At 40.3% G+C, this 115,343-nt stretch carries 81 protein-coding genes and 1 riboswitch (1 of these 82 running past the window's edge); of the genes, 50 read left to right on the top strand and 31 right to left on the bottom strand.

What is annotated here, in order from left to right; genetic code table 11:
• Nucleotides 1-936: 936 nt before the first annotated feature.
• Nucleotides 937-1,167 (top strand): hypothetical protein, encoded by a 231-nt coding sequence (locus G4Y78_RS17615; RefSeq protein WP_163830645.1) that lies wholly within the window; start codon nt 937-939, stop codon nt 1,165-1,167.
• A 137-nt stretch (nt 1,168-1,304) separates the two neighbouring features.
• Here the strand turns inward: G4Y78_RS17615 and G4Y78_RS17610 are convergent, their stop codons facing one another.
• From G4Y78_RS17610 to rnz, 3 genes are all read right to left on the bottom strand, one after another.
• Nucleotides 1,305-1,874, bottom strand: a complete 570-nt coding sequence (locus G4Y78_RS17610; protein WP_163834271.1) for a hypothetical protein — start codon at nt 1,872-1,874, stop codon at nt 1,305-1,307.
• Nucleotides 1,875-2,414: 540 nt separating this feature from the next.
• The gene (locus G4Y78_RS17605; protein WP_163834270.1) at nt 2,415-3,086 is read right to left on the bottom strand and encodes a response regulator transcription factor; all 672 of its coding nucleotides are present in this window, start codon (nt 3,084-3,086) and stop codon (nt 2,415-2,417) included.
• 278 nt (nt 3,087-3,364) lie between these two features.
• On the bottom strand, nt 3,365-4,357 hold the full coding sequence (gene rnz, locus G4Y78_RS17600; protein ID WP_163834269.1) for a ribonuclease Z: 993 nt from the start codon (nt 4,355-4,357) through the stop codon (nt 3,365-3,367).
• A gap of 88 nt (nt 4,358-4,445) precedes the next feature.
• Here rnz and G4Y78_RS17595 point away from each other — a divergent pair, with 88 nt between their 5' ends.
• The 5 genes from G4Y78_RS17595 (at nt 4,446) to G4Y78_RS17575 (ending at nt 10,058) form a co-directional block, all read left to right on the top strand.
• Nucleotides 4,446-5,087, top strand: coding sequence for an alpha-ketoglutarate-dependent dioxygenase AlkB family protein (locus G4Y78_RS17595; RefSeq protein ID WP_163834268.1), 642 nt, complete (start codon nt 4,446-4,448; stop codon nt 5,085-5,087).
• A gap of 17 nt (nt 5,088-5,104) precedes the next feature.
• On the top strand, nt 5,105-5,446 hold the full coding sequence (locus G4Y78_RS17590) for a hypothetical protein (protein WP_163834267.1): 342 nt from the start codon (nt 5,105-5,107) through the stop codon (nt 5,444-5,446).
• 93 nt (nt 5,447-5,539) lie between these two features.
• Nucleotides 5,540-6,184, top strand: coding sequence for an MBL fold metallo-hydrolase (locus tag G4Y78_RS17585; RefSeq protein WP_163834266.1), 645 nt, complete (start codon nt 5,540-5,542; stop codon nt 6,182-6,184).
• Between the two features lie 195 nt (nt 6,185-6,379).
• Nucleotides 6,380-8,707, top strand: coding sequence for a methyl-accepting chemotaxis protein (locus tag G4Y78_RS17580; protein WP_163834265.1), 2,328 nt, complete (start codon nt 6,380-6,382; stop codon nt 8,705-8,707).
• A 295-nt stretch (nt 8,708-9,002) separates the two neighbouring features.
• Entirely contained in the window at nt 9,003-10,058 is a 1,056-nt protein-coding gene (locus G4Y78_RS17575; RefSeq protein ID WP_163834264.1) for a L,D-transpeptidase family protein, read from the top strand.
• Nucleotides 10,059-10,531: 473 nt separating this feature from the next.
• On the opposite strand, the gene G4Y78_RS17570 is transcribed toward G4Y78_RS17575, so the two are convergent.
• The 4 genes from G4Y78_RS17570 to G4Y78_RS17555 all read right to left on the bottom strand — a co-directional run bounded on the left by G4Y78_RS17570 (nt 10,532) and on the right by G4Y78_RS17555 (nt 13,216).
• Complete coding sequence (locus tag G4Y78_RS17570; RefSeq protein ID WP_163834263.1) at nt 10,532-10,750, bottom strand: hypothetical protein; 219 nt, start codon at nt 10,748-10,750, stop codon at nt 10,532-10,534.
• A 438-nt stretch (nt 10,751-11,188) separates the two neighbouring features.
• Entirely contained in the window at nt 11,189-11,785 is a 597-nt protein-coding gene (locus tag G4Y78_RS17565; protein WP_163834262.1) for a hypothetical protein, read from the bottom strand.
• A gap of 115 nt (nt 11,786-11,900) precedes the next feature.
• On the bottom strand, nt 11,901-12,698 hold the full coding sequence (locus tag G4Y78_RS17560) for an NRDE family protein (protein ID WP_163834261.1): 798 nt from the start codon (nt 12,696-12,698) through the stop codon (nt 11,901-11,903).
• Nucleotides 12,699-12,718: 20 nt separating this feature from the next.
• Nucleotides 12,719-13,216 (bottom strand): DinB family protein, encoded by a 498-nt coding sequence (locus tag G4Y78_RS17555; protein WP_163834260.1) that lies wholly within the window; start codon nt 13,214-13,216, stop codon nt 12,719-12,721.
• 352 nt (nt 13,217-13,568) lie between these two features.
• Here G4Y78_RS17555 and G4Y78_RS17550 point away from each other — a divergent pair, with 352 nt between their 5' ends.
• From G4Y78_RS17550 to G4Y78_RS17520, 7 genes are all read left to right on the top strand, one after another.
• Nucleotides 13,569-14,141 (top strand): DedA family protein, encoded by a 573-nt coding sequence (locus tag G4Y78_RS17550; protein ID WP_163834259.1) that lies wholly within the window; start codon nt 13,569-13,571, stop codon nt 14,139-14,141.
• Nucleotides 14,138-15,301, top strand: a complete 1,164-nt coding sequence (locus tag G4Y78_RS17545; protein WP_230425610.1) for an ATP-grasp domain-containing protein — start codon at nt 14,138-14,140, stop codon at nt 15,299-15,301. Before G4Y78_RS17550 ends, G4Y78_RS17545 begins: the two co-directional genes overlap by 4 nt.
• A 49-nt stretch (nt 15,302-15,350) precedes the next feature.
• Entirely contained in the window at nt 15,351-15,791 is a 441-nt protein-coding gene (locus G4Y78_RS17540) for a YHS domain-containing (seleno)protein (protein WP_163834257.1), read from the top strand.
• A 140-nt stretch (nt 15,792-15,931) separates the two neighbouring features.
• Entirely contained in the window at nt 15,932-16,372 is a 441-nt protein-coding gene (locus G4Y78_RS17535; RefSeq protein ID WP_163834256.1) for a hypothetical protein, read from the top strand.
• 155 nt (nt 16,373-16,527) lie between these two features.
• Nucleotides 16,528-18,324, top strand: coding sequence for a lysophospholipid acyltransferase family protein (locus G4Y78_RS17530; protein ID WP_163834255.1), 1,797 nt, complete (start codon nt 16,528-16,530; stop codon nt 18,322-18,324).
• A gap of 209 nt (nt 18,325-18,533) precedes the next feature.
• Nucleotides 18,534-19,520, top strand: coding sequence for an ABC transporter substrate-binding protein (locus G4Y78_RS17525; protein ID WP_163834254.1), 987 nt, complete (start codon nt 18,534-18,536; stop codon nt 19,518-19,520).
• On the top strand, nt 19,510-22,773 hold the full coding sequence (locus tag G4Y78_RS17520; protein WP_163834253.1) for an EAL domain-containing protein: 3,264 nt from the start codon (nt 19,510-19,512) through the stop codon (nt 22,771-22,773). The genes G4Y78_RS17525 and G4Y78_RS17520 overlap by 11 nt, the downstream gene beginning before the upstream one ends.
• A gap of 112 nt (nt 22,774-22,885) precedes the next feature.
• On the opposite strand, the gene G4Y78_RS17515 is transcribed toward G4Y78_RS17520, so the two are convergent.
• From G4Y78_RS17515 to G4Y78_RS17500, 4 genes are all read right to left on the bottom strand, one after another.
• Nucleotides 22,886-24,181 carry a serine hydrolase domain-containing protein gene (locus G4Y78_RS17515; RefSeq protein ID WP_163834252.1) on the bottom strand — a complete coding sequence of 432 codons (1,296 nt, stop codon included), beginning with the start codon at nt 24,179-24,181 and terminating at the stop codon, nt 22,886-22,888.
• Nucleotides 24,182-24,346: 165 nt separating this feature from the next.
• Nucleotides 24,347-25,750 carry a Re/Si-specific NAD(P)(+) transhydrogenase subunit beta gene (gene pntB / locus G4Y78_RS17510; RefSeq protein ID WP_163834251.1) on the bottom strand — a complete coding sequence of 468 codons (1,404 nt, stop codon included), beginning with the start codon at nt 25,748-25,750 and terminating at the stop codon, nt 24,347-24,349.
• Between the two features lie 18 nt (nt 25,751-25,768).
• Complete coding sequence (locus G4Y78_RS17505; protein WP_163834250.1) at nt 25,769-27,340, bottom strand: Re/Si-specific NAD(P)(+) transhydrogenase subunit alpha; 1,572 nt, start codon at nt 27,338-27,340, stop codon at nt 25,769-25,771.
• Nucleotides 27,341-27,690: 350 nt separating this feature from the next.
• Nucleotides 27,691-28,494: a substrate-binding periplasmic protein gene (locus G4Y78_RS17500; RefSeq protein ID WP_163834249.1), complete on the bottom strand. Its 804-nt coding sequence runs from the start codon at nt 28,492-28,494 to the stop codon at nt 27,691-27,693.
• Between the two features lie 87 nt (nt 28,495-28,581).
• Between G4Y78_RS17500 and G4Y78_RS17495 the strand changes: the two genes are divergently transcribed.
• The 3 genes from G4Y78_RS17495 (at nt 28,582) to G4Y78_RS17485 (ending at nt 31,507) form a co-directional block, all read left to right on the top strand.
• Nucleotides 28,582-29,379 (top strand): substrate-binding periplasmic protein, encoded by a 798-nt coding sequence (locus G4Y78_RS17495; protein ID WP_163834248.1) that lies wholly within the window; start codon nt 28,582-28,584, stop codon nt 29,377-29,379.
• Nucleotides 29,380-29,599: 220 nt separating this feature from the next.
• A complete protein-coding gene (locus G4Y78_RS17490; protein ID WP_163834247.1) occupies nt 29,600-30,355 on the top strand; it encodes a substrate-binding periplasmic protein in 756 nt (251 codons plus the stop codon).
• A gap of 378 nt (nt 30,356-30,733) precedes the next feature.
• A complete protein-coding gene (locus tag G4Y78_RS17485; protein ID WP_163834246.1) occupies nt 30,734-31,507 on the top strand; it encodes a substrate-binding periplasmic protein in 774 nt (257 codons plus the stop codon).
• Nucleotides 31,508-31,624: 117 nt separating this feature from the next.
• Here G4Y78_RS17485 and cobO read toward each other — a convergent pair whose 3' ends face one another.
• Both cobO and G4Y78_RS17475 read right to left on the bottom strand, forming a co-directional pair.
• Nucleotides 31,625-32,230: a cob(I)yrinic acid a,c-diamide adenosyltransferase gene (cobO, locus tag G4Y78_RS17480; protein WP_163834245.1), complete on the bottom strand. Its 606-nt coding sequence runs from the start codon at nt 32,228-32,230 to the stop codon at nt 31,625-31,627.
• A gap of 18 nt (nt 32,231-32,248) precedes the next feature.
• Entirely contained in the window at nt 32,249-34,090 is a 1,842-nt protein-coding gene (locus G4Y78_RS17475; RefSeq protein WP_163834244.1) for a TonB-dependent receptor domain-containing protein, read from the bottom strand.
• Nucleotides 34,091-34,232: 142 nt separating this feature from the next.
• A riboswitch (cobalamin riboswitch) is annotated at nt 34,233-34,427 on the bottom strand.
• A 137-nt stretch (nt 34,428-34,564) separates the two neighbouring features.
• Between G4Y78_RS17475 and G4Y78_RS17470 the strand changes: the two genes are divergently transcribed.
• Nucleotides 34,565-35,440: a cation diffusion facilitator family transporter gene (locus tag G4Y78_RS17470; RefSeq protein WP_163834243.1), complete on the top strand. Its 876-nt coding sequence runs from the start codon at nt 34,565-34,567 to the stop codon at nt 35,438-35,440.
• On the opposite strand, the gene G4Y78_RS17465 is transcribed toward G4Y78_RS17470, so the two are convergent.
• Nucleotides 35,441-35,797, bottom strand: coding sequence for a PilZ domain-containing protein (locus G4Y78_RS17465; RefSeq protein WP_163834242.1), 357 nt, complete (start codon nt 35,795-35,797; stop codon nt 35,441-35,443). It lies immediately after the preceding gene.
• 74 nt (nt 35,798-35,871) lie between these two features.
• Entirely contained in the window at nt 35,872-36,900 is a 1,029-nt protein-coding gene (locus G4Y78_RS17460) for an AraC family transcriptional regulator (protein ID WP_163834241.1), read from the bottom strand.
• A 305-nt stretch (nt 36,901-37,205) separates the two neighbouring features.
• On the opposite strand from G4Y78_RS17460, the gene G4Y78_RS17455 reads away from it, so the two are divergent.
• From G4Y78_RS17455 to G4Y78_RS17415, 9 genes are all read left to right on the top strand, one after another.
• Nucleotides 37,206-38,918, top strand: a complete 1,713-nt coding sequence (locus tag G4Y78_RS17455; protein WP_163834240.1) for an FAD-binding oxidoreductase — start codon at nt 37,206-37,208, stop codon at nt 38,916-38,918.
• Nucleotides 38,893-40,512 (top strand): glycerol-3-phosphate dehydrogenase/oxidase, encoded by a 1,620-nt coding sequence (locus tag G4Y78_RS17450; RefSeq protein ID WP_163834239.1) that lies wholly within the window; start codon nt 38,893-38,895, stop codon nt 40,510-40,512. Before G4Y78_RS17455 ends, G4Y78_RS17450 begins: the two co-directional genes overlap by 26 nt.
• Nucleotides 40,513-40,525: 13 nt before the next feature.
• Nucleotides 40,526-42,100, top strand: coding sequence for an FGGY-family carbohydrate kinase (locus G4Y78_RS17445; RefSeq protein WP_329604972.1), 1,575 nt, complete (start codon nt 40,526-40,528; stop codon nt 42,098-42,100).
• 292 nt (nt 42,101-42,392) lie between these two features.
• Nucleotides 42,393-43,067: a phytanoyl-CoA dioxygenase family protein gene (locus G4Y78_RS17440; RefSeq protein WP_163834238.1), complete on the top strand. Its 675-nt coding sequence runs from the start codon at nt 42,393-42,395 to the stop codon at nt 43,065-43,067.
• Nucleotides 43,068-43,186: 119 nt separating this feature from the next.
• Nucleotides 43,187-43,555, top strand: coding sequence for a VOC family protein (locus tag G4Y78_RS17435; protein WP_163834237.1), 369 nt, complete (start codon nt 43,187-43,189; stop codon nt 43,553-43,555).
• 127 nt (nt 43,556-43,682) lie between these two features.
• The gene (locus G4Y78_RS17430; protein ID WP_163834236.1) at nt 43,683-44,036 is read left to right on the top strand and encodes a tRNA-binding protein; all 354 of its coding nucleotides are present in this window, start codon (nt 43,683-43,685) and stop codon (nt 44,034-44,036) included.
• Between the two features lie 64 nt (nt 44,037-44,100).
• Nucleotides 44,101-44,520: a VOC family protein gene (locus tag G4Y78_RS17425; protein WP_163834235.1), complete on the top strand. Its 420-nt coding sequence runs from the start codon at nt 44,101-44,103 to the stop codon at nt 44,518-44,520.
• 65 nt (nt 44,521-44,585) lie between these two features.
• Nucleotides 44,586-45,065: a nuclear transport factor 2 family protein gene (locus G4Y78_RS17420; protein ID WP_230425608.1), complete on the top strand. Its 480-nt coding sequence runs from the start codon at nt 44,586-44,588 to the stop codon at nt 45,063-45,065.
• Nucleotides 45,066-45,099: 34 nt separating this feature from the next.
• Nucleotides 45,100-45,255, top strand: coding sequence for a hypothetical protein (locus G4Y78_RS17415; RefSeq protein ID WP_163834234.1), 156 nt, complete (start codon nt 45,100-45,102; stop codon nt 45,253-45,255).
• A 191-nt stretch (nt 45,256-45,446) separates the two neighbouring features.
• Here the strand turns inward: G4Y78_RS17415 and G4Y78_RS17410 are convergent, their stop codons facing one another.
• From G4Y78_RS17410 to G4Y78_RS17400, 3 genes are all read right to left on the bottom strand, one after another.
• Nucleotides 45,447-46,244: a TatD family hydrolase gene (locus G4Y78_RS17410; RefSeq protein ID WP_163834233.1), complete on the bottom strand. Its 798-nt coding sequence runs from the start codon at nt 46,242-46,244 to the stop codon at nt 45,447-45,449.
• Nucleotides 46,245-46,281: 37 nt separating this feature from the next.
• Nucleotides 46,282-47,493 carry an EAL and HDOD domain-containing protein gene (locus G4Y78_RS17405; RefSeq protein WP_163834232.1) on the bottom strand — a complete coding sequence of 404 codons (1,212 nt, stop codon included), beginning with the start codon at nt 47,491-47,493 and terminating at the stop codon, nt 46,282-46,284.
• Between the two features lie 127 nt (nt 47,494-47,620).
• Nucleotides 47,621-48,253, bottom strand: coding sequence for a class I SAM-dependent methyltransferase (locus tag G4Y78_RS17400; RefSeq protein ID WP_163834231.1), 633 nt, complete (start codon nt 48,251-48,253; stop codon nt 47,621-47,623).
• 297 nt (nt 48,254-48,550) lie between these two features.
• Between G4Y78_RS17400 and G4Y78_RS17395 the strand changes: the two genes are divergently transcribed.
• Nucleotides 48,551-49,321 carry a TSUP family transporter gene (locus G4Y78_RS17395; RefSeq protein ID WP_163834230.1) on the top strand — a complete coding sequence of 257 codons (771 nt, stop codon included), beginning with the start codon at nt 48,551-48,553 and terminating at the stop codon, nt 49,319-49,321.
• A 115-nt stretch (nt 49,322-49,436) separates the two neighbouring features.
• On the top strand, nt 49,437-50,156 hold the full coding sequence (locus G4Y78_RS17390; RefSeq protein ID WP_163834229.1) for a DUF1223 domain-containing protein: 720 nt from the start codon (nt 49,437-49,439) through the stop codon (nt 50,154-50,156).
• Nucleotides 50,157-50,181: 25 nt separating this feature from the next.
• Here G4Y78_RS17390 and G4Y78_RS17385 read toward each other — a convergent pair whose 3' ends face one another.
• On the bottom strand, nt 50,182-51,828 hold the full coding sequence (locus G4Y78_RS17385) for a M20/M25/M40 family metallo-hydrolase (protein WP_163834228.1): 1,647 nt from the start codon (nt 51,826-51,828) through the stop codon (nt 50,182-50,184).
• Nucleotides 51,829-52,069: 241 nt separating this feature from the next.
• Complete coding sequence (locus G4Y78_RS17380; RefSeq protein WP_163834227.1) at nt 52,070-54,709, bottom strand: glycosyl hydrolase family 18 protein; 2,640 nt, start codon at nt 54,707-54,709, stop codon at nt 52,070-52,072.
• A 442-nt stretch (nt 54,710-55,151) separates the two neighbouring features.
• Between G4Y78_RS17380 and G4Y78_RS17375 the strand changes: the two genes are divergently transcribed.
• Nucleotides 55,152-55,799: a hypothetical protein gene (locus G4Y78_RS17375; RefSeq protein WP_163834226.1), complete on the top strand. Its 648-nt coding sequence runs from the start codon at nt 55,152-55,154 to the stop codon at nt 55,797-55,799.
• A gap of 15 nt (nt 55,800-55,814) precedes the next feature.
• On the opposite strand, the gene G4Y78_RS17370 is transcribed toward G4Y78_RS17375, so the two are convergent.
• Nucleotides 55,815-56,696 (bottom strand): LysR family transcriptional regulator, encoded by an 882-nt coding sequence (locus G4Y78_RS17370; protein ID WP_163834225.1) that lies wholly within the window; start codon nt 56,694-56,696, stop codon nt 55,815-55,817.
• 325 nt (nt 56,697-57,021) lie between these two features.
• Here G4Y78_RS17370 and gbdR point away from each other — a divergent pair, with 325 nt between their 5' ends.
• Together gbdR and G4Y78_RS17360 are read left to right on the top strand one after the other, a co-directional pair.
• Nucleotides 57,022-58,008 (top strand): choline metabolism transcriptional regulator GbdR, encoded by a 987-nt coding sequence (gene gbdR / locus G4Y78_RS17365; protein WP_163834224.1) that lies wholly within the window; start codon nt 57,022-57,024, stop codon nt 58,006-58,008.
• A 565-nt stretch (nt 58,009-58,573) separates the two neighbouring features.
• On the top strand, nt 58,574-66,268 hold the full coding sequence (locus G4Y78_RS17360) for a LysM peptidoglycan-binding domain-containing protein (protein ID WP_163834223.1): 7,695 nt from the start codon (nt 58,574-58,576) through the stop codon (nt 66,266-66,268).
• A 556-nt stretch (nt 66,269-66,824) separates the two neighbouring features.
• Here G4Y78_RS17360 and G4Y78_RS17355 read toward each other — a convergent pair.
• On the bottom strand, nt 66,825-67,700 hold the full coding sequence (locus tag G4Y78_RS17355) for a hypothetical protein (RefSeq protein ID WP_163834222.1): 876 nt from the start codon (nt 67,698-67,700) through the stop codon (nt 66,825-66,827).
• A 303-nt stretch (nt 67,701-68,003) separates the two neighbouring features.
• Between G4Y78_RS17355 and G4Y78_RS17350 the strand changes: the two genes are divergently transcribed.
• Nucleotides 68,004-68,771: a substrate-binding periplasmic protein gene (locus G4Y78_RS17350; protein WP_163834221.1), complete on the top strand. Its 768-nt coding sequence runs from the start codon at nt 68,004-68,006 to the stop codon at nt 68,769-68,771.
• A gap of 103 nt (nt 68,772-68,874) precedes the next feature.
• On the opposite strand, the gene G4Y78_RS17345 is transcribed toward G4Y78_RS17350, so the two are convergent.
• Genes G4Y78_RS17345 through G4Y78_RS17330 form a run of 4 tightly spaced genes read right to left on the bottom strand, consistent with a single transcriptional unit; the run spans nt 68,875 to nt 72,336 of the window.
• Nucleotides 68,875-69,393 (bottom strand): winged helix DNA-binding protein, encoded by a 519-nt coding sequence (locus tag G4Y78_RS17345; RefSeq protein WP_163834220.1) that lies wholly within the window; start codon nt 69,391-69,393, stop codon nt 68,875-68,877.
• Nucleotides 69,394-69,409: 16 nt separating this feature from the next.
• Nucleotides 69,410-70,732, bottom strand: coding sequence for a TRAP transporter large permease (locus tag G4Y78_RS17340; RefSeq protein WP_163834219.1), 1,323 nt, complete (start codon nt 70,730-70,732; stop codon nt 69,410-69,412).
• Nucleotides 70,732-71,319 carry a TRAP transporter small permease gene (locus tag G4Y78_RS17335; protein WP_222937521.1) on the bottom strand — a complete coding sequence of 196 codons (588 nt, stop codon included), beginning with the start codon at nt 71,317-71,319 and terminating at the stop codon, nt 70,732-70,734. Before G4Y78_RS17335 ends, G4Y78_RS17340 begins: the two co-directional genes overlap by 1 nt.
• An 18-nt stretch (nt 71,320-71,337) precedes the next feature.
• Nucleotides 71,338-72,336 (bottom strand): TRAP transporter substrate-binding protein, encoded by a 999-nt coding sequence (locus G4Y78_RS17330; RefSeq protein ID WP_163834218.1) that lies wholly within the window; start codon nt 72,334-72,336, stop codon nt 71,338-71,340.
• Nucleotides 72,337-72,662: 326 nt separating this feature from the next.
• On the opposite strand from G4Y78_RS17330, the gene G4Y78_RS17325 reads away from it, so the two are divergent.
• Genes G4Y78_RS17325 through G4Y78_RS17315 form a run of 3 tightly spaced genes read left to right on the top strand, consistent with a single transcriptional unit; the run spans nt 72,663 to nt 75,098 of the window.
• On the top strand, nt 72,663-73,442 hold the full coding sequence (locus G4Y78_RS17325; RefSeq protein WP_163834217.1) for a 5-oxoprolinase subunit PxpA: 780 nt from the start codon (nt 72,663-72,665) through the stop codon (nt 73,440-73,442).
• A complete protein-coding gene (gene pxpB, locus G4Y78_RS17320; protein ID WP_163834216.1) occupies nt 73,439-74,146 on the top strand; it encodes a 5-oxoprolinase subunit PxpB in 708 nt (235 codons plus the stop codon). The genes G4Y78_RS17325 and pxpB overlap by 4 nt, the downstream gene beginning before the upstream one ends.
• The gene (locus G4Y78_RS17315) at nt 74,136-75,098 is read left to right on the top strand and encodes a 5-oxoprolinase subunit C family protein (protein ID WP_163834215.1); all 963 of its coding nucleotides are present in this window, start codon (nt 74,136-74,138) and stop codon (nt 75,096-75,098) included. Before pxpB ends, G4Y78_RS17315 begins: the two co-directional genes overlap by 11 nt.
• Here the strand turns inward: G4Y78_RS17315 and G4Y78_RS17310 are convergent.
• Both G4Y78_RS17310 and G4Y78_RS17305 read right to left on the bottom strand, forming a co-directional pair.
• A complete protein-coding gene (locus G4Y78_RS17310) occupies nt 75,088-75,816 on the bottom strand; it encodes a substrate-binding periplasmic protein (protein ID WP_163834214.1) in 729 nt (242 codons plus the stop codon). The two genes, G4Y78_RS17315 and G4Y78_RS17310, sit on opposite strands and share 11 nt — an antisense overlap.
• 10 nt (nt 75,817-75,826) lie before the next feature.
• Entirely contained in the window at nt 75,827-76,570 is a 744-nt protein-coding gene (locus tag G4Y78_RS17305; RefSeq protein WP_163834213.1) for a substrate-binding periplasmic protein, read from the bottom strand.
• Between the two features lie 125 nt (nt 76,571-76,695).
• Between G4Y78_RS17305 and G4Y78_RS17300 the strand changes: the two genes are divergently transcribed.
• From G4Y78_RS17300 to G4Y78_RS17265, 8 genes are all read left to right on the top strand, one after another.
• Nucleotides 76,696-77,586 carry a LysR family transcriptional regulator gene (locus tag G4Y78_RS17300; RefSeq protein ID WP_163834212.1) on the top strand — a complete coding sequence of 297 codons (891 nt, stop codon included), beginning with the start codon at nt 76,696-76,698 and terminating at the stop codon, nt 77,584-77,586.
• A gap of 100 nt (nt 77,587-77,686) precedes the next feature.
• Nucleotides 77,687-78,505, top strand: a complete 819-nt coding sequence (locus tag G4Y78_RS17295) for a putative hydro-lyase (RefSeq protein WP_163834211.1) — start codon at nt 77,687-77,689, stop codon at nt 78,503-78,505.
• 51 nt (nt 78,506-78,556) lie between these two features.
• Nucleotides 78,557-79,660 carry a TRAP transporter substrate-binding protein gene (locus tag G4Y78_RS17290; RefSeq protein WP_230425607.1) on the top strand — a complete coding sequence of 368 codons (1,104 nt, stop codon included), beginning with the start codon at nt 78,557-78,559 and terminating at the stop codon, nt 79,658-79,660.
• 45 nt (nt 79,661-79,705) lie between these two features.
• Nucleotides 79,706-80,302: a TRAP transporter small permease subunit gene (locus G4Y78_RS17285; RefSeq protein ID WP_163834210.1), complete on the top strand. Its 597-nt coding sequence runs from the start codon at nt 79,706-79,708 to the stop codon at nt 80,300-80,302.
• A 2-nt stretch (nt 80,303-80,304) separates the two neighbouring features.
• Nucleotides 80,305-81,591, top strand: coding sequence for a TRAP transporter large permease (locus G4Y78_RS17280; protein WP_163834209.1), 1,287 nt, complete (start codon nt 80,305-80,307; stop codon nt 81,589-81,591).
• Nucleotides 81,592-81,858: 267 nt separating this feature from the next.
• Nucleotides 81,859-85,515, top strand: a complete 3,657-nt coding sequence (locus G4Y78_RS17275) for a hydantoinase B/oxoprolinase family protein (RefSeq protein ID WP_163834208.1) — start codon at nt 81,859-81,861, stop codon at nt 85,513-85,515.
• Nucleotides 85,516-85,611: 96 nt separating this feature from the next.
• Complete coding sequence (locus G4Y78_RS17270) at nt 85,612-86,385, top strand: substrate-binding periplasmic protein (RefSeq protein WP_163834207.1); 774 nt, start codon at nt 85,612-85,614, stop codon at nt 86,383-86,385.
• A gap of 25 nt (nt 86,386-86,410) precedes the next feature.
• Entirely contained in the window at nt 86,411-86,623 is a 213-nt protein-coding gene (locus tag G4Y78_RS17265; protein WP_163834206.1) for a hypothetical protein, read from the top strand.
• 30 nt (nt 86,624-86,653) lie between these two features.
• On the opposite strand, the gene G4Y78_RS17260 is transcribed toward G4Y78_RS17265, so the two are convergent.
• Nucleotides 86,654-88,246 (bottom strand): BCCT family transporter, encoded by a 1,593-nt coding sequence (locus tag G4Y78_RS17260; protein ID WP_163834205.1) that lies wholly within the window; start codon nt 88,244-88,246, stop codon nt 86,654-86,656.
• 396 nt (nt 88,247-88,642) lie between these two features.
• Here G4Y78_RS17260 and purU point away from each other — a divergent pair, with 396 nt between their 5' ends.
• Nucleotides 88,643-89,509 carry a formyltetrahydrofolate deformylase gene (gene purU / locus G4Y78_RS17255; protein WP_163834204.1) on the top strand — a complete coding sequence of 289 codons (867 nt, stop codon included), beginning with the start codon at nt 88,643-88,645 and terminating at the stop codon, nt 89,507-89,509.
• Nucleotides 89,510-89,688: 179 nt separating this feature from the next.
• Here the strand turns inward: purU and G4Y78_RS17250 are convergent, their stop codons facing one another.
• A complete protein-coding gene (locus tag G4Y78_RS17250; RefSeq protein WP_163834203.1) occupies nt 89,689-92,082 on the bottom strand; it encodes a mechanosensitive ion channel family protein in 2,394 nt (797 codons plus the stop codon).
• 145 nt (nt 92,083-92,227) lie between these two features.
• Here G4Y78_RS17250 and G4Y78_RS17245 point away from each other — a divergent pair, with 145 nt between their 5' ends.
• Together G4Y78_RS17245 and G4Y78_RS17240 are read left to right on the top strand one after the other, a co-directional pair.
• The gene (locus G4Y78_RS17245) at nt 92,228-93,445 is read left to right on the top strand and encodes a DUF418 domain-containing protein (protein ID WP_163834202.1); all 1,218 of its coding nucleotides are present in this window, start codon (nt 92,228-92,230) and stop codon (nt 93,443-93,445) included.
• Nucleotides 93,446-93,700: 255 nt separating this feature from the next.
• Nucleotides 93,701-94,309 carry a hypothetical protein gene (locus G4Y78_RS17240; RefSeq protein WP_163834201.1) on the top strand — a complete coding sequence of 203 codons (609 nt, stop codon included), beginning with the start codon at nt 93,701-93,703 and terminating at the stop codon, nt 94,307-94,309.
• Nucleotides 94,310-94,450: 141 nt separating this feature from the next.
• Here G4Y78_RS17240 and G4Y78_RS17235 read toward each other — a convergent pair whose 3' ends face one another.
• Nucleotides 94,451-95,107, bottom strand: coding sequence for a DUF4360 domain-containing protein (locus G4Y78_RS17235; RefSeq protein ID WP_163834200.1), 657 nt, complete (start codon nt 95,105-95,107; stop codon nt 94,451-94,453).
• 773 nt (nt 95,108-95,880) lie between these two features.
• Here G4Y78_RS17235 and G4Y78_RS17230 point away from each other — a divergent pair.
• From G4Y78_RS17230 to G4Y78_RS17215, 4 genes are all read left to right on the top strand, one after another.
• On the top strand, nt 95,881-113,895 hold the full coding sequence (locus G4Y78_RS17230) for a LysM peptidoglycan-binding domain-containing protein (protein WP_163834199.1): 18,015 nt from the start codon (nt 95,881-95,883) through the stop codon (nt 113,893-113,895).
• Between the two features lie 8 nt (nt 113,896-113,903).
• On the top strand, nt 113,904-114,530 hold the full coding sequence (locus tag G4Y78_RS17225; RefSeq protein WP_163834198.1) for a hypothetical protein: 627 nt from the start codon (nt 113,904-113,906) through the stop codon (nt 114,528-114,530).
• Nucleotides 114,531-114,695: 165 nt separating this feature from the next.
• Nucleotides 114,696-114,998, top strand: a complete 303-nt coding sequence (locus G4Y78_RS17220) for a transposase (RefSeq protein WP_163834197.1) — start codon at nt 114,696-114,698, stop codon at nt 114,996-114,998.
• Nucleotides 114,999-115,198: 200 nt separating this feature from the next.
• On the top strand, nt 115,199-115,343 hold the 5' portion of the coding sequence (locus G4Y78_RS17215; protein ID WP_163834196.1) for a hypothetical protein. Its footprint extends 182 nt past the window's final position; 145 of the gene's 327 nt are visible here — the first part of the coding sequence; its start codon is at nt 115,199-115,201; its stop codon lies beyond the right edge, outside the window.

Genomic DNA, 115,343 nt, shown 5'->3' with positions numbered 1-115,343 from the left:
ATGAAGTTAGTCAACTAAAGACTGTAGTCTTGGGTATCATTGGTACAGAGAGCATGGGAGGCAAAAAAACAGTAGAAAAATGATGAATGGCAAAAAAATGCTTGACATAATTTAAATGAATATTAAAATTACCGCCAGTTGTATCTATTTAGTGTTAGCCGGCGACGGCTTAATCTATCGATTTTATGAATTTGGAGGAGGTGTACTCATGATTAAATTTACAGGTTGCAAAATGCTATCACTGTGATTGCTTGAGTACACTTCGTGCTTGGGCAAAGCAGATTTTGCCCAAGCCAGAAAAAACCTGGCCATGGCCAGGTTTTTTTATGCCTTTAATTTAGGGTAAATGTAACAATGATCTCTCATTAACTAAGAGATGTATTGTTATTATCTTCATATTCTGTGCTTGGGCATTAGCATTATATACTCATTTTGAATAATGTAAGTTGAGTGGTTTGCGTATTATTTGCTGATGAAATGCTTTCAGCTGATGTATATTTTACACCTGATGTGTTAGATATACATCAGAATGTCAACAGTTGTTTATACAAGCTAAAAAATCACTAGCTAAAATCCTAGTTAAATACTTGGGGTGCTAGTCACTTTATATTGCATAAAGGTGTTGATGAGCATCTTAGGCTCTAGTTTTGCAAGTTTGTAATATTGGGCTGTGAATTAGTTTAAACATTAACTGTGGTTACTTGTTATTAACCTCAGTGGGTTACTTTGGCTTGAAATTTATCATTTGAAAAATTAATCATAATTATCATAGCTTTTATGAAATTATGACAAATGGTATATGTGTGAAGTCATTGATTTTGCACATGCACCATTCACATGCCGTATCTATTTCAGAGGTTAAGTTATATCTGTACATGAAATATATGGCATTTATACCCACGCTCATTATCTCATTATATAGAAAAGGAAAATACCATGGCTAAGCGAAAAATTAGCTGGCGAAATCCAATCGCTATATCACCTTTGCTGAAAAAGGGTGGTGTTCATGAGAAGTCTAATAAAGCGAAGCGAGTTCGTAAAAAAAGGCAAACACAACAAATGGTGTCGGAGTGGTCTGATCACTCCGAACACCGGTCCTTGGGGTACTCTGCTATAGCAAGTCTATGGTGCCCATTAGGTGAGTATACTCAGTTTAAGCTAAAGTGAGAGGGAATTATAAATGCAATTATGTTTGAATAATATTTTTAGTATTTATTTTTCAAAATGCGATACTGAGTTTATCTACACGACACTAACCTTGCAGTTATAGGTTAGTGTTTTTGGTTGTAAAAGTTGGTTTTAATTTAACGATTAATAGCAGTTAATTTCCCATCTTGAGTAGTTTGTAATTGATAAACACCTTGCTGTGCTTCTATTTGGTAGCGATAGCCAATTGCCTGAATACTGTTTTTGTTGCTGCCTAACATGACGCCATATTTGGCTTCTTCACTGGAATCTCCTCGTTTAGCCAAGCAATTCCAACGATTAAACTGCTTATCATACCAGGGATAATGGCTAACCTGACCATTGGGGGTAATGGTATAAATACCTTCATAGTTATCCATTGGTAGATTGGGTTGTTGGCTTAATAGCTGTCTTGATGGACAGACTTCAATAATTAGATAGTTTTCCAAGTGATCACTATAAGCAAATCCACATAACTGGGTTTGCCCAGTTTGAATCGTGCAAGTTTGAATATATTCCAGTACTGGTGCTTGATCACGATATTGATTGAGTTGCTGGTTAAGTAATACACGTTGGTTAAGGTGAAGAAAGATGGTCTCACTTGAACCGAGTTGGGCAGGGAGTTGTGTGCACCCGGTAAGGGCAGTTAAAACTGTGAGGTAAAATAACCTTAATCCAGCACTATTCACAATCAATATCCTAAATTTAACGCTGTATCTTATATACTCTTCGCGAATAACTTCTAGGGTTTGTTGTCGTCGCTCTTGACCACCACAGAAGCTGGAGATGCAGTTAATGCATGGAGCATTTATCTGATATAGCAAGCCCTACAGTAGCAACCTTTACTTGTAAGAAAGTGCCACTGGAGCTCATCGCTCGACAGCCGTCCGTAAAAAACATTCGCTTTGACTATAGTAATGTTTATGCTCTATACCTGCATGCTTTAATAAGCATTCATCGGTAAGATAAGCATTCTTTGATAGCGAGCATTATATCACACTGGTTGGTTTGTATTGTGAATCGGCTTTAGAACTGGTTAAACAGCTGTTAGTGGCTATCGGTTGTTTTAGGGCGCTGAGGTTAAATCGAAGAGAGATGTTATTTGCTACGCTATTAAATTAGAAGCTGTTTGGTAACGGCTTCTATTCATCAGATCACATTATTCTTTACGATATAGTCAAGTATGGATCAAAGCTTTCAGAATTTGTACGCTGTTTACAGTTGAGTAGTTAAGCGGTCTGGAACTCTGGTTTATTGATCAAATGGCTTTGCAGGACTTTCATAGTAATAATGGCCTGAGTACGGTTTCGTACTCCCAGTTTTTTGAAAATACTGGTTAAATGTGCTTTAACCGTAGCCTCAGCGACACCGAGTACTTGCGCTATTTGTTTATTCACTTTACCGGCAGTTAATAATATCAACACTTTATATTGTTGAATGGACAGCAATTTTATTCGATCACAAATAAAACTAAGTTGTTCTCGCTCTTCAGAGGTAATTTGTTGACTGTAATTAGGTCGTGGGCCGTGATTATTAGTGGCGGTAATCAATTGAATAAGCTGGCTTGCTTCTGACTTTTTAGGAAAAATGCCATTCGCTCCTAACCAAAAGGCTTTAGCCGCAATTGAATCGTTATTAGAGGGCGTCATAGCTATGATTTTAATTTGTGGTGCATAGCGTTTTAGGTAAAAGATATGTGCTAGTCCATAACCACCATCAGCTAATATATCTAATAATAGTAACTTGTTGCCGGGCAATCGTTTAATTTTGCCAAGCCACATCAAGGGACTGTCCACTTCATATAAGGTTGTTTGTGTGAGTTGTGACTTGATGACACGGATAAGTTCCGAACGGAATAATGGGTGGTTATCGTGAATAAATATCTGGTAATGTTTAGCCATAGTGTTGGGGCCTATTGTTATTATTTTTAAATGGTCTTTTTCACCCAAATCAATATCGTTTCTATATCATTGAGCATAATATTACAAGCCCTTTTGTTATTCTAAAAGTAGTGTTTTGATAGACACATTTGGTTTGGATGAGTCTATTTAATCAGAGACATATTGGTTATTTTTTCTTGCAAAAAGTCAGGCAGTTTAACTGCCTGACTATATAGAAGACGCAATTTGTATGATGACTGTCTGGTTAAACTCTTATCGCCAGAAGTGCTTATGGACAATTATTGGTTTTTCGGCTGGATATGCGCTTGCTGTAATTCGCCTTTGAGTGTAAGGGTATACTGCTGCCAGTCTGCAGCTAAATAAAGCTGACCCTGGAAATATTCACTGGCCTCCTGGTGAATATCATCTATTGTTAATTTTCCTTGGCGAGCTGTTTCCCCATAGCGAGCGCTGAAGTGAGTCAAAATTAAATTGTCTAACTTAGCTTGGTTGGCCACTTTGGCAACAGCGGCAGCAGTAGAGTGGTGAATGTTGCCGGCTAGCCTTTGCCGTTCTGGTTCAGTCAATGTGGCTTCATGGACTAGCAATGACGCAGATTCAAGCCAGGGCAAGAGTTGTTGAGGGTTGCCATTATCGCCAGCGATGAAAACTTTGGGTGCCGGGGCTGCTGGAGACAACAAATGGTTGCCATCAATTTCGCGGCCATCATCCAGGGTAACTCGTTTGCCTTGCTTTAATTGCTGATAAATCGGTCCAGGAGCAATACCAAGGGCTTTTGCTTTGGCAGCATTTAAATGTCCTGGAAAATCTGGTGGTGAGATTAAATAACCATAACTGGTAATGTTATGTTCCATTGGGACCACTTCAATCTGGTGTTGGTCTATAGTCAAGCGGTTGGGCGCCGATGTGACTTCAATAATGTTTAGTGGGTAATTTAGGTAAAGCTGAGTATGCTGACAAATACTCTCAATGAGTGGCTTGACCCCAGAAGGACCAATCACAGTCAAGGGCAGACTCTGGCTGCCTCCCTGTAAAGCTCGGGTGGCTAATAACCCAGGTAAACCATAACAGTGATCACCATGTAAGTGGGTGAGAAAAATGGTAGTGAGTCGACTCAGACTAAAGGGGGGGTGCAATAATTGATGTTGGGTGCCTTCTCCACAGTCTATTAGCCACCAGTTCGATTGCTGGTTAGGTTGAACTGCAATAGCCGTAACATTACGATGCTTGGTGGGAACGCCGGCAGAGGTACCTAAAAAAGTGATTTTCATATTAGTTACTTCAAATAAAACGATTGAGAGGAAATTTGTTCAATTATTCGGGCTAGAGCTTTAGATTAATCTTAGCGATAATAGCCAAATGGAACAGACGCCACTTGCTTTAACTCACTCTGATATTATCTCGCTACCCCTCACCGATGCCAGTGTGTGGTATATTCCAGTATTATTTTCTCAAGCACAGGCAGAGGACTATTTTCACCAATTAGCGTTAAGTGGGACAATTGATTGGCGGCAAGAGCCTATCAAGCTATTTGGTCGAGAGTGCATCCAACCCAGGTTAACCGCATGGTTTGGCGATGCTGAGGCCCATTATTGTTATTCTGGATTACAACTGAGTCCATTACCCTGGTGCCCTGTTTTAGTTGAAATTAAACAGGTAGTGGAACAAGCCGTCAATACCTCATTCAATAGTGTGTTGTTAAATTTTTATCGTAATGGTGCGGATAGTATGGGCTGGCACAGTGATGATGAACCTGAATTAGGTTCGCAGCCACTCATTGCTTCCATCAGTTTTGGTGCTGAACGTGATTTTGTCATGCGACATAAGCAGTATAAAACCAATGGGTTGAAACCAATCACATTGCCATTAGCATCAGGAAGTTGCCTGGTAATGGCTGGTACCACTCAACAATGTTGGCAGCATCAGTTGCCAAAACGCTCAGTCAGAAAAATACCGGATGGAAGAGTTAATCTGACTTTTAGGTCCGTGATAAAATTTTAATAATCAAGACGCTGTATATGATAAACCAGGCTTTAGATCAGCATTCAACCAAACCTACTCAATGTGAACTATGTGACCGCCAAGAAACGTTGACTCGACACCATTTAATTCCCCGTACTCACCACAGGCGCAAAATTTTTGTTAAACGCTTTAGTCGTCAAGAAATGACGCATAGCATTTTATGGCTCTGTCGTCCTTGTCATTCTCATATTCATGTTGCTTTTAGTGAGAGGGATTTAGGTTTGAAATACAATAGTCGTGAAGCCTTATTGAGCTGTCAGATAATTGCTGAGTTTGTCAGCTGGATTAAAGATAAGCCAGTGGGTTTTAAGCCAAAAAGTAACCGTAATCGCTGGTAAACCCACTTAATATACCCGACGTGTAGGGTTGAAATTATTCACGAAGGGTATGAAATAGCCTGCTTGAGAAAACCCAATAGAGTGTAACCCACCATGTTAAAATACCAAATTAACCCTGTAACGCCTTTTCAGCAAAACTGCTCATTGGTTATTTGTGATAAAACCAAAAAGGCCGCACTGATTGATCCAGGTGGTGAGCCAGAACGACTTATTGCCGCTGTGGAAAAAGCAGAGGTAACAGTTGAAAAAGTATTATTAACCCATGGTCATCTGGATCATGTGGGAGCAACCCAGCAAATCTCACGTCATTATCAGGTTCCGGTAATTGGCCCCCATAAGGCTGATAAATTTTGGCTTGATGGTTTACCCATGCAGAGCCAAATGTTTGGATTTCCTTTAGTGGAAGCATTTACCCCTGATCAGTGGCTGCAGCAGGGGGATGAAGTAACTGTCGGTGAGTTGGTTTTCAATGTGTTGCATTGTCCGGGTCACACACCTGGTCATGTGGTGTTTTATCATCAGCCTGCTGCAATAGCTTTTGTGGGAGATGTTATTTTTGCGGGCTCTATTGGTCGAACAGACTTCCCTCAGGGTAATCATGAAACCCTTATCCACTCAATCACACAGGTTTTATTTCCGCTGGGTGATGAGGTTGAATTTATTCCTGGTCATGGGCCTAATTCTACTTTTGGTCAAGAAAAGCGCACAAACCCTTTTGTCAGTGGGCAATTTGGTTAATTACTTCTACACTTATTTTTGCTTTTAGCTGCTACACAGCTTGTGTGAGTTGTCGTGGGTTTGCTCGCAAACTCAGAGGCTCCAATCTATTCTAAGAACACCAGCCAGTGATTTTTTCACTACATAGCCTGATTATCCAAGTTTCTAGATATTCGGGCTAGCTAATAGTGAATGAGAGTAAAGGTGTAACATAGAATGAAAAGCATTCGCATGAAATTAACGCTCATCATTATGAGTGTTACTTTAGTTCCCTTAATTGTGTTAGCGTCAATTTTAGGTTTTGAAAGCTATCAGTCAGCACGTCAGGCGTTAGAAGATCAAGCTTATGAACAGCTAGTTTCGATTAGAGAAGTAAAGAAACAGCAAATCGAGCGTTATTTTGGCACGATTCGTAATCAGGTGCTTAGTTTTGCTAATGATCGAATGATCATTGAGGCGATGGCTGAGTTTAAAACAGCCTTCACTAATTACCGCAGTGACGCGGGATCACCTGATATTAGCAAACTCAAATCCGAACTCAAACAGTATTATGATGGAGATTATAACAATGAATATGCGAGTCGAAATAGCGGGGCTAAAAAGGACGTTAGCAGCTTATTTAATCAATTAGATGATGATTCCATTGCACTTCAACATGCTTTTATTAAAGCTAACCCTCATCCACTTGGAGAAAAAGACAGCTTAATTAAACTAGAGGGAAATACTGGGTATGCAGCTTCACATGCGAAATTTCATCCTCATATTCGAGAATTTCTTCAGCGGTTTGAATATTACGATATCTTTTTAGTGGACCCTGATACAGGGGATATTGTTTACTCAGTATTTAAAGAGCTTGATTATACCACCTCTCTAAAAACAGGACCTTATGCAAATTCAGGTATAGGCGAAGCATTTAAAAGCGTGGTTAGTAGCAGTGGTCGTGAGGTTTATTTAACTGATTTTGCTAGTTATACCCCTTCTTATGAAGATCCTGCTTCATTTATTGCGACTTCTATTTATGATCAAGGTAAAAAACTGGGCGTATTAATTTTTCAGATGCCTATTGATCGTATCAATTTAATTATGACTCATGAAAAACACTGGAAAGAAACCGGTCTGGGTAGCTCGGGTGAAACCTATCTAGTGGGTGCTGATTTTACCATGCGCAGTATGAGTCGCTTTTTAATTGAAGACCCGAAAGGTTATGAAGCGGCCCTTATAGCTGCCCAAATAGATAAAAAAGTCATTGATACCATTCTCTCTAAAGGAACAACCATTGGATTACAGCCAGTAAAAACAGAAGGAACCACGGCAGCTATTGCTGGAAAAAAAGAGTTACAAATTTTTCCTGATTATCGCAATGTTCCCGTATTGTCTGCTTATAGTCCGTTAGCAATAGAAGGATTAAACTGGGCGATTATGAGTGAAATAGATGAAGACGAAGCATTTAAAACAGTGAATGAATTACGTGTATTTATTACCCAGGTTAGCATTGGCGTTGTGGTCGCATTCACTATCCTTGCTTATTTACTGAGTATGGTGGTATCTAAGTTATTTACTTATCCGATCACTAAACTGGAAGAAAATATATTAACTATCCAGCAAGATGCGGATTTGACCAGGCAAATTAAACTGGATGTCAAAGATGAAATCGGGCGAATTGCCAGTGCGACCAATGGCATGCTCAGTAAGTTTAATCATACGGTAAAACACATTAAAAATGCGGTAGTCGATTTACAGCAATCGGCAAATAAAATGGCAAGCTTGAGTGCCAGCACGGCTGATGGTGTTATGCAACAACAGTCTGAATCCCAGCAAGTCGCGACAGCCTCAACTGAAATGAATGCTACGGCACAAACGGTAGCATCCAATGCTTCCTCAGCTGCAAAGTCAACTGATAGGGCAAACCAGCTGAGTGAAGAGGGCATTCAAATAGCAAACGAAACTAACCTGTCTTCTGAAGCGTTGGTGAAAGAGGTTTCAGAAACAGCTGGTACCATGGAACGAGTAGAAGCTGATAGTGACAAAGTAGGATCTGTACTGGATGTGATTCGCAGCATTGCTGAACAAACTAACCTATTGGCATTAAATGCAGCCATCGAAGCTGCTCGTGCTGGTGAGCAAGGCCGTGGTTTTGCCGTAGTAGCTGATGAGGTTAGAACGCTGGCTCAGCGTACTCAGGATGCCACGCAAGAAATTCAACAAATGATTGAGAGTTTACAAACCGGCTCTCGTGAAGCGGTAGCAATGATGAATCGCTCTGTTGAACGTGCTGAAGGCAATAAAGGACAGGTAGAGCGGTTGAGTGAATCGCTAAAAGAAATCAGTCATTCTGTTGCCGAAATTAATGAGATGAATACCCAGATGGCAGCGGCAGCGGAAGAGCAACAAGCAGTGGCTGATGGTATTAATAGCAGTATTGTCCGAATCAATGATATTTCATCCAGTACGGCAAATGATGCCCAAAGCAGTTTAGATACGGTTCAGCATGTAGAGCGACTAACGAAGCGGTTAGAGTCGCTAGTGAGTGAGTTTAAAGTTTAATAAAATAGGCGACGCATTGGGTATTGCTTTTCTACTGAATTGGAACTATGGCAAAATCGAAAAAAGTCGGGTAGTTTTTTTGTAGCAAGGCGAATTTATTGTGTAGCAACGACGATTATTAACCTTTATAAAACTTACATGAATAAATATTTGTAAGTGCTTCCTATAATCATCCAATTTAATATTTCATTATTCTTGATCTGTTTCATAAACTGATGAATTATGCCCGGAAAAATGATGTGGCATCAGTAGAATGCTGATTCACTGATGCAACTTAACAGGGTGATTTTTCACAATGCAAAGCGAAAGCATTGTTAGCCAACAAGTGAACCATATTAATCGCTTGATCAAGCCAATCAGGGTAGGGATTGGCCAGCTAAAAAACAGTAGCTATTTTAAAGCCTGGCGGCGCTATACGTTTGCCTGGGCAGTGTTGCTGTTGCCACAGCTTGGAGCCAGCCTTACTTTTCCATTACCTGAAAATGATGATGATGTGGTAGGCGAGCGACGGGTAATTAGAACGGTATATACTGACACTTTTGCTGACTTAGCTTTAAAAGAAGGGGTGGGCTTTTTAGCGCTGATTGCGGCCAATCCTAAAGTGGATGCATGGGTGCCTGGAGATGGGGCAGAAGTTGTACTGCCTACCCGAATGATTTTACCACCTGGGCCACGTAAAGGGATTGTCATTAACCTGGCTGAGCTACGACTCTATTATTATCCACCTGATGATCCTGTCGTGATGGTTTATCCAATCGGTATTGGTCGCAAGGGATGGGAAACCCCCCTAGGAAAAACCAGAATCACTCAGAAAAAACCGAATCCTTCCTGGCGGCCACCTGAATCGATCCGTCAGGAGCGTGCCAGAAAGGGCGAATTTATACCTGATGTGATTCCTCCTGGCCCTAATAATCCACTTGGTAAATATGCATTACGACTAGGGTTTCAGGGTAGCTACTTGATTCATGGCACCAATTTGGACTTTGGAGTGGGTATGCGAGTCAGCCATGGATGCATTCGGTTGTTTCCTGATGATATTGAGGAGCTATTTAGTTGGGTGAATCGAGGCACACCTGTTAGGGTAATTCATGAGCCCTATAAAATTGGTAAGCTTAATGGTGAGTTTTATGTTGAGGCTCATGAGCCTTTATCCGAATGGAGTCGACGCCATGAGACTGCTCCTTATCGAGCGTTGGAGAGCTGGTTTGAAGTGATAGAAAAAGACAGCCAGCAAATGGCTGTCGATCAGCGTAAAATTTTAGATGTGTTGACAGAACAACTGGGTATGCCGGTGAAAGTTTCTGGTGATTTTAGCTCAGCAAAGGTGAGTCAATCACCTTCAGACTCTTAAGCCTGACCAATAACTTGAAAGTTATTGGTTAATGTACTTACTCAGAAGCTTCAAGTAGAGAACTAGAAAAGTCAGGTTTTTTAGAAAATATGACGGCTGACTTTATTCTATGGCCAAAGCAAATTTTTGAATTGTTTTTTGATGTGATCAAAACAATTTGATTGCTAATGAGTAATTACAAATCTTGTAGTATTTTTACTTATTATACACCTATGTTGCCCTGTTTTGGTGCTCTCTTTTTTCATTAACCTTTTTTTATTCATACTAGTGCAAAAATGGTGTGACTTGATGTAGTAGTCAGGCTAGTGACTTTTTGTAGGAAGAATACTGGTATTAATGAAAGTGTGTAAGTGCTAACGCAAGGCATTGCGGAGGGGGCTAGTGAAGATGATAACGAAATTGATAGGTCATGCTTCTTAAGTCGATTTAAGGCTACCTACTGGTAGCCTTAAAAATACACTAACGGGCGCTGATTACTTGCTGTAGTGAGACCGGTTCATACGATCTAACTTTTCTAAAATCTGATCAGCTTTAGCGTCAGCGCTGTTTGCAGTTGCCTCAACACGACCTAAGCGATCTTTTACGTCCGCAAGATCAGCTTCGATACGGTCAACACGGCTGCTTGAAGCACAACCAGTCATAATGGCCATTGTTGTGACAACTAGAGCTGCCTTTAACATTTTAGTGTGCATTTTATGCCCCTTATTCTCGTTGAGTTAAGGTAAGTGAATATAATCAAACAAATCCTTGGGTATTTAATGACTGGTGCATAAGCACCGACCATGCCTGACGCCCCCGTTAGGCACAGAGCTTTTGACCAAAAGGTTAAAAGCCACTCAACAACTCAGTATGGACTACATTTAGCATTGCGCCAAATTCCAACTAAGCGCCGAGCTCAGGCTTAGGATTTGAGAAGCGCTAGGATAATTAATTTGCCCAGTTTGAAAAGCCAAGCTTTAGGCATTTTTGAAAAAAAATGATGATGAAACACTGTTTTAAATATCGGCCGCCCTGTTTGGTTAGGTCGAATTTTGACCAATTTTAGCGTAAAGGTAATTATTTTTTATTGTGATGAGTGGCCATTCTATAATTCTTTGTAAAATGACAACGAGTGTAGTCATTTTCTAATGCTAATGTTGTGCTTTATCTTCATGAACAATGAGACTAAAGCGGTCCAAAATCGTATTGAATAAATCACCTCTATCTAGGGCAGAAAGTTCTCTCATACTAGATATATCTGCTCGATGGAGGTGTAAGTAGGGAGCTGTGGTTTTGAAAGCTTGTAAGTCTCCTTTTAAGATGACAGGCAGAAATGGGGCGCCTGTGTTTTCCATGAAAGTTTTATTAAGAAACTCGATACCTTTCGTCAATGAGAAATGTTTTAAGCACTCATCTTTATGAATGGGAATACCAAGGTAGTAGCCATTGCGATGTAAATATTTGCCTGAATATAAAATAATGCCCGTATTTTTAATGCTGCTAGGTGCAATAAATTGATAGGTATTGTCATAGGCACAAGGGGTCGGTTCAATGATAAGGCGACTGCCATCGTCAATGGCGTCAACATTAAAATGACTATAAAGCTTGTTGCTGGTTGGGCTGTAAATACAAAAGCTATGTGAAATCTGTAGGAAAAAATCACTGGCCAGTTGGCTGTTAGCTAAATGAGATAAATCCCACGTAAGGTCTGGATTGTAATGTTGTTGTCGTAATTGTGCTGCCATCATCTTTAAATCGACTCGCTAAAATAACACACTGCTGAAGTCGCACTACTTTGACTAATTATAGTTTATAGTTTCAAATTATGATTATTTTTTCGTCATAAATTTGTAGTGTTTTGTATCAGTAATCAGTGCAAGCGCTTTTATTTGGCAATAGAAAACGTTGTGGCTGATGGGTTTGACAGGGGGAGCCGGAGTAATAATCAAACGCCGTCTGTTGTCGGTTAACTTTGATATGACTAAAACTCACGGTTTGGGCGTCTGCACGGTGCATACAAATAGAGTAAGCAGAAGCCTCGGGTTGGTGACTTTGGTGTAAATGTAACAAGTCCATTGAGGTTAATCTTGATATCGGTTTACCTTTGTCATGTTGGTGGTCTTGGAAGGGGGTATTTAACGCGTCATAGCAAGCTTGCCGATTAGCTAATACCGCTTGAGTTGCCACTGAAGATGAGCTGAAAAAGCTAATCGAGGGTTGCTGCTGTCGAAGGGTCTGATTATTCCAATCGAACTGATGAACAGCCAGTTGTTTGAGTTGGTTCTGGTTATGCCAGGTGGGTGTAAAAATAAATAAACTAAATGGGCGATAAGGGCTGCAGTTAAGCTCGTTTAACCAGCGCAGTTGGAGTTGCCAATGAGAGATGCTTGCTAACTGGTGGACTAACAATCCACGGCTTTGTTGATCAGAAGAAACAGCTTTTGTGTCTGCCTGATAGAGGTTAAGTAACGCGATAATTTGCCCATATTCTGTTGCTGCCAGCCAGCTACCCCCGCCTGCTGGGTCAATAGGCATTAAGCTAAGAGTAGACGTGTGGTTAACAAACTGAGGGGGCAGCGCGACAGGCCGACTTTTTTGCTCGTCTCGATTAAAAAAAACCTCATAGCGATGGGTATCAACAAGCCAACTAATTGTGCACATTGAACTTAATGCTTTCGAAACTACTGTTGCTGGTATTGTAAAGTAGCAGGCGCTACACCAAAAGTGTCATCAACAGGAATTTTTTTCAGTTTCAAAATAACACTAATCAAGGCGTAGTGATGCACCGCGTGGCTGGCACTAAATAAGAGTTCGCGTTGAAAACTAGTAGCACAAGTGACTGGGGATGGGTTGTCGACAACCAAACTACATAAAGTCATCGGCTGATTGTCTAAGTATAATAATCGTTCTAACCACTCCTGAAGCGCTTCTATTTGTTGCAAGGCGGCTACTGGGTTGAACTCAATGTCTGTGCCCCGTTTGCGCTGATCATAATCCAGAGGCGTTCCAGGTTCCCAGCGTTGAAGATGAAGGTAATGGTCAAGGACATGGCGAATGTGTTGGCCAATTGAGCTGTTTAAGGGCGGGATAGGGGTATGGTAGTCATCGGCTGATAACTGTTTGATAAGTTTGAATGCCTGACTTAGTACAGCAAGATTGCCTTGAATTGTGGCCTTCATAGAACTCCTTGAGAAAGTAATGCAAATAGCATATTAGCCTTTATCGAGACCTGGATACTGGGAGAAATGTTTCAAATAGCGGTACATACTAATTAATAAAAAGCTGATAAATTTGCCTTTATTTATAGTGTGTATCAATAGTGTAGCTTTATTTGACATATGCCACGAGCGGTGAGGCCAAGAAATGCTATGGGTATAGCTAAATTTACCTATAATGAGGCATCACTTTCATAACTCTGTGAAATAATTTGCATATTAGTCTGGTCTGTATTACCAGAACCGAATCACTTTCCATAGACAGTCTTAGTATGAAAACTTATGGTTAGGTTAGGCTGCTAGAAGGGTTGTTTGCATGCTTGAAACATTATTAGCGTTTTCTCAGCACCCATTGGTGCTTGCCATTTTGCTCGTGCTGGTCAGTTATGTGCTGGAAGATGTGGCGATTGTTTTGGCTGCATTGTTAGCGCTGGATGGCTATCTTCCCATCAGTTGGGGAATGACAGCCGCATTTATTGGTATTTGGAGCGGTGATTTAGGCTTGTATGGATTAGGACGTTTAGCTTGCCGTTATCAGTGGGCGCAACGCTATGTCGCCAGTCACCCCAGAGTCAAGCAATTTGGGGGGTGGTTGGCTGACCAGCTATTAGTAAAAATACTCATTTGTCGTTTAATGCCGGGATTACGCTTTCCTGGTTATGTTGCTTGTGGTTTATATCAACTATCACTTGCCACTTTTTGTTTGGCTATTTCGTTGGCCACGTTGGTATGGACAGTATTGGTGTTTGCAGGTTTTTATCTATTTGGTGAACTATTTGAAGGCTGGTTTGATCAAGCTAAATGGGGCTTGATTCCCTTGGCATTGCTGCTAATTTGGTGGTCTCGCCGTAAAGCCCAACAATCTATGGTTGAGGAGTTAACTTCGTGACAAAAGCATCGGTATATGAGAATACTCTGATTCAGCAGGCTGTTAATCCTACCTTTGCTAATCGCCCGGTGCATCCAGGCATGCCTCCCTTAGATTTATCAGGCAAAGCAGTATCCTTTTTTGAGTTTTGGCCTACACAGCTGGTTTATTTACCTGTTGTTGTACAGTGGCTAATGTTAACGCTGAAATACCGTTCGATAAATTTACCATTGATTGCTAACCCGAAAATTCCACTGGGTGGAATGGTGGGGGAAGCAAAAAGTGATGTGTTTAAATTAGCGAATGGGAAAGCCAAACAATTTATCGCGCCTGCCATTTCTTTAACGGTTGAGAAAAAAGTTGTTGCCAGCCAGCAAGTAGCGGAGATAGTAACAAGGTTAGCCAAGCAAGGGATACAACTGCCTGTCGTTGCCAAGCCTGATATTGGGTGTCGAGGAGTTGGGGTAAGAATAGTTCGTGATCAACAACAACTAGTTGATTATATTGAATATTTTCCCAATCAAGCCAGTTTAATTTTGCAGGAGTTGGTACCTTATGAAGCTGAGGCTGGGATATTTTATATTCGTTATCCTGGCAAAGAGAAAGGGGAGATTTTTTCTATTACCTTAAAATATGCACCTTATGTATTTGGTAATGGCAAGGACAATTTACAAGCGTTGATTGAAGCAGATCCACGAGCCAGTAAAGTTGCTCATCTTTATCTGAGCAGACACCAACAGCATTTGGATATAGTGCTACCCGAAGGCCAACCGTTTCGTTTAGCTTTTGCTGGCAGTCATAGCCGTGGCTCAATTTTTCGTGATGGGAAGCAATTAATTACACCAGCGTTAACTGCCAAACTGGATGAAATTACCAAAGATATTGATGAATTTTATTATGGTCGACTGGATGTGCGTTTTAAAGACGCTGAACTGCTTAAACAAGGTCGTGATTTTAAAATTGTAGAAATTAATGGTGCCAGTAGTGAAGCAACCCATATTTGGGACCGTAATGCCAGCCTGAAAGATGTCTATAAAGCACTGTTTTACCAGTATAAAACGCTGTTTGAAATTGGAGAGATAAATCGCCGACGAGGATTTAAAATACCTGGTTTGAAAGCTTTATGGCAAGCTTATAAAAAAGAAAAAAATCTGGTAGCTAGTTATCCAGCTACAGAGTAGCGATTTTCTTTGAAAAAGTTTTATTTTTTATGCAAAGAGAGGTAATACCATGAAATATTGGCTAAGTGTATTGTTTTGCTTTTGGATTAGTTCTGCATTGGCAGGAGATGCTGTTTATACTGGTTTTTTCAGTAATAAAGCGGTGAGTGGTTACGATACAGTGGCTTACTTTACGAAAAGCAAGCCAGTGAAGGGTAAAAGTCAGTATAAGTATACTTATAAAGGAGCTGAATGGTATTTTGCTAACCAAGAACACCTTGATTTATTTAAGCAAAACCCAGAGAAATATGCGCCTCAATATGGCGGCTTCTGTGCGTGGGCAGTTGCAGCCAAAAATTCTCGCGCATCAGCAGACCCTAATAACTGGAAAATTGTAAATGGAAAACTGTATTTGAATTACGATGATGGAGTGCAGCAGCAGTGGTTGCAAGATATACCTGGGTTTATTGAAAAAGGGGATAAGAACTGGCCAGGGCTCTTAGCTGAATAAAATTACTGTATAAATCCGTACCAATAGACTCACTCATCACTGAAATTCACTAACATTTGTTACATTAAATAAACAGTTGGTTTGGTAATGTAAATACTTATTCCACGTATGAGTAAGTTTTCAATAAACCGGAATATTTTATGAAACGTCATTACATTAAATGGTTGCTATGTGGTTATATCTCTTTCATATTTGTGCAATCTTTATTTTTTAAATTTTCAGATGCCTATGAGACCCAACATATTTTTGGTGTGTTAGGTGAATGGTCAGGTTTTCAGTGGTTTGCAGATTATGGCGCATATGGGGTGGGTATCGCAGAATTAATTGCATCAATTATGTTATTTATCCCAGCCGTCAGGTTATTAGGTGCTGGGTTGGCAGCAGGCGTAATGTCCGGTGCAATCTTTTTTCACCTGTTCACGCCATTGGGTATTGATATGCCTGAGTTTAATGCCCAAGGAGAAGTCGTGGGTGATGATGGTGGTTTACTGTTTATTAACGCGTGTATTGTATTTTCTTGTGCCATAGCCGTTGCTATTTGGGAATGGGTAGAAGGAAACCACTTTTTTGCTAAGCGCTGAGATATCACCACTAAATGTTTGTACATAGGGTTTGCCACGTTGCCTGACTGAAACCTGGTAGTGCGTATTGTTTGACAGCATGCACCATCAGATAACTGTTGTATGGATAGCAACTCACTGTTGTATAACAGGTTGCTCTCCAGGGGGGAGAAATCATGACACAGCAAGTGACGCCTTTTCAGCTACCCAAGCTGACCAAACTAGGTATTGTCGAGGGGGTATTAGAGCGCCTGTCTGGGCTTCGTTATTTGGATTCACTGTATCAGCGTCGCCATCTTCAAGAGCGAACCTCTGAGCCTGCTGCCTTTGCTGGCTATACCTTAGAAGCATTGGGTGTCGATTACCGGGTTGTAGAAGGGCAGGTTGAGAATATTCCCCGTGAAGGTGCTGGAGTGATAGTAGCTAACCATCCTTTTGGTGCAATTGAAGGAGTCATTTTGGCTCATCTGCTGCTACGTTATCGTCCTGATGTGAAGATTATGGCTAATCACTGGCTACAGCAAATTCCAGAATTAGCAGATGCATTCATTGGTGTTGATGTATTTGCTACCTCTGATAGTCAACGGCGCAACCGCAAAGGGTTAAAAACCGCTTTAGATTGGGTGCGTCAGGGGGGATTATTAATGATATTTCCTGCTGGTGAAGTATCCACTTTCAATTTCAGAGAGCGGCAAGTGGTTGATAAGCCCTGGAATCGTTTAGTGGCAACCATCATGCGACGAACTCAGGCATCGGTTACTCCTATATATATTTCAGGTAAAAATAGCTGGTTGTTTCATACAGCAGGATTAATTCACGCCAACTTACGAACAGGCCTGTTAGTCCGTGAAATGATCAATAAGAAAAACTGCACAATTGAGTTACATATTGGCCAGCAAATTCCTTTTAAAGAAGTGACTGCGTTAGACTCTGATCAGGCATTGACAGAGTACCTACGAATGAATACCTATTTGCTCGCCCATACACATGCCCGGTCAACCATAAGCCAGCAGCAATCAGATAAACCTGTCGCCAATAGCTTCCAACCTATTGTTCAGCCTCAACCCAAAGAAGCGTTAGCACAAAATGTAGCTGAACTTTCTGAAAGCTGTTTACTAATCGATAATGGGGAATTTAAAGTCTATTGTGCCTCTGCCAGTCAGTTACCAGTTGTGTTACCTGAAATAGGTCGGTTACGGGAGCTAACCTTTCGTGACGTTGGTGAAGGTACGGGTGAACCTGTGGATCTTGATGACTATGATCAGCACTATTTGCACTTATTTATTTGGAACCCTCAGCATCAAGCGATCGTAGGCGCTTACCGGCTAGGCAGATTAGATTGCTTAATCGCCAAGCAGGGATTGGCTGGCCTGTACACCCGTAGCTTATTCAAATATGACCAACGATTTTTGAGTAAGTTAGGTCAGGCCTTGGAAGTGGGGCGCTCCTTTGTTTGTGCAGAATATCAAAAAAGCCTGGCTCCTCTGTTTTTATTGTGGAAAGGTATCGCGACTTATGTTGTGCACAACCCTCAATATAAAACCCTGTTTGGTCCGGTGAGTATCAGTAGTGATTATCAAGAGTTTTCACGTCATTTAATGGCACGCTGTCTTTCTGCCTTTCATAAGCACGAGGTGATGGCTGAGTTTGTTAAACCAACCAACCCTTTACCTAAATATAAATCCAACTGTTGGCAACCAAGCCTGTTAAAAGGTTTGGCCGATACTCAACAACTATCCAAGCTAATTACCCGTATTGAAGGAGACAAGGGGATTCCTGTTTTGCTCAGGCAGTACTTGAAGCTCAATGGGCAATTGGTTTGCTTTAATGTTGATAAGGATTTTAATGATGCCCTGGATGGTTTGATTATTGTTGATTTACTGGCGGTGCCAGAAAAAACGTTACAACGGTATATGGGTAAAACCGGCATTAAGCAGTTTTATGATTATCACCGTTTACACCAGGTATGCTAATACCTAACCAGAATGCCCAGAACCTTTAATGCCCGATGAAGTTTTAGGGCTAAGCATGCTGGGGTTGATAACAGCCCTAGCATGTATTTGTTTTCTGCCTTTCTCTTAATTTTTCCATTCTAGCTAGCCAACTTTACGCATGCAGCACTAGCTGTGACTGCTACAATTAGTGGAATCTGTCAGACAGAAGAATGATTATAAGTAATTAAATGCATAGCATGTGCCGAATTACAGTAGCTGTTGTTCGGTGGTTGTGGCTACTGCTTACTTTGTCTTTATTGTTAGCCTGTAAACCACCTCAGTCTCACCTTCGGGTCGGTACCACGGTGGATATTGGTAATGAAACCCTATTTCTTGCCCGTGAGTTGGACTATTATGATCAAACCCCTATTCATTTAGTTGAATTTACCTCTCGTAACCAGGTAATTAATGCACTGCATTCCGAAACCATTGAAGCTGCCATTCTTTATTTGGATGAAGTCATTAAGCTGCTGCAATCAGAGCTATCATTAAAAGTGATACTGGTGCTGTCCGTTTCCCATGGAGCAAATGCACTGGTGACTCAGCCAGGTATTAAACAAATTAAAGACTTGAAAGGACGTAGGGTTGGGTCCAGTCAAAATGCTGAAAGTATTTGGTTGTTGGAGCAAGCATTAATCAGTGCAGGAATTGACTTTAAAGAAATCAGCTTAATTCCAATTCATCACAACGAGCATATTAATGCCTATAATCGTCAGCTAGTAGATGGTGTGGTGACCTTTGAGCCTTTTCTGTCTCGATTAGAAAAGCAGGGTGCAACAGTGCAGTTTGATAGCTCACGCATGTCGAACAAAATTATGCAAGTATTAGTTGTTCGGGAAAATGTCATTGATCAACATCAACAGTCAATTAAGCTGCTACTACAAGGTTATTTTAAAGCAGTAGAATATATTACTTATAATCAACGCCACGCAATTAATTTAATTGCGCCACGCATGACAATTTCCACGAGTACCATAGAACAAGTTTATAAAAAAATAAAAGTGATAGGATGGGAAGACAATCAACGGCTATTGGTTGGAGACCCACCGATAGTCAGGTTAACCATTGAGTCTTTACAAAGGGTAATGCTTAGCCACGGTTTGACGCAAAGGATTTTGCTGGTTGATGAGGTAGTTGATAGTCGTTGGATAAGGGAAACTACCGATGCTCAGTAGCGTGCGACTATTATCACTGCGTTTGGTCATTCCCTTATTTGTATTAGTTTTATTTGGGGTACTGATAACAGGAATTTTATTATGGGATGCGCAAAATGCATTAGATCAGAAAGAACAAGAAGCCTTAATTCAGGTAAAGAGAGAAATTACCTTATTGCAGCAAAAAATGTCAGAAGCATTTGTTGATGGTGATTGGCGGGAAGCAGAAGAATTTTTAGTTTATTTTGGTGTTTATCCTGAATTTAATAGCCTAGTATTAGTAACACCCAGCAAAGAAATTCTCTATGCCACACGGTTTGCCTGGAAAGACCAACCTGTTGTATCTGTCTTACCTTACTTTGATATTAGCCAGTTTGCCATGGTACAACTGCAGTATAAGCCTATTTATGTGAAAAATGAGAAACAACGTTTGGTGCAAGGTTATATTCCAGTTGAATTAGGCATACGAGATCAGGAGTTACGTTCCAGTCAATTAGCCGTATTATATATAGAGTATGATTTAAACCAACTGCATCAACTGGTCTGGTATAATTTTTGGACTCACTCCATGGTGCTACTATTGGCAGGGTTAGTAACAGCTTTGGCCTTATTATGGGGACTATCTTATTGGGTAATTAACCCAATTAAAGTATTAGTAAATGCAGCTAAACGGGTGGGTAAGGGTAGTTATGATGTGCATGTGCAATTGGATGAGAGCCGTGAATTTAATAAATTAGGGCGTACTTTGAATTTATTGACCCATGAAGTACGCCGTAATATGACAGAACTGGCTGAGCGAAAAGCCCGCTTTGATGATTTCTTACAATCTGGCCTGATTGGCATGGCAATCATTAAGCCAAACATGCATTGGCAGGAATTTAATAATCGTTTATGTGAAATTCTTCATTATCAACCTGAGGAAATGATGGAGCAAGACTGGTTTGAATTAACCCATCCTGATGATCGGGAAACAGAGCGACAGTTATTGCGTAAAGTATTATCCGGGAAACGGGAAAGTTATACTTTGGATAAACGCATGTGTTGTTGTGATGATGAAGTAGTGTATGTTTCTGTCAATACTAAATGTGTTAGAGAGTTATCTGGGAAGCCTGACTATTTTGTGTTATTTGTTCAGGATATTACAGAAAGGAAAAACTCAGAAATTGCGTTAATTGAAGAGCAAGCACTATTTAATACTATTTTAGATAATATCGTAGATGGAATAGCAGTATGCAACCGTGAGGGAATTTTAACACTATTTAATAAAAGCTTGCAGTGCAACTATGGTCTACCGTTTAAACGACTACCACCGGAAAAATGGCTGGAACATTACTCCGTTTATCAGGCTGATGGCAAAACACCTATGGAACTCAGTCAATTACCGCTGTTTCGTGCTTTACACGGTGAACAAGTAAATGATGTGGAAATGGTCTTTATTGGGGAAAATCAGCAGCCCATTGTGGTATTGGCCAGTAGTAATCCATTAATCAATGCGGCGGGTAAAAAATTAGGGGCAGTGGCTTCTTATCATAATATTACTCAACGGGTTCATGCTGAAGCCGAAATGCGCTTGGCAGCTATTGCGTTTGAAACCCATGAAGCCATTATGATTACCGACCATCAACACAAAATACTGCGGGTTAATAATGCCTTTACTGAAATTACGGGGTATAACAGTGATGAGGTTATAGACTGTACACCTGATTTATTGAGCTCTGGTCAACATGATGATCAGTTTTTTCAGGCGATTGAAAAGTCATTGGCAGAGAGCGGGCATTGGGAAGGGGAAATTTGGAATCGACGGAAAAACCGCGAAATTTACCCTCAGTGGGAAACCATTACAGCAGTTAAAAATAAATATGATCAAGTGACTCATTATGTATCAACATTTGAAGACTTAACGGAACGTTTACAATCAGAAGCAGAAATTCAACGACTGGCTTTTTTTGATAGTTTAACAGGATTACCCAACCGTCGTTATTTGGATGAGCAGTTACAGAGTGAGTGCCTAAAATCACTCAGTACCCGTTTAGTGGGAGCTTTACTGATTGTAGATTTGGACCACTTTAAAACTATTAACGACTCCCGTGGCCATCAGATTGGTGATGAGCTATTAAAGCAAGTGGCAGAACGGTTAACGTTAGTTATGGAAGAAGACCACACCTTAGCCAGACAGGGCGGTGATGAGTTTGTTATTTTAATGGAAGGCTTTTCAACTGATAGTGACTATGCAGTACAACAGGTGACAGAACTTGCCATTGGTTTATTAGAGCAATTACATCATCCTTTTATTATTCAAGGCGAAAACTTTCATATCACGGGTAGCATAGGGATTGCAACTTATCCATTTACAGCAGATAACCCCATTGATTTGTTGAAGCGAGCTGATGCAGCTCTGCATCGTGCTAAAGAAGCAGGTCGAAATACTATTCAATTTTTCTCAGAGGATATGCAACAAGAGGCAGATAAACGCTTACAATTGCATAATGAGTTGCGTCAGGCCATTGAAACTGAACAATTAATTTTATATTTTCAGCCCCAGGTGTCAGTGGATGAGGAGTATGTGGTAGGAGCAGAAGTGTTAGTGCGGTGGCTACACCCTGAACGGGGAATTGTCTCACCTGCTGACTTTATTCCTTATGCAGAAGAAACAGGGCTTATTTATCCACTCGGAATGTGGGTAATTCGGCAAATGTGTCAGTTAGTTCATTTTTGGATGGCTGAAACCAGTGGCTGCTCGGTGCAGCATTTTTCTGTTAATATTAGTCCTTATCAGTTTTATCATCCTGATTTTATACCAGAAGTTATCAAAATTCTTGAGTTAACCAAGGTACCTGGTAACTATCTTATGTTCGAAATCACTGAAGGATTGGTGCTGGATAATGTACAGGATACGGTACAGAAAATGGAAAAACTCAGAGAGCTGGGGATTCAGTTTTCAATTGATGATTTTGGTACCGGTTATTCTTCACTCAGTTACCTACGCAAACTGCCTTTGGATGAATTAAAAGTTGATAAGTCATTTATCGACCAAGTATTACACGATAACAGTAACCAAGTGATTGTAGAAACCATTATTTCCATGGCTCAGCATTTACAGTTAAAGGTGGTTGCTGAAGGAGTAGAAACCTCTGGTCAGCTGGACTTTTTAAAGAAACAACATTGTGATTTATACCAAGGTTATTACTTTTCACCACCTTTGCCCTATGCAGAATTCAGACAGCGTTGTGCAAAGGACATTAAAAAAAATAGCCGGCACAAAACATCAGAGTAAAAAATTTTATATAAATCCACTTCCTGGTGGAAACATTGCCAGGCAAAAATAAATATTAATAAGTCGAATTGAAAAATTATTTTTAAGATAAGAACTCTTACTAAAAAACTAATTACAATTGAAGTAAATGGTTAGCAATTGTTTGATAAACTTTTGGACCAATAAACTCATTGTTGTAACTCTCTGCTTCGGGATCGGAGGATTGCTTTATGATCACCATATTTGCAACTGGGTCAAGGTATATAAGCTGGCCATGCACACCAAGTGCTGCCACTGCTTTATGTGCATTATTGAATGTCCACCACTGATCATGATAAGAATAGCCAATGGTTTGATACCATTCGTCCTGATAGTGTTTATTGAAAAAGGAAGGGTTTCCTGCTTTTAAAATACGTGTAGCAACTTGTTTAGGTAAAATTTGCTGATTATTAAAATAACCTTTCTGGAGAATCATTTGACCAAATCGTGCTGCATCGCGGAGAGTTATACTAAGGCCGCCAGATGCCATTTCAGTACTGGTGTTATCTAACCAATAATAACCATCACGTTCAGCACCTAACCTTGACCATATATTTGTATGAAGTACTTTGCTTAATGTCTGGTTGCTTACACGAGAAATAATCCAACCTAATACTTCTGTGGTCGGTGTTGCATAATGAAAAGCTTCGCCATGCTTGCCATCTTTTTGAAGTGTTTTTAGAAAACTATAGATTGATGTTGCTTGTTGTATATTTGATGTTAAACCTTTAACACCGATAGCAGTGGCAAATCTCCAAATATCTGCATTTGGGTCAGAGTACGTCTCATTAAATTGAATATTATTAGTCATATCTAAAATTTGCTGAACAGTCGCATCAGCAAAACCACTATTTTCTAATTCAGGTATATAATGTTTTACAGAAGCTGTTAAATCGATTAAACCCTGGTTGGCGAGGAGTAAAGTAAGAGTTCCGGTAAATGATTTTGTTACTGAGAACATTTGATGCTGTGTATAGGGCTTCATTTCATTGAAGTATTTTTCAAACACTAACACCCCATTGTGAAGGACTAAAAAGCCATCTGTATAACTGTTTCGTAACCAATCATCGATGGTTATTTTTTTATTTTGGGCTAATGAAATTTCAAGTAAACCTAAGTTGGCTGGGTTTGATTTTAATGGTATTGTTGTGCCACTTCCTTTAAATACCTCCCGAGTAGGCATTAGCTCTCTTATATGCTGCAAAGACCACCGATTAAATGGTGGTTGAATAAAGTTACTCTGATTGACCTGTTTGTTGGCTAAAGGAGGAGAGCCTTTCATTAAGCCTAATTCTTCAGCTGTTTTGTAGTTTTCATTTAGTATAGTGGTTGCTGCTACATTTGATGCTAAGAATATGCTGATAAATAAACAGATAAATAGTTTTAACATAATATTCCATTTATGTTTATATTTGATTTTTATTATTCTAATAATTAAATTTACTGTTAAATTTTGCTCTATTGCCTTCAGACGTTAGCGCATGTGAAGGAAATAGAGCAAGCTGTTTATTTTGAATGATCCGAGCTTATGGTCCCTAAAGGAATACTCTTCGGATTAGCCTGTTGCTAAATCCCTTAATACAGCTTGTACGCTATCTTTGGCATCACCAAATAACATTCGGGAATTCTCTTTAACGAATAGTGGGTTAGCAACACCCGCATAACCAGAGGCCATAGAGCGTTTTAATACAACGACTTTTCTCGCTTTCCATACTTCTAAAACTGGCATGCCAGCGATTGGAGAACCAGGCTTTTCAACTGCATCAGGGTTTACCGTATCATTGGCACCAATGACTAATACGACATCTGTTTCTGGAAAATCACTGTTGATTTCGTTCATATCCAACACAATGTCGTAGGGTACATCAGCTTCAGCCAATAAGACATTCATATGACCTGGCAGCCGGCCTGCGACCGGGTGAATGCCAAATCGAACACTTTTCCCCTGTTTGCGTAGATTGTTTGTTAGCTCGCTAACTGCCATTTGGGCATGTGCGACAGCCATGCCAAATCCTGGCACAATAATGATATTATTGGCTTCAGCAAGATAATCTGCCACTTCCTCATGACCAATAGAAACGGGTTCACCTTGATCATTTTCAACGCTAGCAACCATTTCACCTTCGCCAGTGCCGAAACCACCTAAAATGACACTAATAAATGAGCGGTTCATTCCACGACACATGATGTAACTTAAGATAGCACCTGATGAACCAACTAAAGCACCTGTAACGATCAATAAGTTATTTGCTAACATAAACCCTGTGGCAGCTGCAGCCCAACCAGAATAACTATTAAGCATGGAAATGACGACAGGCATATCTGCACCACCAATAGCAGCCACTAAATGGATGCCAAGTAATAGAGCAATGATGGTCATGATCAATAAATAAAAAGTGTTGGCACCACTGTAACTGGCAGGTACAAATTCCATCCCAAGCCAAATGGTTACCAATAATGCACCTAAATTGAGTAAATGACGAAAGGGCAACATTAATGGCTTACCAGAAATGGTCCCTTGTAATTTTCCAAAAGCCACAATTGAACCTGTAAAGGTAATGGCACCAATAAAAATACCTAAATACAGTTCTATATTGTGAATAATGTGGGCTGCACCAGTGGTGGTCACTTTATCTGATACTAAGTAGCCTGACCAACCAATTAAGACAGCAGCTAACCCAACAAAGCTATGTAATAATGCTACCATTTGAGGCATTGCTGTCATTTGTACTCTTTTGGCCAGGATAAATCCAACCGAAGCACCAACTAACATAGCAAAGATAATCAAGCCATAAGACTCGACGTAGGCACTCATTACTGTAGCTAAAATAGCCACTACCATACCTGTCATGCCGTATATATTACCACGTTTCGCTGTTTCCTGAGTACTTAAGCCTCCCAGGCTTAAAATAAACATGACGGCCGCAAATAAATAGGCCATTGCAATCATTCCGGTCATTTCTTGTCGCCTCTTATTTTATTTACGGAACATTTTCAACATGCGATGGGTAACAAAAAAACCACCGGCAATATTAATGGTGGCAATGAGCACAGCGATGAATGCTAAAAAGGTAATCACGCCTGAACCAGAACCTGTAATTTGTAATAAGGCCCCAACTACAACAATACCTGATATAGCATTGGTGACGCTCATTAATGGTGTGTGTAATGAGTGACTGACATTCCAGATAACTTGCCATCCAATAAAAATGGATAATATAAAAACAGTGAAGTGAGTGACGAACTCTGGTGGCGCTGATTTGCCAATGCCTAGCAAGCATAAACCTGCGACCAGCCAAAAAGCAATGAGCTGTTTGGTTGTGGTTTTTTTATCGTGAATTTTCTCCGGTTGGGTAGTTTGTGCTGTGACAGTAGACTGTGACTTTGCCTGAGCTGAAGTTGGTGCTGGCGTAGGTATTGATGGCTGGATGGGGGGCGGAGGCCAAGTGATATTTCCATCTTTCACCACAGTGGTTGCCCGGATTACCTCGTCATCAAAATTAATATTAATCGTACCATTTTTTTCAGGCGAGAGTTCCGACAGTAAATGTACTAAGTTAGTTGCATATAAGGTTGATGCCTGGGTAGGCGATAGACTAGGTAAATTGGTATAACCAATAATAGTTACACCATGTTTTATTACTTTTTCACCTGGTTCAGTGAGTTCACAGTTGCCACCTTGCTGAGAGGCTAAATCCACAATGACAGATCCTTCTTTCATTGTTTCAACCATATCGGCTAACCACAATTTAGGTGCAGGTTTACCTGGAATCAGGGCAGTGGTAATAACTATGTCGACATCTTTTGCCTGCTCTCTAAATAATGCCATTTCTGCATCAATAAAGCTTTGGGACATTTCTTTGGCATAGCCACCGCTACCACTGCCGTCCTCTTCAATATCAACAGTTAAAAACTCACCACCTAAAGACTCTACTTGTTCTTTTACAATAGGGCGGGTATCGAAGGCTTTCACAATAGCACCCATGCTTTTTGCAGTACCAACCGCGGCCAACCCGGCAACCCCAGCCCCAATGATTAAAATTTTGGCGGGTGGGACTTTTCCAGCAGCAGTAATTTGTCCAGTAAAAAAGCGACCAAAGTTATGGGCCGCTTCAATAACAGCACGGTAGCCGGCAATATTGGCCATAGAACTGAGAGCATCCAACTTTTGGGCTCGGGATATTCGGGGCACGCAGTCAATAGCAAGCGTGTTGATTTGTTTTTCCGACAAGGTTATTAAGTAGTCTTCATTTTGAGCTGGTGATATAAAGCAAATAAGTGTCGTATTAGGTTTAATGTGGTTTAGCTCATCTAAATTAGGGGCTTCTACTTTAAAAATAATGTCAGCACTTGCTAATAACTTGGATTGGTCATCTTCAAGGGTAGCACCTGCTGTTTCATATTGGTGGTCTGGAAACTTGGCTGCAGCACCAGCATTGTTTTCAACGGAAACACTAAAGCCCATTTGAACAAGCTGTTGAACACTGGCTGGCGTAGCTGCCACCCGGGACTCCAGAGGGTTGGACTCCTTTGGTATGGCAATGTGCATGATGGTTTACTCCTTCCTGATTATGGACGACTGGGTATATTTGCTGGTTGTTATTTTTTTGCGTAATACGACACTATTTTGACATACTTATCATCACTACAGGGTTACAAACGACTTACGTTTTTATAGCGATAAAATGTCATTTATATGTCGTTTACTCTTTACTTTCGCTATACAAGGTAAATAGGTTCGAGGCAATGCATATCGTAAGCTAATTTATACCTAAGTCTTGATGCATTGAAATGGCTATTTGCGACACCCTTTTAAGGTATTGCTTGTGGTAGAGGTGGAGTAAAATACTTTCAACTAACACCTAAAAGTTCTTCGCGAAAAGTATGTAAACTGGTTCATTACTCCGGAGGAGACTGTATATCATAAAAACCATTGATTAATTGCTTATATAAATACGAATATGTGCCATTTTTCTTTATATTGTTTAGGCCATCGTTAAATTTTTTTACCAATAGTTTATTGCTAGGTATTTTTTTATTAATAATTAAAAAATATTCCCGAGTTTGGATTACTTTAGGAGCGCTGGTGATTAGCGCTCTTTGTAGAGTAGAAAATTGAGTACGTAAGTAATACTGGCCAACCTGTTTTACCTGGGGAACAGCATCAATACGCTTACCTAATAGCCGGTTAAATAAGTCAAAGTAGTTTCCTGCTCGTTCTAAGCGTAAAATTCCCTGTTGTGCTGCTTTTTCAAAGGTAGGATATGTTGTATGTTGGGTACCACCTATTACTTTCCCACGTAAATCATTAATATGTTGCCATGTTTCAAGTGGTGTCGTTTTTAGATGAAATAATACTTCTTGATCTTGAACAACTGGATCTGAGTAGAAAAAACTTTTAGCTCGTTTGGGGGTATATACCCAAACCACTGTACCATGCCATATTTTCTTGATGCCTTTACCTGTAAGTGCATAATGATAGGCACGAGTCCAGGGAAAAAAGCTATAATTCACTTTAATATCAACAGTCGCAAAAGCCTTGGTCACTATATGAGAGGCAAAACCGTAATGAGGTAAGCTTTGGCTGAGATACGGTGGCCATTCACCATTAGTTAAGTTGATAGTAATATTGGTTTTTGCAGAAAGGCTTTGGGTAACCAGTAACCACAGGTTAATAGTGAATAAAGTGGGTTTAATTATCATGACCTATGAAAAGTTTGTTCTTGTCTGTTGAATTAGTTTTTCAAGTTTATACTTATACTCCAAGTTTAACAGTTTTTGGGATAGTATATGAAAGGCTATGTTAGCAATCTCCTATTGTTAATCCTTGTATATACGTTATCAATTGCAGCATTCTACACAGCGCATTTAGAAAATGCTTTAAGCTGTGAGTTAACTATTTTCGGTAATGCTAATAAGCCACCTAAAAATTACCTTGATGAGCATGGCAAACCTCAGGGTATCTTGGTGGATATGATGTATTACGTTGGTAAGCAGATGGACTGCCAGTTTGAAGTTCGGCTTTATCCATGGAAGCGGGCATATAAATATGCTTTGGCAGGGAAAGGAGGAATTATCGGCTTTTCCAAGAATTCTGAGCGGCTCGAACTATTCGATTACTCTGATATCATGTTCTACGACGATATGGTTTTAGTGACGACTAAACAAGGAAAGTTTCAATATAGTAAAATTGAAGACCTGCGTGGTAAAACAATAAGTGTTACCCTGGGAGCAAGCTTTGGTGATGACTTTGATAATGCGGTTGCAACCCGGTTATTTACGGTACGAGCAAGTACATCCCCTGAAGATCGTCTATTGCTGTTATTATCCAATCAAGTTGATGCGGTACTATTAGGGCCTGGGAAACTTGGATTACAAGCGGCAATTGCTCGAAATAAGAAATTAGGGCTACAGAAAGATCAATTTGTCATGCTGCCCAAGCCATTTAAACGGGACCCTAACTTTTTAGGTGTCGCTAAAAAGTTGAACAAAAAGCAGTTCTTAATCCGTTTTAATAAAGCGCTGCTCGAAGGTTTTAATTCAGGTAAATTCGATGAAATTATTTTCCGGTATTTAACTGCTAAATAACGGGTTTTTATCAACTTTCATATCTTTCATGTAATCTGCCTCTATTGATTGATTCTGGTGATTAGAATAGCGGTACGTATATTTTAAATTCTCATTGTTAAGTTTATAGATATAGCCAAATTACCAAATTTTGATTTTTTTTAATATAGTGATGTTTTTTTGAAAAGCAGTGCTAGACTTGAAAACAGTTGATTGTAGTAGCTGCTGAAGGGGCTTAACCATGAAAGCACTAATTGGCCTGATTTTTACTGTATTAGCTTTACCTGTATGGGCAGACCCAACCCAAGGAATCACCTACATTACGGAAGAGTTCCCACCTTATAATTTTAAAGGGGAAAATGGCGAGGCAGTTGGGATGAATAGTGATATCTTAGTGGCTATGCTAGAAAAGCTGCAAAGTAGTCAGGCAAGAAAAGATATTAAAATTCAGCCTTGGGTGAGAGGCTATCGAACTACCCAAGAGCCAGGTAACTTAAACGTTCTCTATTCTACAACTCGCACAGAAAAACGTGAGGATTTATTTAAGTGGGTTGGACCACTGTCAAAAGGCTCAAATGATTTGATCGTACTTAAAGGCAACCCTAAAAAAGTGATGATCAATTCTGAGGAGGATTATAAGAAGTTTAAGTTTGCAGCCATTCGTGATGACTTGGGTGAGCTTTTATTAAAAGAAAAGGGTGTGCCTAAAAAGAATATTTCGCAATCAACTAACTTTTTTGCAATGATTAAAAAACTGCAAGATGGTAAAGTAGATGCTATTTCGTACAATGGTACTGTTGCCAAGTGGCTGATCAAAAAAGAAGGCTTAAATACAGCTGATTTTGAAAGTGCAGTAACAACCCCGATAGGAGAGCACTATTTTGCGTTTAATAAAACCATTGATGATGAAGTAGTAAAAGCACATCAAAAAGCACTTGAAGAAGTGATGGCAGATAAAGGATTTGTTCAGTCCGTGCAAGATAAGTATCTAAAATAATAACATTGTTTATCATGCATGGTTACATTAGGGAGTAGTTAAAAGAATGCCCTTATTAGTGAGGGCATTTCTTTTATTAAATGAAAGTTGCCTAAAATCGTTGCAAAGCAGTTTCGAAATAGTGGTTAGGAATTGCTAATTTAGAATGCTTTGATGTTTTTGTGGTTGTTGAATAACATACCCAGAGTGTCGGCTATATTCGATGATATATGAGTATAAAGTGTTCACTTGTTGTGCTTGCAATAAACACTATTTAAATAATAGTATGGTATTTAATGGTACGTAGAAAGTACTGCCCGGAAATAACTCGCAATAGATCGGAAGTTACTTAGTTGGTCTGAAATAATAGTTATAAACAGATGGTGAGGATGTAGTAAAATGGCAGTAAAACTAAAGTTAAACACGCTTTGTGTCGCCATATTTTTGAGTTTTTTGTTGTTTGCCACCACCAATAGAGCAGCTGAAACGGAAAAAAGCTTTCGAGTGATATTGCTGACGGAAAACTATCCTCCTTATAATATGAGTGTTAATGATAAAAACTTTGCCAGGGGAGATAATGTTGATGGTTTGGCGACGGATATTGTCAGAGAGATGTTCAAGCGAGCAGGTATCAAGTATTCATTAAGCCTTCGTTTTCCTTGGAAGCGGATTTTTGAACTGACTGTTCAAAAAAGGCGGTACGGACTTTTTTCTACTTCCCGCACCCCTGAAAGAGAGGAACTGTTTAAGTGGGTTGGCCCAATTGCTTCTAGTGACTGGGTGATGATGGCATTAAAAAGCAGTGACATCTCAATTAGTAGCCTTGATGGTGCAAGGCCTTATCGCGTGGGTGGCTATAAAGGGGATGCGAAAGCTAAGTATCTGGAATCAAAAAACTTTAAGTTACACTTGTCATTTCGAGATAATGAAAATATTAAAAAACTTCAAACCGGTAAAATTGATCTTTGGGCAACAGGTGATTTATCTGGACGTTATCTGGCCGCACAAGAAAACGTTCGAGATTTAAAGAAAGTCTTTACCTTTAAAAAGAGCCAACTTTATTTAGCTATGAATAAAGAAACACCTGATGCAGTAGTTAATGCATTACAAAAAGCGCTGGATTCAATGGAGCAAGATGGTACTAAGGAAAAAATTACGAATGATTATTTGTAAGCACTATTAGCCAATAGATCAGATTTTCTACCACAGCAAGGATGCTGCTAGCCCCTAGTTACCATCTCACTCACTTTCAAACCTATTTGTCTTAAGTTGATTTGATACCGGAAAACTTTACCAATCAATCCCCTGTTGGGCTTTAATCCCTGTATCAAAAGCATGCTTCACGGGTTTTATTTCACTTACCGTTTCAGCTAATTCAATTAATGCTTTCGGGCAGCCGCGGCCGGTGATTATAACCGACTGCTGTTTAGGCCGGTTTTGTAAGGCGGTAATGACTTCATTTTCATCCAAATAGCCATAACGAATCATATAGGTGAGTTCATCCAACAACACCAGTCGTAGTTCTGGGTTAGTGAGCATGGCTTTGCCGGATTGCCAGACCGCTTGGGCAGCGGCGGTGTCTTTTTCTTTATCCTGGGTATCCCAGGTAAAGCCGGTAGCCATAACATGAAAGTCCACTCCATGTTGCTCCAGTAAATCCCTTTCTCCGCAAGCCCAGGTGCCTTTAATAAACTGAATCACACCCGCTTTAAAACCATGGCCCACACAGCGGGCCACATTGCCAAAACCGGCGGTACTTTTACCTTTACCATTACCCGTGAGCACAATAATAATGCCACGTTCTTCTGTTGCTTCAGCCACTTTTTGATCAATATGGGCTTTTTTCTTCGCCATCCGGGCTTGGTAACGGGCTTTTTCTTCGTCGGTTTGAGTCATAATATACGGCGTTAGTGGTTAGTTAGGTCTATAAATCAAGGATACTAACGTATTGATTCCATCTTCTTCAAAGTCTTTATTGGTTTCATAATCTTTGTCAAAGATATTATTGATTTTCCATTGCAGGGTAATATCATCCGTTAACTTATAGGATTGTAATAAGTTCACAGTACCAAAACCAGGTAGGTCTTCACGGCCACTGACATTATGCCGTTTACCTTGTAAAAACCACTCGACACCTAACGTATAGCGATTCCAGGTTTTATTAAGACTCATATTGACTAATTGTTTGCTGCGGGCGCGTAGGGTGGTGTCAGTGTCTTCATCCCTGGGATCAATTAAGGTTAAACTGGTTGTATAGTTCCAGCCTAATAGCTCAGTGACCAACTCAGCTTCAAACCCTTGGATTTCTGCTCGTCTGATGTTTTGTCTTTGAATAATATTGCTATTGGGAATATTTTTATTATCAATGAGATCTTCAATTTGGGTTTCAAATAAGCTGATTCGCCATGAGCTGCTATCGGAAAAGCCTTTTAATGCTAACTCATAGTGTTTTGCTTCTTCTGGGTTAAGGTTAGGATTGCTTCTATAAATTGTAGGCCCAGGAGTATCAGGAAGATAAAGGTCATTAAAAGTGGGGGAAGCAAAAGACTCTCCATAACTGGCAATGACTTGTAAATCGTCATTAAACCAGTAGCCGTAAGAAAACTGCTTGCTTAAGTGATGGCCAAATTGCTCGTTATTTTCATAGCGTAAGCCAAGGATAATATCGTGATTACCGTAGGTTATTTGGTCTTGAATAAAATAGGCGTGATTATACCGAGAGCGTTTTGTTAGACTAGTACTACCTACAATATGGTCATCAATGTACTCATAACCTGTTGTTAATAAATGGTGTTCATTAAGCTTCCAGTTAAGATGAGCAACACGAGAATAACTTTTAATATCTAATTGTGAGGGAGAGCTGTTATCTTCATTTAAAAAGTCGGAAAAATCTTTTGATTGACTAACCCCTAGTTTTAGATCTAAGGAATCATTAAATTGATGGGTAAGCTCGGTGCCAATAGTTTGTATGGTAAACTCAGTAAACTGGTTATTCTGACCACCGAAGTCAAGCTCAGTTTCTCCTTTATTCTGAAACAAGTAGGCTGAGAGTGAGGTTTTTTCTGAAAAATTATGTTTTAAGTAGGCATTAATACTGTTATTCCGATAACCATCATTCTCTTTTAGAGAGTCGTCTGTTCTTCTATTAAACCCTTCTGTATTGTGATAACCCAGTTTTAAACTATAAAAAGTATCTTCAATTTTACCGCTAATGCCGCCAGCATATTTTTCAGTTTTATGGGAGCCTCGGGTGATATTTAACTCAGGGGCTAAGGTTTTGTCCGTATCCTTGCGGGTAATAATATTAATCACTGCGCCCATGGCGGCTGCACCATAAATAGCGGCTTTAGGACCACGAACAATTTCTACTCGTTCTACTAAGTCCAAGTCAATTAAGCTGATTTGTGGTGTACCGGATGAGGGCTGGTTAATGCGAATACCGTCAATTAACACTAAGGTATGTTTGGTTGCAGTACCGCGACTGAAAATACTGGTATTGGAGCCAATACCCCCTGTCTGTCGTATATCCAACCCAGGTACCCGTTTAAGTAATTCCGGTAAATCTTGTGCTTGGCTTTTTTCGATTGCTTCACGGGTAAATAAAGTAATAGGCGCTAGGCTGTTCGCTAATGTTGTGGGGGTAAGGGTAGGGGTGACTATAATTTCATCAAGTACTACAGGTTCTTCAGTGGCGGCAACAGTATTTCCGGCAATTAGTAAACTAATAAGCAATGGCTTAGGGGTAAAGTTTGGCATTTTTAAACTCAAAACCTTATGGTGTAACAACTTAGTTATTGGTTTTGAGAGGGATCAGGAAGTAAACAACTTATTTAACCAACTACAAGTTGTTTATTCCCCTGGTGGAGCCCTCCGCATGACCAGGTTTTAATAGGTTTAATCTATTGTCTATTTGTTGGCCGGTATCGGGCTTATAGTAATTTGTCTTTTAACAGGGGCATAAATGCGTATTAATAAGACAAATCACTACTTACCGTTGCGGGGGCAGCGCTGGCTTTTCACCAATCTTCCCGTTTAACCCAATTACTCCATCTACTACTTAGAGTCACTAGGCACCAACAAACCGGTGACTGTATGTGGGTGAGTTGGTTGAGTCAAATTAATCAAATTCAAGTGAGTGTTGAAAAAAATTCATATTAAAAGCTGGCACATCAACTGGTTAATGCAGGATAATCAATAATATCAGCTAACCTATTGATTTTATTGAAACTAATGGAAATTCAAAATACAAATGACAATACGTTTTGGTTGCGTTTCGCTAGCGCTGCTTCAGTGCTTACTGCAGCAGTGCTTATTCTGGTTAAAGCCATTGCTTGGTTTTTTACGGGGTCGGTCAGTTTACTGGCATCATTGGTTGATTCTGTGTTGGATGGACTGGCTTCGGTTATAAACTGGATAGCTATTCGTTATTCACTAAAACCGGCGGATAAAGAGCACCAATTTGGCCATGGCAAAGCAGAATCCTTAGCAGGGTTGGTTCAGGCGGCTTTTATTTTAGTATCAGGTGTTTTTTTGGTGATTAATGCCATTGACCACCTGAAGCGACAATTTGTTATTGAGTCTGAATGGCTGGGGGTGGGGGTAATCGTATTTTCTATTTTGGCCACTTTGGGATTACTTACCATTCAACATACGGCTATTAAAAAAACGGGCTCAATAGCCATAAAGGCAGACTCATTACATTATCGGGTAGACTTGCTCAGTAATACGGCAGTATTAGTGGCATTAATGTTAGCTGCTTGGGGGTGGCCACAGGCGGATGCCCTGATAGCGATAGGGATTGCTGGTTACATGGTTTATGGGGCGCGAGATATTTTAACTGAGGCTGTTAATTTATTAATGGACCATGAGTTGCCAGATACAACCCGTCAGCAGATTATCAAAATAATACTACAGGTGAAAGGTGTGAAGGGAGTTCATCAATTGAGAACTCGTCGCTCGGGGATGACGCCAATCATTCAGTTACACTTGGAATTAGATAAATCTTTGACATTGGAGGCTGCTCATCAAATTTCTGACAAGGTAGACGAGGCAATTCTTGATCAGTTTCCTGATGCAGATATTATTATTCACCAGGATCCAGTTTAATTAAATCGAACCTTCTGCAAACCGAGTTAAAAACTCCCGATAAGTGATATTTAATTTAATAAATTGTAAGCCAATATAGCAATCAAGCTCCTTGGAAAAACTATGTCTGACTTTGGTATCTGCATATATCGTGAAATAGTGTTCGAAGTAATCTATTACAATCATAATGGGAACTTTTTCACCCACTTTAATGAGCACCGGTGTTTCAAGTAAAACCCCTTGTGCAGAAATATTAAGGGTGACGGCAGGAATTGCATTTTTATATTTTTTGTATTTAACCGCGGCTTGCCATTTTATTTTCCTTCGTGTGCCGGATCGTTGCCCATAAAATGTTTGATGTTTAGCGCGATTACCCATGACTAAAAACAGTACTGCGATGGCTTGGTTTGTTTACCCAGTATAGTCATAGATGAGAGTATTAAAGCAGTTTCTTAGCTTTCTATTTTTTCTCCTATCGAGCCTCTGTATTCATTTGGGGAGAGCCCTGTCCATTGTTTAAAGCGGCGTCGAAACGAGCGAACATCATGAAAGCCTATCGCATGGGCTGTTTGCTCAATGGTTGATTGGGTGTTGGTTAGGATCTGCTTGGCAGTGGCTAACCGTACCTGATCGAGCAGCGCTTGGTAATGGGTGTTTTGCTGTTGTAACCGCCGTTGTAGAGTTCGTGCTGAAATACCTAACAGAGCCGCTACTTCAGCAGGCTTTGGTATATTCGGCATCATTTGTTGGATATTAGCCGACACTTGTTGGCTAATATCCTGGTTGTTAAGTTGAGTAATTAACTGATTGGCGTGTTGCTCTAAGGTGTGCAGTAATCCGGGGTCAGCTTGGCGTAATGGTACCTTTAAGTGCTCATGGGATATCCACACAGCATTTTGCGAAGCCTGAAAAATAATCGGGCATTGAAAAATTTGCTGATACTCAGCTTGGGATGACAAATTGGGAGCTGACCGTGTTAGCTCAATTTTTTGTGGACTTTCCTTTTTATCAGTAATCCAGCGCCCATAATTCACCCAAGAAGCCAAACAGTGATCGACCATATGCTGATGGACTAACGGATCGGTAAACTGACATTGCCAGCTTAAAATCACTCCTTTCCCATTTGATTGTAATTGAGAACGCCCCATATCCCCGACCAGTGCTTCATAACGTTGGATACGATCTACTGCTTCGGCCAGTGTTGCGCAGTTCATGGCAATATAACCCAGCACATGATAGGAGCCAGGCTGAACAAATTGAGCTGCATGTAAGCCAAATAATGGGTCGCTACTCATTTCAATAAACTGACTCAGCAGCTTTTCCATGGCTGCTAACGATACCCTTGTACCAGTGGATGATAATTGACTGGCACTAATACCGGCTTGATTAGCGAGTAGCTGAACAGGCAAACCGTAATGCTCTGCCAGCTTAACAAACTGACTTAAGGCGGCGGTTGATGTTGATCCGGTAGTAGTGGTCATAAGCAGGTGTCTGGCATGTCAGGATTAGCCCCTTAAATCGGCGTTAATGGTCAGTGACGAAGGCAATACAAACGTTAGTATAAGTTAGGAACACTTAAGAATTAACTTGAATTTTTTATCACCAATCCATCCCATCTGGCCGTGTTACAAAAGCTTGACGTAGGCCCACTATGCCGACACTTTTGCGCCTTGCCAACGGGTGCCTTAGGCTAAAAACTTTTCAAGTTAACTCTCAAGTGCTCCTAATGGGGCTGTTGTTGTTTCCAAAGAGTAAATGACAACAAAAATAATAAAGGAGCAGGTTTATGACCAAACGCCGCTGGAATAGTTGGGGCTGGGAATCGGTAAATTACCCCTTACCAGACCAAGCCATTCACTTTTTAACACACCAATTGGGAGGAGCAAACCCGTTACCTGTTAGCCCCTTAGCAGAGGTGCTCGAAACTGTGCCAGAGTCGCGTTTAGCTGAACATCCCTTGGTTGATTGCTCCACTGATGTGCGGGTTAACCATAGTCGCGGCCAAAGTTTAGCTGATTGGTTGGCATTAAAATCTGGGCAGCTGGGGGCAGTGCCAGATGGCGTGGCGATGCCTACCACCAGTGATCAAGTAGCAGAACTGCTCCAATGGGCAAAGCAACACCACTATAAAATAATTCCTTATGGTGGGGGGACTTCCGTCGCGGGGCATATTACCCCTCAACCTTCAGACCAGCCAATTATTACGTTAAGCCTCGCCCGACTCAATCAGCTAATCCATTTTGATAAAGATAGCCAACTTGCAACAATCGGCGCTGGTGCCACTGGCCCACAGTTAGAGTCACAACTGCAAAGCCAAGGCTATACCTTAGGGCATTTTCCTCAATCGTTTGAATTTTCTACTTTAGGTGGCTGGATTGCGACTCGCTCCAGTGGTCAGCAGTCACTCTATTATGGGCGTATTGAACAGTTATTTGCCGGAGGACGGTTGGAAACGTTAGATGGTTCGCTGACGATTCCTGCATTTCCAGCTTCTGCTGCAGGCCCTGATTTGAGGGAGTGGGTGCTTGGCTCAGAAGGTCGATTGGGGGTGATTACTGAAGCCATTATGCGGGTATCTCCTTGTCCATCTTATGAGTCGTTTCGGGTGGTGGTGTTACCCAGTTGGAAGCAGGCATTAGTTCTGGTTAAGCAACTGGTGCAATTGCGATTGGGGCTGTCCATGTTGCGGTTAAGTGATGGTGTAGAAACCGATACCCATCTGCAGCTGGCTGGTCATCCTCGCTTGATTAATGCGCTGCGTTGGTTTTTGCAGAAGCGTGGCTGCCAGCAAGGGATGTGTATGTTAACAGTGGGTTTTACTGGCCAGCAAAAAAGTCACTACCAACACAAAATCAAGCTATTTAAACAGTTGGTTAGGCAACATCAAGGGGTAGGAACAGGGAAATGGTTAGGACAAAAATGGGCGGCTGGGCGGTTTCGTTTGCCTTATTTAAGGGAAGCCCTATGGCAACGGGGCTTTTTAGTGGACACGGTTGAGACTGCTATTGCCTGGTCGCAAATTAATTTGCTCAAGGAACAATTGGAACAAGCAATAGCAAATGCTTTAGTTGATGAAGGCGAAAAAATCTGGGTATTTACCCATATTTCTCACTGTTACCCACAAGGGGCCAGCTTATACACCACCTTTTTATTTCGTCAGGCAGACAATTATTCAGTGACCTATGCTCGCTGGCAAAAACTAAAAAAAGCTGCTTGTGAAGCCATTGTGAAAGTGGGTGGCACCATTAGTCACCACCATGGGGTGGGTAAAGATCATGCCCCTTATTTAAATGCTGAAAAAGGCGAGTTGGGTATTCAGCGAATAAAAGACTGGTTAAAGGGTTTTGATCCCCATCAGCAACTTAATCCAGGTACATTGCTAACAGATACATTAATACCGAATACTAAGAAAAAAGAAGACTTAAGTCGTCTGCTATCAGAAGAACAATTTAATCACCAACCGGGTTTACATCATGAAGCTTGTGAGCAACTGGCCTGAAGCAAAACAATATACCCGGCAACAGCGGTGGCGTCAGTTGCAGCACCATCAACCAATTGATGTGGTGGTGATTGGCGGTGGAATTACTGGTGCGGCTATTTTTCGAGAGCTAGCCCGTTATGGTGTGAAAGTCGCGTTATTTGAGCAAGGGGATTTTGCATCAGGGACTTCAAGCCGCTCCTCAAAGTTAATTCATGGTGGTTTACGGTATTTAGGAAAAGGGCAGCTTTCGCTAGCCATTCAGTCTATTCGAGCCAGGCAATGGCTTAAACAACAGTTGCCAGGTTTTGTTAAGCCATTGCACTTTATGGTTCCCCATTACCAGGGGAATTTCCCAGGTCAGCACAGTTTTGATTTATTAATCAAAATATACGATAGGCTAGCAAGAGAGTCACATTCTGGTTCACTTTGTACTCACCAAGTGTTGGCCAGACAACCGTTGTTAAATTGGCAAGGCTTGCAAGGGGGCTCTATTTTTACTGACTGCATCAGTGATGATGCACGACTGGTAATGCGTTTAATTACGGAGGCCGAAGCGGATGGTGGAATTGCTTTAAACTATGCCAAAGTAGAGGCTATTCAACAGAGTAATCGTGGCGTTACGTTAGCAGTACGAAATCAAATCACTCATCAATGTACTTCGTTGGCGGTAAAAACTGTAGCGAATGCCGTAGGCGTTTGGATTAATGGCGATGACTATCAACAACCATCACTTTATCAAATTAGGCCCTTGAGAGGGAGTCATTTGTTAATTCCCGGCTGGCGTTTGCCTATGAGTGGTGCCATTAGTTTTTTTCATCCAGAAGACCGGCGGCCTATTTTTATTTTACCTTGGCAGGGTGCTACAGTAATTGGTACGACAGATGTTGACCATAATTCTCCGTTAGCCGCTGATATTTCAATTACCCCTAATGAGATCGACTATTTATTAGCTGCCTGTAACCAAGTATTACCCAATTTGCAGCTAACCCGTGATGATGTTCAGGCCAGTTGGTCAGGGGTCCGGCCGGTATTGGCTGGTAAGGAAAAACAAGCACCTTCGGCCTTAAGTCGGGAGCATGTGATTTGGCGTCAAGGAGCGATAGTTAATATCACAGGGGGCAAGCTGACGACATTTAAACTAATTGCAGAACAGACGTTGGCTTTATTAAAAGAAGTTATCTCGTTACCTACTTCACTTATTAATTCACAGTGGTTTCGTCAGATAAATAGACAGCCCTTGTTGCCTTTCACTCAACTGTCTTTTACTGAACAACAACGTTTATACGGCACTTATGGTGCTTGGTTAAGCTTATGGAGGTTGCAAAATAAACAGTCATTACAAGTATTTGCTCCCTCACCAACACTATATGCTGAGCTTGAATGGATTTTACAGCAGGAACAGGTGGTGCATTTAGATGATTTATTATTGCGAAGAACTCGGATAGGGTTATTATGCCCATTAGGGGGACGTCAGTGGTTTTCAGAATTAAAACCATTATGCTGTCAATGGCTAGGCTGGAATGAAGTTAAATGGCAGGCTGAAGCCGATCGTTACCTGACAATTTGGCAACAGGCCTATAGTCTTCCAGAATTATTGACGAAAGCAGCTTGAAATATAAAAAAGCATCTGGGGTGGGAGATTAGTTATTAGTGAAGATCCATTAATTCTGGCCATTGATAATGGTACCCAAAGTGTGCGTGCTTTGGTGTTTAACCTGGCTGGACAGTTGCAGTATAAAACTAAAATACCCTTACAGCCGTATTTTTCTCCCAAGCCTGGTTGGGCGGAGCAACAGCCGGAATATTATTGGCAATCTGTTGTCGCAGCATGTCAGCAATTATGGCAACTGGATTCAAGCATTAAACCCCGCTTGGCAGGAGTAACTGTTACCACACAGCGTGGCACTGTCATTGCCATGAATAAACAGGGGCGTCCATTACGACCAGCTATTTTATGGTTGGATCAACGGCGATCTGAATTACGTGGCAAGGTACCTCAGCCCTGGCGAACGTTATTTAGTGTTTTGGGTTTAAACTCTACAGTTGATTATTTCCGTTCAAAAGCTCAGGCAAATTGGTTTGCTCAATACGAGCCTGAGTTGTGGGCACAAACCGATAAATTTTTATTACTATCAGGCTATTTAAATTATCAGCTCACGGGTGAATGGGTAGACTCCATTGGCTCGATGGTGGGCTATTTGCCCTTTGACTATAAAAGACTGGCCTGGGCGAAACCCAATGACTGGAAATGGATGTGCAGTGGAGTAACGTCAGAACAGTTACCACGACTAGTGATGCCTACCGCTACCATGGGGCAAATTACTCAACAAGCCGCAGAGCAAACGGGTATTCCTGTTGGATTACCGGTAATTGCTTCTGCCTCAGATAAAGCCTGTGAGGTATTAGGCTCGGGTGGTATAACTCCGGATATTGGTTGTTTAAGTTATGGCACTACCGCCACTATTAATACGACAAATGCCAAGTATATTGAGCCTATACGGTTTATTCCTCCTTACCCTGCAGCAGTCCCCAATGCTTATAATACTGAAGTGATGATTTATCGTGGCTACTGGATGGTCAGTTGGTTTAAAGAACAGTTTGGTTTAAAAGAACAACAATTAGCGGAAGTCCAAGGCACCGAACCAGAAACGTTATTTGATGAGTTAGTCGAATCAGTGCCTGCTGGTTCTATGGGGTTAATGCTGCAACCTTATTGGTCACCTGGGTTAAAAGAGCCTGCAGCTAAAGGCGCTATTTTAGGTTTTGGTGATGTGCATACTCGTGCCCATATGTATCGAGCTATTTTGGAAGGGCTTACTTACGCCTTAAGAGAAGGCAAAGAAACCATCGAACGTCGGGCTAAAACCCCTATTACGCAATTACGAGTGTCTGGCGGTGGTGCTCAAAGCCATGCCGCCATGCAAATCACCGCCGATATATTCAATATGCCCGCTGTTCGCCCCCACACCTTTGAAACCTCCGGCTTAGGCGCCGCTATTAGTGCAGCGGTTGGGTTAAAGCTCTATGCTGACACGGAATCTGCCGTACAACAAATGGTGCATACTGGCGATGTATTTGATCCAATAAAGGAAAATGCTGACCGGTATAATGCCCTGTATAATGAAATCTACTTAAAAATGTACCGACAGCTTAAGCCTTTTTACCAAACCATCAGAAAAATCACCGGCTATCCAGAGTAGGCCCTAACGCTGTATACATTTTCTGATCAGAATCGTTTCACTTCCTTTATAGCAGCATTTCTATGACCGTACTCCTAGTTAGGGGTGATGCTGTTCTTCACTTTTAGTGAGAATTTGTTAACAATGTCTGTTAAGTATGTAATCAGAAGCACTCAGCAAGCTGGGTGCTTTAGTGTTGTATATTTTCTAAAAAATATTGGCTACCCAAAGTGTGTAGTTACTAATATTGGGTGTGCTCAAGGGCGGTAGCGTATTGTGTTGTGTTGGTTTGTATGTTTTATGAGCAAGAATAGTGCGAAAATTTAGTTTTGAAGAAAACGGATTTGAGATCCATCCTGGCTTTCTAGACAATGATTCAATCAATAAAATCATTGATGAAATTGAAGCTTTAGATTCTGATTTTCCAAAGCATGGAATTCGAAATGCAGAGAAAAAGTTAGTCTCTGTTAAAAAACTTGTTGATTCAAACTTACTTCGAAACAAAGCTGAAAGCTACTTATCAGGCAAACCGGAAGTGGTTCGAGTTATTGTATTTGATAAAACCCCCGATAAAAACTGGCTTGTCACTTGGCATCAGGATAAGACAATTTCAGTAAATGGTAAGAAAGCAATACCCGGTTGGGGGCCATGGACTTTAAAAGATGGCATTAATCATGTTCAGCCAGATTTAAAAGTTTTGGAAGATATGGTGACTTTCCGCATACATCTTGATGATGCAAGTGAAAACAATGGCTGCTTAAAGGTTATTCCCAAGAGCCATCGCTTGGGCATACTTAGTAAAAATGAACAAGATCGAGTAGTTAGAGAGTCAGAAGAGTTTATCTGTCTAGCTAAGTCTGGAGATTTATTAATAATGAGGCCTCTGATACTTCATTCTTCAAGTAAAGGTACAACACCGCATCATCGACGTATTGTTCATGTTGAGTACAGCAGTTTTAAATTACCACAGGGGTTAGCATGGGCTTAAATACCAAACCCTAGGTTAACCCACGTTTGATTACGCTTTCCAGTAAAGGACATAGTCCTGGTGGCGGTACTCTTTAATTTATCGTTTTAGCGACCTAATAGTTAAACAATGGAGAAAAGATGAGCGGGCCAGCTAAGTCAGGTGCATTGATATATGCAAATAATGTTGAAGCACTTACAGAATTTTATTTAAGTTCTTGTGGCATGGTGTTGACCTATCAAACACCAGAGATGAATATTCTAAATGCAAATGGTTTCCAGTTGATTATTCATAAATCTCCTGTTGAGTTAGCTATATCTTCTCCTCCAGAAGAGCGGCAGTTTGCAATTAAGCTTTTCTTTACCGTTCAAGATATTGAGCACTCAAAGAATAAAATTCGTGAAAAGGGTGGTTTTGTTAATACTGAAGTATGGCAAGGCCCTAATTTTTATGTAAGCAATGCTGTTGACTCTGAAGGAAATGTTTTTCACTTAAGATGGGCTAAGTGATAATAAGCAGTACATTATGGTTGTCCTAGCATGTGTTTAGATGTACTCCCCCTACCTGGCATCTTTATTTCACTTAAGTTCAAGTATTTATGGCATTATGCACCCAGAAAAAGTTAGAGATCTGTAGATGAAACAATCTCCAATAAAAGATGAAATCACGTTCGAGGATTTCGCGAAAATTGATATTCGGGTGGGCACCATTACTGAAGTGCTTGAGGTGGTAAAATCAGATAAATTAATGAAGTTAATTGTTGATTTTGGCGACCATACTCGCTCTATCTTGGCAGGGTTAAAACAGGAGCGCGAAAACCCTAAAGAAATTGAAGGCAAACAAGCACTTTTTGTTGTGAACTTACCTGAAAGAAAGATGGTTGGTGAAATCTCTCAAGGTATGCTTTTTGATATCGGCTATGAAGATAAATTACAACCGTGTTTGGCTTGCCCTGAATCTTCAATGCCAAATGGTACAAGGGCTGGGTAAAATAAGACACTGGTCTTATTTTACCCTTTAATCCAGCATTACACAGTCAAAAGCTGAGAGAAGAATGAAGCAGTCAATTGTGCATATTGCTTTGGTTGTTCGTGACTATGATGAAGCGTTAGATTTCTATGTCAGCAAACTTAAATTTGAACTAATTGAAGACATTTATCAACCTGAGCAAGATAAACGTTGGGTAGTTATATCTCCGCCTAGCTCAAATGGCACAACTTTACTCTTGGCTAAAGCATCAAAGCCAGAGCAATTTGATTTTATAGGTAATCAGTCGGGTGGCCGTGTTTTTCTATTTCTAAACACAGATGACTTTTGGCGTGATTATAATCGAATGGTGTCTATTGGTATAACGTTTGTAAGGCCACCAACAGAGCAAGAATATGGTTTAGTAGCGGTTTTCGAAGACCTTTACGGAAATCTGTGGGACTTATTACAACTGAATCCCAATCATCCAATGGCTGCGAGGACATAATTGGCGCAAAAAGTTTAGTGTGTGCTTTTTGCTTAACCAATTTAGTAAAACATAAGGAGTATGAAGTGATAAAAGAAGATGATTCAAGACCACCACTCCCACCATTTAACTTAGAAACAGCCACTCAAAAAGTGCGAATGGCAGAAAATGCCTGGAATAGCCGGGACCCTATAAAAGTATCTCAAGCCTATTCTAGCTCAAGTGCCTGGAGAAATAGGTCAGAGTTTATTTCTGGCCGTGATCAAATAGTTGCGTTTCTTACAAAGAAGTGGAATAAGGAGCTTGATTATAGATTAGTGAAAGAGCTTTGGGCATACAATGAAAACCGTATAGCTGTTAGGTTTGCATACGAATGGCATGATGATTCTGGAAATTGGTTTAGGTCGTATGGAAATGAGAATTGGCAATTTGATAAGTTTGGGCTTATGGCGCACCGAATTGCTAGTATCAATGATCTTCTAATATCAATTAATGAACGTAAATTTCATTGGCCCTTAGGTATGAGACCACTTGATCATCCAGGTTTAAGTGAAATGGGGCTGTAAATTTAAAGCTCGTGGATTCAATGTAGTAGTTTCAATGCTCACTCTTGAAGAGCAATCTGAACTCGATCTTCTTGATGAAAGTGCAGTTTGCGGGGAAAATAATATTTTATTTTTGAGTTATCCCCTCAAAGAGGAAATTTCAAATTCTGATATTGAAGTGGTTAAATTCATTGATACATTAGAGGCGTAACAGGAAAAGAAAATAGTCTTTCATTGGTGAGGTGGTGTTGTCCGTTCGTCGATGGTCCTGAGTCTTTTAGCTTCAATGATTGGTATTGCACCAAAAAAAGCCTTTGAACTCATCACAAAGTCCAGAGGCTGAATGCCCACCCAAAAAAAGTGGGTCATCAAGCTATCAAAATACTAGGGACTGTCGATCATTTAAAGCCGAAAAAATGCCTTAGCTGTATCTGTTGTTTCTTTAGCTACTTGCGCAATAGGCTTGTTTAATTGTTTTGCTATGGTTGTTACGACTTTCGGTAAGTAACAGGGCTCATTGCGGCGGTTAGCAGGTTTTTTTTCCAGACTGCGGGGTAATAAATAAGGGGCATCCGTTTCTACCATAAGACGGTTGCTGGGTATATCTTTTAGTAGCGGGTGTAAATGATAGCCTCGTCGTTCATCACAAACCCAGCCGGTAATACCAATATGGCAGTCTAAATCCAGGTAGCCATAAAGCGCTTGTTTTTCGCCAGTAAAGCAGTGGATGACGATATCTACTAAGTGATCACGAAACTCTTTTAAAATTGCTCGCTGTCGCTCAAAAGCATCTCGTTCATGGCAAAATATTGGGAGTTTAAGCTCTGCTGCCAGTTCCAGTTGCTGAATAAAGACTTGCTCCTGAATGGAGCGGGGTGAAAAATCCCGGTTAAAATCCAGCCCCATTTCACCTAGCGCTTTTACTTGAGGTTCACTCACTAGGGATTTCAGAGCACTGAAGTGGTTGGGTTGGCAGTCTTTGGCATAATGGGGGTGAATACCTGCTGTGCTGACACAATGTTCAGGCCATTGTTGGCTTAGCGATAGCGCTGTTTCTGATTCAGCTAAATCAGTGCCTGTTAATACCAGGGTAGTAACACCAGCATCAATAGCGCGCTTGATGACTGCCTCCCGGTCACTGTCAAAACGGCTGTTGGTTAAGTTAACACCAATATCAATTAAATGAAGCTGCTCACTCATAAGAACGGTTATTTACTCAGTGTAAATAGTGAGTAGCTTACAGATTTTGTAAGGCTTGTGCAGCCTTTAAACTGTTGCAATAGGCATCACGCATGGCATAGTCCGTGATGTTATGCTCTGATAGTTGGTTCCAATTGATTTTTTGCCAGGCACCTTGTTCATAAAGCATGGTGTTAACCAAAATAGTACCCATTAAGCCATTAAAGTTGATAATGGCTTCTTTGTAGCTTTCTGGAACGGGCATAGAGCCGATCAGTGCATCTAATGGCTGGTCCATAAAGGCATCCAGTGTAGAGAGTAAACCGACCAGGAAGGAGCCACCTGGATCAGTCCCTTTGGTGTTTTTAGCGAGTAATTGGCACATCATCGCTCTGACTAAGGCAGTAATAACCAGCTCATTAGGCTTATCCGTCAACTTACTCAGCATTAAGATGGTGACTAAATTGCGTACCTGAGTTAAACCAAGGATGGTGATGGCTTGGCGAATTGACTCAACATTTTTACTGCGATGATAAAAAGAAGAGTTGACCATTTTCAGTAGTTTATAGGCGATACTTGGGTCTTTATCAATAATGCCAGCTAGTTCATCAAAATCAATCTCAGGATTTTGCAGTTTTGCTACTAAATCCATTACCACCAGCTTGTTGGATTCCATTTTCTTGCCACTGAGTACTTCTGGTTTGCATAGAAAATAGCCTTGAAACAACTCGAAACCTAGTTGTTTGCAGTACTCAAACATCTGGTAGTTTTCCACTTTTTCGGCAAGCAACTTAACTTTATGTTGCTTAACTGTATTAAAAGTAGAGGCAATTTCTTCTTTGCTATGGTCAAGCACATCGATTTTAATAATATCGACAAATGGTATGGCTTTTGCTGTTTGCATGTCTAACTTGAAGTCATCCAGGGCAATCGTAAAACCTTGGTCTCTCAGTTTTTTAAGGCAAAACAGCAACTCCTTATCCAGTTTGACATCTTCTAAGACTTCTAAGACAAACCGGTCTGGATTAATCAGGGTTTTTTGCAAGAGTAAATTGCGGGTACAGTTGATATAAGCAGGGCTGTCTCCAACCAGCTCATCAAGATCGAATGCACTGAGTACATTGTCCAACAGTTCGGACGTAACCCTGTCACCATCTGCTGTTTGAAAAGCGTTAGGGTCATCTGATCGAAACAGTAGTTCATATCCCTGCAGTTTTTTACTGCTGTCTACAATTGGCTGTCTGGCCAGTAGTGCGGCAATTTCTGTCATGATAGGCTTTACTTAACAACTGCACATCTGCTTTTCAGTGTAGAACAGTTAGCCTGAATCGCTTACTTGCCGCTCAAAAATTCTTACTGTCAGTGGGTAGTTGTAAAAGCGAACCTGACACTTTCCTTTATTGATTGATTACTAGTAAATACTTTTCAGCAGGAGATGGCTTATTAATGCTATGAGTGACCACCTTGGCATGAAGTTTGTCTTGACAACGCTCACTGAGTTGCCAGAAAGGGCTACGACCAGGATCGGCAATGATGACTTGTTGCACACCTGCTCTTAGGGCTCGCCGCACTAAATTGTACAAGGTGTTTTCCATTGATTCCCAAAAGCAAATATCAGAACCTACTAGTGTATGTTGTCCTTTTAATTGTTTAGTGGTGATTTGTTCAAATCGGTGACGTTTAAATTTAACTTGCACCTCGTTTAAATTAGCGTGAAGAGCTAAGTAAGCAGCAACATGCTTATCTGCATCCACTGCGGTGACGCTGGCACGATACTGCTTGGCTAAAAATACACTGGTTATTCCCCAGCCGCAGCCTAATTCCATCACACTAGTTCGTTTCGGTAGGGGATGTTTTTTTAAATAGTTCATTAATACAAAGCCAGACTGCCAAACTCTATGCCCATAAATTTCAGGCTGATAACCTTGTGCTTTTAAATCTTTAATGTATTGATGGCTGCTTTTTAGTATTTTAACTCCGCAGCTGGTTATTACGTGTTTTTTTGCAGATGCTTTTTTGATTTTAGGCATAATGTAAACTGAATTTGTCTCCATTCATTCTGTTTGTATCATATGTTACCGATGGTTTCGGCATATTATTTTATTTGAGGGCTAACAAGCCCTAGTTAAATTCAGAGGTTAAATAAATCATTTTATTATCTGATGTCTATTTTAATACGCTGGCAGAAAAATTAAAGGGGTAAAAGTGTCATTTATTACTCATAGCCAATAAACATGCGTAATGGGTATATTACTGTTAGTTTATATTGGTATATTGAAGAAGTTGGTTAGTCATGTTATGAGAGCAACTTCTTTAAATGTACATCAATGAGGGCAGGCATAGTGTTTGATGCTTTTGGCTTAGAAGTATGGTTTATGCTATTTGCTGTTGCCAGTTTGGCTGGGTGTATAGATGTTATTGCTGGAGGAGGAGGACTACTTGTGTTGCCTACCTTATTAGCCACTGGTTTAAGCCCAGCGCAAGCATTAGCAACCAATAAATTACAAGCTAGTTTTGGTACAAGTACAGCGGTCATCCATTTTTCTCGTAAAGGACAAGTAACTATTAAGTCATTACTATTGGCTATTAGTTGTACTTTTATAGGATCTGCCATTGGAACTGTGGTTGTACAACTAATTGATAATGCGATCCTTACCCAACTCATCCCAATATTATTGATAGGCATTGCCCTTTATATGCTGATCAATCCCAACATCAATGCTAACCAAACGCAGCAAAAAATTGCAGAAAAAACCTTTGCGCTATTAATTGGGTTGGGAATAGGGTTTTATGATGGCTTTTTTGGACCGGGTACAGGGACTTTCTTTACCATTGCTTATATTACCTTAATGGGATACAGCCTGACCCTAGCGACTATTCACAGCAAAGTATTGAACTGGTCGAGCAATATCGCATCATTGTTATTTTTTATTTTAGGTGGTCAGGTGGTGTGGTCAGTTGGGCTGTTCATGGCTGTAGGTCAGGTGACAGGCGCCTATGTTGGCTCTCATTTAGTATTAAAACAAGGTAACAAATTAATCAGACCATTGTTAATTGCAGTTTGTGTGATAATGAGTGTGAAACTATTAATGGATTAATATATTGAAAGAATGGCTGTACTTATAAGGTCATATAATCAGTCAAATAACTAGTTTAATTAAGCTGTAGCTGTGTAACTGTGAGTAATGAAAGTTATCGTAACGGGAGGTGGTTGTGAATTGTGTTGTCCGTTATATTCTTTTGGTAATAAGTGGGTTAGCGTCATTCACTGTTGTTGGTCAACAGTTTTCCCATCAAGGTCCTCCAGCACGTATCGTTGAGCTTTACACTTCAGAAGGCTGTAGTAGCTGTCCACCCGCTGATCGCAGCCTATCAAAACTCACAAAAGCCTCTGGGTTATGGCAAGAGGTCATTCCCTTAGCCTTTCATGTAGATTACTGGAACTGGCTGGGTTGGAAGGATCGGTTTAGTAAAGCGGAATACTCTGAGAGGCAGCGTGCATTAAGTGCCAATGGTAATGTACGTTCAGTGTATACGCCTGGTTGGGTCGTTGACGGCGCTGAATGGCGTGGCTGGTTTAAAGGGCAAGCATTACCTCCACAAAAATCTCAACCGGCACCGTTGTTAACTTTAGATTTAACTAACAATCAAGCCACAGTGAAGTTTGCAAAATCGGGTAGATGGCAAGCTAACTTTGCCTTGTTAGGATTTAATTTACAAACAGCAATAAAAGCAGGAGAAAATAGTGGTAAAAACCTGGCCCATGACTTTGTGGTATTAGACTTTCAACAGGAAACTAAAGAAGTGGGGGTTTGGCAGTTTATCATACCCATAGAACAGCTTAATAATCAAAAATTAGCCGTTGTTACTTGGATAACCCGGCCTGAACGGTTTCGTCCGGTTCAGACTGTAGCCGGGTGGTTAGAAAAATAGTCCTAATAATCATTTACGAAGCGTATTACTCGTTTTTGATCACATTCAGCAAGGTCAGCTTCAGGATTTTGGCGCTGGACTTTAACTCCTCAATTGGTGCCCCTTCATTGACCCCATGGTAATTTACTGGTGGGCCCATAGTGCCACCAGAAAACATAGGGCCAACGGCCAGTAAGTTAGCGTGTCCTTTGGCATCAGTACCTCCACCAATAGCGAGCCGAGGACATTCTTCACCTTTTACTGATTTGTAAGCTGCGTCAATGTATTTAAATAAAGGGCCGTCAACTCGGCGTAAGTCTGGAGCGGTGGAGCGTTGAGTGAAAAATTTTACTTGGCTTTTATGCTGTTGGTTAAATGCATTGGTCAGCTCCGTAAATATCGCTTTAAAGCGACTATTGCCTGGTAAAAATCCTTCGGTAATACCGTCCCATTGAGTGGTTTGATGGCCTGTTGCATAACGAATATCTACCCGTAGTCGTATTTGTTTCTCATTCGCTTTCAAGCGAGTAATGGCATAAGTAGTGCCATTATTTTTCGGAAAGACATTATCATAAGCCTGTAATAACTGAGGATGTTTTTCTCCAAAAACATAGGTGCCCCACACCCACTCAATAAATTGTGTTATTTGGCTGAAATCATTTTGAGCGAGATAACCTTGATTAACCTTACCTGCCAAATAGTTTGCAAGTGATACCAGAGGGTTAGCGCCGCTAGCTCGGTTAGCATGAGGAACAGAACCATGTTGTGCACCTGTAACTTTGGTAGTTAGAATTAATTGGTCACCCTCTAACATAGCCTTTAATTTGGCAGGACGATAATTAGCATCGTCAAATGTAAACTGTTTATAGTCAGTCATGACTTGCTGTGCATACGCTTTTAATTTATTCGTGGGTCCTTTTATAATAGCTGTAGCAGTATCTGGAATCTGGTTTGAAGGACCTGCAGGGGTGAACAAGTCTGCTATCCACAACTGGTCGTATGAGTGGTGAGGTTGTCTCGGCAAACTGAAAATGGGTCGCTCAATCCCTTTTTCTGCCCTGACGCACCAAGCGGAATCAAATACGACACCTACTGTAGGAGGCTGCTGCTGAGGGTCTTTCATATAGTGGGGCATACTCATACCCGTTTCTTCCGAGGTATCAAATAGAATTTCTAGTTGCCAATCATCGAGTAAAGGACTGCCATCTAATTCTTTAGCAAGGGATTGTAAAGTTAATAAACTGACCACTGCAGGTCCTTTATCATCGATGGCACCTCTTCCTACTAGAAAATCGGTAAGCTGGCCACGGTATTGGTGTTGTTCAATCCTGGCTTCAAAGGGTTTCCAATCACTATTGCCTGGTGGAACCGTATCTAAGTGGGCGACAATAGATGCTTTTTTTGTTCCTCGGCCAATGCGATAGCCAAATAGCCAGTAATCACGACCTTTAATATGCTGTTTCCACTCAAAGGGAGAAAATTTATCCAGTTGCTGCTGGGTATTAAAATCAGTCATGACTCCATTGATATAATCTCTTAACTGGGCCATATTTTTTTGCATAACCGCTTCATTGGTACGGCCAGGTGTACGGTAAGTTGCGTATTTAATAAACGCACTAGTAGTAGGCAACAACTGACTTTCTAATAGATGGTCAAGTGAGTTGGTTGCAGGTGGTTCAGTTTGTTGGAACATTTGGCAACTGCTTACTGATAACAAACTAGCGAATAAGCAGGCTATGCTTAATGGTGAACGAGGGGGGGATTGCATCTTAAGTGCCTCCATGCCTTTTATTATTTTTTATATTCTGAAGCTAGGTTCGGGACAACTACAAAATAACAATTCAGCTTGGGAGAGTAAATAAACAAAGTCATTAAAGGATCAGCTTTCGATTAATACTGAAAACAATCAAAAGCTGAAAAACAACAAATGTTGTTTATTGAGCTAGTGTTAGTAAGCATTGATGCTTACCTAGGGGTTGCCAGACACTGGCTTTTCCAGGTTCTTCACCTTTAGTCCACCATTTGGCTTTATAGCGAGTGCCTTGATGATGAATAATACTACCTGCAGGATAAGCTTTACTGGCTTGCCAAGCCAGAATAATGTTACTTAATAATTTCCAGGCTTCATTGGTACCTGGTTCGTTGTGACTGTTCCACCAGTTGGATTGCCAGACTAAATAGTTATGACTGACTTTAGCACCTGATTGATAGGTTTTGTCCGCTTGCCAGGCGGGGTAGTTTTTAGCATCGGGGTCTTTATTGCAACTATTTCCTGGGTCATTACTGGTTACTGTTAAAGACCACAAGCGTTGTACATTAGCTTGGCCATCACTCACACTAAGACCAAATTTAAAAATAGTATCCTGTTGAACGGCCGGTGTGGTAAAACGTATTTTACTTACCTGGGTATTATCAACGTTAATACCATTCGGTATTTTCCACTCAAAACTAAGTTGATCGCCATCAGGATCTGTGGATTGACTAGCATCTAACACAACCATGGTATTGGCTTTGACTTTATTAGGACCAGTGATTGTTACCTGAGGCGGGCGATTACCTGGCGTGGTTGAGTCACAAAAGGCTTTACCATCAAATTGATATGTCTCTGCAGAATGGAGGGTTTCTCTTACTTTTGTAGGATTACCTTTGTTATCGGTGGCAATAACTTCGCTGGTGACAGTCCCAGCATAAGGTTGACTGAATTGGTAATAGTTGCCATCTTTTAGCGGGTTACAAACGGCTGCATTCATTGCATTTAAAATGAGGCCATTATCAGTTTGAGCTTCCCAAGCGAAAATACCACCCAGGCCGTATTTTTTAATTAACTCACCTTTAGCAATGACTGAACGGGGAGAGTCAAATGCCTCTACATGCGCATAGTGGTAATTTTCATTATTCAGATTGCTATGGGGCTGCCAGATATAAGCGGATTCTGCCTGGCGATCATAATATAAGTATTGAGTATCTTCTTTCATATAATGATCGTAAATATCACGAAAGTCACTCACGCCAAACTCAAATGTGCCTTTATTGCCTAATCCGCTACCATTGCTATTGCTCCACTGTTGGGCTTTGCCATGCCAGAATAATTTCGCATGGTTGGCTTGGGTCTTAATATATTGCCAACCACGGCTATAACTTGCCGCGCCAATGGTTAATTTCGCCATGGGAAATTCAGGGTATAGTTGTTGAATCGTTTTAACAGCACCTTCTACACTGTAATTGTGCATGACCTTGGTCAGAGGCACGGGTTGGCCATTATGCAAAATAATATTACCTAATTCATCTGTGGCATTACCTGTTACGTTATAGGCGCCTGCAACTGGTTTGGCATAAACACCAGCATGATGAGATGGGTCTTTGCCCCATGCCCCATAAAGATCATAGGTCATTAAGTTAATAAAATTAAAATCATCTTTAAGGGTATTGAGATCAACAGCTGCTAGTTTAGCAGGAGATGCAGACAATGCTGCTGTTAACTCAAACTGTTCGCCGAACTCGGCTGTTAAGGCTTTTCGAAGTGCTTTAACAAAAAGCGTAAAGTTATCACTGTCTTCAATATAGCCTGCTGTTAAGTCGGGACTTAATCCTGACCCTCCAGGGAATTCCCAGTCTAAATCAATGCCATCAAATACACCTGGGTTGGTTTTGACGGTATCAATAATCGATTGAATAAAAACCTGATGACGTTCAGGGGTTTTGACCAGGTCATAAAAAGGATCACTAAGTGTCCAACCACCAACGGATAACATGCCTTTTAAATGTGGGAACTGCGCCTTCATGGCTTTAATTGACTCAAGTAAATGAGGAAAAGCTAAATAGTCATAAGGTGATATTTCAAAGTCCCGTTGTTTTTTGGTTACCCCAATTTTAACCAGGTCGCCTTTTAAATTATCATGTTGATCCGGTGCTAAGCCTTGGCCACAGCTGGCTCGCATGACTGCTTTATTTCTGGAATTTTTTCCAAACTGAATATCTAAACCGTTATTTTCTGTAGCATTGGGGCGTTCATAATCACAAATGCCAACAAAAGAATAAAACAGATGGGTAATATTATTCGCGGCAATATAGTCAGCTGTATAAGCACGTTCCCAAACACCCCATTCACCCATATATAAGCCTACTATTTTACCACTATCGGTAACATTAAAGGGTTGATGGTGTTCTTTGGTAGCTGTCCAGTTTCTGTCTTCAGGTTTTACCAACCGAATTTTTTTATATTGAATTTTGTTTTCCCAGTCTAAACCTGTGCGCTCAGCGAGGTAAATATGATAATCACCAGGGCGGAAGCCGGCATATTCTTTAAATGGATCTTGTTCATCCCATAGCCAATCGTAAAACAATTTAAAATGGTCACGTTTTCCAGTATATTTACTGACTTTAAAATCCCAAGGAACAGACATTGTTTGGTCAGGAATATTACCTGATTCTGTTTGGGTTATTTCAACTGTATTGGCAAGTGAAGCTTGCGAGATTAATAAAAAACTGGCAATGCCTGTTAGTATTGGATAGCTAAAAGAAGACTTTTTATTTTTTGCATAAATTTGACTTTTAACTGTTAGGTCGCTAGACATACTAATCCCTCCCTGGGTGAGTTTTTTATATTGGATATACGTTAATTAGAACCATTATTTTGATAGTTATTATTGTTGGTAGATAACAAGTTGAGTATAGCGTAATCTCATTTAGGTAAGTGGCTATAAGTTAACTAAAAATTGGTTTTAAAGTGGTTGTTTTGATGGGGGTTGTCAAAAAGAATAATTCAAGTTGTCAAAACTTTAAAAAATAATGCTTATTTTTTAATATCTTAGTGATATGTGAATAAAAAACGAATTAGTTTACGTCATATAATTTTATATTTATTTTGGCTGTGAACAGATGAATGAATATTTCAAAATAAGACTTTTGTCTAGAATTTAGTTGCAGTATGATTTTTATGATTGTTAGGAATGGAAAGAAGTGCTAACAATTTTTTTGTATTTCTGGACGATTTTCATTACTAAAAGGAGTTTAGTTATGAATATGAAACAGTCAGCATGGCTTAAAAACCATCGCTCGCATGAAAAAAGCTGGTCCAAAAATGTAGCATGCAGTTTGCTCGGTAGTATTTTGCTGAGTGCTGCATTTGTCAGTTTTGCGAAACCTCCATTTGAACCTGATCTGGTAAAGGATGGTAACCGCTGGCTAATTACTTTTTATAATGATGCGGATCCTAAACATGTGCAGTGGGCGACACAAGGTTTATGCTTTTATTATGCTCCCACACCAGTAAGTAGCACTCAACAGCGTTATTATTGGGTTTCTGACACTTATCCTGATTGGAATGGTCAAGCGGCACAAGAGGGGGATCAAGTCTTCATGCATGGTGATTTTCAGTGGCCATATGGTACCGTTGATGGTGGTCATGATGGTATGGAATGGTCATTAGTCGCGCAGCCACGAGACTTTGTGGAAAAAGCCATCGATGTTGGCGCGGGTCATTGGAAAGAGTGGGTGGAAAATGGTCATTTTGGGAGAACGATTGGCTTTGGTAATACGCTTTTAAGGCGTGTGGGTAAATGCCAAATAACGGACCCTCAAGAAGCGATGGAAAAATATCGCCACTTACCAAAGCGGGATGATATTGATACGCCAATGGGGATTACCAGTAAAGCACCTCAATAATAGAAGAGGTAGCACTTACCCTAACGTTTGCGGTAAATGCTGGCTTAAATAGTCAACAAACAATCGTACCTTAGGGGACAGATGACGGTTGTATGGGTAAACAGCCCATACAGCTGTCTGTGGGGGTTGGTATTGATCTAACAGCACCCGTAGTTCCCCTTGCTCAATAGCGGGTTTGACATAATAATCCGGCAGCTGGGTGAGTCCGAGGCCTTTCCTGACAGCATTAAATAATGCAGGTCCGCTGTTACAGCGCCAACGTCCCCTGACACGATACTCTTTTAATTTACCTTCCAATTGAACCAGCCAATAATCGGTTGAACCAATTAAGCAGTTATGCTGCTGAAGCTCAGAAAGGGTGTGAGGGGTACCAAATTGCTTTAAGTAGTTTGGTGCTGCACAGATAAATAACCGGCGGGGAGCAATTCGTTTGGCAATTAGTGTTGAGTCTTTAAGAATGCCCATTCGAATTGCCAGGTCATAGCCTCCTTGAATAATATCCAAGTTTTGGTTGCTCAGATTAACATCTATAGATAGGGCAGGATGCTGCATTAAGAAGTCATTTAACAGTGGGATAATAAACCGCTCACCAAAGGTGGTGGCCACTGTCATACGTAACATACCTTGTGGCGTAGTTTGCATATCTGAAACAGAAAGTTCTGCCTGTTGAAAGCCACTTAGCAAGTGTTGGCACTGTTCAAAATAGACTCTGCCTACATCAGTCAATGTGACTTTACGGGTTGAGCGATAAAGCAGTTGAGCACCAAGTCGGGCTTCCAGGCGAGAAATTAACCGGCTTACATGGGAGTTAGAGACATTCAGCTGCTCGGCAGCGGCGGAAAAACTCCCTTGCTTTACGACTTCCACAAATGCTTCAATGCCAGCCCAGCGACTCATTATTGCTCCTCAGAAACAGACTTTTGTTATTCGTTTTGTTCTACAGCAAGATAGCTTTAATTAAACTGCAATATACCGCTGATGAGCGTTATAAGTGAAGCCCTACACTCGATTGTAATGGGCGTTAGCTGCTGAGACGAGATTAAGCCTATTGAAAGGCTGTTAACGTAGTTCAGGAAATGCTAAAAAAAGTTGGTGTCGCGCCAATTTTTGTGTAAAAAATAGACAATAAAATTGGTTGTATTAAAGTAATAAAAAATTACAAATATATGATAAACAACAATAAATTGACTGTGGTCTGTCTTGCCTTTGAGGAGTTAGCAATATGATGATGAGTAACTCTATTCTCCGCACTATAGGCTTCGTATTGGTGGATAACTTCACCATGATCTCGCAGGTATCTGCAGTTGAAGCTTTACGGATGGCCAATCATATTTCCCAGCAACCGCTTTACCAGTGGAAAATCCTTTCTGCTGATGGTAATCCGGTTACTGCCAGCGATGGGGTTACTGTGAATGTTGATGGTGACTTGGAAAGTATGAATCAAGTGTTTGATTGGATTATTGTCTGTGGGGGATTACATGTTAAGGAGCAGTGTAATAAAACGCTATTGCAATGGTTGCAACGCCAAGCAAAAAAGAAAATAAAGTTGGGTGCTATTTGTACAGGTAGTTACTTATTAGCCAAGGCCGGTTTATTAGACGGCTATGGTTGTACAATTCACTGGGAGTATATGGCCAGTTTTAAGGAAGAATTTCCAAAACTGAATATTTGCAATGGCCTGTTTCGTTTTGATCGTGACCGGGTAACTTGTAGTGGTGGTACAGCACCCTTGGATATGATGTTAGACTTAATCAGTCGTGAGCATGATCGGTCACTCAGTGCAGATATTTCTGAAATGTTTTTATACGACCGAATTCGTACTGAAGTAGAACAACAAAAGGTGCCACTTAAGCATACTCTTGGTGTAACTCAACCAAAACTGGTTGAAACGGTTGCGTTGATGGAAGCCAATTTAGAAGAAACTATCTCCCTAGACGAACTAGCCAGTTATGTTGGATTATCCCGTCGTCAACTGGAAAGGTTATTTTTAAAATACCTGGACTGTTCCCCATCACGATATTATTTAAAATTACGTTTACAACGAGCACGTCAGCTGCTGCAACAAACCAATTTATCCATTATTGATGTTGCAGCCGCCTGTGGTTTTGTTTCTACCCCCCATTTCAGCAAACGCTATCGGGATTGTTTTGGTATCCCTCCTCGTGACGAACGATTAATTCATCATAAACCCATGATGACTTTGCAGTAGCCTGTTGGCTACTGCCTTCCTTCTTATTGCACTGAATACACAGCATATTAACAGTAGCCAAAACTTACTCTTCGAGAACTATCATTATAAGTATTGCCTATCATAAAACAAAAGCAGTCATTATTTCACTCAGCGTATTTGTGCGATATTTAGTCAAGTATGGATTTGAATCACCACCGTTGTTTTCTACCCAATGTGAGAGTGTTTTGTCGGCGTCACTATTAAGTGATGAGGCTATAAATAAAAGGTAATTGGGGGGGAATAAGAATAATAAATATATTAGGGTTGCAACATAATCCAAAAAATATGGGCTGGATTAAATACCCACTAAAAAAAATAATAATCCTGGTTTGTGTGTGATGAAGATAACATTTTTTATGAATTTGTAGGGTGTCTGTATTTTGAGATACTTATATTATGATAGTTAATGGTGGTAACTAATATAAATATAATAAGGTTAAAGTATATGGTTTTTGGTTGTGCTTTTAATTAAAAATAAAAAAAGTGTCTATACAAATAAAATAAATTAGTGTTTTTTTGTGTGTCAAGCTGTTAGGAATAATATATGAAAATAGTGTCTTCTGAACACTCAGGCCGTAATCAGTTTACTAAGCAATCTGACTTGAGTCGAGATAATGTTAATAGTAAATCAACTGGAAAAAATACCCAAAGGGGTAACAACGCAACCGGCTTAACAAGTCAGCTTGTCAATTCATTATCGAAACAACCAACTGAAGAAAATGAGTGGCTAACAGAAGATCGTCCTGAATCCAATGATCCCAGTAAAGTGAATTTAATTAGTCGGATTGGTCCCGATGCCAGAAAAATACTGGATAAGTTATTAGGAAAAAATACGGGAGTGGATGCTGCTGTTGATAGGCAAGTAGAAGCTAACAATCAGCACAGTAATCGAGGAAAAGTTAAAACAGCTTGGGAGCAAGCCTGGGATAGAATGTATACAACAGGTAAGCTAGGCCAAATGGATGTCAGTATTGGGGCAATTAACCGTCCTCAGCTCGGTAATTATGCGCAAGAAAAAAGTGATATTAAATCAGCTATTGTTAACTGGTTTAAAAGTAGCGAAAATTTAAACTCTACTTTTCGAAACTTATTTCAAGGCAATGCAAAGCAGGTTGAGGACAATTTAAAAACGAATCTTGCCAATACTGAAGAGCTATTTCATCGAAATGGTGTAAAAGAACAGCTGAGAAAACTATTAGGCTTATCTACAAGTGCGTCGAACCAGGAAATTGCTGGGGGATTTACCAAATTTTTACAAACAATGCCTGAAAATGCTTCTTTTTCGTTGAGTGGCAGTGGAGGAATTGATTTAAAGTGGCCAAGCACGAGTGTCGGTACAACATTTACGGGGGTAATGGCCAAGGTAGGTATTGAAGGAGAAAACAGCCTTAAATTTGAGCGGGATGCGAGTGGTATTAAAATAACAATGGGAGGAAACTCCACTTTTAAAGGTCTAACTTTAGAGCTTGGGGTTTATTCACCAATGTCACGATATATGTTGGGTACCCATGCTGAAGTTGATGCAACACTGGGTAAAACAACTAGAGACCAGCGAGTATCAGCGTATTTTTCAGGGGAAAAATTAACGCAGTTTATCGACAAATTGGCACAAATTGACGATCAGAAACTCAGTTTGGAGTGGGTGGCGAATAATGCCCAGCGAAAACCCAATGGTAAAAACAGTATTCAAGTGAGTAAATCACTGGAAGTAAAGCCAATTATCGTTGAAGTGGATGGTCAGATAAAGCTGGGGGCAACAGTCCCTTCGCCTATTAATAGTGGTGATGATGGTACGGTAGGTGTAGGACGCTCTGGAGGGGTGATGTATGGCGTTGCAGCCCACTTAACCAACGATAAAGTATTAAAATGGAAAGCAGAGTCTGGCTATGATGCTGAAAATCCTGATTTTAGTTTAACTGCAGATAAAGACGGTAACGTTGATTTTTTTGACTTTAAAAAAGCAAAGTTTAAGTTATCTTCAACAATTTGGTCAAGACCAGCCAAAATTACTTATCCAGATATTAGTCCTGAAGGTACTTCTCCCGATGTATCGACTACGATTGGTGGTGGCGGTTTATTTTCATCTGCTATTTTAGATGAAAAAACACTTGCCGAATGGGGAGAAAAAATTAAAGGCAAGCAACCAAGTCAGCCTAAACCTAGTGATATTATCCCTGGTGAAAGTGGTCAAGCATTGAAAACCAATCGGTTTGTTAATGTTACAGGCATTACTATTGATAGTGATCATTTAGAGAGTACTATTAATAAATATTCATCACTAAAACGTTTTTTTGCCAATGACCCTGATGCAAAGTGGCGTTTGCAGAATGTCCTGAAGCATCAAGTTGATGGGGGTAATACGACACTTAACCTGGAGTTTCGCCTTAAAGATAGCCAATATCAAGCAATTAATAAAATTGTAGGTCAGCAGACAGCTGATAGTTTGTCAAGTGATTCTAAAAAACAAATTGAAGCAATATTAGATAACCAGAATAATTTTGAATTATCGGGATACAATTTGGTAGAAGATCGCAATATCAAGCATAAACGCGGTTTAGGGTTAGTATTTGTTAGTGTTAATAGTACAAATGAATTAAAAATAAATGATACTATTCACAAGGAGCAAGTGATTACTGGATTAGGCATCTCAACGATTACTGATAAGACGCGTGGGATCAGCTCATTATATCAAAATCGTGGCCGTGCATTGCAACTTATTCATAATGATGTAAGTGACAAGCCAAGCTCAAGTCGTAAAGATTTTGCTGAAAATAGCCAGCAAATTGAACGGATACGACAACTGGAGGCAACGGGCCAGGCATCTCATAAAGAACTAGCGATGATTACCCAGTTTGATAGTTATTTAGAAAACTTGGGTAAAGAAGCTAATTATAGTGATAACTCAACTATTTTTGAAACGATAGATTATTCTCGCCATAAAGGAACAGCAAATTCAACACAGGCAGCTGCAGAAGCAGCCAGTAAAGTGAAAAGTGCTACCACGGGTGGAGCCGTGATTACACAACAGTTTGGCGATTATTGGGTGCCGGTATATACGGTTACTCGCACTCAGAATGATCAAATACGTGTTTATAACACCCAAGGGCAGCAGATCAAATCTTTTAATAATAAACAACATCAAAATGACAATGCTGTAAATCAGTTTTTAGCAAGTCTGCTAAATGTAGAAGGTGATAGCCGAGCTTATAAAGTGCTGGTAACCAAGGATAATTTTAATCAGCAATTTTCCTCGTTACGGCAATCTCCTTATGAACCAGCACCTGATTATGTTTCGCAGGGCGGTCAAACTAATCGGCCAACAATAGACGCTAGTAGTACATTCAACCCAGCAGATCGCTCAGTGACTAATATACAAACTGAGTACGACAAAATTCGGGCAAATGATAAAACGGTTGTATTACATAGTGATAATGGTGCTTCAGTAACACTAAAAAAATCGGAAGCTTATGAACTTGGACTAAAAGTTAATGGACAGCTTATCACCCATGATACTGATTTTAACGAATCACTATTCAGTGACAGTCAGAAACAGGTGAGTTGGGACTTTGATCGAGCAACGCTGGCTTTACTTCATGATACTGACAACTTTGAGCGAAATCGGCTGTTATTGAAAAAAACATCCATTGTTTCAGGCAATGAGCAACTGGGTAAAAATGAAGCAGACTTTATCTTACAAGCAAGAAACCTTGCCAGCAATGCAGCAGACTTTGATAATTTTTTAGGGCAGTTACATCAGTGGGCAACGACTGAAAAAGGCAAATTAATTCAAGCAATTAATTCTGATAACCTATTTAATGGCGCTCACGTTACGGAAGTTAACATTGAAAGTGATGGTAGCTATAAAATAACGTATGATAAAAATAATAAAGTCTCTTCAGCACTGAATAATCGCGATATCGTTCAATATTTTTCTGATCGTATCAGCTCGCGTGGTAGTTATAACTTTGAAGGTGGTGATCATGTCCCTTTATTGATTGCATCTGCATTAGGGCGCCCTTTAGAGATTACAACCACCATTCCTGGTGCACACAATATTTCAATTAAACAAGGGTTGACTGGTAAACGTTTAACTGGTGAGCCAATTAAACTGTTTCAAAATGGAGCGGACCATTATCAAGTCATCATCAATGGTGAAAAAATAGACGTACCTAAAGATGGAGACTGTTTATTTCATGCAGTATTAGCAGCAGACCCTAGGTATAACAAGCAATATCCTAATATACCAGGATATATACCCAGTGATAATAGTTATCCGGTAGAAGGTGATGGGCCAGCAGTTCAGGCACTTCGTAATCGGGTTAAACAATGGCTTAACAAAAATAGTGAAGCAGCAGGGGCTGAACTGAGTAATAAAACTGATCTGACAAAAGTTGCTGAAGCATTAAATAAATCACAAGTTGTTCAAACGGCGCCTGAATCGGTGTTAAGCAAAAAAATTGAAACCTCTTTACAGGACAATAAGCTGAAGCTTAATTTAACTGATATTGTTGAGAAACGATATAATAGTCGTAAACGCATCCTGGAAAATGGCAATGGCCATACATCAAAAGTATTATCAGCCTATTCCGCATTTGGTACGGCTAATGGCTTAAGAGTTTTAGGTGAGTATGGTATTGGCAGTTCACCTTTAGAACGATTACAAGCTTCTTCAACATTATTAGGTGCTGCAGAAGAAGTACTGTCAGGCGTTGCGACCATCGGTGATTTAGCCAAAAAACTGAATTTAAAACTGCCTAAATCCGGTGCAGCCACAAAAGCATTAGCAAAAGCATTTGGAGGTTCAGATGGTTTGGCAAAACTGGGTAAGTTGGGAAAATTAGGTAAAGTGGCTGGTCCATTAGGTGTTATTACAGGTGGCTTGGATATTGTCAGTGGTGCTTTTGGATTAGATGCAGCGATTAGAAATGGCGATAAATATGGAATTGCTTCATCAGTATTTGACATCACCAGCGGTATATTAGGAATAGGTGCAGTTGCTTTTGCTGCAACTCCTGCAGGGCCTATCCTAGCCATTGGGGCATTAGTGGCTTCTGCCATCAGTCAAGGTATTCAAGCGGCGAAGACAGTTGAAAACTTTGAAAAAGAAGTCCGCCCATTAGCCTGGTATGAAAAGCTAGGGTATGGTGCAGCGGCATTCTTTGGACTGGATGATAAAACCCCTTGGCATCGTGAGTTGCAAGAGTCTCGTCGACAGAAAGCAATAGATGACCGTAAAGAGTTGATTGCTGATCAAAAAGAACGCATTGATCAAATATTTAGATTATCTGGCGATGTAAAAACGGATACCTCTGCAATGTATCCGGATGCTTCAACGTTTCTTTTTGGGGAACATCCTTCAATGAGAAAAATGACGGCTCAAGAGCTTGAAGCATCTAATCAAATGTTAAGAGAACTTGGCGTGAGTAACGATGAAATTAATCGGTTAACTCCTCATACCCTTAATAATGGGCCATCAAGTATTATGACTGAAAAGCGAGGCTTTGGGAGCTTGAACAAAGCTATTTATTATAATGTTAATGATGGTTTTAACCCCAATGAAGCAGACTATCAGCATATAGATTCAGTGACGGACACAGCTATTCGTGAAAATACTGGGAGCAGGACATTAGCATTTGCTGTTCGTGGTAAAGACCAAGGCCGTTTTATTCATGGTTTTAATGATAAAGAAAATAGTTTTATCTCTACCAAGGCGACAGAGCAAACGTATTTTGGTAAAGATGAAAATGATTCAGTGGTTTACAGTGCGGGTGGATTAACGGCTTTAACTGGCAATAGAGAAGCTGATCCTGCATCTATTCAACCTTCGCATCTTTATTTTCATGGTGATGAAGGTCAAGATACTGCTTCATTTATTTTAAAGCCTCATGCAAGTGTCAATTATAAAGTGAAAAAAGGCGATTCATGGTGGGGAATTACTCAGCGGTATTTTGGTGCGAATAATGGCCATAAATATGAAGCATTACAGAAAGCCAATCCGGATATTGCAAAAAGGGGATTATGGGCTGATGATGTACTCACCATTCCGGTGTTGGAATATCAAGTGGCGCGTGGTGATTCATGGTGGGAAATAGCCCGTTCTCATTATGGGGATGGTGAAAAATACAAAATATTACAACAAGCCAATCTAGACATTGCAAAGAGAGGGTTATGGGCAGGTGATGTAATCCGTATTCCACCCATTTCAGAAAATAATCAGTATGATTCTACGCAAAAAAATAACCACATTAGTATTACAGCGAAGCCAGCTGTTACTTATCATGTACAAAAGGGTGACTCATGGTGGGGAATTACTCAGCGGTATTTTGGTGCCAATAATGGCCATAAATACGAAGTATTACAGAAAGCCAATCCGGATATTGCGAAAAGGGGATTATGGGCTGATGATGTACTCACCATTCCGGTGCTGGAATATCAAGTGGCGCGTGGTGATTCATGGTGGGAAATAGCCCGTTCTCATTATGGGGATGGTGAAAAATATAGACTGTTACAGGAAGCTAATCCAAACATTGCAAAAAGAGGGTTATGGGCGGGTGATGTAATCCGTATTCCACCAGCTACTGCCGCTTTAGGTGATGATACAAGCATTATCATTACTGAAAGTGATAATAGCTCAAGCTTGACTACAACAAGCACTGAAAGCTTTATTGTTCGAGGTAATGAAAAAACGGATAGGATAGATGCTGATTTACGAGTCAATCAGCAAGATAAAGTAATTAGTGGCAAAACGTTTGTGTTAGGTGGGGCTGACACCTTGAACTTAGCTACAGGGAACGGAAAAAATAATGTTTTTCAAATAGAAAACATTGGTAATGCAGTGATTAATGTGGGTCATACCCAGTCAGCCATTTTACTGGGTAATCAAGTCAAGGGTAACGTTGTTGTTCATAATGCAGCTGCTGAAGGTGTTGAGTCAACGCTGATTGATATTTCAGGTTGGGGAGCGATTGAGGATTTAACATTTGAATTGGGGGGCAATGGTTTAAAAATCACTAACCGATTAAGTGAAGGTGAACGGAGTTTAGCGATTGATGATAAATCTAAAGTGTTAATCCTAGCCAGGGATCAACAAGGGCGTAATGTGACATTAGGTGAGGAGCAAATTGCATTACTGGAATTAAATCAACAATTATCCGGTCTGGCGCTTATTCCTGATGATTTGGTCTATCTACAGACCGATAAGACTATTACTGTAAATGGAGATGATACGCAGCTACAGCTACGTGGTAAAGGGCGAGCCACTATTCAACGTTCGTCTTCTAACAAAGCAATGACGTTTATTGCGGATCAAGGGGTTAATTTACAATTAAATGCAATTCTGAATGGCGATAGTTTCAAGCTGAATGGTTTACATTTCGAAGATGTCAAAATTCAGGATAATATGCTTGTCAATAAAACAACTGACATCGAGTCTCCTTTAATAGCTGTGGAGACGAATGAACGACTGTCTGAAAATATTGAATTCACTGTGAAATATGATGATTCATTCGTGAGGTATTATACGGATAATCAGGGACGACTGATGCAAGATACTCCTAATTTTCTATTACAAACAGCTTTAGAGCAATCATCTGTACCTACTTTGCCGAGGGAAACCAGTGTGCTTGATAAAGAGGATGATAGCTTACCTGGATTATTTAAAAACTATAAAAATGACTTATGGCGTTTGCCTAATGGGATAATTGTCGATGCAAATGCAGGAAAAGTCTTTGATATGCAAGGTTATGAATATAAGCATGCTAAATATGACGCAGAGCGTAAAATCATTAGCTATCAAACGCAACACAATGATCATGTTGAGATAGATTTTTCAGACCCATCTAAGGTGAATGTGAACTCGCGTATTGCACCTTTTGAAGCAAACGTATTAGAAAATGGTCGCTGGCACTTTACAAGCAAGACACAATCTAATAACGATGAAAATAGTGGTTTTATTGTTGATCCGCAAAATTGGCGAGTGTATAGCCAACAAGACAAGCTGATGGATTATATTTGGTTCCGCTATGATGGGGCGAGAGGACGGCACCTATTAGTCGACTCAGCCACTGGCCCAGGCTATCTTTATAGCAATGAAAAGGTGGTTGGTTTAACGATTGGAAAGTTTTTAGAAGCGCTTACTAATGCAACGAACCAAGATTTAGCGAAACTATCAGAGTTAGTTATTGCTGAAATTGGGAGAAATAGCGTAACGGTTGATGAGTATATTAACGCTAGCGTCTAGCTTATGTATAAAGCCTTTACAAAACTCTATGAAGGCTTTTAAGTTATAGAAAAAATTTTATTATGAAGCCTAAAGTAGTTGAATAAAAAGTTAAACAAGTGAAGGGAATGAAATGATCCACTCATTAATTGAATTGTCAACAACTTCATGTAAAAAACTACCTTTTAGTTCATGTTGAATGTAGGTTTCTATTACATAGAATGAAAAATATGTATTTGTCGCTTGGTTAGCTGTGTCTTGACATGAGCTGTTGCTGGTTGAATAAGAAATTAATATATGTATATTCATGTATTTTTTGTATATGCTGGTTTTTAATGAGTTAGGTTTGTCGGTATTGTATATTGAGTAGTAAATAACCCATAATAATCTCCTAATTACTAAGGGTGTTGCGCAAAAAACAACTTCATCTTCTATGACTACATGATTTTTCATTGACGGAAATGATAATTTATCTATAATTTTGTATAAATCCTCTTTGTATATAAATATATTGTTGTTAGGCTCGTTTTTTGTTTTGAATATTTTTTCTATATTCGCAGAAAAAATTGAGGTGGCTTTAATTGTCGGGTTGTTTTTTTTTTGAATCTTCAAACTCGGTAAGTAATTTAGTTATTTCTCCATTCAATCTAATAATTAGACTGCGAGACATATTTTTTTCGTTTGCTGATTGAACTAAACAGTAGTCTGCTAAAAATTCGGTGCTAACTATTGCGTCTTCGTCATTAAGATTTTTACTTGTTTTGTTTTCTTTTAGATAAGAGTATAGTTTATTTATACTCTTTACAAGAGAGCTGATTTCTCCTTGGCTATCTGGATCGCTTATAATGGAGTCATCACTATCAGTAATTAGCCTTCTATGTTGGTTAAGTTGTTCGGTTATGTTGATAAGATGGCTTGTTACTAATTTCCAAAATACAAATAAAATAATAAAAGAAACTGTTAGGGTCTTTAAGCAGTTTAAGAAAAATATTAGTCCTAATTTTTCTGCTAGTTTAATATAAATTGACTTTAAGTTGTAGGTGACATTAAGTATCCCTAAGTCTGTTTCTGTTGAATCATTTTTTGATTTTTTTGCTAATTTAAAACTGTAGTTTTTTACAAAAAATCCTTTTTCTAAATTATCACCATAGGATATTGGTGAAGTTTGGTGTGGTATTACTTGTACAAACTTTACTTCAGGTATTTTCATTAGAGATTTTAGCTGTATTCCGGTTTGAATATGATCAACATCCCACAAGGAAACTACTAAACTAGGTACATTGGTAATTCTTATTTGTTCTATAGTTGTTTCAATACGTTTAATGTCTTGGTAATAATCATGAGCTAACTGAATTAAGGTGATGATGAGAGCGATTAGGGTACTTACACTAACGGTAATAAATAAAAGTTTTCTTGCAATAGGACTACGACCATATTGATTGATTTTAAGCATAAGCAAACTTATATTAGTTTTGAGGTATTCTAATTAAGATTAATTAGCATAATGGTGTCAGGTAGGGCTATTACTTATAAAGAATTAATAGTTATAAAATTAAAGCTTTTTATTATATTTTTAGTTGACAGAAACAGGGTATGTAGTGTTTGTATAAATAAGGTTTGGCATATTTGGTAACATAACATAGAGTATTTACTTTAGATACTCTATGAGTAACAAATTACTAGTCTGTCTTTTTGACGCTTGAGTTTGGTAGTGCTAGGTTACATTTAATGTTTGAAATTTAGCTTTTGAGTTATTATGCATAGACTAATTCAATCATCCCTTTTGTTTGGGGGGTTATCTTTTTTTTTAATATCGAGCCTTCATGCAGATAATAATAATGTAATACTACTTGCAGAAGAGGCCAGTTCTCCACCTTATTCATACGAAGCTGAAGGGACTCCTACTAAAGGGTTATCTTTGTCTTTGATGAAAGGTATATTTTCTTACTTAGATGTTAAAATGGATTTTAAGCTATTTCCTTGGAAACGTTGTCTGATTCATATGAAAAATGGAACCAGGGATGCGCTAACTGTACTTAGTATAAATAAAGAAAGGCAGCAGTTTTTAGAGTTCACCGAGCCACATTTAGAAATCAAAGGGTATGTTTATTATTCTGCTGCCAGAGAAAAAGAGGTTAGTTGGAACTCATTTGAAGATTTAAAAAAATTTAATATTGGTGTTGTTGCGGGCTTTAATTACGGGACTAACTTTGATCAAGCAAGAAAGACACTGTCATTGAATGTGAATGAAGTAACTAGACTATCTCAAAACTTTGAAAAGCTGTTACTTGGGCGAATAGATGTTATGTTAGCCAATCAGGCTGAAGCAGGGGAGTTTATTCGGCTTAACCCTAAGTATAAGGGAAAAATAAAGCACGCTGAAAAACCTTACATTGTCTATCAATATCGAATGGCATTTTCAAAAAAATCAGAAAAAAGGTATCTTATCCCTAAGATTAACAGTGTAATAAAGAGTATGAGAAGTAATGGAGAGCTTGATAAAATTACATCTAAGTTCTTTTAGTTTCAAGCTCTGAATACCCAAGTGATATATTGAAATATGCTGGGTAGCGTGCCACTTGGCACAACCATACTTTTTTTGAAAATGATATGATCTACAAAACTGTTTATAGTGATGCTGCTGCTCTGGAAGCCTGATCATAAATACCTGACAACATCCGTAACGCATTGGCCACTTCACCTAACTCTTTATTCGATAGATTTAAGGCTTTTAACGAGTTAACTAAACAGGCTTCACGGATTTTACGGTATTTTTGGCAATAGTCTTGACCAGATTCGGTTGTATTATAAAAAGTTTCCTTACCTTGTTTAGTGCCGACAATCATGCCTAGGCTGACCAGTTTGCGTACAGAATAGGAGATTGTATGAGTATCTTCCAGGTTAAGAATAAAACAGATGTCTGATACTTTTTTGGGACGTTCCCGATGATTAATGTGATGAATCACTAATACGTCTAGCGGTGTCAGTTCATTGACACCACTGCTGCTAGAGCAGTGAAGCATCCAGCGTTGAAAAGAGTTGTTGGCAATGGTTAGCCCATATTCAAATTCACTGAGTTCCCGACTTAGCTCGGAAACTAGGTGAGAAGATGAAACGATGGAATTAAGCTCTTGGTCATCAGCCATTTCATTACCTTATCGATTAATTCGTTGTCATCTGTGCGGGGAGGAAGGTGACAATGTCTGGGAATATAATAATTAATAGCACTGCCATTAATATGAGTAAAAAGAATGGCAATGCCGCTTTGGCTATGTACCACAAATCTTTTCCTGTAAGCCCCTGGATCACAAATAGGTTAAAACCAACAGGGGGCGTTATTTGGGACATTTCTACTACCAATACAATAAAAATACCAAACCATAACAGGTCGATACCGGCTTGACTGATCATAGGGAGTACCACAGATGTAGTGAGTACTACTACAGAGATACCATCAAGAAAGCAGCCAAGAAAAATAAATAATCCTGTTAGCGCTAACAATAGCATAAAATTCGATAGATTCAGTTCAGCGATCATAGTGGCCAGCATTTTAGGTAAGCCTAAAAATGCCATGGCGGTAGTAAGAAACGCGGCACCAGCCAAAATTAGCGCAATCATGCAAGCGGTTTTAGTGGCCCCCATTAAGCTTTCCATAAAGGTTTTTTTGCTTAGGGTGCCTGTCATCAGCGATAGAGCTAAGGCACCGACAACCCCAAACGCGGCGGCTTCGATAGTGGTGGTTAGGCCTCCGTAAATAGAGCCAAGCACGAAAGTAATCAGTGCAACAACTGGGATTAAACTGGCAGTTTGCTTTATTTTAGCTTTAAAACTCAGACTTTCTACTGGTTGTTCAACCTGATTGGTAGCCATCAAGTTGCGTTTATTAAAGGCTGACCAAAGCATGGTGAAGCCCATAAATAAACTGACTAATAAAATACCGGGTAATATACCCGCAATAAATAGTCGAGCAATGGATACCTCGGCTGCTACCCCGTAAACAATTAAAATAATAGAGGGAGGAATTAATAAACCTAACGTTCCTGAACCGGCTAAAGTGGCTATTGACATTTTGTCTGAATAGCCCCGCTTACGTAGTTCGGGCATTGTCATTTTGCCAATAGTAGCCGCTGTGGCAGCGGAAGAGCCAGAAACTGCTGCAAAAATACCGCAACTGATGATGTTAACATGCAATAATTTTCCTGGTATCCGTTGTAACCAGGGGCTTAATCCTTTAAATAAATCCTCTGCCAGGCGGGTTCGAAATAAAATTTCCCCCATCCAGATAAAGAGGGGTAAGGCGGTTAGTGACCAACTGGAAATAGCACCCCAAGTGGATGTCGCGTAAATATTTCCAAAGGCATCATTACCATAGAAATACATGCCGGCTAAAGCTGCTGCAAATAGCGAGAGTCCAACCCACATTCCCGCGGCTAGAAAAGTAAATAAGCCAATAATAACAATCAACGAAATAGTGAGTGTTTCCATTAGCATCCCTCCTCAGGTAGCACTTCTAAGTTGCTCTGTTCCTCTGCCTGCATATAAGCTGGCTGGTTACCCATTAATAGCGTGATTAATTCGTCGATTAAAGCCAAAGTAAAAATGACTAAACCTGCGGTTGGTGCTATTTGGGGAATCCATAAAGGTACGGGTATATAGCCAGCCGATATTTCTTCAAAAATATACGACTCATACACCATATAAGCCATGTAGTAGCTCATAAATAACCCAAGCAACACAGCAACAAGCAGAACACTGATTTCCAGTTTGCTGCGAATGGCTTGAGGCAAATGCTTGCACACTAAATTAACTCGAATATGAGCACCATGGCGGAAGGTATAGGCTAGTCCCAAAAAGCTGGAGGCTGCTAATAAATATCCTGCAAAATCTTCAGTAGACGGGATAATTGTACCAAACCAACGACCGATACTTTGTGCCAAAATTAATAACGTAATGGCTAAAATGCAAATGCCAGCTAATACCCCTGAAGCATTGTAAATAAAGTTCAACATACCTCTTACCCGTGAAGGGGGTGGAGGGCTAGTGGCGGACTGATTTGTCGTTGGATTTTGCATAATTCATATTACTTGTTATTATTTATTGTTGTAGGCTTCAAGAATCTGTTTAGCTCTATCACCCGCGGCTTTGGCCCATTCTTTAGTCATTATTTCACCCAGTTTAGCTAGATCAGCTTGAAGCTTTGCATCTGGTTTGGTTACGTTAATACCATTTTTAGCCAGGGCTTCTGTTTTTATGTTGGTTTCTTTTTCTGCCATTTCCCAGCCTCGTTTTTCTGCTTCGGCAGCAGCAGTTAATACGGCAGTTTGCACTGTTTTGGGCAGTCGTTTAAAGCTGCGATTATGGACAATCACCATATTCTTCGGAATCCAAGCCTGTACATCATTGTATTGAGATACATAATCCCACGCCTGACTGCTGACTCCCGTTGAAGGTGATGTGATCATTGTATCAATAATCCCAGTGCTGAATGCTTGAGGAATTTCTGGCGTTTGTACAGTAGTAGGTGTGGCTTTTAACAGCACTGATAGTCGCGATAAAGTAGGGCTGTAAGAACGCATTTTCAGACCTGCAAGATCATCAATCGCCTCAACCGGCTTTTTTGAATAAATACCTTGTGGTGGCCAGGGAACAGCAAATAATAACTTTAAACCATCTTTAGCCAGGCTTTTTTCTACTGCAGGCCGGGAACTGTCCCAGAGCTTTTTGGCTGATGCAAAGTCCGTGGCTAAAAAAGGAATGTTATCCAGTTTAAATATTTCATCATGATTGCCCAAAATAGCCATAAATAATTCGCCGACTGGTACTTGGCCGGTGCGAATAGCTCGGTGAATTTCACCATGCTTAAACAACGAGGCTCCAGAATGTACTTTAATTTCTAACTCACCTTTACTGAGTTTTTTTACATCTTCTGCAAACTGACGCACATTTTTAGTATGGTGGATACCATCAGCATAAGGTGTAGGCATATCCCATTTTGTAGCAGCAAACACTGCTGAAGAGCCCATTAATATGGCGGTTGTCGTTAGCAGGGCAGTTGTAGCGGTGGCTGCGATTTTCACAAACTTGTTCATATTAGATAACTCCAATTGGTTATTTATTAGTGTTATTCGCTTTTATCAGTACATTCCATGCTTATTAAAAGAGTTTCCTTTCGTTTGTCGCTTTGTATAAGTGCTTTCCAGGGCTCTGTAAGTAGTTTCTCTTATTAATCTTGTGAGTCTTACGTTATGACAAGTGTAATTATAAGTCAATACACATACAAAACACTTGTAAAATGTATTTGAAATATTTACTTTATGAATGAGAATTGGTTTCTAGATAATAACAACAAGCCAAACAACTTCATCACAGTGCACAAAAACAACTGCTTGAGGCTTGGACTGCTGAGGATTGAGTAATGAAATTGAATTGCGATATGGGAGAGAGCTTTGGTAACTGGCGTAAAGGCATGGACACAGAGGTGATGCCATTTATCGATATGGCCAATATTGCCTGTGGCTTCCATGCCTCAGATCCCATGACCATGGATCTAACCGTCAGAATGGCTAAGGAGCATGGGGTAGCAATTGGTGCTCACCCAGGTTATCCCGACCTAATAGGTTTTGGTCGCCGTGACTTACATTGCTCTCCACAAGAACTCAAGTCCATCATTATTTATCAGATTGCTGCACTTGATGGTATCTGCCGTAGCCATGACACAGAGATCAGTTATGTAAAGCCCCATGGTGCGCTCTATAACAAGATGATGCAAGACCGCCAAGTGCTGGCAACAGTAATGGCAGGGGTAAAGGCTTATAACCGTGATTTGGCGCTTGTGGTATTGGCCAATAGTGAACGTGATGCAATCCAGCGTTTAGCAGGCCAGCAGGGGGTGCAAGTACTATATGAAGCCTTTGCTGACCGTGCTTATGACTGTGATGGTTACTTAGTAAAGCGTGACCAGCCAGGGGCTGTACTTATGGATCAGCAACAGATTACCCAACAAGTATTGGAAATCATTGTTGAAGGTCAAGTAACAACGGTAGAAGGTACTTCTATTCCGCTTAAAGCGGATACCATTTGTGTGCATGGCGATAATGAACTAGCTGTTGCAACTGTTCGTCACATCCGCCAAGCATTGGGTGTCCATTTAAGTAATTTACTTCCTGAAACAGCATCACAGTTGGCAGTAAAATGAAAATCCAACCGTTAACCGCCAATTCGTTAATTGTTTATTTAGGGGCATCCATTGACCATGCTGTTGCACATAAAGTGGGGACGGCTACTGAACGTATTCGCAATGAGCTGGCGGATTATGTGGTGGATATGGTGCCTTCTTATCACTCAATTCACCTGACGTATAATCTTGGTAAAACCAACTTCTTTGATTTTCAAGCACTGCTACGCAATCTGTTAGTCGATATTAATCAACAGTCATTTAAAGAAGTACAATCAACGGTAATAGAAATTCCTGTTTATTATGGACCTGAAGTGTCGTGGGATATGGACCATATTGTTCAGTATACACACCGTAGTGCTGAAGAAATTATTGATATTCATACAAGTGAGCTTTACACCGTTTATGCCATTGGCTTTAGCCCTGGGTTTGCTTATTTAGGTAATATTGATCAACAAATTGCCCTTCCACGAAAAGCAACACCACGCACCCGTGTGCCAGCTGGTAGTTTAGGTATTGCCGATACTCAAACGGCTATTTATCCGAGTGAATCGCCTGGTGGTTGGCAGATTTTGGGGCGTACCCCCATAAGCTTGGTCGATTTTCAACAAGCTTCACTTACCCCTATCAAGATGGGAGATTTGGTTAAATTCATAGCAATCGATAGACAAGCGTTTTTAAGTTTAGGAGGGACGTTGGAAGGAGAGAATAACCATGGCATTTAACGTTATTAATCCCGGCTTGCTCTGTTTAATTCAGGACTTTGGCCGCTATGGCTATCAGCATATTGGGGTTACCACCGGAGGCCCCATGGATGAGCATGCATTTTTATGGGCGAATCGATTATTAAATAATGCTTATGATGCAGCTCAGTTGGAAATTACCATTGGCATGGTCAGTTTAGAAGCTCAATCGCCAACCCAAATCGCCATAACGGGCGCTGATTTGGGGGCAACAATTAACAATCAACCGGTTCGCCCCTGGCAAAGCTTTGTAATTAATAAAGGCGATCAGATTAGTTTTAATCGACCTAGAGTGGGCTTAAGGGCTTATTTGGCAGTACAAGGTGGTTTACAAATTACCTCGCAATTAGGCAGTGTAGCGACAGTAATGCGAGAAAAACTGGGTGGATTGAATGGTGATGGTAAAAAGCTAGCGGCAGGTGATGTACTACACTATCAACCCTTTAACCAAATGGTTTCGCAGCCATTTATCAGCAAACGGGTACCCGAACAGTTTATTCCGGATTATTCTGTACCATTAACTTTAGGGGTGATGCTTGGTTATCAGTGCGATAGCTTTTCTCAAGTTGAAATTAATAAGCTATTTACTGGTGATTACAAAATTACCCAAGATATTGACCGTATGGGCTATCGTCTGGCTGGTGAACCTGTCAATAGCGTTCTCAATGGTATTATTTCTGAAGGCATTTCTTATGGTGCGATTCAAATCCCGAAAGATGGTCAACCGATTGTGCTGTTAAGAGATCGGCAGACTATAGGAGGTTATCCTAAAATTGGTTGTGTCACAGCTATAGACGCAGCACGGCTATCCCAGCGAGGCCCTGGTGCCACGGTGCGATTTGCCCTTAAGGATATTCACCAAGCTGAAGCAGAGCGGATGATTTATAACCGATTTTTTGGTATCCAGGCGAATCGTAAAAAAATTAGCGAATAGGTCCTAGCGTTTTTAGTTCTTGATCAAATATAGCCTTTAGTTCAGTTAAATTCTTTTTTTTGGTAAAGGCAATGTAGCTGGGTACTTCCTGTAAGGGGTGAACAAGTAGTTTAAAACTATTGGAAAATTCAGCTATGTTGTTATCAATGGTGTATTTTGCAACATGATAGTTATATGGAACAATATCCACGCGGCTGGACTTTAATTTTCTAAGATTGGCTTCTAAGTTATGTACTGTCTCCAGCTGTAGATTTTTTTTAAAGTTATCAAAAATACTGCCATAACTTATAGTTGAAACAACACCAAAAGTATATTGTTTTAAGCTTTTAAGTGGTGCACTTGGATCATATTTTATAGTACGATTTTTATGAATAAACAGGGAAACTATTTGATAGGCGAGTACTTCATTAGAAAAATCTAGAAATTGTTCTCGATCAGGGTTTTTATAAATGGTGAAAATTGCATCTGCCTCACCTTTTTTAGCCATACTAAGAGATCTTGTCCAGGGCAAAACTAAAATTTTAATGTTTAACTGATTTCGCTTGGCAATCTGTTGAACCCGATCAACAGCGAACCCTTTTGGATGTAGTGTTTTTTTATCCAAGTATTCGTAGGGGGGAAATTCAAGGGTAACGAAATGATATTCTCTAGCCTGTAAAACGCTACCAAGAAGGCCACTCAAAATAATGAGTGTTTTAATGATGGTACGACTATACACAATAGCGAGGTTATTTATAGTTGTTTAACACCTGTTCAATCCATTGTGCCTCGTTCATTTTTTTTAGCTCTTGATCAAACTGATCGCGAAGGCTTGCTAAGCTTTTCTTTTTCGAAAAGCCAATATAGCTTGGGATGTTATCGAATGGCACTGAGAGTCGTTTAATTTTACCAGAAAAGTCTCCTTTTTTCTGAGACAAGGTATAATCACCCACATAAATATTAGAAGGAACTAAGTCAACCCGAGCATTAGCAAGTTTTTTAAAGTTAGACACCAAGTTTGTCGCAGAGCTAGTATCAAGTTTAGATTTGACTTGGTCAAACTTTTTCCCATAGCTAATAGTGGAGACAACACCTATTTTATACTGGGTTAGGCCATCGAGTGGTAAAGGTTTTTCGGTATCAATTTCTGATCCAGAGTTGACATAAAAGCTAACTGACTGGGGAACGAAAACTTCATTGGTGAAGTCGATAAACTTTTCCCGTTCTGGATTTTTATAAATAGTAAAAATAGCATCCGCCTCACCTTCTTTAACCATGTTAAGCCCCCGAGTCCAAGGGAGTACTTTAATAGTTATATTGTGGCCAAGGTTTTTGGCTATCTTTTGAACGGCTTCGACAGCAAAGCCACTAGCTGCTTTGGCTTGTTTGTCATAATAGGCTATAGGAGGAAATTCAAGCGTTACAAATAACAGCTCTTTGCCAAAAGTATTGCATGAAAACACTAGTAACAGCAATAAAAAGCGAGGGCTCATAGTAACCTCCCAGTCTTAATATGATAAATACTATCAAAATAAGGCTATCAGACAATTACCAGCTTGCAACTTTAAGTGTTTAAACTTTTCTTAGGTATAGAGCAAATAAAAAGAGAAAATACATAGTGCGCCTTAAAAACTTAGAAACCTTTTTAGCTGTAGTGAAATGCGGTAGTTTTCGGGGAGCAGCAGATTATCTACACACTACTCAGCCTGCTATTTCAGCACGAATTGCTCAGCTTGAAGATGAGTTGGGCATTGCTTTGTTTGATCGCGCCAAACGAAAGGTGGTGCTGAATAACAAAGGGTATGAATTACTACCTTATGCTGAGCGTATTATTGCATTGAATGAAGAACTTGAATTAAAAGTAGGTCAGGAGTCAAGCTATGAAGGGTTGGTTAGATTAGGCACATCTGAAACCCTTTTGCATACCTGGGTTCCACAGCTGCTGAGTCAACTGGGACAACGATTTCCTAACTTGAGTGTCGAGATGGAGGTAAATACCACTCAAGGATTACGTAATGCATTAACCAATGGAGAGATTGATATTGCATTATTAATGGGGCCGGTGTCAGAACCTAGCATGCGAAATGTTCCACTAAATAAATATGCATTAGTTTGGGCGGCTAGTCCTAAATTGAATATTGCTTCGCGCTGCTTACAGTTAGCTGATATTGCCGCTTATTCGATTTTGACCTATCCCCGTCAAACACGGCCCTATATTGCTTTAAAAGAAGCTTTGCAGCAAAGAGATATACAAAAAGTGTGTATTAATACTTCCGCTTCATTGGCCACAATTTTGCATTTAGCGGTGGCTGGGCGGGGGGTTACTGCCTTGCCACTTGAAGTGATGAGAGAGCAGCTAAATAATGGTGATTTAATGGTAATTGACGTTGACTATACATTGCCAGACTTAGAGTTTACCGTTACCTATTCGCCAACCAGTACCACACCTATTCTTGAAGTGATTGCCAATATAGCAAAAGCCCTGGCGCAAAACACCAATGAAAAATAATTTTTATCATTCGTTATCAAAAAGTACGATTGGAATTTATTACAAAATGCAATGATGATAGCTCTCAGCATCAATAATTTTGTGCTGGGAGAATATAAAAATGACTGAGCTAAATCAGCGATTCTTTGATAAACCTATTCAGCCACTCCAATTAAAAGCTATTCGACAAGAAATCCGTAGTGGTCAATTTATTCATCATACCTCTGGGCTTGCACCTGGCTTAGTACAAGCCAATATTGTTATTTTGCCCAAGCGTTATGCTTATGATTTTCTTCGGTTTTGCGTACTAAACCCAAAGCCATGTCCATTGCTTCATGTCAGTAATGAAGGTGACCCACAAATAAATGAACTGGGGGATAAGCTGGATATTCGTAAAGATGTCCCTAAATATCGAGTTTTTCGCCATGGCATTTTAGAGTCGGAGGTAACCGATATTTCCTCATTTTGGCAAAATGACTTTGTCATTTTCACCTTAGGTTGCTCTTTTTCTTTTGAAGAAGCCCTTGTAGGGGTGGGGATTAAATTACGTCATATTGAACAAGGCCATAATATAACGATGTTTAAAACCAATATACCCTGCCAGCCATCGGGTCCGTTTAAGGGGAACCTGGTGGTAACCATGAGGCCATTAAAACCTCAACAAGCGGTGCAAGCTGTTGCTATTTCCAATCGTTTTCCCAGTGTTCATGGTGCACCGGTTCATTTAGGAGATCCTGCGGCCATTGGTATTGAAGATATTAGCAACCCCGATTTTGGTGATCCTACCATTGTGGAACCAGGTGAAATACCGGTGTTTTGGGCCTGTGGGGTAACACCTCAGTTGGCCATTATGGAGGCTAAACCGTCAATTTGCATCACTCATAAACCAGGTTGCATGTTAATTACTGGTTTGCTCAACCAAGCGTTGGCAATAGCCTAAGCTAGTAACAGAAATACAACGAAGTAAGTAGAAAAAGCAGGAGGGAGTCCCGTGCAAATAATAACGAACGTAGAAAGACAATCAACTATCCAGAAAAATAATGGTTTTCAAAAGTGGATGATTACCTTGGCGGGTGTTATCGCCATCGCTATAAGCTTAGTCACATTCAGTTTTGCTGCAGAGTTGCCGCACACCAAGCTTCGAGTGATCGGCACTTGGAGTCACCTGAACCAATATAAAAAACATGAAGCCCCTTTTTGGCGTGATGAAATAAAAAACCTTTCAAAAGGTGCCATTACTGCAGATATTAAAGGATTTAATGATCTTGGTTTAAAAGGTAATGAAGTCATGCGGTTAATGCGCAGTGGTGTCATTGACTTTGGTACCACCGTTATGGGCTATTTAGCGGCCGATGACCCCATTAATGAGGCAATCGATTTAGCAGGGTTAAGCCCAGACATTGAAACAGCTAGAAAAGTATCCAATGCATTTAAGCCTGTATTGGAGGAAACTTACCGGAAAAAATATAATGTTAAATTATTAGGTATTTGGCCTTATTCTGCCCAAGTCCTGTTTTGTAATGCACCGATTAAAGGATTAACTGACCTCAAAGGTAAAAAAGTACGCACCAGTAACCGAACCTTATCAGAGTTTGTTGATGCATTGGGGGGCACTGGAGTGACATTAGCATTCAGTGAAGTGGTATTGGCATTGCAAAACAAAGTTGTCGATTGTGCTATTACTGGAGCTATGTCAGGTTATAGTGCTAAATGGTATGAGGTGTCCACGCATTTATATGAATTACCGGTGGGCTGGTCGCAGGTGGTGTTGGCCGTCAGCTTACGAAAATGGCAGCGTTTAGATCCCAAAGTGCAACAATTTTTAGTAAATCATATTAATCAGCTGGAAAATCGTATCTGGCATTATACTGCAAAGGAAACCCTTGAAGGTATTAATTGTAATACAGGTAACCAGTGTAATAGCGGCAAAGCGGCGAACATGAGGTTAGTGCAAAGCACGGCGGATGACAAAAAACAGTTAAAGCATATCTTACTAAATAGTGTCTTGCCAAAATGGTCCAAGCGATGCAATAAAAAATGTATTAAACAATGGAATGCCAGTGTTGGTAAGGTGGTAAAATTAACTGCCAACTAAGAAAAAATAAAAAATTACAATGTTTATAAAATAGGGATTAGCTTGATGTTAAATGCTCTATACCAGCTAACTGAAAAAATAACCCGGTTATCGGCTTTGATGGGTGGCATGTTAATATTATTCTCTGCTTTTTTAATTACTATCGATATTATATTAAGAAAAGTGTTCACTATATCTATAGGTGGGGCAGATGAACTCAGTAGTTATGCCTTGGCGATTGGCTCTAGTTGGGCCCTGGGTTATGCCTTATTTTGTCGGGCCAACATTCGGGTAGATGTCATCTGTTATATGCTTCCTCTCAAGTTGAGAGTGGTGGTCGACTTACTGGCGTTAATTGCCTTAGGAGTAGTGGTTGCGGTCTGTTCAATCTATGTTTTTTATACCCTGGCTGATTCATGGCAGTTTGATAGTCATGCCAATACGCCACTACAAACACCTCTTGTAATACCACAACTACTTTGGTTTATCGGTTTTGTCGTATGTGTGTGGACATTCATTTTACTTTTTATAAAATCCAGTGTTGCGATTTTTCAAGGAAAATTTAATGAAGTTAATGGAGTGATAGGCACACGCTCAATAAAAGAGGAAATTAATGACGAAACACATTTAGTAAAAGTAGAGCAGCAGGCCAACGGAGGGTAGTTATGTTTATTACCGCAATTATTTTATTATTAATACTTATAGCGCTTAGTATACCGATTGCTGCAGTGCTGGGTATTTTAGGATTATCGCTCGATAGTCTCTATAGCCCATTTCCCTTACATAAAGCAATGGGAGAGGTGACTTGGTCTGTTGCAACTGACTTCATCTTAGCTGCAATTCCTATGTTTGTATTGTTGGGCGAAATATTACTGCGTAGTGGTATTTCTCAGCGTATGTACAGTGCTATGGAAATATGGCTTGGTCGGGTGCCAGGTGGGCTAATGCATTGTAATGTTGCATCCAGTGCTGTTTTTGCTGCAACCTCTGGTTCATCTGTTGCCACCGCTGCCACCATTGGTACGGTGGCGATCCCAGAGGGAGAGCGCAACCAATATAATCAGCCTTTATTTCTCGGTTCGTTAGCTGCGGGTGGTACCTTGGGTATCTTGATCCCACCCAGTATTAATTTAATTATTTTTGGTGTATTAACCGAGACCTCTATTCCCAAACTATATTTGGCTGGTATTTTTCCAGGTTTAGTTCTGGCTTTTTTATTTATGGCCACCATTGCTGTTGCTTGTATGGCTAAACCCGCTTGGGGGGGAGAAAAAAAACAGGTAGGCAATATGAATAAGCTGAAGGCAATCATCAGTTTATTACCACCATTGGGTATTTTTGGAATAGTAGTTGGCTCTATTTATGCTGGTTGGGCAACCCCTACAGAAGCCGCTGCTATAGGGGTAATGGCTGCCTTAGGCTTATCTGCTGGAAATGGTTCGTTAAGTTGGGCCATGTTATCTGACGCATTAGTAGGCACAATGCGTACAACCGCGATGGTGATGCTGATTATTTTGATGGCTTATTTTTTAAACTTTGTGCTTGCTTCAATTGGATTTACCCAAGTGCTAACAGATATCATTGCTGAACTAGGCTGGACACCTCTGCAAACAATCATAGCGATCATTATTTTTTATATAATAATCGGTTGTTTTATGGAAACCCTTTCTATGATGATTACAACCGTTCCCTTGATTGCACCAATAGTGGTTGGGTTAGGCTATGATCCTATTTGGTTTGGGGTGTTACTCATGGTTTTATTAGAGACCGCACTGATTACCCCACCTATAGGTTTAAACCTGTATGTGGTTCAAGGCGTTCGTGAAAAAGGTCCTGCTAAAGATGTCATCATGGGCGCATTACCGTTTGTGGCTGCCATGTTTGTCATGGTGTTTATTTTAGTGGCGTGGCCTGAGTTGGCGCTGTGGTTACCTGAACAAATTAGTTTATAGCAATCAATAGTTAATTTAAAAATAATACGACACTTATTTCTTTCTCGAATCATTGTAGTTGGAAAAATTAAGTTATATATACTCAAAGCGAATGGTTTGTAAGGGCGGCCGTCGAGTGATGAGGCCCATGAGTTTATGTATTTATAAATGATTGGGTGAATACAATTTATTGCTCCTGCATAAACTGTATTCACACCATCCATGGTGCTTAGCGACGACAGCAAACCTTAAAAATCATTCGAGAAGGATATAGAAGGTTTTATATTGATGACTAAGCAAACAAAAGCAAAAAATCAGAATGATGATAAAAGAAAATGGCAGTTTTGGATTGATCGTGGAGGAACATTTACTGATATTGTTGCACAAAAACCTGATGGTAGCGTTGAAACGAAAAAAATATTATCTGAAAATCCTGAATGTTATAAAGATGCAGCTATACATGGCATAAAACAGTTTTTGAATTTGACTGAAGCACAGGCAATTCCTGCCAATACAATTGATGTTGTTAAAATGGGCACAACAGTAGCTACCAATGCATTATTAGAGCGAACCGGTGAGCCAACAGTATTAATTATTACCAAAGGATTTGCTGATGCTCTTCAAATTGGTTATCAAGCCCGGCCCGATATATTTGCGCAAAATATTGTATTACCCGATCAACTGTATCAACGGGTGATAGAAGCAGATGAACGGGTATTAGCGGATGGTACAGTGATACGACAATTAGATGGAGAATCATTACGAAAGGAACTACAGGCGGCACGCAATAACAACATTAAATCTTGTGCCATTGTTTTCATGCATGGTTATCGTTATACCGCTCATGAGCAGGAAGCTGCAATGATCGCGGCACAAGAGGGGTTTGAACAAATCAGTGTTTCCCATCAAGTCAGCTCGTTAATAAAGTTAATCAGCCGTGGTGATACGACAGTCGTGGATGCGTATTTATCACCTGTTTTGAAACATTATGTAAAACAAGTGACGTCAGAGCTGCAAGAGACCCGTTTATTGTTTATGAAGTCAAACGGTGGATTGACCGAAGCAAGTCTGTTTGCAGGTAAAGATGCCATTCTTTCTGGACCTGCAGGGGGAATTGTCGCTTGCGCACGAACAGGGCAATTGGCAGGCTTTAATAAAATAATCGGGTTTGATATGGGGGGAACCTCAACGGACGTTTCCCATTTTAATGGTGAGTTTGAAAGAAGCTTTGAAACTGAGGTTGCAGGCGTAAGGATACGAGCACCGATGATGGACATTCACACTGTGGCTGCAGGTGGTGGCTCGATAGTTAAATTTGAAAATGGACGTTTTCAAGTAGGGCCCGAGAGTGCAGGCGCTAATCCTGGGCCTGCCTGTTATCGTAAGGGTGGACCACTGACAGTTACTGACTGTAATCTGATGCTGGGAAAATTACAGGCTCAACATTTTCCTCATGTATTTGGTCCAAATGGTGATTTACCTTTAGATGAAACTGTCGTGCAGGAAAAGTTTACAGCGCTTGCGAGAAGAATAAATACAGAAACAGGTCAATCATTAAGCTCCATGCAAGTGGCTGAAGGTTTTTTGAAAGTGGCGGTCGATAGTATGGCCAGTGCAATCAAAGCGATTTCCAGTCAACGTGGCTACGATGTGAGTGATTATGTCTTAAATTGTTTTGGCGGGGCAGGTGGTCAACATGCTTGTTTAGTGGCTGATGCGTTGGGGATGAGTCGAGTCATGGTACACCCTTATGCTGGTGTTTTATCGGCTTATGGTATGGGCCTTGCCGATATTACGGCAATGCGGGAGCAAACAGTTGAACAGCAATTCACGGCAAATAATTTGTTTGAGCTGGAAAAAATGATCCACACCCTAATAGATGATGCTAATGGTGAGTTATTTAGCCAAGGAGTTTCAACAGATAATATTATTGTTCACCAAAAAATGCACCTTAAATACGCAGGAACTGACTCTACAATTGATGTGGATATTAATAGTTATGACTGTATGAAAGCGCAGTTTGAGAAAAAGTATCAGCAGCTTTTCGGTTTTACTATTAATCAGGTGAGCATTGTTATTGATAGTGTTGCTATTGAGGTTGTGGGACGGTTTGAGCGTACTGTCAATAACAGTACTGCAATGGAAATTCCTGTTATTGATCCTATCAAGGTTAAACCACTGGCCACCACAGTTGCATTTATGGGAAATCAACAAGTTAACCTACCTATTTATGATGGATTGAATTTGCTACCTGGTACTCAGATGACAGGCCCTGCGGTAATCAAAGATAATAATTCTACGATAGTCGTTGAACCTGGTTGGAAAGCAGAGGTTAATGAAAGGCGTTATATTGTGATGGAGCGTTATCAGGCCTTGCCTTCTTTAATGGCAGTTGCCAATCAATGCGACCCTATTATGCTTGAAGTGTTCGGTAATTTATTTATGTCTATTGCTGAACAGATGGGGATCACCCTACAGCAAACGGCTTATTCTGCCAATATTAAAGAACGTCTTGACTTTTCCTGTGCCATTTTTGATGGTGAAGGTAATTTAGTCGCTAATGCGCCGCATGTACCAGTACATTTGGGCTCAATGGGGGAAAGTGTAAAAGCCATATTGATTAATCGTAAAGGGAGGATGAGCCCTGGTGATGTTTATATGCTTAATGATCCATACAATGGTGGTACCCATTTACCTGATATAACGGTCATTACTCCTGTGTTTGATAAGGGGGGGCAACAGATCCTATTTTTTGTAGCTAGCCGAGCACATCATGCGGATATTGGTGGAGTGACACCAGGATCGATGCCGCCAAATAGTACGAGTATTGAGCAAGAAGGGGTGCTGATCAGTGATTTTTTATTGGTTCAGGATGGTGTATTTCAAGACACTAATTTATACCATTTATTGAAAAATAACCCTTATCCCGCGCGTAATCCTGATCAAAATATAGCAGATTTAAAAGCACAAATTGCAGCCAATAATAAAGGCGTTGTTGAGCTATTAAAAGCAGCTGAGTTCTATGGCCTCACTACAGTTAATGCTTATATGCGGTATGTTCAGGAAAATGCTGAAGAGCAAGTACGCCAAGCCATTGATGTGCTATCCGATGGTGAATTTACTGTGCATAATGATGATGGCAGTTATATCAAAGTAAAAATTACTATTGATCATAAAAAACGGTCAGCGGTGGTTGATTTTTCAGGTTCCAGCTCGCAGCGGACATCTAATTTTAATGCACCCAAAGCAATAACCCGTGCGGCAGTGTTGTATGTTTTTCGAACACTAGTCAACAGTTGTATTCCTATGAATGAAGGCTGTGCATTACCTATATCATTGGTGATACCAGAGGGCAGTATGCTAAACCCTGTTTACCCTGCAGCGGTTGTTGCAGGTAATGTAGAAGTGAGTCAATGTGTCACTGATGCATTATATGGAGCCTTAGGGTTGATGGCATCTGCTCAAGGCACCATGAATAATTTTACCTTTGGCGATGAGGTGCATCAGCACTATGAGACAATTTGTGGTGGTGCTGGGGCGGGTCATGGCTTTAATGGGGCTAGTGCAGTTCATACCCATATGACTAATTCCAGACTAACGGATCCGGAAGTATTAGAGTGGCGTTTTCCTGTGCAGTTGGAAAGTTTTTCAATTAGAAAACAGTCGGGTGGGCAAGGGTGCTGGCAAGGTGGAAATGGAGTGGAGCGGCGCATTCGTTTTTTAAAACCCATGACTGCAGCAATTCTGGCTAATCATTATAAAACACAGCCTTTTGGTTTAAGTGGTGGGCAGCCAGGTCAGTCAGGTAGTGCGCATATAATAAGGGCAAATGGAACCACAGAACTACTGAGTGCTACTAGTATTGCCACAATGGAGACGAATGATATATTTGTCATTAAAACACCTGGAGGTGGAGGGTTTGGTGCTAACAAAACTGAAAACTAAGGCTATAATGGACTGTAGAAATGTTTAGAGATGTGCATGTTACACAGCAAGGAGTAGCGCTTAAATCACTCTAATTATAAGTTGCAAGGTGGATGTATGAAAAATAATAAGAAGCTATGTCAATGGTTAGTTAGCTTGTTATCCAGTATTATGTCGCTTGCTATAAGCCCTATATTACAGGCTAAGGCACTTAATATTGTTACAATTAATTATCCGCCTTATATTATTGATGAAAATAATGGGATTGCAATAGAATCCGTTAAGGCAGCTTTAGATGAAATGAAGGTTGAATATAACATTAAGATAAAAACATGGAAGTATTCATACCAAAGAGCTGTGGATGGGCGTGCAGATGCAATTTTTACAATATATAAAACCAATGAAAGAGAAAAACTGTTGCTATATTCAAGTGTGAATATAATAAAACAAGGCCCCGCATTGTTTTATATGAAAAAAAATAAAAAACTGGAAGGAAAAAAAACTGTTAGTGCGAATGAGCTTGGTCAGTATATATTTGGAGCGATTAATAAGTTTAATTATGGTGAAAAATTTGACTTAATGAAAAAGAGTAACACTGTGAGTCAATTTGTTTATTCACATAACTTGGACCAAAGTCTAAAAAAACTGCTAAGAGGGAAGAGTGATTTAATTATTCATGATGAATATGCATTTCTATATAGAGTATCTAATTCAGGTTTGAGTAAGTTTGTCTCAAAGCTGGAGTTTGATCTTGGTAATAAAAATAGCTATATAGCTTTTTCTAGGAAAACAATGGATCAAGATTTTGTTAAGAAATTTGATTTTTATTTGGAGCAATTTATAAAGTCTCAGGAGTATAAGGCGCTGTTGAGTAAATATACTAGTCAATAAAGTTTTGTGTTGAGCTTGCCTAAAGATGAAGCCAACGATTTGTGTATTTACTTTTTTGTATACATTACCTTTACTGTCTATGTTTTCTGTGGTTCAGGCCAAAGCCTTGAAAGTGTTTACAGAAGATACTCCGCCTATCAATTTTGCTGATGAAAATAATAATGCCGTTGGCTTCTACTTCAGGGGAGAAGCTGGTTTTGCTTGTTTAACACCCGATACAGCTTATCACATAGGGTGAGTCACCTCACCCTATGTGATAAGATTGAACCTAAGAGCTTTCTACTTGTAGGGTGGGTGTAAGCATTTGTTGCTGTTCTAATTTAAATCCTCTAACTAACCCCCACATCATGACAATAATGACTACTGAAAAGGGTAAGGCCACATTAATAGAAGCGGTTTGTAGGGCTTTTAAACCACCGGCTAATAGTAATACCGCAGCGACAGCACCCTCACTGACTCCCCAAATCACTCTGTGGATGGTGGCTGGGTGTGGATTGCCGTGGGATAAAATAGTTGCTACTACTAAAGTGCCAGAGTCTGCAGAGGTGATAAAGTATGTAGCAATTAATAGGGTGGCTATAAAGGTGGCTGCCCAACCCACGGGGCCGTTGTCCAGCTTTTCTAGTGTAGTATACAATGCGGAGGTCACGTCGACTTTTACTGCATCAATAATACCTGCTTGGCCAACAGCGGCAACCATTTCACCTGCTTCATTTTTGACCTGATGAAATAACTCCAGCCATAATGCCGTACTGCCAAATAATGTAAGCCAGATGAAGCCTAACAACGTGGGCACTAATAAAACCCCTATAACAAACTCCCGAACGCTTCTACCACGGGAAATACGGGCAATAAACATTCCCACAAAGGGTGCCCAGGCTATCCACCAGCCCCAATAAAAAGCTGTCCAGCTATTTTGCCAACCACTGGTTTGGCTTTCTGCATCGGTCCATAAACTTAAAGGAATTACGTTTGCCAGATAGTCTCCAGTATTTTGTAAAAAACTATTCAACAAGTAACGAGTAGGGCCATACAACAGTAGAAATCCCATAATAATAAAAGTCAGCCAGAGGTTAATACTAGAGAGCCACTTAATACCTTTACCGACGCCAGTCACAGTTGATAATGTGGCAATAGCTGTTACCAAGGTAATTAAAATGATTTGATTGGTGGTTGATATTTCTATACCAAATATGTGGTGTAAGCCGGCATTCATTTGGGAAATACCTAACCCCATTGAAGTAGCTACCCCAAATACAGTGGCAAACACACTTAATACATCCACTAAATGTCCCCAGGGGCCATATAGGCGATCACCAATTAAAGGGTGAAGTGCAGAGCGAATCGATAAAGGTAATTTTTTACGATAGCTGAAAAAAGCCAGTGACAAGCCCACTACCACATAAATAGCCCAAGGGTGTAACCCCCAGTGAAAATAGGTTAGGCGCATGGCTACTTCAGCTGCCTCTGATGTCAACGGTTCAGAAATAAAAGGGTTGCCTTGAAAATGATGAATAGGCTCAGCAATAGACCAGAATACTAACCCAATCCCCATGCCAGCACTGAACAACATGGCAAACCAGGCAAAATAGCTATATTCTGGTTTTTCATTATCATCGCCCAGTTTGATCTGGCCATAAGGGCTGGTAATTAACCAAAAGCAGAAAAATAGAATAAAGGCAACAAGGCCGATATAGTACCATTTGAAATAGCTAAGTATCCAACTGGACATATCGCCAAACCAACTCGCTATTGTATCCGTTATTAATACACCACTAATCACAAATAAAAAAATTGTTATAAAAGAAATCGTCGATGAGGTGGGGTCGGTACCTCTAAAAAAGCCCTGTGTTGATACCATGGGTTGGTCCCCCTTTTATAATTATATTTTTGAGATAAAACAGATAATGAAGCTGTGGTTAGCTGGTTCACACTTATTATGGAGGGTAGCGGCTTTCTGGGTAGTGAGGGGAGTGTAAGTAAGGTCCAATGTATTGTTTTTTAAGTAAATAATTCACTATATAACTTCCTAGAATATGCCCAGGCTGATTCTGGCGTATTACACTGGTAGCAACATAGTTAAAAGCGACTTTTTTCAGTAAAAATATCGACTGAAAGTAAATAAAGGCTAATAGTAGGATAATTCAGCATTGATTTAGTCGTTTTGAAGTAACAGGCTAATCGCTTAGCTGACCATAATCAGTATTTGGTCGATCCATTGTAAGTCAACTTATTATGAGTAAGAAAGTACAGTAACATGGTTGATAACGCTACCTATATATTAACAGCTACCTGTCCAAGTCGTTTGGGTACTGTTGATGTCATTACGCATTTTTTATATCAACAAGGCTGTTATATCAAAGACATGCATAGCTTTGATGATACGAAAGGCCAGCAGTTCTTTTTACGGGCGGCATTTCGTCATGATAATGGCGATGTCATTAATATAGAAGCATTTAAATCGCAGTTAAATGAGCGAGTGCAACCATTTAATATGACCTGGCAGTTACATGGACCTGACCGTGTACCAAAAGTGTTAATTATGGTCTCTAAACATGATCATTGTTTAAATGACTTGCTTTATCGTTATCGAACTGGCCACTTAAATATCGAAATACCCGCGATTATTTCTAATCATCCTGATTTACAAGGTTTAGCCGATTGGCATCAGATTCCTTATTATTACTTGCCAATTACTGCAGAAACCAAGCTCCAGCAAGAAGCGAAAGTATGGGAAATTATCCAGCAAACGCAGGCTGAACTCGTCGTGCTTGCTCGTTATATGCAGGTATTATCAGCTGATATGTGTGATAAGCTTAATGGTTGGGCCATTAACATTCACCACTCGTTATTACCTGGTTTTAAAGGTGCAAAACCTTATCATCAGGCGTTTGCTAAGGGGGTTAAATTGGTGGGGGCAACAGCTCACTATGTCAGTAATGAGTTGGATGAAGGACCTATTATTGCCCAAGGGGTAGAAACAGTGGACCATACCCATTACCCCGCAGAACTTGCTGAAAAAGGAAAAGACATCGAATGTCTTACTTTAGCGCGAGCAGTTAAATATCACTGTGAAAATAGGGTGTTTTTGCACCATAATAAAACAGTGGTATTTCCGGATTAACTGTATTTTGATGAGCTTTCCCCTTTTTTAAAAGTCGCAAAAGTTCATGGGGTAACAAGGTATTCAAAGTTATCAAAACAGCTTTAGCTCTAGAAGCTAGGGATGCCTTTTAGAGCTGTTATTCCATGTCAAATAGAAGACCCCTTTTCAATACTTATTTGAAGGTGAAAAGGTATTATTTAAGCAGAACCTTCATCACTGCCAAGATCATCGGCTTTTTCATCATCAATTCGATTTTGTTTTTTAAGCTCATCAGAAGCAATGACACTGCTAGTGGCTGCTGCTGCGGCTTTTTGTAAACTAATAGCGGCTTTATTGTCATCACCATTATTAGCAACTAATTTCTCTTCTAAGTGTTTGGGTAGTGCCACTTTCACTTCTCGGTGAGCAAAGTGAATACCATTGGCTTCTAATGCTTCTTTTACCTGGCGGTAGGCTTCCCGTCGGATCACCCACTGTTCGCCGGGTTTGCAGGTAAATTTCATACGAACAATTAAAGCAGATTCTTCTACTCGTAAGACTCCTTGTGACTTTAATGGCAAAATCATATTGGGGCCCATTTCTTCATCTTCCATCATTTTTAGCCCCACTTTTTTGATGATTTTCCGGACTTTTTCAATATCAGTGTCATAGGGTAGGCGTAGCTCAAGCTTCATGGTGATCCAGTCTCGGCTAAGATTTTTAACAGTGGCAATTTCACTATACGGCAATGTTTGTACTGCACCTAGGTGATGTCTTAACCGCATAGAGCGTACTGAAATATGTTCTACTGTACCCCGTAGGCCTCCAGCCTCGATATATTCTCCACGACGAAAAGCATCATCCCATAAGAAGAAAATGCCTGAGATAATATCTTGCACCAACTTTTGGGCGCCAAATCCAATAGCAATACCCACTACACCTGCACCAGCCAGTAAAGGGCCAATTTGTACACCCAATGAGTGTAAAATTGAAATAATGACTGAAACAACAATAATGGCTAATAAAAAGGTGCGTAATAAAGGTAGCAATGTTTCTACACGGCTAGCTCCAGCACCTCCTCCTTCACCTTCTAAACTCGCCCCTTCTTCAGTCACAGGTTCAGGTAAGTGACGCTCAATGGCCGAATGAATAATTTCCCATAGGATATACGCCGTGAGCAGGGTAATAAGAATATCTAACCCAGCGGATATAATCCGTTGGCCAAATTCCGTATTAATAATAGCTAGGGCACCGAATCCCCAGGCTTCTGCTAAAGCGACAATAGCGGTACCAAGTAACAAAGTGCGGAAGCCGGTTTGGATAACATGGATAAATTGATGTGATCGCTCTGGAAAAGTTCGGCTTTGCAGCCACTTAATAGTAACAAGTTTGGTCAGCAGTTTATGAAATAAACGATCTGCAATGGGAAAGAGTAGGGTTAGCCACCAAGCTAAGTCTACTCGCCGATAGAGTGCTTCATTATCTAAAAAGAAATTAAATGCCCAAACAAACCATAAAGCAGCTATCCATAAGGTAAACAGAAATGGCCAAATCTGGCTAAGTAGTTGCTTAGGTAAGGAGGTGAGTGTTGTTTGACAGGATGTAGCTGGTTCTAACTGCGTTGTAGGTTGCTTGTTAGTATTATCTTCATCCTCTGTAACAGGCGACACAGGTTGAGTTGTAGACTCTAGTGGTTGATCACTGAATAATTTGGCAATTTGCTTACGGTTGATCCAAGTAAAAAGTAGCAATATGCTGGATAAACTCAGGCCTACACAGGTTACGGTGAGAAAGCGTTGTAACTCTAGTGGCATGCCTAATTCAAACCATAGGTCAGAGGTGTAAATGCCGAAAACATATACTGCCGTAAAAAGTAACACCCAGTGGTGGAACCGTCTAGCATCATTGCAGTGTAGAGGTAATGGCCGAATGCCTTTGCTATAAGGGGCAAATAGTGCCCTTGATAAGACATAAATGATTCTAAAATTAACAACTGCAAAAAAGTAACTAAATAGTGTTGTCTCCATTGTATTAGGCAGGTCGAACAAGATAACAGCGGTGAGGCTACCTGCGGCGGCAAAAAAACCAATACTAATCAAATCAAACAGGGTTCTTAAGAAAAAATAGCCAAGTAATGTGGTCCATTCATGAGCTTCTTGCAGGGAAATTCGTTGATTTAATACCTGTAGTTTACGGCCCATCAGTTTTTCTGCTGCCCAGCCTACAGTACACATGGCTAAAAAAATAGCGACTAACCATAAAAGACCTGACCAACCTTGATCGCCGCTTGCTTTGAGAAATAGATTATAAAAAATAACCTGAGCGTCATTGATTTGTTGGCGGAGCCGCTTCAGTGATGCTTTTAGGTGCTGCTTTTGCTGAAACCCAGATAATACATTTTGTTTTCTAGTCATTTCTGCTGCTTGTATTGACAAGCTTTTGATAAGCAGTGCCCGGGCTTGTTGGTCATCTAAAGGCGCGACATAATCTGACACTTGTTTTGGATTGGAGGGACGGTCTTCATAGAGTTGCTCAACCGTTTCTGAAGAGGCTTTTGTTGAACTGGTTAAACTGCTCACTTCCGCTGTTAACCCCAATTGGGAGAAAACCATTAGCAACATGATGCAAAAATATTGGAGCAGTCTACAATGCTGGATCACCGTTGTTAACCTCATTAAAAATACTTACTTATAATCAGTCTAACATTTTTTAGCATGCTTTTAGCCATATAAGATGGCTACAAAAGGTAAACACTATATGACAAGTGAAGGCTTTCAACATCCATCAGCCACGAAACGATTTACCTCGTTAGATAGTTTACGTGGGCTAGCAGTGCTGGGTATTTTGCTGATGAACATTCAATCTTTTGGACAGCATGATGCAGCCTATTTAAATCCTCATGCATTAGGTCAGTTAACGGGGGTGGATGTCTGGCTATGGAAAATTAGCTTTGTCTTGTTTAATGTAAAATTTATTAGCCTATTTGCCATGATGTTTGGAGCAGGGATTATCCTACAAACCCAGCGATTAGAAGCAAAACAAATGAATACATGGGATATACATAAATGGCGAATGTTTTGGTTGGGGGTATTTGGGTTTATCCATGGTGTATTTATTTGGAGCGGTGATATTTTACTCACCTATGCAATCAGTGGCCTATTGGTGTATTCATGTCGTCATTGGTCGGCTTTCAAATTGCTAACAGTTGGTGTTACCTTGATTTTGCTGGTATTAGGTTTAGATCATGCTACTTATATTACGCTTGAGGAATCACCAGCTGAACTGGAGGAGTGGCTCAATGCGTATTGGCAACCAACCTCTGCTGCTATTGAAGATGATCAGGCTATTTTTACTGGTGCTTATTCATTTCAGCTGATGGCTCGTTTGGATGAGCTGCTGGTTACTTACATCTATATGGGTATTTTCATTATCCCAACTGTTGTCGGATTAATGATGTTGGGTATGGTTTGCTTTAAAACAGGGGTTTTTACCGCAGAAGCCAGTAATCGTGTGTATGTTTGGTTATTTTGCCTGGCACTGCTAGTGGGGTTGCCAGTCACCTTGGGCAGCTTGCTTTATATCCAACAAGTTAACTGGGAACCAATTAGCACATTAACTGTTGGCTATTTATTACTGAATATTGCTGCTCCCTTAATGGCTTTTTGTTGGGCTGTTCCCTTGTTAATCAGCCATAAGCTAGGCAGAGTAGGTTGGCTACACCGCTATTTTATTCCAGTGGGGCAATTAGCTTTTAGTAATTACCTGTTACAGTCTTTGCTTTGTACTACATTTTTTTATGGGCTGGGTTTTTATGGCCAATTTAATTTAGCTGAATTATTTTTAGTTGTGTTGATTGTGTGGTTGATCTTGTTTATATGGTCAAACTGGTGGGTAAAAAAATTTTATTATGGCCCTGCTGAGTGGCTATGGCGAAGTTTAGTGTATAGAAAACAACAGCCATTTAAAAAAATATAACTATACTCTTCGTTGTGAGTATATAACACTGTATTTTTACACCTAAAAATGATTCAAGATAGGTATACCTAACTAGGCAATATTTGTTTGATAAAGTATCTATTGAGCTATATCAATCAATTGGTGGCAAGTTAAGACCTATAGTATAAGTGGGTTCTTTTAAAAAGTGTTTTTACAGGACAGCGTTTACAAATTGTTTACTAATGATTTATAGTAAAACCTCCTTTAAAATAATGGTTTAGAAGGAACTAAATAATGAAAATAAAAACGATGAAATTAAACGTATTAAGCTTTACTATTGCAGCCACTGCTTTGGGGTTTCAGAACGCTCATGCAACTGATGTATATTGTGTTGATCTACAGCAACAGCAGTGGCAGCAGACAGTCGATCAGTCGGGTAATCCTGTTACTGTTCAGCAAACAGCTCAAACAGGAGAGGTTAATCAACAGCAGCACACTTATGTGCAAATACCCATTCAGCAGTACCATCAAGTTTCCCAATATTGTCAGCCTGGTCAGTTCCCACAGCCAGTTAGTCAACAAAGTGGATTACCAGAAGATTTATTTTTATTGGAGCTATTGTCTGGGCAAAAAATTTTAGCACCCGGGCAAACTCAACAACATGGCCAGCGAGTAGTCTATCGTGATTTTCAAATGGTGATCAGTTTGCAGGTAAATCCAGGCAGAAGTAATCGTGCCTCGGCAGATATTAATGACAGACAAGCCCGTGAAATTAGCCGTCAACTGTATGAAGTTAACTATAAGCTCGAAAAAGTATTAAAAACAGTTTCAGAAATTGACTATACCCAACAGGATGTTATTAATCAGCTAAGTGATATCGAACACCAACTACAAAACAACTAAAAACTAGCTTACTAAAAAAACAGAGCTGTTTATCAATTTTTGGTAAGCAGCTTTTTTTGTGTTCGTTAAAAATATAAATAACCGGATAGCTACTATTAAGTAAACTATCCGGCTAGTTAATGTTTTGTAGGCTATATTAAATTAGCACCTTCTAAACATTAAACCATAACGATGGGTTAACTTACCATCGATAGTGTCAGTAGTAATTAAACCACTGCTTCTTCTTGCCCGTTTGTTGTCCACTTTAATTTCAGTTTTAATGACAACTGGTGCAGTAGCATTACAAGATGACCAAACTAGACTGCTGATGCCTAACCGGTCACTAATAGTATAGTCTTTAGAAATAGGTCCTTTAAACGTAGAACGAAGGGCAGCTTCTCTTGCGTTGCCTGCAAAGAAATAAGTCGACTTTTGCATGGCTTCAACGTTACGGTCCAGGTCCGCATAGCCACGATAGTTAACATCAGCTATTGTATAAGCATAGCCATTAGGGATTTTTAGTACGACTGTTAAATTACAGGCTTTGCGGTTTTCACGTCTAGGAATCCCTGGGCCAGCTTCAGCAATATACTCATCAAAACCTAAAACGAAAGACTTACCATCGGGGGCTACAGTGCTTGATACAGTGCCATTTGGGCAACCAGTACCGGAGCTTTGAATGCTTTTAATGGTGACTTGTGCTAAGTCTAAATGAACTGAATCATCAACGACGGTTTCAGCGGATAAGGTTGAAGATAAAGTACCAGTAGTTAGCAAACAAACAGCAGAAGCTAAAAGCGTTTTTTTTAGTTGGGTCATTGAAATCTCCATATCCCGTTTATTTTTCGGCAAGTTAGCAACCAACTGCTAATCCCAAACAAGGGTAAAACTAGTACGCATAAGCCGAAATTTAACGTTATTAATTATTATCCTGTACAGCGTACTCAGGGGTAATTGGCAGGCTAATGGTACCTAATTAAATTGCTGATTTAAACCAGTAATTATGAATTTTTTGTAATTATTTATAATGTGAGTGGTAACTATTATATTGAGTGATAATTTACTTTTATTTAAAGCTTTGCCTTTTGAGAGCAGGATATGGGGTTTAATATATAAAATTAAATTAAAGATAAAAAATAATTATTTAGCGATTATTAATAAATAATTTGACGTAATCGAGTAAATGTTTTTATGGGTGGAGAAATTAGTTAGCAATGAAATATTTAAAGTGCCCTTGTTTCAATGTTAGGGGCAATCAAGCACTTTAATTTTGACTTTTAAGTAAACATACTTCCCGTTGATGAAGATGTAAGTACTATGGTATCAATTAATGGTTTTCCTGAAAATCAAGCTAGAGAGTAATTGGTATACTATTAAACTCCTATTATTCAGGCTCAACTAATATTGAATAAAAAGCAAACGGCATGATCTGTGTTTTGTTTGTGTTATGAGCAATTTCCTCTCATATAAATTTTTTCGAAAAAAAATTTTACGTTTTCCTGAAAAGCTTGGATATAACTAATAGAGACTTTGAAAAGTTGTTGAACACAACTTAACCGTACTTGTTGTATAAGAATGGAGAAGTAATAAAAATGGTAGCGGTTATTGCTGGTGAAGGTTTAGGTTTATTTAACAATACACTGACTCAGGCAGGTGGAGCGAGTGAATTTGGCCAGGGTAAAGCGCGTATTAGCGTTAATGCCAGTACAGGTAATCTGGTTATTCAGCATCAGGACGAGTGGCTAAAAGCCAATGGTATTGATAGCCAGCTGGTACGTACTTATAACAGTCAGGGGCAGCTGAATAATCAGGCAGGGTTTTACTATTCGTTTAACCAATCGCTGCATAGTTTAACTGGCGAAGTGAATAAAGCCGGCAGTAGTATTATTCGCGTGCACAGTGATGGTCATGAAGCCCTTTATCATTATGATGAACAACGCAAGCTGTATATTAGCAGTGATGGTGCAGGGGCTCATGACAGCTTACAATTTGATAGCAGTAAGCAGCAGTGGACTTGGGTTGAAGGCAGCAGTCAGCGACAAGAGCATTATAACTGGCAACAAGGCATTGGCCGCTTAACGGCTATAGCGGATGTATTAGGTCGTTCTAGCAAAATTCAATATAACGAGGCAGGTCAGGTAGCAACGATTATTGATGCTTCCGGGCAAACCTTACGACTGGCTTACGACGATAGCCGTTTAAAGTCAGTAACCACTATTTATGATGACCCAGCTGATGATCAAGGAGAGCTGACAGCCACTCGAACTCGTTATCAATATGATGGGTTGGGTCGCCTTATAGCGGTTAATGTTGATCTTACCCCGGAAGATAATGATATTGCTGATGGTAATGTCTATACGACAGAATATCACTATACAGGCGACAGCAACCGTATTGCTTTGATTAAGCAAAGTGATCAAACCCAAATAGCCTTTGCTTATGATCCTGTTATAGAGGGCGGCAATACCCGTTATCGCATTAGTCAAGTCACTATGGGGGAAGGGGCTGATGCGCAAATTACTCGGTATGTTTATGATGATGAGGCTAAACGTACCGATATTATTAAAGTAGTTGATCAGCAAACGCAATCGGGCCAAACAACCAGTTTATGGCTTGATGAACAAGGCCGTATCAATCGTCAGCAAATGCCTGCCAATGAATCAAGTCAGCGACTGCAAATAGATTACCTTTACGATGAGGCAGATAATTTAATTGCTAAAAGCGACAGCACTGGCCGCCAATGGACGTATCGTTATGATGCTATGGGCAATCAAATTGAAGCGGTTGATCCATTAGGGCAAAAAACAACACGCAATTATTCTGCTACTCATCAACAGTTACTCAGTGAAACCCAGTATTTAACAGAACAACAAACCATTACCCGCTATTGGTTGCGGGATGAATATGGCAGAGAGCGTTTTGTTCTTGATAGCAATGGTGGAGTCACTGAAACTCGCTATCAAATACCACAACCAGCGGCTAATCAAGCAGATAAAATCATTAAGCTGACTTACCACAATGTTGCTTTTGATTTAACAACATTCAGCCAAGAGAACCCTCCAACCACTGAACAGCTGATTGCCTGGCTAAATAAGCAAGAACAATTAGGCCAGGTTAGTCGTCAAGAACAATGGTTGGATTTTCGTGGCCAAATCAGTCGTACGCTTAACTGGGAAAAGCTGACTGGGAAAACGGGGTTACAAAATGAGAGCCCTGAACTATCCACAGCCATTATTCAGCAACATATTTATGACCCATGGGGACGACTGATAAAAACGGTTGACCCTCGAAATGAAAAGCTCACTGAACAATACAGTTATGATGGTTTAGGCCGGTTATTGAGTTATACCAATAAACTGGGCCAAACCACTCAAACCGAATACTTAGATGCCCAAGCCACGGTGGTAATCACTAGTGCTTCGGGTAAACAGCACTTTTCATTATTTAATCGCTTAGGGCAGCGAATAAGCGAATGGCAGCAGGGGACGGAAGACAACTCGATCCACTATGGTCAGCAACAGTTCTTTTATAATAAGCAAGGCCGATTAAGTGCGACTATTAATCAAAGCGGCGCTATTCAACACCGGTTGTATAGTCAGCGGGGGCAATTGGCTGCAGAAATTGATGCCACAGGTGCTGTAACCCGTTATTTCTATAATCTAGCTGGGCAAAAAATTAAAACGGTACATTTGGCTCAACGTTTGACTGCTGAGCAGCTGAATCAATTAGTAGAAAAAGACCAGCAGGGTCAGATAACAGGTACTCGCACGGTTGCTATTGACCAGCTAATAAGTGAAATCAATGAGCAAGACCGTATTATCCATCAAGTGTTGGACACTAATGGCCAAATCCGTTTTAGTATTGATGGAGCAGGTTTAGTTATTGAACGGCGGTTTGATTCACTTGGCCGTGAAATAAGTCAGTGGCGTTATACTCAAGCACTTAATATAAAGACTACCCCTAATTTAAAACGACTAGAACAATGGGCTCAGGAACATCAAGCGAATGCTCAGTTAGTCAATTATCATTGGTATAATAACGCAGGCCATCGGTTAGCCAGCTTAAATGCCGAAGGGTATCTGACCGAATTCTTTTATAACGCCAGTGGTCAGCGAGTAGGCAAAACTCAGTATGCAACTAGAGCCGTCGATTTAACGGCTGGTAACCCGTTATTCCAGTTAGATAGCATTCGTCCCGCTCAACATGCCAATGATCAAACCACTTGGTTATTTTATGACAGTCTAGGCAGAGAGATTGCTCAAATTGATCCTGAAGGTTATGTCACTAGTTGGGTTTATGATGAAGTGGGGAATAAAACCCAGCAAACCCGTTATAGCGGTGCTTTAACCACTGAAACCTTAGCACGTTTAGCTGGTTGGGCTAAAAATAGCACCAAAGGCTTGTCGGGGCGTTTTGACTCAGGGGAAGATCAATTAATTGTAATGATTAATAACTTGGCCGATGGTAACGAACGGATAACTCGATATAAATACGATGCTAAAAATCGATTAATTGCTGAAACGAACCACCAAGGGTTTACTACGCATTACCAATATAATGTTCAAGGTAAATTAATCACAACCACTAAAGGCTTAGTGGTGAATGAGCAAGGAGAAGTAACTGATAATAGCCAAACCCGTATTACAGCAAAAAAATACGACAGCTTAGGCCATTTAATTAGTGAAACCAATGCTTTAGGGGGTGTTACTCAACATAGTTACGATCGTACTGGGCGACGTATTTCCACCCTGGATGCCAATGGCCACAGAAGCTGGTTTTATTATAATCGTAAAGACCAGTTGACTCATACCATTAATGCCTTAGGTGAAGTCACAGCCTGTCAATATAACGCTTTTGGTGAAAAGGTTGAGCAACGAATTTACGCTAACCAATTAGCACCGACTCAATTACCGGAATTAAACGGTGGTCTGGTTACCCAGCAATTTAATCAGCTAATAATGGCTTTAGCAGCTGAAGAAGATGTTAAAAGTCAATATTTATACGACAAAAGAGGTTTACTGAATACTCGTATTGATGGTGAAGGCTATCGTACCGAGAGCCAATATAATTTGTTTGGGCAGTTAACCCAACTAGCAAAAGCCGTTAAACAAAATCAAGCAGGTAATATTGAAACGGCCCAAGTCAGTCAGTTTAGCTACGATAAATTAGGCCAACAAATAGCTGAACATCAGTTAATCAACGGTCAATGGCAAGATGGGGAATATCGCTCGGCTGAGTTATTGACCCATCAACAAGCGTATGATGCTTTTGGCCGAGTTATTGGTAAAATCAGTCCATTAGGTCATAGCCAACAGTTTCAGTATGATCGATTGGGGCGGCAACTGCTCTCAATAGACCCTACTGGAGCGGAAAGCCATACTACTTATGATACCTTTGGCCGGGTGTTGAGCAAAACGGACTCGTTAGGCCATACCACAACATTTACCTATGTAAACCAGGGTCAAACCCTGAAAGTGACCACCCCTGAAGGGTTAATTACAGAAACCCAGCTAAATCGGCATGGGGAAAAAATTACCGTTAAAGCCCCAGACGGTAGTGAAACCCATTATCAATATAATGGGGCTGGGCAATTAATTAAAACCACGGATGCTGAAGGCCATGTCAGTAGTCAACACTATAATCAAGCAGGGCAAAAAATCAGCACCACTTCATCTATAGGCTTGGTGACTGATTTAAAATATGATCCTGCAGGACGGTTGCTAACCCGGATTGTTGATCCTAAAACAACAGAAAACCCCAATGGCCAGCAACTGACGGAAACCTTTGCTTATGATTCTCGGGGTAATAGGGTACGTCATACTGATGCGAAAGGTACAGTGACGGTTACTGAATACGACAGTAATAACCAAGTGGTAAAAACCATTATTGATCCTGAGGGTTTAGAATTAATAACCGAATATCAATATGACGGGTTAGGTAATCAAGTTAATATCAAGCAAGGGGATGCCAAGGGGTGGGTAAGAGAGACTCAGCATCAATACGATGATCAGGGACGATTAATTAAAATCATTATTGACCCCAATGGCTTAAAACTCACCACCCGCTTTACCTACAATGCTAATAACCAACTAGTGGCTAAAACCGCTGCTAATGGTGGTATAACTCGTTATTGGTATGACGAAGCGGGGCGTGAAACTATCCAGGTTAACCCTATTGGTGCTGTAGTTACCACTGAATACGACAGTAATGGCCAAAAAATCAGCCAGCGGGCATACAGTCAACCGTTAGCGGATACCACTGACTGGAGCCAGTCAGCAGATAATATAAAACAGTTACTGACTTCTTCCGTTGAGGATCGAATAAGCTATCGGCGTTATGACCAAGATGGCCGTGTGGTTGTTGAAATTGAACCCGGCGGCAAAATCACCCAATTTGCCTATAACACAGCAGGTGAAGTCAACCACACCCGGGTTTATCAAAACAATTGGCCTGCTGATAAACCGGTACCCGCAACCGCTGAATTAATTCAACAATTATCAGTAGCAATTGAATCAGATCAACAAACCATTACCACCGAAACACGAGCCTATTACAACGCGGTCGGTCAGGTACGTTTTACCATTGATGGGTTAGGTTATATTACTGAATATCAATATAACAACAATGGCCAAAAAATTGCGACAAAGCAATTTAAGCAAAATTTGGCTCAGTTAAATACTGGTAGCGGCTCATTAAGCAGTGAACAAGTAATCCAATTAACCACTGAGCAATTTGCAGAAATATTAGAAAATACTGATTCGAAAACTATACAACAATTCACTTATGATCAATTAGGAAGGGTTCAATATACGCTTGATGCTGCTGGCTTTATTACCGAGTACCACTATGATGAGCTTGGCCAGGAAATAACCCAGTTACGTTATCAAATGACTTTATCTGAAAACAATTTTGCAGCTGATAACAATGAACTAACCACAGCAACAGTGAATCAGCAACTTCAGGCTAACGCAGCACTTGCCCAAGCAAATTATCAAGTATTTGATAAAGCCGGAAGGTTGCGGTTTTTAATCAATGATCAAGGCCAGGTGACAGAACGCCGCTATAATGCAGTCGGGGAATTAATTGATACTTTACGCTACAAGCGATCGGTTCAGCTAGCGTCACACTCAACTGGGCAACCCAATGTAAATAAGCAGCCTAATTTAACGGTAGACAAAGTACAACAATTATTAAATCAGGCGCCCACTTACTTAATGGGTAAAACCCAACTGGAAACCATTAACCAACCTGCCAATCAATCCTATGAATTAATTAATCATGTCAATGTTTATGACCAACAGCCAGTAACCAATAATGCGAGCTTAAGCAGTATGTGGCTGGATAAAACCAGGGAACCCACACAACCGCATAAACTGGCAAAAACAGCCATTCATACTTGGTCTAATTTAACAGAGGAGTCTGCAAAGCTAACCATTATTAATAAAAAGCTGACGCAAAGTCCTTCGGTGGTGAATCATTTATGGAGGCAGAATCAGCCTATACGTTCAAGTTATAGAAATAAAAATGGACCCCATAGTCAGTATGTAATTTTGGTGCCAGGAGGAAAAGGTTACGCACTTAATGCAGGACATGTGAATTATAGTGATAGAACTGTAAACTCTGTTACTGTGAATTTGTTTGATAAAGATGGTCATAAGGTTAGTTCAACATCAACTCCTGTAGGAGGACAAAGTGGGTATAACTATACGAATGATGGTGATAACTATTGTAATAAGTACTGGATTACACCAAAGAATTGGGCAGGACAGGCGAATCTAATTTCTGGTGATTTGCCAGCGGGTGAGTATCGGGCGGAGGTTATTGTTACAGACAGTATTAAAGCAAGAGGTTATAAATGCAGAGAGCCTGGTGATGGTGATGGAAGATGGTCGCGGGTGACTAACCTTAATTTAGTAATAGGCACAATCTTAGAACCGACAATTATTAAATGGCCAGTATCTCAAGAACCCGAAGACACTACTGCAAAATTTTATTATCGTGAAAAAGGCTTCTCTGGGAGCTTTATAGAAAAAGTTGTGACGACCGACGGTGACCAATTAAGTGTCACCTTAAACAAAGCCGTTTTAGGTGAAATTGAATACCGGGTTGAATATGTTAATACGGCTGGTGAGGTGGTTAAACAAGCAGAAGGGATATTTTTATCAGAAGATAATCAAACCACAGAAACGGATACCATTTTTATATCGGGTGGAGAATGGGCTGAGCCGACGACTGAAGGTACTGCTTTAACTGACTATTTATCAGCTTTAGATGGCGCTGAAGTTAAACAAATAAACGCAAAAGTATTTGATGCCAATACGGGTGAGTTAGTGACTGAGGCGGTATCCCACCCAGGTTATATTTTTCAACAACAAGGTATTTATCAAGGCACGGTTAATTTAGCTATTGGTCAACCACTAGCAGATGGCCAATATACTATTGAATTGGAAATCCTGTATAAAGACACTAACCGTGCTCCCACAACGGATAAGTTTTATTATGAAATGGGTCAGCAAGCGAGCCAACGCCAGCAATTAACTTGGCAACCCACTAATCAGGCATTAGCAAATGCCGTGTCAGTAGAGTTTAATTATCGTCTTGCGAAATCAGTAGAAGAAGATAGTGAAACCGCTTGGCAAACGGTGACGGTGAATAAAGAAATCACCACAGCTGCAAACCAATTATCCGTGGAAATCCCCACCAAGCAATTAGCCTTAAATAGTAACTACGAGTTAGCCATTAATTACCGAGATCAACAAGGCCGATTAATCGGTACGGCTACTGGCCAATGGCAAGCAGGGGCTAATCAAGACCAGTTACAACTAAAGGAAATCTATAACCAACGGGTTGCAATGCAACAACAAGGGCTGGCGGCCAGAGGATTATTAGAGGCAGATAAACTCATCAATGCTTTGTCTGTCACTGCTGTTATCACCAATAGTCAAGGAGAGGTGGTTAATGGATCAGAGCCGGTAAAAACCGAGTTTATTAACCCTGCTACCCTACAAACACCAATTAATTTATGGCTAGGCGAAACGCCATTAGCTGGTGAGTATCAAATCAAGTTAACCTACCATTATCAAGATGGAACAACAACCGTTGATACTAAATCCTTAACATTGGGTAATAATACCCAGCAGTTGCCAGTGACAAAAATTGCTCTTCCACATCAAACTAGTGTTGAAAAAGTGTTATGGCGTGAGCTGGTTATTGATAATAATCAATATGCTGAGGCGAAAAGCCTTTGGCAGCCAGATATTCGTCAGCCTGATCAACTATTTGATCTTGTGAGAACTGCATTATATACATGGTCAGATCAAATTGTAGAACCTGTTAAGCTAACGTTAATAAATAAAACTTTGACGCAAAGTCCTTCAGTGGTTAATTACTTATGGAGACAAAACCAGAGTGTAAAGAATATTGGGTCAAATAGTTATCGAAATCCTAACACCAATTTGGTATTGATTCCAGGTCATAAAGGATTTGCTCTTAAGCCTGGTTATGTATCATATAATGACCGTACAATTAGCTCTATAACTATTAACTTGTACGACAGAAATGGAATACAAATAAGTACGACTGCCACCCCTGTTGGGGGAGAGTACACAGAAAGTTGGAATCAGGATGGAGATATACGTAAAAGACGACATTGGGTCACTCCTCATAACTGGTCAGGTCAAGCAAATCTTATTGGTGGTGATTTAAATCCAGGTAAATATCAGGCAAGTGTTATTGTGAGAGATAATACTCGTGTTGATGGTGACGGAAAATGGTCTCGTACTACTAACCTTGATTTAGTAATAGGCACAGTATTAGAACCTACCATTATTAATTGGCCAACAACTCAACAACCTGAAGACACCACGGTTAAATTCTATTATAAAGCAAAAGGTGCAACTAACGATTTTATAGAAAAAACAGTTAATAAAGAAAATGACCAGTTTACGGTTAGCTTAGATCAGGCTGTTTTAGGCGAGTTAGCATATAAAATTGAATACATTAATACAGCAGGTGAGGTAGTTAAGTCCGCTACGGGTACGGTATTATCTGAAGATAATAAAACAGCCAATTTTTCATCTGAATTTATTTCAGGACAACATCGGGCTGATAATACTGTAGGCACTTCAATTAAAAATTACCCCATTAATTTACCTGATGTTGAAGTTCAACAAATCAATGCCAAGGTTTATGATGTTGTTACTGGCAATTTAGTGAGTGAGGTGAATACCCATCCTACTTATATTGCGGAAGTATTAGGGCAATACCAGGGAGAAGTCAACTTATCCGTGGGTAGCCCTTTAGCTGATGGCCGTTATCGGGTTAAATTACAGGCTGAAGACAGGTCAGGTGTTGTCCATTCACTGGAACCGTTTATTTATGAAATTGGCCAACAGGATCAAAGCCTGCAAATTATTACTTGGCCTTTAGCTGATATGCCATTACCAGAAGGCGTGACCTGGCAAGCCCAAATTAAATTAGCTGATACCAATCAGGGTTGGACAACCGTTCCTGTTACTCAAGTGGGGGAAAGCTGGCAGCTTAACATTCCCAGTCAACAACTTAAACCAGGGTTACATTACCAGCTGCAAATTACTCAGTTGCAGCCATTAACTGCTTCTGAAGAAACTAGTCAGGATAATATTACCCGACAAGCCAATATCCGCTTTATTGCCGCTAATGATCAGCCTTTATCCTTGACTTTTGCTCCTATTGAAAAGGTTGAGCCGGCATGGCAAACCGCTACAGTGACCGGTGAAACTAATGCCCAGCAACTGCAGTTTATTGATCTGGCAACAGGGGACTACCAAGTAAAACTTACCTTAAAAGGCATTGGTGAAGTGAATGGCGAGCTGCAAGTCACTGACCAGGGTGCCAGTTTAATGCTGCCAGAATTAAATGCAGAAGCGAATGCCCAACATAGCCGACAGGTGCGGGATAGTGCCGGGCGGGTATTGTATAGCATTGATGCTGAAGGTTATGTGACTGAATATCAGCGTAATGGTTTAGGTCAGGCAATTAAGACGATTCAATATGCCACAGCTATTGATTTTACTGCAGCAGAATTAGTTAATAAACCATTAACTCCGCAATTAATAAAACAACAGTTAGCAGCTCAGTCAGTGTCTGACCATGCTTTGGATAACATGACGGCAGTTAACTATGATTTAGCGGGTAATAAGCAGTTAACCCAGGTTAAGGCAACGGGAGAAGCTGATCAATATTGGCAGGAAACTTATCAAAATAATGCGTTTGGTGAACGAACAAATGTTACCGATGCCAATGGTGATAGACAGTATTTTGCCTATGATCAAGCTGGACGAGTGGTGCGGGAATTAAAAGCCATTGATAAAACTAACGGCCAATTAACTGCTTATGAGTATGATAGCCAGGGACATAAAACGGCGGTTACTGAATATCTGGGCCCGGTGTCATTAGCGAATGGAGCTGGCCAGCCCATTGATGCCAATGCTGAGGCGAGAGTAACCCACTACCGTTATGATGCTAACAGCCAGTTAATCGCACAATTAGGACCAGATTTTGATAATGACCCAGCTGTTAAAATTCGCTATGAATACGACAGTAGCGGTAACCGGATTGCTCAAGTGGAATTTGCTGGAGCTGAAACTCGCCGTACAGAATGGCAATACAATACATTAAATCAAAAAATCAGTGAAACCCGTGGGGTTGGTACGGCGGTTGAAACCACTACCCGCTATCAATACGACAGTTTAGGTAATTTAACTGCAACCATTGATCCAAGAGGAATTGAATTAACGGAAACCAATTCTAATTGGGCCAAAGCAGAACGGATGCGGTTAGGCTATGGGGATAAATTAGCGGCTCAACTCACCGAACAAGAAATAACAACACTACTTGGGCAATATACCAAAACCGCCCAGTGGGATAGTACTGGTAATCAAGTTCGGCAAATTGATGCAGCGGGTAATACAATACGCAGCCAATATGATGCGGCGGGTAATTTAATTAAAGCCATTGATGGCCGGGGTTTTATTCGCCATTTTTATTATGACAATAATAATCGGTTAATGTTAGAAATTGATAGCGAAGGCTATGCCACAGAAACCCGTTATAATGCTAATAATAAAGTCACTGCACAAATTCGTTATCAAGCCAGTTTAAAAGACCAGCGTTTTGATGAATTTAGTGACCCGCAACAGCTGATTCAACAGTTACAAGCTAAGGGCATTCATCATCAAACCCTATACCGTTATGATAATTTAGATCGCCTGATTACCAAAGGGGATGGCCAATTTGAGGAGCGTTATCAATATGATGGGGTAGGCAACCGGATTGCCGTCACGGATAAAAATGGCCACACCACGCGCTATGAATTTAATGCGGTTGGCCAACAGACCAAAATGATTACCCCAGAAGTCAGGGTAGTGAATGCCAAAGGAGAAGTCATTAATCAACAGTTAGTGACTGAATATCACTTTGATGGTTTTGGCAGAAAAGTTCGTCAGGTAGAGGCAGCTAATACCGATCAAGTGCGTACCACAGAATATGTGTATGATGCCCACGATCGAGTGTTGGAAGAAATCCAGCAGGCACGTTGGGTGGGGGGCGAACTGTCGGGTGCTGAAGAAAAACCTGTGATCAAGCGCCGCTATGACTCAGCGGGGCAGTTATTATCAGAAACCGATGGGGCTGGTAATACCACTTACCATTATTACGATGCGTTGGGTCGGGAAGTGGCTACGGTTAGTCCGCTAATGGTATTAACCAAATACGTTTATGACAGTGCAGGCAATAAAATCGCTCAGCGGGTTTATGATCAACCATTGACAGAGCAGGTTACTGTAGACGTTAAACCACAGGCGGCGGCAGATGCAACCTATAGGGAAACCCACTTTCGTTTTAATGGACTGAACCAGCAAGTTGCTACCCTTAGTCAACAAGCCTTGTTTTTCAAAGAGGGGGCTACCTTACCGGGTCAGCAAATGACCAAGCAGCTGTATGATGCTAATGGTAACTTGGTAAAAGCCATCGATGGTAACGGTAATACCCAATACCGGTTTTATGATGGACGTAACCTGCCGGTGATCAGTGTGGATGCAACAGGTTATGTGGTTAAAAGCCGTTATGACAGTGCTGGCAATATTATTGAGCAAACCCAATATGCAGAGCTTTTACCAACCACTTTCTTTAGTAAGGAAATATCTGAATATACAACTGTTGCGGAACTAACTGCTCAGCTTAAACCATCAGCGCAAGACCGTATTACCCAGTATCGTTATGATGCGTTAAATAGAAAAGTAGAAGAACGGGTATTAAATGTGGCTTATGGTCAGGTCAATGATCAGGGCCAGTTTAATCAGGGTAAAGCTACCGCAGTGACACGTTATGAATACGATGGGTTAGGTCATGTCACGGCTATTTATAAAGGCGGTGAAAGCTCTCAAGATGGGGAAAATACTACAGGTGAGGTTTTACCTGGTGGTGAAACCAGTTTGCTGCAGTATGATGCTTTAGGCCGACAAACGTTAGTACGTCAGGCGACTTACTTAAATGAAAAAGGTCAGTCGGTAGCCCCCACCGAAACCCAATATTATGATGGGTTGGGTAATGTGGCTATTAAAGTAAAAGAAGCCGCTGATGGTAAAGCGCTGGATTATCACCTTAGCGATCAAGACCAGGTAGAACGTTTTGAATATGATGCAGCTGGGTTATTGCGAAGAACCAGTAACCCCACTCATGCAGAAGTTCGTTATGACTATAATCTGGCGGGTCAGATCATTACTAAGCATGAATTACGCACTCAGTTTGAAGATGGTGTGACCCCAATTGCCACTTACTATGAATATGACCAGTTAGGCCGTGAAATTGCGAAGCAGGATGCAGTCGGTGACCGTTATGAAACAGTTTATAACAGTCATGGTGAAATTATTGAAAAACGGGTTAACGGTAAACAACACCAGTTTTATCAATATGATCAGCTGGGTCGACTCACGCTAACCAATGAAGGTAACGGCACCCCTCGGTTTTTTGGTTATGACCAAAATGGCAATGTGACGTTAGAAGTAGCTGCCGCTAATGAAAATTTAACCATTGATAGCCTGCAAGATTTATTTAATCAACAAAAGCCAATTCAGGAGTTGGCCGATTTATCAGTAACCGTAAATCGTTATGATGCCCGTAATCAATTAACCGCCGTCATTAAACCAGAAATCAGCACTGAGCATTTTGCAGAAGAACTTGGTGAAAATACTGAAATTATTCCTGGCAAACCCTTCCAGCGAGGTGGCGCTTTTATTGAAGGGGGTGAACAATTCAATATCAGCTTCACCTTACATGCTCGTGGTCGCAGAAGCAATTGGCCACAGGTGCATTATAATTTATACCCGGTGAATTTTAGCTGGCAAGGCTTGGATGGCTATCAGGGTAACTTGAAAGTGGACTGGCAGAGCGGTTTTAAGAGTGGCCATGGGGGGAGTAAAACGTTTTCGGCTAATAATGGCATGGGGGCTATTCAGTTAGCCGGCGGTGGTGTATCACGTCGTGCCAGTGCCACGAGTATTTTTAATGATGGTTTAACTTATAAATTAAAGGTATCAAGGCAAAATGATGCCAGTGACTGGAGCACTTTGTTAGATACTCGTGGCCGTTATCAATGGGAAGGGGTTGCTCCCTCTCCGGGTGGTGGTGGCACCGATGTGCAGGTAAAAAGTCACCAATTACCGAGGCGCTTAGTATTAACTGATCAACCGCGAGATGCCTCGCGAGTAAGGCTTTATTATCGACCTGCGACAGGTGTTGACTATGGTAGCCAAGAATATCAAGAGGAAAACTACAACCCCGCTTTATATACTCACTATATTGATGGTGCGTTAGCCAAACGAACCGGCAGTAATAGCCGCTGGGTGTTGGATTTATCCCATGCTCCTGGCATGGAAAAAGGCAGGGATTACGAATATTACTATGAGGTATTAGATAGCAAAGGCCGTTTGGCTAACCGAGGTGAAGGCCAGATTGATTATAATGGCACTGACAATACCACCGTTAGTCACCACCATACGGGACGGCCGAAAGTGGTACATAAAACTCTCGGGTATATTTTAAGTAATACCAGTCAGCTCACCCAACATGCGGTGCATAAAAAGCAGCGCTTTAATGCGTTTGGTGAAATAGCGGCAACCACCGATGGACGAGGTAACACCACCCACTTTGAGTACAGCAGTTTAGGTAAGCTGACATTAAAACAAGACCCGGAAGTCAGTGCTACCCATAGCAATGGGTTTATTGAAAAGCTCAACCCGCAAACCCAATTTCATTATGATTTATTGGGTCGTCAGGTAGGCACCACCGATGCCAATGGCCACACCAATACTCAACGTTGGGTAGCGGATAAAGTGTTAGGGGAATACCATGCGGATGGTGGACAAAAAACCTATCAATACGATGGTTTTGGCAATAAATTGGCAGAAACCAATGAAATTGGTCAAACCACTCGCTATCAATACGATAAATCCGGTAATTTAATTAAGTTGGATCGTGTGGGTGATAACGATGAACGGTATGAATATGATGAAACGGGGCAGCGAATAGCCCGATTTATCAATCGTTTTAATGAACATGGGGAGATGCTGAAGGAAACCTACCAATATGATGGAGTCGGTCGGGTTATTCAGCATGTCAGTTTTGGTGGTAAAGCAACCCGGTATAATTATCATTTTCAGGGCAATATTGGCAGTGCGGTTTATAATCCGGTTGAAGATCAATATACAACAGATGACACCCAAGCCGTGGGTGGCTGGGTAAAAATCACTACCAACCCGGATGGTAAAACCTTAATTGATCATCACGATTTATTTGGCCGAATTCGGTACCACCAGGATATGGGGGGCCGCAAAACCTGGTATGACTATAACCAGGCCGGTTGGTTAATCAATCAACGGGGTGATACGGTTATTGGTAATGATAAAAAATTTGACCAGGAAATTCATTATAGCTATTACAAAGATGGCTATATTAAAGCCATTGCCGATCATGGCATTGGCAGTTTGGCTGAATTTAAATACGATGAAAATGGTAATTTAATTTTTGAAGGTTATCGAATCCAAAATCCTTACAACGGTTATGCAGAAGAATATACCCAGCGCAGCCGGGTTAGCTATGATGCCTTAAACCGCATTAGTCGTATAATTGATGACAAATACGATGTGCGTTATGAATACGATTCGGTAGGAAATCGCCGGCGGGTATTTAGTCGTTATTTACAAGTCAATGGCCATTTAGATAGCCAGGACTTTTGGTATGACTATGACAGCATGAACCGGTTTGTGATCACCCAAGGTCAATTAAACGGTAATCGTGCTAAAACCAAGGAAGCTACCAGCAGTCAGGTGGTGCGTGGTACTACGGGTTATGATATCACTTATAATTCAATTGGTCAGCGAATCAGCGCCACCAAAGGTAAGGTAAAAGAAACCTATACCTATGGTAGTGATGGCTTTTTGGAGCAAACGTTTATTAATTTAGATATTAATCAAACCCAAGGAATTGGCCAGCTAAGAGCTAAGCGGGTTAATGATGCTATCGGCAATACCCTGGAATATGTAGAGTATTCGGCCAGTGGTGCGGTTACACGACATCTGGTGAATCAATACAATAGTGATAACCAGAAAACCCAGCAAACCAAAAAGCATGATGACAATAAATATACCCAGTATTTTTATGATGACGCGGGTAATATGAGTTATAGCCAAGATTATGGCGATAGCACTAATATTAAAACCACTTATGCTTATGAGTACTGGGATAATTACAAACGTAAAGAAATCAAAGTAAAAGCCACCACTGATCAAAAACTGGCGTATAAGTGGCAGCCTGGTTTTTCACAGTTTGAATATGATGTTAATGGCCATACCGTGCGGGCATTGGATGATTATAATGCACGACACTTTGATTATATTGCCAACCATAAAGGACAAATCTTACGTCGGATTGAAAAAGGCGAAGGTTATGTAAAAACCCACCAGTTTTATTTTATTAATGGTGTGGGGATTGGTGATGTTGGTGATGATGGCCCCAGTTATACTGATTACGCCACGCAATTGGCGGTTAATCAAGGTCAGCAACGGGTGCCTGATCGGATTACCCCAGTATACAGTGCTGATTTTGATGCTAACTATATTCCTATATCAGAAAATTATCCGGCACAAACCCCCGGTAGTTATACCATCCAAAAAGGCGACACCTTACAGTCTATTGCCTTAGCCTTATGGGGAGATAGCAGCCTGTGGTTCTTACTGGCGGATGCCAATGGCCTCGACCCAACGGAATCATTAAAAGCGGGCATGGTATTAACTGTGCCGAATAAAGTCACCAATATTCATAATAACAGCAACACCTTTAGGCCCTATGATCCTGGTATTGCCTTGGGTGATGTTGGCCCCACCTTGCCCGATGCGCCACCACCACCTGGGGTAAATGGCGGCTGTGGTGCTGCAGGCTTTATTATCATGATTGTGGTTGTGGCTGTTGCAATCTGGACTGGGGGGGCTGCCCTAAGTTTGGTTAATAATCCAGGCTTTTGGGCGTATGTTGGAGCAGGAGCAGCCGGTGCAGCAGCTGGTAATGCAGCTGGGCAATTAGCTGGCATGGCACTGGGTGTACAAGACAGTTTTAGTTTTAGCCAAGTGGCCAAAGCAGGTTTGCAAGGTGCGGTAAGTGCTGGCATAACCCAAGGGCTATCGGCAGGGATAGATGGTCTTGCTGCAGGTGAATCATTAGGCAGCATCAGTTGGATAAAATCGGCAGCAGCCAGTGTAAGCAGTACATTCAAGCAATACCAAGGTCTACAACAAGCCGTGGGTAGTGTATTAAATCAAGCGGTGGGTAAAGCGGTTGGCTGGCAAGATAAAATCAACTGGCAAGGCGTTGCGGCCTCGGGTGTGGCTGGTGCAGTAAAAAATCACTTTGATATAAACCCAAGCCAAGAAAATCCAGGGAGTCCTGATCATATCAATGCGGTATTAATCGACCAAGGGGTTGCAGCTGTCGTCTATGGCAAAGACTTTAATTGGCAAAATGCTGCAGCTAATGTGATTGGAACGGGGATTGGGGTTGGGATTGCTCAGCAGTATTCAATTGGAAGGGAGCCGACACGACAAGGACGGTTAGAAATAGAAGTAACTGATCAAGATGTAGAGGATGTAATTGCGAATATTGGAAAACCAAGTGCAGAAAAATCTTTACAAGCTGGTCTAGCATTGGCGTTGAATAAGGGAGTGTATAGTGATGGTATAAAAGTAGCTGGTGCTAACACATTGTCATTTGAGCAAATACAGGCCGCTGCTGCAAAAGATGACAGAATTCAATTAGTCAATGGCGAATGGATGTTGGTTAATGATGAATATACACCTTTTATTGACCCAACGCTTGAAGAGCTACAAAGTCGCTACTTGGCTTATAGAAATAGTCAATTCTCTCAGTCAAGTAAAAATGCTGAGCCTTTTAGGAAGGGGGCTTTTAGAGCAATAGATGAAGCTGTTTCTCCTTGGACAGATGTTTTTAAAACATTATTTTTTAATCCACAACTAGCCTTTGAAACAGTTATAAATACACCTTATTGGTTGGCTAGTCAGGCATATGGTGCCTGGCAAGGAACAGCGAGTCGCTTACAACTTTACGTTGATACGAATGGAGATGCTTTAAAAGACGACTATCTAACAGGAATGAACTACCTGTCAGGTTTGTCAGAAGGTGCATATGTTGGTGCAATTACAGGGGATGGCTATCAATTTACCAGTAATGCATTGGAGTTAGGTGGAATACTCGGGTTAGGGTATTCTGGAAGAGCATTAACGACAACTCGTGTCTTACCAGATAACCGATATGCTGGAGAATTTAGCAATCTAGACTTTATCAATAGTAGTGTAGAGAGCACGTTTGGATTTAGGTTTCAAACTCCGTATGAGTTTCAAGCTGGCACTTTTAATATGGGATTTGATCCCACGAAGTTTAGAAGTCCATTTACAAGTAGTATAGATGTTAATGACTACCTGGATGTTCAAGATAGCATTGGAGCATTGGAGCATTTAGAGCTGGATATTCCAACTCCAATTGGGTTGGCCCCTGCTGCATATATTGCTCCAATAGAAGTTAGGTCTCTAAATGAGCTACTTCCAAACGGCCGAATACCAACTGTAAGGCAAGGATTTAATGAATGGTTCGACGGTTTATCTGTTGAAGAGCTAAGATTGATAACATCAGATACTAAACGATATGATGATGTTGCTGATAGGATTAGAAATGGTGGCTCTAAACATGAGTGGCTAATGGTTCGTGAAATGGAAAAAGTTAAATCATGGGGAGTGCCGATGGATGAAGTACATCGATTTACAACTAATACATTAGACTTGAAGTGGAAACATCCATTAACTGGAGCACCAGGTGCTCATACTGTTATTGTTAATGGAAGAAAGCAGAGTGGCCCAGGTTCAAAAGCATTTCATATTCAACTCCAAAAGTTAATACAACAAAGTGAAACTTTGGATGATTATAATAAAGGAGTGACTCAGCTACGTGATCTTTGGTCAATTGACCCTATGTTACTTCCAAGTCTCCCTAAAGCAAAACGGTAGAATTTAATATGAGTTTAGATCTTATTAGTGATTGGTTAGATTTTTGTGATGGGTCTAAAAACTTTGATCCCAGCCACTTTTATACTTTATTTATGGAGGATATTAGTACTTCCGACATAAATAGAATTTATTTTAAATATCCTCAAGCTAAAAATTTAACATCTAGGCTTAATAGGATTAAAAACAGCCAATCTACTAATACTCCCTGTATTAAAGAAAGAGTAAAAACTATAACAGAATTAGTATTAAGTGATATAAAAGAAAAGCTACGTGTATGTGAATCATGTGGTGATAAAGAGCTTGAATCTATCTTAAATAGTGCTGCTGATATACAGCTTGTAAATCAAAATGATTACTTTAAATTTAAAGATGCTGAAGATGCATGGCCTATGAAAGAAGTAATGATTTTACTTGGTGATCATTTTAGGGAGTCTATGGGTGAGTATTCAAAAATGGAGTCAGCTTTGATAGAAGCCTGTTATGGTACAACAAACGATTATAACTTAGTTTGGTATTTATTAGCACCTCTAGCAAATACTACCTATAACACAGAGTATTATGCAGAGCTTTGGGAACTTGGAGCTGAATATTTTTTATCAGAAAAGAAAATATACATATGGGATAGGTTAGCTTAGATGGTGTCCCCTTGGTAAGCGTGCGTACTTTATAAATTCTTGGTAGTCTAACAAAGCACGCACACTAGCTGAGGGGACACGTTGGTTCTGCAAGGGTGTTGTGGCTTAATAAATTTGTACACCTAACTGTATGGTATCATCCCACCATTGATAGAGGTACAAACATTGAAAAAGCCGAATTATTCAACAGAATTTAAAGTTGATTCAGCTAACCTGGTCATTTACCAAGGTTACAGTGCCAAAGAAGCCGCAGAAGCAGTGGGTGTCAGTGAGTCGGCCATTCGCAAATGGGTAAATAAACTCCAACAAGAAAAACAGGGCATTACACCAAAAGGAAAAGCGCTGACGTCTGAACAGCAACATATTCATGCTTTAGAAGCAAAGATTAAACGTCTGGAACGGGAAAAAGATATACTAAAAAAAGCTACCGCTCTCTTAGTGTCGGACTCCACCAAACCGTCAATATGATTGGTTCTTTAAGAGAGCATTATAAAATCACGGAGCTCTGTCGAGTGTTTAATATTCCTCGTAGCACCTATAACTATAGGGTTAAACAGTCAAATGCAGTGAACCCTGAAAGAGAGCGTTTAAAAGCAAAATTATTTGCATACGCAAAGATGCTGAGGGGTTATAAATTAATAGAATTATGAATGCTGTAACAAGAGAAAATGCTTGAAGTCGGGAAATCTACACTAGATGATTTAGTAATTGACTTTATTTCTTTGTTGGATGAAAAATACATTCCTAATCCAATGTTGAAACAAGAGTTTGATTTTTTCCAGTTTGTTATAGAAACATATGATTTAAAAGGGG

Source organism: Spartinivicinus ruber, assembly GCF_011009015.1.
Lineage (GTDB): Bacteria > Pseudomonadota > Gammaproteobacteria > Pseudomonadales > Zooshikellaceae > Spartinivicinus > Spartinivicinus ruber.
Note: the sequence above shows the minus strand (reverse complement) of the source record. Positions and strands in the feature narration are given on the sequence as shown.

Coding starts and splice junctions, on each gene's coding strand:
- G4Y78_RS17450 (WP_163834239.1), top strand. CDS start 38,893: ATGAAGCTTGTGAGCAACTGGCCTGAAGCAAAACAATATACCCGGCAA.
- G4Y78_RS17570 (WP_163834263.1), bottom strand. CDS start 10,750: ATGCACACTAAAATGTTAAAGGCAGCTCTAGTTGTCACAACAATGGCC.
- G4Y78_RS17240 (WP_163834201.1), top strand. CDS start 93,701: ATGAAAATAAAAACGATGAAATTAAACGTATTAAGCTTTACTATTGCA.
- rnz (WP_163834269.1), bottom strand. CDS start 4,357: ATGAAAATCACTTTTTTAGGTACCTCTGCCGGCGTTCCCACCAAGCAT.
- G4Y78_RS17245 (WP_163834202.1), top strand. CDS start 92,228: ATGACAAGTGAAGGCTTTCAACATCCATCAGCCACGAAACGATTTACC.
- G4Y78_RS17350 (WP_163834221.1), top strand. CDS start 68,004: ATGCATAGACTAATTCAATCATCCCTTTTGTTTGGGGGGTTATCTTTT.
- G4Y78_RS17460 (WP_163834241.1), bottom strand. CDS start 36,900: ATGACCACTACTACCGGATCAACATCAACCGCCGCCTTAAGTCAGTTT.
- G4Y78_RS17270 (WP_163834207.1), top strand. CDS start 85,612: ATGAAAAATAATAAGAAGCTATGTCAATGGTTAGTTAGCTTGTTATCC.
- G4Y78_RS17295 (WP_163834211.1), top strand. CDS start 77,687: ATGACTGAGCTAAATCAGCGATTCTTTGATAAACCTATTCAGCCACTC.
- G4Y78_RS17590 (WP_163834267.1), top strand. CDS start 5,105: ATGATAAACCAGGCTTTAGATCAGCATTCAACCAAACCTACTCAATGT.
- pxpB (WP_163834216.1), top strand. CDS start 73,439: ATGAAAATCCAACCGTTAACCGCCAATTCGTTAATTGTTTATTTAGGG.
- G4Y78_RS17400 (WP_163834231.1), bottom strand. CDS start 48,253: ATGCCTAAAATCAAAAAAGCATCTGCAAAAAAACACGTAATAACCAGC.
- G4Y78_RS17525 (WP_163834254.1), top strand. CDS start 18,534: ATGCATAGCATGTGCCGAATTACAGTAGCTGTTGTTCGGTGGTTGTGG.
- G4Y78_RS17575 (WP_163834264.1), top strand. CDS start 9,003: ATGCAAAGCGAAAGCATTGTTAGCCAACAAGTGAACCATATTAATCGC.
- G4Y78_RS17585 (WP_163834266.1), top strand. CDS start 5,540: ATGTTAAAATACCAAATTAACCCTGTAACGCCTTTTCAGCAAAACTGC.
- G4Y78_RS17550 (WP_163834259.1), top strand. CDS start 13,569: ATGCTTGAAACATTATTAGCGTTTTCTCAGCACCCATTGGTGCTTGCC.
- G4Y78_RS17280 (WP_163834209.1), top strand. CDS start 80,305: ATGTTTATTACCGCAATTATTTTATTATTAATACTTATAGCGCTTAGT.
- G4Y78_RS17235 (WP_163834200.1), bottom strand. CDS start 95,107: ATGACCCAACTAAAAAAAACGCTTTTAGCTTCTGCTGTTTGTTTGCTA.
- G4Y78_RS17580 (WP_163834265.1), top strand. CDS start 6,380: ATGAAAAGCATTCGCATGAAATTAACGCTCATCATTATGAGTGTTACT.
- G4Y78_RS17485 (WP_163834246.1), top strand. CDS start 30,734: ATGGCAGTAAAACTAAAGTTAAACACGCTTTGTGTCGCCATATTTTTG.
- G4Y78_RS17330 (WP_163834218.1), bottom strand. CDS start 72,336: ATGAACAAGTTTGTGAAAATCGCAGCCACCGCTACAACTGCCCTGCTA.
- G4Y78_RS17430 (WP_163834236.1), top strand. CDS start 43,683: ATGAAACAATCTCCAATAAAAGATGAAATCACGTTCGAGGATTTCGCG.
- G4Y78_RS17345 (WP_163834220.1), bottom strand. CDS start 69,393: ATGGCTGATGACCAAGAGCTTAATTCCATCGTTTCATCTTCTCACCTA.
- G4Y78_RS17230 (WP_163834199.1), top strand. CDS start 95,881: ATGGTAGCGGTTATTGCTGGTGAAGGTTTAGGTTTATTTAACAATACA.
- G4Y78_RS17355 (WP_163834222.1), bottom strand. CDS start 67,700: ATGCTTAAAATCAATCAATATGGTCGTAGTCCTATTGCAAGAAAACTT.
- G4Y78_RS17595 (WP_163834268.1), top strand. CDS start 4,446: ATGGAACAGACGCCACTTGCTTTAACTCACTCTGATATTATCTCGCTA.
- G4Y78_RS17530 (WP_163834255.1), top strand. CDS start 16,528: ATGACACAGCAAGTGACGCCTTTTCAGCTACCCAAGCTGACCAAACTA.
- G4Y78_RS17275 (WP_163834208.1), top strand. CDS start 81,859: ATGACTAAGCAAACAAAAGCAAAAAATCAGAATGATGATAAAAGAAAA.
- G4Y78_RS17515 (WP_163834252.1), bottom strand. CDS start 24,181: ATGTTAAAACTATTTATCTGTTTATTTATCAGCATATTCTTAGCATCA.
- G4Y78_RS17335 (WP_222937521.1), bottom strand. CDS start 71,319: ATGCAAAATCCAACGACAAATCAGTCCGCCACTAGCCCTCCACCCCCT.
- G4Y78_RS17565 (WP_163834262.1), bottom strand. CDS start 11,785: ATGATGGCAGCACAATTACGACAACAACATTACAATCCAGACCTTACG.
- G4Y78_RS17425 (WP_163834235.1), top strand. CDS start 44,101: ATGAAGCAGTCAATTGTGCATATTGCTTTGGTTGTTCGTGACTATGAT.
- cobO (WP_163834245.1), bottom strand. CDS start 32,230: ATGACTCAAACCGACGAAGAAAAAGCCCGTTACCAAGCCCGGATGGCG.
- G4Y78_RS17415 (WP_163834234.1), top strand. CDS start 45,100: ATGCTCACTCTTGAAGAGCAATCTGAACTCGATCTTCTTGATGAAAGT.
- G4Y78_RS17265 (WP_163834206.1), top strand. CDS start 86,411: ATGAAGCCAACGATTTGTGTATTTACTTTTTTGTATACATTACCTTTA.
- G4Y78_RS17540 (WP_163834257.1), top strand. CDS start 15,351: ATGAAATATTGGCTAAGTGTATTGTTTTGCTTTTGGATTAGTTCTGCA.
- G4Y78_RS17315 (WP_163834215.1), top strand. CDS start 74,136: ATGGCATTTAACGTTATTAATCCCGGCTTGCTCTGTTTAATTCAGGAC.
- G4Y78_RS17470 (WP_163834243.1), top strand. CDS start 34,565: ATGGAAATTCAAAATACAAATGACAATACGTTTTGGTTGCGTTTCGCT.
- G4Y78_RS17305 (WP_163834213.1), bottom strand. CDS start 76,570: ATGAGCCCTCGCTTTTTATTGCTGTTACTAGTGTTTTCATGCAATACT.
- G4Y78_RS17455 (WP_163834240.1), top strand. CDS start 37,206: ATGACCAAACGCCGCTGGAATAGTTGGGGCTGGGAATCGGTAAATTAC.
- G4Y78_RS17505 (WP_163834250.1), bottom strand. CDS start 27,340: ATGCACATTGCCATACCAAAGGAGTCCAACCCTCTGGAGTCCCGGGTG.
- G4Y78_RS17325 (WP_163834217.1), top strand. CDS start 72,663: ATGAAATTGAATTGCGATATGGGAGAGAGCTTTGGTAACTGGCGTAAA.
- G4Y78_RS17370 (WP_163834225.1), bottom strand. CDS start 56,696: ATGAGTCGCTGGGCTGGCATTGAAGCATTTGTGGAAGTCGTAAAGCAA.
- G4Y78_RS17405 (WP_163834232.1), bottom strand. CDS start 47,493: ATGACAGAAATTGCCGCACTACTGGCCAGACAGCCAATTGTAGACAGC.
- G4Y78_RS17535 (WP_163834256.1), top strand. CDS start 15,932: ATGAAACGTCATTACATTAAATGGTTGCTATGTGGTTATATCTCTTTC.
- G4Y78_RS17250 (WP_163834203.1), bottom strand. CDS start 92,082: ATGGTTTTCTCCCAATTGGGGTTAACAGCGGAAGTGAGCAGTTTAACC.
- G4Y78_RS17375 (WP_163834226.1), top strand. CDS start 55,152: ATGAATATGAAACAGTCAGCATGGCTTAAAAACCATCGCTCGCATGAA.
- G4Y78_RS17555 (WP_163834260.1), bottom strand. CDS start 13,216: ATGAAGGCCACAATTCAAGGCAATCTTGCTGTACTAAGTCAGGCATTC.
- G4Y78_RS17380 (WP_163834227.1), bottom strand. CDS start 54,709: ATGTCTAGCGACCTAACAGTTAAAAGTCAAATTTATGCAAAAAATAAA.
- G4Y78_RS17500 (WP_163834249.1), bottom strand. CDS start 28,494: ATGATAATTAAACCCACTTTATTCACTATTAACCTGTGGTTACTGGTT.
- G4Y78_RS17520 (WP_163834253.1), top strand. CDS start 19,510: ATGCTCAGTAGCGTGCGACTATTATCACTGCGTTTGGTCATTCCCTTA.
- G4Y78_RS17340 (WP_163834219.1), bottom strand. CDS start 70,732: ATGGAAACACTCACTATTTCGTTGATTGTTATTATTGGCTTATTTACT.
- G4Y78_RS17560 (WP_163834261.1), bottom strand. CDS start 12,698: ATGTGCACAATTAGTTGGCTTGTTGATACCCATCGCTATGAGGTTTTT.
- G4Y78_RS17395 (WP_163834230.1), top strand. CDS start 48,551: ATGAGGGCAGGCATAGTGTTTGATGCTTTTGGCTTAGAAGTATGGTTT.
- G4Y78_RS17495 (WP_163834248.1), top strand. CDS start 28,582: ATGAAAGGCTATGTTAGCAATCTCCTATTGTTAATCCTTGTATATACG.
- G4Y78_RS17615 (WP_163830645.1), top strand. CDS start 937: ATGGCTAAGCGAAAAATTAGCTGGCGAAATCCAATCGCTATATCACCT.
- G4Y78_RS17435 (WP_163834237.1), top strand. CDS start 43,187: ATGAGCGGGCCAGCTAAGTCAGGTGCATTGATATATGCAAATAATGTT.
- G4Y78_RS17490 (WP_163834247.1), top strand. CDS start 29,600: ATGAAAGCACTAATTGGCCTGATTTTTACTGTATTAGCTTTACCTGTA.
- G4Y78_RS17285 (WP_163834210.1), top strand. CDS start 79,706: ATGTTAAATGCTCTATACCAGCTAACTGAAAAAATAACCCGGTTATCG.
- gbdR (WP_163834224.1), top strand. CDS start 57,022: ATGATGATGAGTAACTCTATTCTCCGCACTATAGGCTTCGTATTGGTG.
- G4Y78_RS17465 (WP_163834242.1), bottom strand. CDS start 35,797: ATGGGTAATCGCGCTAAACATCAAACATTTTATGGGCAACGATCCGGC.
- purU (WP_163834204.1), top strand. CDS start 88,643: ATGGTTGATAACGCTACCTATATATTAACAGCTACCTGTCCAAGTCGT.
- G4Y78_RS17260 (WP_163834205.1), bottom strand. CDS start 88,246: ATGGTATCAACACAGGGCTTTTTTAGAGGTACCGACCCCACCTCATCG.
- G4Y78_RS17385 (WP_163834228.1), bottom strand. CDS start 51,828: ATGTTCCAACAAACTGAACCACCTGCAACCAACTCACTTGACCATCTA.
- G4Y78_RS17605 (WP_163834270.1), bottom strand. CDS start 3,086: ATGGCTAAACATTACCAGATATTTATTCACGATAACCACCCATTATTC.
- G4Y78_RS17225 (WP_163834198.1), top strand. CDS start 113,904: ATGAGTTTAGATCTTATTAGTGATTGGTTAGATTTTTGTGATGGGTCT.
- pntB (WP_163834251.1), bottom strand. CDS start 25,750: ATGACCGGAATGATTGCAATGGCCTATTTATTTGCGGCCGTCATGTTT.
- G4Y78_RS17475 (WP_163834244.1), bottom strand. CDS start 34,090: ATGCCAAACTTTACCCCTAAGCCATTGCTTATTAGTTTACTAATTGCC.
- G4Y78_RS17360 (WP_163834223.1), top strand. CDS start 58,574: ATGAAAATAGTGTCTTCTGAACACTCAGGCCGTAATCAGTTTACTAAG.
- G4Y78_RS17410 (WP_163834233.1), bottom strand. CDS start 46,244: ATGAGTGAGCAGCTTCATTTAATTGATATTGGTGTTAACTTAACCAAC.